Annotated in this window: 79 protein-coding genes and 1 pseudogene; 21 read left to right on the forward strand and 59 right to left on the reverse strand. The window is 71.1% G+C overall.

What is annotated here, in order from left to right:
- The 30 genes from ACTMMA_RS11760 to ACTMMA_RS11905 all read right to left on the reverse strand — a co-directional run.
- The coding region (locus ACTMMA_RS11760; RefSeq protein ID WP_441190323.1) for a YlcI/YnfO family protein at window positions 1-241 on the reverse strand (241 nt) is incomplete at its 3' end.
- Window positions 231-545 (reverse strand): hypothetical protein, encoded by a 315-nt coding sequence (locus ACTMMA_RS11765; protein ID WP_441190324.1) that lies wholly within the window; start codon window positions 543-545, stop codon window positions 231-233. The genes ACTMMA_RS11760 and ACTMMA_RS11765, both read right to left, overlap by 11 nt.
- Window positions 546-613: 68 nt before the next feature.
- A complete protein-coding gene (locus tag ACTMMA_RS11770; RefSeq protein ID WP_441190325.1) occupies window positions 614-1,192 on the reverse strand; it encodes a hypothetical protein in 579 nt (192 codons plus the stop codon).
- A gap of 161 nt (window positions 1,193-1,353) precedes the next feature.
- Window positions 1,354-1,983, reverse strand: coding sequence for a hypothetical protein (locus tag ACTMMA_RS11775; RefSeq protein ID WP_441190326.1), 630 nt, complete (start codon window positions 1,981-1,983; stop codon window positions 1,354-1,356).
- A complete protein-coding gene (locus ACTMMA_RS11780; protein ID WP_441190327.1) occupies window positions 1,983-3,434 on the reverse strand; it encodes a type IV secretory system conjugative DNA transfer family protein in 1,452 nt (483 codons plus the stop codon). Before ACTMMA_RS11780 ends, ACTMMA_RS11775 begins: the two co-directional genes overlap by 1 nt.
- Window positions 3,431-3,979, reverse strand: a complete 549-nt coding sequence (locus tag ACTMMA_RS11785; RefSeq protein WP_441190328.1) for a hypothetical protein — start codon at window positions 3,977-3,979, stop codon at window positions 3,431-3,433. Before ACTMMA_RS11785 ends, ACTMMA_RS11780 begins: the two co-directional genes overlap by 4 nt.
- Before the next feature lie 90 nt (window positions 3,980-4,069).
- A complete protein-coding gene (locus ACTMMA_RS11790) occupies window positions 4,070-5,680 on the reverse strand; it encodes a peptidoglycan DD-metalloendopeptidase family protein (protein WP_441190329.1) in 1,611 nt (536 codons plus the stop codon).
- A gap of 23 nt (window positions 5,681-5,703) precedes the next feature.
- A complete protein-coding gene (locus ACTMMA_RS11795; RefSeq protein ID WP_441190330.1) occupies window positions 5,704-7,239 on the reverse strand; it encodes a putative type IV secretion/conjugal transfer ATPase in 1,536 nt (511 codons plus the stop codon).
- Entirely contained in the window at window positions 7,236-8,744 is a 1,509-nt protein-coding gene (locus ACTMMA_RS11800) for an SCO6880 family protein (protein ID WP_441190331.1), read from the reverse strand. Before ACTMMA_RS11800 ends, ACTMMA_RS11795 begins: the two co-directional genes overlap by 4 nt.
- 34 nt (window positions 8,745-8,778) lie before the next feature.
- The gene (locus ACTMMA_RS11805; RefSeq protein WP_441190332.1) at window positions 8,779-10,257 is read right to left on the reverse strand and encodes a TrbL/VirB6 family protein; all 1,479 of its coding nucleotides are present in this window, start codon (window positions 10,255-10,257) and stop codon (window positions 8,779-8,781) included.
- Between the two features lie 25 nt (window positions 10,258-10,282).
- The gene (locus ACTMMA_RS11810) at window positions 10,283-11,065 is read right to left on the reverse strand and encodes a hypothetical protein (RefSeq protein ID WP_441190333.1); all 783 of its coding nucleotides are present in this window, start codon (window positions 11,063-11,065) and stop codon (window positions 10,283-10,285) included.
- 12 nt (window positions 11,066-11,077) lie between these two features.
- Window positions 11,078-11,341: a hypothetical protein gene (locus ACTMMA_RS11815; protein WP_441190334.1), complete on the reverse strand. Its 264-nt coding sequence runs from the start codon at window positions 11,339-11,341 to the stop codon at window positions 11,078-11,080.
- Entirely contained in the window at window positions 11,338-12,165 is an 828-nt protein-coding gene (locus ACTMMA_RS11820) for a hypothetical protein (protein WP_441190335.1), read from the reverse strand. Before ACTMMA_RS11820 ends, ACTMMA_RS11815 begins: the two co-directional genes overlap by 4 nt.
- Window positions 12,166-12,203: 38 nt before the next feature.
- Window positions 12,204-13,019, reverse strand: a complete 816-nt coding sequence (locus ACTMMA_RS11825) for a hypothetical protein (protein WP_441190336.1) — start codon at window positions 13,017-13,019, stop codon at window positions 12,204-12,206.
- A 310-nt stretch (window positions 13,020-13,329) separates the two neighbouring features.
- A complete protein-coding gene (locus ACTMMA_RS11830; RefSeq protein WP_441190337.1) occupies window positions 13,330-16,662 on the reverse strand; it encodes a LysM peptidoglycan-binding domain-containing protein in 3,333 nt (1,110 codons plus the stop codon).
- Complete coding sequence (locus ACTMMA_RS11835; RefSeq protein ID WP_441190338.1) at window positions 16,659-17,102, reverse strand: TadE family protein; 444 nt, start codon at window positions 17,100-17,102, stop codon at window positions 16,659-16,661. Before ACTMMA_RS11835 ends, ACTMMA_RS11830 begins: the two co-directional genes overlap by 4 nt.
- Window positions 17,099-17,548, reverse strand: a complete 450-nt coding sequence (locus tag ACTMMA_RS11840) for a TadE family protein (protein ID WP_441190339.1) — start codon at window positions 17,546-17,548, stop codon at window positions 17,099-17,101. The genes ACTMMA_RS11835 and ACTMMA_RS11840 overlap by 4 nt, the downstream gene beginning before the upstream one ends.
- Window positions 17,545-17,919, reverse strand: a complete 375-nt coding sequence (locus tag ACTMMA_RS11845; protein ID WP_441190340.1) for a TadE family protein — start codon at window positions 17,917-17,919, stop codon at window positions 17,545-17,547. Before ACTMMA_RS11845 ends, ACTMMA_RS11840 begins: the two co-directional genes overlap by 4 nt.
- Window positions 17,920-17,977: 58 nt before the next feature.
- Complete coding sequence (locus ACTMMA_RS11850) at window positions 17,978-18,166, reverse strand: hypothetical protein (protein ID WP_441190341.1); 189 nt, start codon at window positions 18,164-18,166, stop codon at window positions 17,978-17,980.
- Window positions 18,167-18,260: 94 nt separating this feature from the next.
- Complete coding sequence (locus ACTMMA_RS11855; RefSeq protein WP_441190342.1) at window positions 18,261-19,172, reverse strand: type II secretion system F family protein; 912 nt, start codon at window positions 19,170-19,172, stop codon at window positions 18,261-18,263.
- Complete coding sequence (locus ACTMMA_RS11860) at window positions 19,169-19,843, reverse strand: type II secretion system F family protein (protein ID WP_441190343.1); 675 nt, start codon at window positions 19,841-19,843, stop codon at window positions 19,169-19,171. Before ACTMMA_RS11860 ends, ACTMMA_RS11855 begins: the two co-directional genes overlap by 4 nt.
- Window positions 19,844-20,031: 188 nt before the next feature.
- On the reverse strand, window positions 20,032-21,594 hold the full coding sequence (locus ACTMMA_RS11865) for a TadA family conjugal transfer-associated ATPase (RefSeq protein WP_441190344.1): 1,563 nt from the start codon (window positions 21,592-21,594) through the stop codon (window positions 20,032-20,034).
- A 14-nt stretch (window positions 21,595-21,608) separates the two neighbouring features.
- Window positions 21,609-22,397 carry a CpaE/TadZ family protein gene (locus ACTMMA_RS11870; protein WP_441190345.1) on the reverse strand — a complete coding sequence of 263 codons (789 nt, stop codon included), beginning with the start codon at window positions 22,395-22,397 and terminating at the stop codon, window positions 21,609-21,611.
- Between the two features lie 7 nt (window positions 22,398-22,404).
- Window positions 22,405-23,097, reverse strand: a complete 693-nt coding sequence (locus ACTMMA_RS11875; protein ID WP_441190346.1) for an SAF domain-containing protein — start codon at window positions 23,095-23,097, stop codon at window positions 22,405-22,407.
- Between the two features lie 33 nt (window positions 23,098-23,130).
- Window positions 23,131-23,643, reverse strand: coding sequence for a hypothetical protein (locus tag ACTMMA_RS11880; protein WP_441190347.1), 513 nt, complete (start codon window positions 23,641-23,643; stop codon window positions 23,131-23,133).
- 392 nt (window positions 23,644-24,035) lie between these two features.
- The gene (locus tag ACTMMA_RS11885) at window positions 24,036-24,641 is read right to left on the reverse strand and encodes a hypothetical protein (protein WP_441190348.1); all 606 of its coding nucleotides are present in this window, start codon (window positions 24,639-24,641) and stop codon (window positions 24,036-24,038) included.
- A 227-nt stretch (window positions 24,642-24,868) separates the two neighbouring features.
- Window positions 24,869-25,300 carry a helix-turn-helix transcriptional regulator gene (locus ACTMMA_RS11890; protein ID WP_441190349.1) on the reverse strand — a complete coding sequence of 144 codons (432 nt, stop codon included), beginning with the start codon at window positions 25,298-25,300 and terminating at the stop codon, window positions 24,869-24,871.
- A 96-nt stretch (window positions 25,301-25,396) separates the two neighbouring features.
- The gene (locus ACTMMA_RS11895; RefSeq protein ID WP_441190350.1) at window positions 25,397-26,548 is read right to left on the reverse strand and encodes a tyrosine-type recombinase/integrase; all 1,152 of its coding nucleotides are present in this window, start codon (window positions 26,546-26,548) and stop codon (window positions 25,397-25,399) included.
- 249 nt (window positions 26,549-26,797) lie between these two features.
- Window positions 26,798-27,145: a type II toxin-antitoxin system PemK/MazF family toxin gene (locus tag ACTMMA_RS11900; RefSeq protein WP_441190351.1), complete on the reverse strand. Its 348-nt coding sequence runs from the start codon at window positions 27,143-27,145 to the stop codon at window positions 26,798-26,800.
- Window positions 27,132-27,362, reverse strand: a complete 231-nt coding sequence (locus tag ACTMMA_RS11905; protein ID WP_441190352.1) for a ribbon-helix-helix domain-containing protein — start codon at window positions 27,360-27,362, stop codon at window positions 27,132-27,134. The genes ACTMMA_RS11900 and ACTMMA_RS11905 overlap by 14 nt, the downstream gene beginning before the upstream one ends.
- Before the next feature lie 168 nt (window positions 27,363-27,530).
- On the opposite strand from ACTMMA_RS11905, the gene ACTMMA_RS11910 reads away from it, so the two are divergent.
- Window positions 27,531-29,255 (forward strand): tetratricopeptide repeat protein, encoded by a 1,725-nt coding sequence (locus tag ACTMMA_RS11910; RefSeq protein ID WP_441190353.1) that lies wholly within the window; start codon window positions 27,531-27,533, stop codon window positions 29,253-29,255.
- 49 nt (window positions 29,256-29,304) lie between these two features.
- Here the strand turns inward: ACTMMA_RS11910 and ACTMMA_RS11915 are convergent, their stop codons facing one another.
- The gene (locus tag ACTMMA_RS11915; protein ID WP_441190354.1) at window positions 29,305-30,900 is read right to left on the reverse strand and encodes an ABC1 kinase family protein; all 1,596 of its coding nucleotides are present in this window, start codon (window positions 30,898-30,900) and stop codon (window positions 29,305-29,307) included.
- Window positions 30,901-31,011: 111 nt separating this feature from the next.
- On the opposite strand from ACTMMA_RS11915, the gene ACTMMA_RS11920 reads away from it, so the two are divergent.
- From ACTMMA_RS11920 to ACTMMA_RS11955, 8 genes are all read left to right on the forward strand, one after another.
- The gene (locus tag ACTMMA_RS11920) at window positions 31,012-31,638 is read left to right on the forward strand and encodes a superoxide dismutase (protein WP_441190355.1); all 627 of its coding nucleotides are present in this window, start codon (window positions 31,012-31,014) and stop codon (window positions 31,636-31,638) included.
- Window positions 31,639-31,784: 146 nt separating this feature from the next.
- The gene (locus tag ACTMMA_RS11925) at window positions 31,785-33,185 is read left to right on the forward strand and encodes a sodium:proton antiporter (protein WP_441190356.1); all 1,401 of its coding nucleotides are present in this window, start codon (window positions 31,785-31,787) and stop codon (window positions 33,183-33,185) included.
- A gap of 118 nt (window positions 33,186-33,303) precedes the next feature.
- Window positions 33,304-36,303, forward strand: a complete 3,000-nt coding sequence (locus tag ACTMMA_RS11930) for a DUF4040 family protein (RefSeq protein ID WP_441190357.1) — start codon at window positions 33,304-33,306, stop codon at window positions 36,301-36,303.
- Window positions 36,300-36,632 carry a sodium:proton antiporter gene (locus ACTMMA_RS11935; protein ID WP_441190358.1) on the forward strand — a complete coding sequence of 111 codons (333 nt, stop codon included), beginning with the start codon at window positions 36,300-36,302 and terminating at the stop codon, window positions 36,630-36,632. Before ACTMMA_RS11930 ends, ACTMMA_RS11935 begins: the two co-directional genes overlap by 4 nt.
- 23 nt (window positions 36,633-36,655) lie before the next feature.
- Window positions 36,656-38,146, forward strand: coding sequence for a monovalent cation/H+ antiporter subunit D family protein (locus tag ACTMMA_RS11940; protein ID WP_441190359.1), 1,491 nt, complete (start codon window positions 36,656-36,658; stop codon window positions 38,144-38,146).
- Entirely contained in the window at window positions 38,143-38,517 is a 375-nt protein-coding gene (locus ACTMMA_RS11945) for a Na+/H+ antiporter subunit E (RefSeq protein WP_441190360.1), read from the forward strand. The genes ACTMMA_RS11940 and ACTMMA_RS11945 overlap by 4 nt, the downstream gene beginning before the upstream one ends.
- The gene (locus tag ACTMMA_RS11950) at window positions 38,514-38,774 is read left to right on the forward strand and encodes a monovalent cation/H+ antiporter complex subunit F (protein ID WP_441190361.1); all 261 of its coding nucleotides are present in this window, start codon (window positions 38,514-38,516) and stop codon (window positions 38,772-38,774) included. The genes ACTMMA_RS11945 and ACTMMA_RS11950 overlap by 4 nt, the downstream gene beginning before the upstream one ends.
- The gene (locus ACTMMA_RS11955) at window positions 38,771-39,115 is read left to right on the forward strand and encodes a cation:proton antiporter (protein ID WP_441190362.1); all 345 of its coding nucleotides are present in this window, start codon (window positions 38,771-38,773) and stop codon (window positions 39,113-39,115) included. The genes ACTMMA_RS11950 and ACTMMA_RS11955 overlap by 4 nt, the downstream gene beginning before the upstream one ends.
- Window positions 39,116-39,333: 218 nt before the next feature.
- Here ACTMMA_RS11955 and ACTMMA_RS11960 read toward each other — a convergent pair whose 3' ends face one another.
- Window positions 39,334-39,906 (reverse strand): DUF5063 domain-containing protein, encoded by a 573-nt coding sequence (locus ACTMMA_RS11960; RefSeq protein WP_441190363.1) that lies wholly within the window; start codon window positions 39,904-39,906, stop codon window positions 39,334-39,336.
- A gap of 141 nt (window positions 39,907-40,047) precedes the next feature.
- On the opposite strand from ACTMMA_RS11960, the gene recR reads away from it, so the two are divergent.
- Window positions 40,048-40,662: a recombination mediator RecR gene (gene recR / locus ACTMMA_RS11965; RefSeq protein WP_441190364.1), complete on the forward strand. Its 615-nt coding sequence runs from the start codon at window positions 40,048-40,050 to the stop codon at window positions 40,660-40,662.
- Between the two features lie 6 nt (window positions 40,663-40,668).
- Here the strand turns inward: recR and ACTMMA_RS11970 are convergent, their stop codons facing one another.
- The 4 genes from ACTMMA_RS11970 to ACTMMA_RS11985 form a co-directional block, all read right to left on the reverse strand.
- Window positions 40,669-41,343: a lysophospholipid acyltransferase family protein gene (locus ACTMMA_RS11970; protein WP_441190365.1), complete on the reverse strand. Its 675-nt coding sequence runs from the start codon at window positions 41,341-41,343 to the stop codon at window positions 40,669-40,671.
- Between the two features lie 11 nt (window positions 41,344-41,354).
- Window positions 41,355-43,715 carry a DNA polymerase III subunit gamma and tau gene (locus tag ACTMMA_RS11975; protein WP_441190366.1) on the reverse strand — a complete coding sequence of 787 codons (2,361 nt, stop codon included), beginning with the start codon at window positions 43,713-43,715 and terminating at the stop codon, window positions 41,355-41,357.
- Window positions 43,716-43,781: 66 nt separating this feature from the next.
- On the reverse strand, window positions 43,782-46,025 hold the full coding sequence (locus ACTMMA_RS11980) for a HelD family protein (RefSeq protein WP_441190367.1): 2,244 nt from the start codon (window positions 46,023-46,025) through the stop codon (window positions 43,782-43,784).
- A 78-nt stretch (window positions 46,026-46,103) separates the two neighbouring features.
- Entirely contained in the window at window positions 46,104-47,129 is a 1,026-nt protein-coding gene (locus ACTMMA_RS11985) for a helix-turn-helix transcriptional regulator (protein WP_441190368.1), read from the reverse strand.
- Window positions 47,130-47,399: 270 nt separating this feature from the next.
- On the opposite strand from ACTMMA_RS11985, the pseudogene purD reads away from it, so the two are divergent.
- The 3 genes and pseudogenes from purD (at window position 47,400) to purL (ending at window position 53,740) form a co-directional block, all read left to right on the forward strand.
- Window positions 47,400-48,697: pseudogene (gene purD / locus ACTMMA_RS11990) on the forward strand (phosphoribosylamine--glycine ligase).
- A 1-nt stretch (window position 48,698) separates the two neighbouring features.
- Window positions 48,699-49,676, forward strand: a complete 978-nt coding sequence (locus ACTMMA_RS11995) for a phosphoribosylaminoimidazolesuccinocarboxamide synthase (protein WP_441190369.1) — start codon at window positions 48,699-48,701, stop codon at window positions 49,674-49,676.
- A 35-nt stretch (window positions 49,677-49,711) separates the two neighbouring features.
- Window positions 49,712-53,740 carry a phosphoribosylformylglycinamidine synthase gene (gene purL, locus ACTMMA_RS12000; RefSeq protein ID WP_441190370.1) on the forward strand — a complete coding sequence of 1,343 codons (4,029 nt, stop codon included), beginning with the start codon at window positions 49,712-49,714 and terminating at the stop codon, window positions 53,738-53,740.
- 247 nt (window positions 53,741-53,987) lie between these two features.
- Here purL and ACTMMA_RS12005 read toward each other — a convergent pair whose 3' ends face one another.
- Both ACTMMA_RS12005 and ACTMMA_RS12010 read right to left on the reverse strand, forming a co-directional pair.
- Window positions 53,988-54,752, reverse strand: a complete 765-nt coding sequence (locus ACTMMA_RS12005) for a BUD32 family EKC/KEOPS complex subunit (RefSeq protein ID WP_441190371.1) — start codon at window positions 54,750-54,752, stop codon at window positions 53,988-53,990.
- Window positions 54,749-55,177: a VOC family protein gene (locus ACTMMA_RS12010; RefSeq protein ID WP_441190372.1), complete on the reverse strand. Its 429-nt coding sequence runs from the start codon at window positions 55,175-55,177 to the stop codon at window positions 54,749-54,751. Before ACTMMA_RS12010 ends, ACTMMA_RS12005 begins: the two co-directional genes overlap by 4 nt.
- A gap of 90 nt (window positions 55,178-55,267) precedes the next feature.
- On the opposite strand from ACTMMA_RS12010, the gene ppk2 reads away from it, so the two are divergent.
- A complete protein-coding gene (gene ppk2 / locus ACTMMA_RS12015) occupies window positions 55,268-56,164 on the forward strand; it encodes a polyphosphate kinase 2 (RefSeq protein WP_441190373.1) in 897 nt (298 codons plus the stop codon).
- Between the two features lie 265 nt (window positions 56,165-56,429).
- Entirely contained in the window at window positions 56,430-56,627 is a 198-nt protein-coding gene (locus ACTMMA_RS12020; RefSeq protein WP_441190374.1) for a hypothetical protein, read from the forward strand.
- A 24-nt stretch (window positions 56,628-56,651) separates the two neighbouring features.
- Here ACTMMA_RS12020 and ACTMMA_RS12025 read toward each other — a convergent pair whose 3' ends face one another.
- The 7 genes from ACTMMA_RS12025 to ACTMMA_RS12055 form a co-directional block, all read right to left on the reverse strand.
- A complete protein-coding gene (locus ACTMMA_RS12025) occupies window positions 56,652-58,580 on the reverse strand; it encodes a heavy metal translocating P-type ATPase (protein WP_441190375.1) in 1,929 nt (642 codons plus the stop codon).
- 112 nt (window positions 58,581-58,692) lie between these two features.
- Window positions 58,693-59,985, reverse strand: coding sequence for an adenylosuccinate synthase (locus ACTMMA_RS12030; protein ID WP_441190376.1), 1,293 nt, complete (start codon window positions 59,983-59,985; stop codon window positions 58,693-58,695).
- 41 nt (window positions 59,986-60,026) lie between these two features.
- Entirely contained in the window at window positions 60,027-61,010 is a 984-nt protein-coding gene (locus ACTMMA_RS12035; protein WP_441190377.1) for a hypothetical protein, read from the reverse strand.
- A gap of 228 nt (window positions 61,011-61,238) precedes the next feature.
- Window positions 61,239-61,646, reverse strand: a complete 408-nt coding sequence (locus ACTMMA_RS12040; RefSeq protein WP_441190378.1) for a DUF3151 domain-containing protein — start codon at window positions 61,644-61,646, stop codon at window positions 61,239-61,241.
- Window positions 61,643-62,677: a class II fructose-bisphosphate aldolase gene (gene fbaA, locus ACTMMA_RS12045; protein WP_441190379.1), complete on the reverse strand. Its 1,035-nt coding sequence runs from the start codon at window positions 62,675-62,677 to the stop codon at window positions 61,643-61,645. Before fbaA ends, ACTMMA_RS12040 begins: the two co-directional genes overlap by 4 nt.
- Window positions 62,678-62,753: 76 nt before the next feature.
- Window positions 62,754-63,365 carry a TrmH family RNA methyltransferase gene (locus ACTMMA_RS12050; RefSeq protein WP_441190380.1) on the reverse strand — a complete coding sequence of 204 codons (612 nt, stop codon included), beginning with the start codon at window positions 63,363-63,365 and terminating at the stop codon, window positions 62,754-62,756.
- A complete protein-coding gene (locus tag ACTMMA_RS12055) occupies window positions 63,362-63,952 on the reverse strand; it encodes a DedA family protein (protein WP_441190401.1) in 591 nt (196 codons plus the stop codon). The genes ACTMMA_RS12050 and ACTMMA_RS12055 overlap by 4 nt, the downstream gene beginning before the upstream one ends.
- A 236-nt stretch (window positions 63,953-64,188) precedes the next feature.
- On the opposite strand from ACTMMA_RS12055, the gene ACTMMA_RS12060 reads away from it, so the two are divergent.
- On the forward strand, window positions 64,189-65,829 hold the full coding sequence (locus tag ACTMMA_RS12060; RefSeq protein WP_441190381.1) for a sunset domain-containing protein: 1,641 nt from the start codon (window positions 64,189-64,191) through the stop codon (window positions 65,827-65,829).
- 366 nt (window positions 65,830-66,195) lie between these two features.
- On the forward strand, window positions 66,196-67,653 hold the full coding sequence (locus ACTMMA_RS12065) for an SH3 domain-containing protein (protein WP_441190382.1): 1,458 nt from the start codon (window positions 66,196-66,198) through the stop codon (window positions 67,651-67,653).
- A gap of 130 nt (window positions 67,654-67,783) precedes the next feature.
- Here ACTMMA_RS12065 and pyrE read toward each other — a convergent pair whose 3' ends face one another.
- Together pyrE and ACTMMA_RS12075 are read right to left on the reverse strand one after the other, a co-directional pair.
- Window positions 67,784-68,329 (reverse strand): orotate phosphoribosyltransferase, encoded by a 546-nt coding sequence (gene pyrE / locus ACTMMA_RS12070; protein WP_441190383.1) that lies wholly within the window; start codon window positions 68,327-68,329, stop codon window positions 67,784-67,786.
- Window positions 68,330-68,394: 65 nt separating this feature from the next.
- Window positions 68,395-69,168, reverse strand: coding sequence for an SDR family NAD(P)-dependent oxidoreductase (locus ACTMMA_RS12075; RefSeq protein WP_441190384.1), 774 nt, complete (start codon window positions 69,166-69,168; stop codon window positions 68,395-68,397).
- A 324-nt stretch (window positions 69,169-69,492) separates the two neighbouring features.
- Here ACTMMA_RS12075 and ACTMMA_RS12080 point away from each other — a divergent pair, with 324 nt between their 5' ends.
- Window positions 69,493-70,569, forward strand: a complete 1,077-nt coding sequence (locus ACTMMA_RS12080) for a YeeE/YedE family protein (protein ID WP_441190385.1) — start codon at window positions 69,493-69,495, stop codon at window positions 70,567-70,569.
- Between the two features lie 62 nt (window positions 70,570-70,631).
- Window positions 70,632-70,856, forward strand: coding sequence for a sulfurtransferase TusA family protein (locus ACTMMA_RS12085; protein ID WP_441190386.1), 225 nt, complete (start codon window positions 70,632-70,634; stop codon window positions 70,854-70,856).
- Window positions 70,857-70,900: 44 nt separating this feature from the next.
- Here ACTMMA_RS12085 and ACTMMA_RS12090 read toward each other — a convergent pair whose 3' ends face one another.
- Window positions 70,901-71,692 carry a deoxyribonuclease IV gene (locus ACTMMA_RS12090; protein WP_441190387.1) on the reverse strand — a complete coding sequence of 264 codons (792 nt, stop codon included), beginning with the start codon at window positions 71,690-71,692 and terminating at the stop codon, window positions 70,901-70,903.
- 218 nt (window positions 71,693-71,910) lie between these two features.
- Here ACTMMA_RS12090 and ACTMMA_RS12095 point away from each other — a divergent pair, with 218 nt between their 5' ends.
- Window positions 71,911-72,363, forward strand: coding sequence for an SRPBCC family protein (locus tag ACTMMA_RS12095; RefSeq protein ID WP_441190388.1), 453 nt, complete (start codon window positions 71,911-71,913; stop codon window positions 72,361-72,363).
- A gap of 7 nt (window positions 72,364-72,370) precedes the next feature.
- Here ACTMMA_RS12095 and aztD read toward each other — a convergent pair whose 3' ends face one another.
- Window positions 72,371-73,828 carry a zinc metallochaperone AztD gene (gene aztD, locus ACTMMA_RS12100; protein WP_441190389.1) on the reverse strand — a complete coding sequence of 486 codons (1,458 nt, stop codon included), beginning with the start codon at window positions 73,826-73,828 and terminating at the stop codon, window positions 72,371-72,373.
- 92 nt (window positions 73,829-73,920) lie between these two features.
- On the opposite strand from aztD, the gene ACTMMA_RS12105 reads away from it, so the two are divergent.
- A complete protein-coding gene (locus tag ACTMMA_RS12105) occupies window positions 73,921-74,721 on the forward strand; it encodes an exodeoxyribonuclease III (RefSeq protein WP_441190390.1) in 801 nt (266 codons plus the stop codon).
- Here the strand turns inward: ACTMMA_RS12105 and ACTMMA_RS12110 are convergent.
- The 10 genes from ACTMMA_RS12110 to ACTMMA_RS12155 all read right to left on the reverse strand — a co-directional run bounded on the left by ACTMMA_RS12110 (window position 74,708) and on the right by ACTMMA_RS12155 (window position 87,973).
- The gene (locus tag ACTMMA_RS12110) at window positions 74,708-75,949 is read right to left on the reverse strand and encodes an MFS transporter (RefSeq protein ID WP_441190391.1); all 1,242 of its coding nucleotides are present in this window, start codon (window positions 75,947-75,949) and stop codon (window positions 74,708-74,710) included. The two genes, ACTMMA_RS12105 and ACTMMA_RS12110, sit on opposite strands and share 14 nt — an antisense overlap.
- Complete coding sequence (locus ACTMMA_RS12115) at window positions 75,946-76,539, reverse strand: HhH-GPD-type base excision DNA repair protein (RefSeq protein WP_441190392.1); 594 nt, start codon at window positions 76,537-76,539, stop codon at window positions 75,946-75,948. The genes ACTMMA_RS12110 and ACTMMA_RS12115 overlap by 4 nt, the downstream gene beginning before the upstream one ends.
- Window positions 76,536-78,398: an MFS transporter gene (locus ACTMMA_RS12120; RefSeq protein ID WP_441190393.1), complete on the reverse strand. Its 1,863-nt coding sequence runs from the start codon at window positions 78,396-78,398 to the stop codon at window positions 76,536-76,538. The genes ACTMMA_RS12115 and ACTMMA_RS12120 overlap by 4 nt, the downstream gene beginning before the upstream one ends.
- A 1-nt stretch (window position 78,399) precedes the next feature.
- Window positions 78,400-79,134 carry an LppX_LprAFG lipoprotein gene (locus ACTMMA_RS12125; RefSeq protein ID WP_441190394.1) on the reverse strand — a complete coding sequence of 245 codons (735 nt, stop codon included), beginning with the start codon at window positions 79,132-79,134 and terminating at the stop codon, window positions 78,400-78,402.
- Between the two features lie 21 nt (window positions 79,135-79,155).
- Window positions 79,156-79,935, reverse strand: coding sequence for a phosphate ABC transporter ATP-binding protein PstB (pstB, locus tag ACTMMA_RS12130; protein ID WP_441190395.1), 780 nt, complete (start codon window positions 79,933-79,935; stop codon window positions 79,156-79,158).
- A gap of 42 nt (window positions 79,936-79,977) precedes the next feature.
- Window positions 79,978-81,135, reverse strand: a complete 1,158-nt coding sequence (pstA, locus tag ACTMMA_RS12135) for a phosphate ABC transporter permease PstA (protein WP_441190396.1) — start codon at window positions 81,133-81,135, stop codon at window positions 79,978-79,980.
- Window positions 81,135-82,097: a phosphate ABC transporter permease subunit PstC gene (gene pstC / locus ACTMMA_RS12140; protein WP_441190397.1), complete on the reverse strand. Its 963-nt coding sequence runs from the start codon at window positions 82,095-82,097 to the stop codon at window positions 81,135-81,137. Before pstC ends, pstA begins: the two co-directional genes overlap by 1 nt.
- Before the next feature lie 119 nt (window positions 82,098-82,216).
- Window positions 82,217-83,425, reverse strand: a complete 1,209-nt coding sequence (pstS, locus tag ACTMMA_RS12145) for a phosphate ABC transporter substrate-binding protein PstS (RefSeq protein WP_441190398.1) — start codon at window positions 83,423-83,425, stop codon at window positions 82,217-82,219.
- Between the two features lie 161 nt (window positions 83,426-83,586).
- Entirely contained in the window at window positions 83,587-86,166 is a 2,580-nt protein-coding gene (gene clpB / locus ACTMMA_RS12150; protein WP_441190399.1) for an ATP-dependent chaperone ClpB, read from the reverse strand.
- 403 nt (window positions 86,167-86,569) lie between these two features.
- The gene (locus ACTMMA_RS12155; RefSeq protein ID WP_441190400.1) at window positions 86,570-87,973 is read right to left on the reverse strand and encodes an IS1380 family transposase; all 1,404 of its coding nucleotides are present in this window, start codon (window positions 87,971-87,973) and stop codon (window positions 86,570-86,572) included.
- Between the last annotated feature and the right edge of the window lie 106 nt (window positions 87,974-88,079).

Consider the following 88,079-nt stretch of genomic DNA (forward strand, 5'->3'; position numbering starts at 1 on the left):
AGGCGGGTCGGGACAGTTCGTGCTCGACGGCTCGGCGGATCCAGGCTGAGACTGAGCGGTCGTCAGCTTCGGCGGCGCGCTTGACCTCCTCGAGGAGATCCGCTGGGAAGCGCACCGGTACGGGTGCGCTCATCGGACGCTTGCGGCGACGCGCAGGCCCCTGGGGCTCCTGGTTGCGCGGCTCGGCATAGAACTCGTACTCCTGCTCCGGCGTCATCGGCCGGCTGTCGTCAGTGCTCATCACGGTCCCTCCGGTACGTAGCGGCGAGGCCCGAAGACGCCTCGTAGCAGCCGATCGGTCGGCACTTGCTCGGATCGCCCGATCGAGATGGAGCCAGCGGCACGATGAGAACTCGCCCACTGACCTCCGCCAGCATCAGCCAGTGAGCGGGTGGCTTCGCCGGGTAGAACAGCGGGCTACTGCTCCACGCGTCCATCACGTCGTCCAGCCCCAGGTGCGGATGCTTGAACAGGTGAGCCGCTTGCTCGTCGATCTCGAAGGGCTCGGTGTCATCGAGCGTCTCGAGGTCGAACAGGTCGCTCACACACCAAGTGTATTACAGACGACTACCCACCATCATGCCGCCGGTCGCTCGTGCCTCGTGGAGGGGGGTTAGCCGGGGCTTCTGGAGGGATCGTTGAGGATGTGGTCGTAGTAGGCCACGACCCCACCGGCTCCGTCGCGGGCGAACTGGGCCTCGTCGGTGGGCGCTGGTCCCCGGGCAGGGTCGGCGGCGGCACGGAGGTGGGTATCGACCAGCTGTTCCAGCATGCGCCAGCGAAGGGACGCGTCTTCCTCTGGCGCCTGATCGTCGGACAGGAGCATGCACAGCCTTGTGAAGCAGTCCGTGAGGCCTGCCCGCGCGATCGGGTCGAGCTGCTTGTCGTCCTGCAGGATCAGGCGGGCGGTGTGGAGGATGTCCTCCACGTGGCTGCTGAGCCAGCGCCGTCGTCGGGTGATGCCGCCCAGGGTGGGCCAGCGTTTGCGAGCCGCCTGACGGGAGTGGCCGGTGACGGACGCCAGGTCCGCCAGGCTCGCCCCCAGCCAGGCCGCTTCCTCGGCGGCTCGCCTCGTGGCCACCGCCGCCGCCTCGCGGGCGGAGGTCTCGGCCGCGAGGGCTCGATCCAGCCTTTCCAGTGCCTTCGCCCGCCGAGCCCCCTCGCCGGGGGGGTCCCCTGGCTTGACCGTCACATCACAACTGTCGTCTGTTAACTTGTGGTTCACATCTCTAAGTGAACCTCAAGTTCACATCTCTCGTCAAGCCCACCAGGGTGACCGCGAGGACGCCGGCACGCGAACATCCTGATCTGCCGCTCATGGCGCGCCCGTTTGCCGCACGGAGGATGCTGGCCTCAGTCCAGGATTTCTCCCGTGACGGGGTCCACGTTCCATTCGTCGTTGTCGGGCGTGGCTTGTGCGTGGTCGAGGTCGAGGACTTGGCCGGTGCGGACGAGGGCCGCTCCTGACCAGTCGTTCTGGTCGGTGGTGAAGGCGTGCACGCGTCGGTCCTGGTGGTCCTGGTCTCGGGATTGGCGGCTCTTGCCGGGCCAGTCCTGGTGGCCTTCCTCGCAGATGGTCAGGAGCCGGGTCCGGGCGCGCTCGAAGAAGGAGGGTAGGCAGTACCGGTGCCAGTCCTCGAGGGCGTCTCCGGTGACGGCCTGGGCGGCGCGGTGGCGCAGGTCGGCGACGGTGACGAGCTCGAGGACGAGGTGGGGGTGGCGGTACCAGCAGGCGGGGATGAGCACGTTGATCTGCCAGGTGTAGTGCTTGTTGAGCCAGGGCACGACTTGTTCGAGCCAGGCCCACAGCTCGGCCCGCAGCGCCGGTGGCAGGCTCTCGGGGATCCAGGGCCGGGGCAGGTCGTCGACGTTGCCGAGGGCTTTGATCTGGTCCTTGGCGCCGTACTGGGCGGTGTGCAGGTCACGGTAGGCCTGCCGGAGCCGGCGCCCGGGCGCCGGGAACGGGTCGACGAGGAGGGCCATCAGGGGCCGGTCTCGTCAGCCGGGGCCAGGCCGCGGGTGCGAGACGTGGCCAGGGCGGTGGCGAGCAGGTCGCCGGTGTCGGTGCCGGCGTGCCGGCGGACGGTGGCGGTCCGGGCGGCCAGCTCGGCGCTCTGGGCCTGCAGCCGTTTGCCGTGCCGTCCGGCGATCGCGCGTTCCAGCTTGGCGATCATCGGGGCGTTGTTCTCGGAGAGGACCAGGGCGGTGCCTTCCTTGAGCCTGCGGATCTCGGGGCCGCTGATGATGGGGATGTCCTCTCCGTCCCAGCTCTTGTCTCCCCACTTGCCGCTGTGCCGGCGGGTGCGGGCGACGCGGACGGTGCCGACCAGGTCGCTGAGCTCCTGGTTGAACCGAACGTCCTTGGACCCGCCGAACACCACGAGGTTGTTGGTCAGTCCGAGGACGGAGCGGGCTTCCTGCTCACCGAAGGTGGTGTCCAGCTGGGCCCGGGTCTGCGCGGCCCAGATGAAGCTCAGCCCGAGGGCTCGCTCGTTGGCCATGCGGGTGCGCAGGGTGGGCAGGGGTGCGGTCGAGGGGAGCTCGTCCAGGCAGGCCAGCGTCGGTGGGGTCAGCCTCCCGTGCGGGGAGGCATGGGCGGCGACGAGGGCACGGTCCAGGACGTGCTCGGCCAGGGCGGTCATCAGGGGTGAGGCGCTGGCGTAGGGGTCTTCGCGGCCGAGCAGGTAGATCGTGCCGCCGCGGCGCAGGACGTCGTCGATGTCGGTCGCCCCGCGGCTGCGGGGGACGCAACGGCGCCGTATCTCGGGCTGGAAGAACAGCGAGAGGGCCTGGTGGACGGTGGTGGCGGTGTTGCCGGCGGTGCGGTCGTCTCCGTGGAGCGCGGCGTGCAGCAGACCGGCCCAGTACTCGGTGGCCTGGGGGTGCTCGCGCAGGATCTCTCCGGGTTCGGTCGCGGCCATCGGGTTGGACACCCACCGCAGCACGTGGTCCAGGGTGCGGCCGGTGAGCGCGGCGGCGTGGAAGTAGGCCTGGATCACCTTGGCGGCCTCGGCGGCGTAGAACCGGGCGGACTGGTCCCCGTGCCCCTCGGCCACGGCGCCCTTGACGGTGCCGGCCGCGAACGCCTTGGCGCGGCGTTCGGCCACCCCGGGGTCGTGGCAGCCGGCGACCGGGTCCCACACCAGGTCCGGCAGCCCGTCGGCGATGCCGAACGGGTCGAGGACCACGCAGGGCCGGTCGCGCTCGGAGCGGGCGGTGAACGTCAGGAGCAGGTCGGCCGGTTTGGTCAGGGTGACCAGCGCGGCACCGGGGGCCTGCAGCAGGGCCGGGGTGAGCAGGTCCAGGGTCTTGCCCGATCCCTGCGGGCCGATCACGCCGGCGGTGCGGTCCCAGGGCACGTACAGCGGCACCCCGCGGGGTTGGTGGGAGACACCGAGCCTCCAGCCGACGTCGGTCGGGTCGAACTTCCTCACCAGCTGCTCCTCTCGTCCTCGGGGTCGAGCCGGGCGTCATAGGTCACGACGGGGTCGCGGTTGCGGCTGGCGGCCGCGACCAGCAGCCCGGACAGGCCCCGGTGGGGGTACAGGTCGGGGCGGATGATGTGCCGGTGCTTGCGCAACCGGCTGACGCCCAGCGCCTTCTCCGCCTCGTCAGCGGTGGCCATGCCCAGGACCTTGCCGGGCCCGAACCGTGGCCACGCCCACGCGCACCCCCACCCGGCCAGGGCGAGCAGGACGGCGTGCACGACCACGGACCAGAACCACAGCGTCCCCGCCCCGGCGACGTGCTCGGGGCTCGGGACCAGCCCGGCGGCGGCGTCCCCGCGGGCCAGGTCCCACAGGCTGGTGAACAGCTGGTCCTGGGCGGGCAGGGTCACCCCGGCCCCGGCGACCAGGTTGGCCACCAGGCGGGCCCCGTGCAGCCCCAGGACCGGCAGGCACACCACGGCCATGAACGCGCCAAGCGCGGCCAGGGTCCAGTCGAAGGGCATCGGTTCCTGCCGGCGTTCCCGTTGCATCGCTCGTCCTCATCCGTCATGGGGGGGTCCTGCTACCTAAAGAGCGGGCAGGCGCCCAGAGGTTCACGCCAGCCGAGCTCGTACCCTGGCTCAACCCACAGGCGCCGGGGTGACTGCTGGCACGGGGGGCGGCTGGTTGGGTTGGTCGGCGATGCTGCCGATGCGCCAGACCTGGAAGATGTTGTTGTCCAGGGCGTGCTCGTAGTCGAAGAAGCCCACGCCCTTGGTCGGGTTGAGTGCCTCGATCGAGCGGTAGGTCCCGGGGTCCCAGACGAAGCCGACGTGTCCGATCTGGTTGGGGCCGAGGTAGGAGTCGTAGAAGAACAGGTCCCCGGGCTGGGCCTGGTCGACCGAGACCTGGAACCCGTTGCCGGCGGCCAGCCAGTCCCGTTGGGCCTGGGCGGTGCGGGGGGAGGTGATCCCGATCTGGGCCATGGACGCCTGGGTCAGGCTGGAGCAGTCCCACACGTTGGGCCCGGTCGCGCCGAGCAGGTAGGCGTCGCCGGCCTGGGCGGCCGCGAACTCGAGCATGGTGCGGACCCGCTCGTCGGTCAGTGGCGGCAGGTCGGGGTTGCCCATCCCCGGTGGGCAGTCGATCGGCTCGGCCAGCACCAGCCCCCCGCCGTACTCGTGGGCGTAGTAGAGGACGTCGTTGACGTACCAGTCGGCCCGGTTGTAGGCGAACAGGGCATCACGCACTCCCTGCTCGCCGCCGTGGACCGCGGAGGCGGTCAGGTAGTTCGCCGCCGAGTAGACCGAGTCGGCGTCGTTGTGGATGTCGGCCACCCCGTCCCCGTCACCGTCGACGCCGTAGGTCTCGAACGTCGCCGGCATGAACTGCATCAACCCTTGCGCCCCCGCCGGGCTCTGGCCGGTGTTCGCGCCGTGCGCGGTCTCTGCCATCCCGACCCCGGCCAGCAGCGCCCAGGGCAGGTTGTACTCCGCCGCCGCGCCCTCGTACAGGGTCTGCACGTCGGCCGGCACCGGCACCGCCTCGTTGACCAGGGAGTCCTGGCGCGGCTCTCCTGGTTCGGGCAGCTCGAACCCGATCCCGCCCTCTCCGTCGCCGGGCAGGTCCGGGTCGGCCTCCTGCCCCGGGGGTGGGCTGGGAGCCACGGGCAGCCCGTTCAGGGGCGCACCCCGCTCGGCCAGGAACACCGCAGGGTCGACGTGCGAGCCGTCGACGTGGATCTCCAGGTGCAGGTGGTTGCCGGTGCTGCGCCCGGTGGTGCCTTCGGTCCCGAGCTGCTGGCCGGAGTAGACCTGTTCGCCGACCTGCACGGCGAAGCTGTCCAGGTGGGCGTACCGGGTCAGCACCCCGCCCTCGTGGGTGACGTCGACAACGTTGCCGTAGGTGCCCCATGCCGCCGCCCGGGTGACCCGGCCCGCGGCCACGGCCACGATCGGGCCGCCGGTGGGGATGGAGAACATGTCGGTCCCGGTGTGGAACTGCGGCAGCCCGGTGATCGGGTGGGTCCGCCACCCGTAGGTGTTGCCGTCGGTGAGCGCGTAGGTCTGCTGGTAGGGCGGGCGCCAGTCCCCGTTGGGCGGCAGCGGCCCACCGGGCAGGGTGCAGTGGGTGGTGCGGTACTCCTCCCCCGCGGCCGGGGTGGCGACCACTGTGACCAGCATGGCGACCACCAGCAGCGGTATCGCCAGCAGCGAGAGGACCACCGCGCCCGTGGTCAGGGACTTGCCCATGGTTCGTGCTCCTCCCCGCCGGCTCAGGCGGCGCCGGCGATCGCCTCGTTGGTCCAGGTCAGGTCCGCCTCGGCCGGGTGCAGGATGGTCTGGACCTTCATCCGCCGGCTGCCGATCTGCCAGATGGCCCTGCCCTTGGACTGCATCGCCCAGGAGGTGATCGCGTCCTGCACGACCGGGCCCAGCCCGAGCAGCTGGTCCAGCTCGACCGCGACCCCCTGCGCCTGCCCGTGCATGACCTTGATGTCGCACAGGTGCAGCAGGTCGCGGGCGATGATCTGCGCCTGGGAGCCGGTGTCACCGGCCGAGAGCAGGTCGGAGGGTTTGTGCATGACCGCGACCTGCACGTCACCGCCGCGGCCGCCGGCACCGCGCGAGAGCCGCAGGTCTGCGTCGTAGGACTTGACCGCGTCCGGGCCCAGCCGCAGCTGCCGCCAGCTCTCGTCCCGCACCACGATGCGCCGGTCCCCCGCCGCAGCGACCTCCCGCTGGGCCGAGGCCCACGAGTTCAGGCAGGTCAGCGCCACCGCGACCGCCTCGTCCCCCAACGGCTCCAGCCGGCTCAGCGACAGGGTCTGGATCGGGGCGTCCCAGTCCATGCGAATGTTTGTGGGCTCGTCGAACAACCCGGACAGGGTGCCCGTGGTCAGTGCGCCCAGGGCGTCCCGCAGCACCCGGGTGTGGTCCAGGAACTGGCGGGTCGAGCCGTACCGGGTCTGCGCGACGAGGTCCTCGGTAGGGTCGCGCAGCGCGTGCCACAGCTGCGGAATGGTGGTCTCGCGCAGGTACGTCCCGCCGGCCTGGTACCCGGTCAGGGACTGCATCGCCGCTCGGACCGCCTCGGCCTCGACCGGCCCGAACGCGACCCGGTGCTCCCCGATCATCTGGGAGCCGACCAGTCCGCGGATCAGCAGCGTCCACCGCTTGAACAGGCTGTCCGCCCGGGCCTTCGCCTCGCTGTCGGCCAGCTGGTCCCAGCCCTGGCCCAGCGGCCCCATGGACAACGGGTTGACCCGGGTAGGCATGCCCGGGCCCACCGCGATCGGCTCGCACCCCAGGAACCGGGAGAGCCGTTCGTACTCGTCCTTGGGGTCCCCCGGGACGAGGATCCGGTAGCCGAACTGCACGCTGCGCAGGCAGAACGCCTTGACCGTGCCCGACTTCCCGGTGCCGGGCTTGCCGAAGACCATCACGTTGGGGTTAGTCACCGGCACCTCGTCGTTGAGGGTCCACCCGTGCGGGTCGCAGTGGAACGCGCCACCGCTGAGCACGTCCATCCCGATGAACGGACCGGTCGGCGGCAGCCCGGGGCCGCTGATGAGGGGCCACAGGACGGGCGCCTGCTCACTGGTCATCCGCCAGGAGCTGACCGGCGCCCGCGCGGCCATCCACCCGCGGCCGCGGGCCCGGCGCCCGTACACCCCGTCCGCGCTCCACCTGAGCCGGTCCTTGACCGGCTCGGGCGGCGCCGGGACGGTCGGCAGGTCGTGACCGAAGTCGGCCAGCAGCTCCGGGACGCCACGACCGCCCTGCCCCTGGCCCCGGGTGCGGGCCCTCATCGGGTCCACTCCGTCCGGGTCAGGTCGATCCCCAGCGGGACACAGCTGGAGGCGAAGGCCGCGTCGTGGCTCATGTCCAGCGGGAGCGCGGCGAACCCGGCCCGCCGCACCGACGCCTCGAGCCGGCGCCGTGACTCGCTGATGCGGGCGCTCTTGGGTGCGGTCACCGTGGCGATCGCGTACGGGTAGCTCAAACTGTTACCGGCGGCGAGCTTGGCGTCCACCCGGCGCACCTTGTCCGCCTTGCTGCTGACCTGCGCCCCGGTGCGCATCCCTGCCTTGTGACGCATGCCCTGCGCCATGTCGGCGGTGAACTCGGTCTTCTCGGCCTGCTTGACCGCCTTGTCCCTGGGGATGATCGGGTAGACGACGACCAGGGCGCGCCGCTCCCCGGGTGCCGAGGGGTTGAGCACGGGCCGCAGCGCACCCATCGCCGCACCCTTCTCGGGCAGCTGGAACGTCACCGACGCCGAGTTCCAGGCGTCGTGGCTGTAGTGGCGGGGGGCGGGGTCGGCGCCGGAGGGGCCGGCCATCGACCAGGGCACGTCAGCGTTGACCGTGGGGTCCTGGGTGTGGGCGATGACGGCCTCGATGATGCTGGCCCGGTCACCGGGGGCGAACCCGGTGCGGGTGACCACCGCCAGCTCGGGGCTGGTCAGCCAGGACACCCGGGTGGCGCCCAGGCCTCCGGTCAGCTGGGCCTCCATCTCCGCGGCGATGGTCTGCATGACCCGGGCCCGGCCCTCGATCCCCCCGCCGAACTCGCGCCCGGCCCGGCCTAGCCGGGACTCGGGCACGACGAAGGAGACGAAGGTCTCGGTGCGGGTGTTGATCCGCCGGGACATCTCGTCCAGGTCGGCGTTGATCTGGGCGACCCGGTCCAGGGCGGCGGCGCTGGTGTGCCGGCGCACCCACTCGGCCCGCTCGGTGCCGTCCTCGGGGATGGACCGCACCATCAGGATGACGGTGTCGATCAGCTCGGTGCTCTCGGCCGCGTCCAGGAGGGCACCGAGCCCGCGGCCGCGCAGGTCCCGCTCGTAGGTCTCGGCCATGTCGATCCCGGGGTGCTCGATCAGCGCGGTCTGGGTCCAGGTCTTCAGGACCCGGTGCTGGACCAGCGCCGGGCGGGCGAACCGTGGCCCCTGCGGTGGACCCTCGTGGATCGCCAGACCGGACAGCACCCCAGGCATGTCGACCTCGTCCGGGCTGGGCGCCCGTCCCCGGCTGGCCCTGGACCGGAACCTGCTCCACCCGGTCAGGTGCCCGGTGGCGACCTTGACCGAGCACCAGGCCCAGCTCACCGCGGACCGTCCCCGGACCGGGACCGTGATGAGCAGACCCAGCATCAACCACACGGCGACCGCGACCGCGGCGCTGCCCCAGCGCTGGGCCGAGGCGGCCGCCGCCACCGGCAGGAAGGTCACCCCGATCGCGGCCAGCTGCCAGGCAGACATACCCAGGAACCAGCCGAACCTGCGCGGGGTGTAGTCGGAGTAGACAGTCATGATCTCGTGGTCCTTCCGGGTCGGTTCAGCTCAATCAGGGGGTGGGAGGGGCAGGGACGGAGGCCCCGCCCGGTGGCGCAGGGACGCCTCCCCCGGGTGCTCCCCCACCGGGCACCCCTCCCCCACCGGCGGGGGGCGTGGGGGCGGGCCGGGCGTTCAGGTGGGGCACCTGGTGGTCCGGGCCGCTGCCGGTGTCGGACTGGGCCTGGTTGACGTCCGGCTGTGCCTGCTGCTGGCGCCGCGGAGCCTCCCGGTAGTCCGGCACGTAGGTGTTGTGCCCGATCCCGCCCTGGTTGGCGATGTCGGCACCGACCACCGCGCCCTGGGCCCCGATCGTGCGCATACCCTGCAGGACCGCGACGCCACCGCCCACCAGGACCCCGGCGCCGGCGCCGACCACGCCCAGCGCCCCGCCGGCCGCCGCGAGCCTCCCGCCGGCGGCCGCTCCCCCACCGGCGCCTGCACCGGCAGCTCCTCCACCGGCACCGGCGCCACCGGCACCTGCGCCGGCCTGGGCCTGGCCGATCCTCGCGGTGGTCTCGGCCTCACCGGCCCGCTCCCCGACCGACCGGCCCTGGCTGTCGACCCGGGACGCGGCGTCGGAGCCGCGGCCGCGCTGGGTGTCGGTGGACTGCATTGCGGTCCGCAGCGCCGCCCCGGAGTTGGTGCCAGGGTCGACGAACGCGAGCAGCTTGAACAGGGCCAGCGGCGAGAACACCGAGATGCAGATCAGGACGATGCCGATGAGTGCGGCGGAGATGTCCTGGCTCATCGAGTCCCCGTCCTCCAGGACCACTCCCTGGCTGATCTGGATGGCCAGACCGAGCATGAGGACCACCACGACCGGGGTGAGAGCGGCCGCGTGGAACCATCTCAGTGTCATCCAGAACCAGCGGGAGGTGGACTCGTTGACCAGGCCGGCGGCCGCGATGATCCCGGTGACGGCGATCACCAGGGCGCTGGCCGCTGCGACCAGCAGCACCACGAAGTGCATCAGGGCAGCGACGACCATCAGCAGCCCCATCATCCCCAGGACGGTCGCCACCACGCCGTCGCTGACGTCCTGGGCCTCGAACGGGGCGAAGGGCTGGAACGCGCGCCAGGAGTCGACGCCCAGGAGGGTCCGGCGGAAGGTCGCGGCGAGACCGGCTGCTCCACCGAAGACGACGACGCACCACAGCACCCACAGCAGGCCGGCGCCCTGGAACTGGACCGCGCCCCAGACCGCCTGCCCCAACGACCGTCCATCACGCCGCAGCGCGGCCCGGCCCAGCTGCAGGGCGAGCAGGATCATCGCCAAGAGCAGCGCTATCCCGAAGGTGTACTCGTACATCACACGCGCCGGCCCGTCCGCGGACAGGTCGGGGTTGGTTACCAGGTCCACCAAGGCCATCAGGATCCGGGTGAAGTAGAGCCCGGCACCCCAGATCCCCAGCATGGCCACGGTCCAGGCATCCGCGATCAGCTTCGCGGCCCCCTCGCCCAGCAGGTCAAACGGGTTCCACCACCCCATGGTCAGCTCCCCTGTTCGGTGTCTGTCAGTCGGCCCAGGACCAGGTACGCCACCCGGCCTGGACGGCCAGGTCGGTCCCGGCCCACGTGGAGGGCGCGACCGCTGGTGCGGGCCCCTGGTCGATGACCCACCGGTCGGTCTGCCAGGTCATCCGTTCGCAGTGGCCGTAGGCGACCTCTGCGCTCCGTTCGTAGGTGGCCTCCAGGGTCAGCAGGACGCACGCCACGACCCAGTCCGGGCCGTCGCTGCCCTTGACCTGGCCCGCCTGCGGGGTGGCCCTCAGTTGCACCCGGCCGTCTGCGGACTGGCCGGGTATCCCTGCGGAATCCAGGAAGCGGGCCACGTTCTGCGTCATCGACCACTGGTCCGCCAGTGGCGCGCCGGGCACCGACCACGCCTGGTAGACCTCGTGCGCGTGCGGGATCGACATCGTGGTCACGACGTCGCCCACGATCGCGTTCAGCTGTCCCACCGCACCTTCGGGGGTGTGGGGGAACCCGGTCGGGATGCGCGCAGGACCGCTGTCGGTGGGCCGTGGGATCTCGATCTGCTCCGGCAGGCTCGTCGCCGGCGTCCCGCCGGTCGCGTCCGCAGGGGTGATCTCCAGCATGGGGGCGGCCGCGATCTCCTCGCGCCCGTCCACCACCGCTCCCGCCTGGTGCACACCCTCGGCCACAGACTGCTCGGGGGCGGCGCCCGGCCGGAAGGTCAGGTACAGACTCAGCACGGCACCGACCAGCACCGCGACCACGGCCAGACCGGCGACGGTCACGGTGGTGAGTGCCTGCCGGCGGCTCCAGGGCTGCACCTCGGGCATGGTCTAGAAGCACCCCGCCCCGTACATCGCCCGCATGATCCCCGGCAGCACCAGGTACAGCAGCAGCGCGCCGAAGACGACCAGGATCCCGACGCCGCCGGCCATGCTGAGCATCCGGATCTGGAAAGACTTGCCCAGGACGATCATCAGGATGGAGATGGCGAGGGCGGCGAGGAAGCCCGCCCCGACCGCCCACAGGGCGTAGCCCATGAGCTCGTTGTAGAAAGCCTGTGCGCCGGGGGGGACGCGGGGGCACACCTGGTTCATCGGTTCTCCTTCGGGTCGCCCGCACCCAGCAGGTGCAGGATTTGTGAACCTGCAGCGACCAGGGCGGCCGGCAGGGGTTCGGTGTCCAGGCCGCGCACGGCCAGGGTGGGGTCGGCAGGCATGGTGACCAAGTGACCGTCCTGGCGGGACTCACGCACCGCCGGGCTGAGCGTCTGCTCGACCGGGGGCGCCCAGCGTCCGCGCCGGTGGGTCCGGCCGCGCACCACGATCACCGGGACGGCCTGCGGTGACAGCAGAGCCATCACCGCCTCCAGGTGCCGCATCCCGGGCAAGGTGGCGGTGGTCACCAGTACCGGACGGTCAGACTCGAACACGGCTCGGCTCAGCCACGACGACGTCGCGCAGTACAGGGCCGTGGGCTCCCAGGTCACGTCCAGCACGCTCAGCGTGGTGCCCGCCGGCGCCGGGTCGGGCACGGGGACGTCCTGCGGCACCAGGGGCAGGTCGGCGCTCCGTTCGAGCCGTACCTGCGGTGCCCGCTGCCCCAGGGTCCACCCGGAGTCGGTGACACCGAGCTCGGCGGTCGAGGCCGCGCAGAACCCGCTCGTGGTGGCCGCGCCGGCCTCCACCACCCGCACGGCCCGACCGGCTGCGGTGGCGATCGCCAGTGCCGTGGTCGAGGCACCTGCGCCGCCGTGGCAGCCGACGACCGGGACCACCCGCTCGTCGGGCTCCCACACCCTGCCCTGACCGGGGCCGGGTCCGGCGTCGGGGTCAGGCTCCTGCCTGAAATCACCCCGGCACGCCGCGCGGTAGGCGAGGCGCAGCTCCTCCAGGCTGGGTTTCGTGTCGGTGACGTGCATGTTCACGCCTCCTAAAGAGCCGTCGTCGTCCCAGAGGTTCACGCTGAGGCGAGATAGTTGGTCGAGGTCACGTGGACACGCAGATCACCGAGCGCTCTGCTCGCGCGCCGTTTCACCGTGATCCCGGAGACACCACGCCCCGAGCCGACACGGGATGCCCCCTCGCTGGACAGGAGCCCACCAGAGCCCCGACCTGAGCGACGCACGTCGGCCTCGTGCGCGACCTGCGCCAGCTCCAGCAGAAGCCCGCACTGGTCCTGGGTGATGACCTGCTGGGCCAGCGCGTCCTCCAAGAGGAGGTCGAGCTCAACCTCCGGCGCCACCTCACGGCCCTCGGGTCCGTGGCTCAGGTGGTCCTCCTCGGTCAGGTGGTCCTCCACCTCGGCGACGGGCCGGGTGCGGCTCCAGGTCTGGTCGCCGGCTCGCAGGCCTAGGTCTGCGAGCAGCCCGTTACGTGTCCTTCTCAGGATGTTGGCCGCGACCTTGTGCCCGCCCTGCCAGCTGCGGACCTCGATCCACAGCTGGGCCGCCACCAGCTCGTCGATGGAGGGTAGCCCCGTGCTCGCCAGGGACACGGCCAGCCGTGCCGCGCCGGGGATCAGCAGCCAGGCCAGCAGACCACCGGCGGCCACGTCGTCGGCCCCGTGCTCGACCGAGGCCAGGTGGGCCAGGGCCTGCAGCACCTCGTCAGTACGCGCGGGCCCCCAGGTGCGGAACAGCTCCGGCAGGCGGAGGGGGTCCTGACACCCGTGCAGCGCGGGCAGGTCCTCCTGCCACTGGGGCCACCGCTCACGCGCCAGACACAGCAGCGTGCTGTCCGGGCCGTCCAGGCCGAGTTGGCGTGCGACTCGCATGGCCATGTCCTTTCGTCGAGCAGCCATGGCTCGACGTTCGCGACCACACGTCCCCGACAACGCCCCCAAACCCCCGCGACACCAGCCGGACGGACCGTGGGGGCGCCCACGAGGGCGCGTCTGACCTGTGCTTTTCCCGCGCCCCCATGCGCCCCCATGTTCGTCTGCCCGGAGGGGTTGCGGGGACTCCCCTCAGGTGGGGGGGCACACAGACTCCCGCCCCGAGAACCGGATGGGGACTGGGGCGGAGCACCGGGAATGGAGTGCTGGCCGCGCCTTCCGTTACTCGGGGCGGGAGCCGGTCTGGGGGTCAGCTGGCGGCGGCATCCTTGCCCGACCACCAGTGCGGGTGGCGCTGCAGGATTTCCTCGGTGCGGGCGGGCAGGTCCATCGGGACGTCTTGTCCGTCGGTTCGTTCGATGACGTCGCTGCGCAGCATCTGAGCCGCAGCCGACGCTGCTGACGGGGAGCCTTCCCGCATCAGGACCGAGGCCATGTCCAACCGGGCGACCTCGCTGTGAGGGTTGGCGCGCAGCGAGACCTGGGCGGCCCACTGTGCAGTGCTGAGGTCGCCGCTCTGGATGCTGTGCAGGATCACCGTGTGGGCGACGGCCTCGATGCCGACCAGGACATACTGGTCGACCCGCTCACCGCCGTCCCAGAACCATCCCCACCCGCCGGCTCTGAGCTGGTCGAAGGGCTCGCCCCGGACGAGCCGTAGCGCCGCGATCAGGTCCTCGACCCCCTCAGCCCCTCTGGCCTGTCCGCGGGCGTGCAGACGCTTGAACAGGTCCAGGTCCACCAGGAGACCCTCGACCCGGTAGACCTTGACCCCGTCCGCCCGGGAGGCGTCTGCGGCGTGCGGCAGGTGCAGGGTGCCGGTGCGCGGGTCGACCCCTAGCCACTTGCGCAGAGTCGAGACGTGATCCCGGGCCTTCTTGTCCGTGAGCCCGAACGCCTCGGCGAGCTGGGCGGGGGTCGCCCCGTCCGGGCGGAGCGCCAGGAAGGACAGCACCTCGACCAGGTAGGCCTTGCCGTTGGGCATCGGCTGGCCGAAGGTCTTGGCCTGGACTGCACCGAGCAGACTCAGTCTCGGCCGTCGGCCCTCCTTGTCGTGCCACGCCTTCAGGTCCTCATCCAGGTCAGGATCGGACTCTCGCACCTTGGTCGCGATGGCCTCTGGAACCAGTGGGGCGATCTGGTCCAGGTCTCTGCTGGTGGTCGCGGCCGCCGAGACGTAGGTCTCGTCGGCGGCGGGCAGGGTCGTCCGGGACGGATCGGTGAGAACTTCGGCCTCGGCCTCGGAAGGCTCCGTGGCGGGGGTGTCGGTCGTGCTCTCGACCTCGTGTGCATCTGGCTCGTCGCCGGCGCCCCTGGTCTCGACCAGGTCCTGCCGCACCGCCCCGGCCTGGTCGATGTAGTGCCGCAGGTCGTCGGGTTGGGTGTCGAGGTGGCCGGGCACCGTGCCCGAGCTCCGATCCTCCGCGGCTTCGCACAGCAACGCACACCCTCGCGCCTCATCAGCGGTCAATCCGGCAGCGACCAGGTGGAGGCCAACGCCTGAGATGTCCAGCCTCCCGTGCTCGTCGACCTGGAGCACCAGAGACGGCTCTGATCCGAGGTCGGACCCGCAGACCACGATGCTGGCACTGACCCTGTCAGGGTCGTCCACGACCTGCGTCGCCATCTCGTGGGCCAGTGGGGTGTTTGCCCCCACCAGGACCAGTCGAGCCGGCCACGTGTCGTCGCCGCTGCCGCGCACCCTGGCGGTGGCGATGTCGTGCACGTCCTGGCGCAGGGCCCGCTCCCTGGTGTCTCGCACGTGCTGCTGGGCTTGCTCGAGGTCGCCGGTGACGGTGACCCGTGCTGGGTCCATCCCCTGCAGCTCCTCCGCGATCCCGAGGCAGTCGACGTGGACCTCGCCGGACCATCCCTGCAGCAGGGTGTTGGCCGCGATGTACCGGGCCAGGTCTTGCCCCATCTCCTGCTCGCCCTGGATCGACACGTGGAGGCCTTCCAGGTTCAGGAGCCAGGTGTCCTCCGCGTCGTCCGTGCCCACCACCGACAGCAACGGGTAGGGTGCGGCGACGTCGGGGGCGGGGGTGCTGGCCGGCTGCTGCAGCCTCCACCGGGTCTCCTCTTCGTCGATCGGGATCCAGGGCGCCGGCAGGGTGACCGCGGCGGCGAAGAACAGGTCGATCCCGTGGGTGGAGGAGAGCCTTCCGGCCACCAGCGGTGGCACGGGCTGACCGTCCTCGGTCAGCGTGATCGCCAGGTGCCGCAGGGCTCTGTCGAGGGTCTCCACGGTCACGGCAGCCACGGGGCCGAGGACCTGCACGGTCTGCTCTACGGGTGCCAGCGCGGCGGGGGCCGGCTGACCGATGATCCTGCCGGGGGCCCGGTGCCGGTCCTGGGTCCGCCGGCGGTCGCGCAGACGGAGCCAGAGGCCGCCCGCCAGGACCCCACCCGTGGAGGCCAGACCTGCCAGGAGCCACGGGGCGTCGAGGTTGAAGCCGGAGCTCGGGGCCTGGCTCTCTGTTGCCTGGGTCGGTTGCGCCACGGGTTGCTGCGGGCTGCGTTGCAGCGCTGCACCGGTGCCGGGGTCGGCCTGCGGCCGGGGGCTGGCCTCCGGGGTTGTCGCGGGTTGCGGCTGGGACGCCGCCTCGGGGGACGCTGCGGGCTCGACCACGCGCAGATGAGTCCCGAGAGCCATGCCGATCTCACCGGCGGCCTCTGCCGAAGGGGTGAGGTCAGGAACGGCCTCGGTCGACGTCGACGCGTCCGCGCGGTCGGAAGCGCCGGCACCCTCGGGGACCTTCAGCTGCCAACCGACCTCGATCAGGTCCGGGTCGCTGAGCCGGCCACCATCGGGTTGTTCGATCTGCGCCGAGGCCCAGTAGATCGCCGGCCACTGACTCCCGTCCCCCAGGTGCTCGGCCGCCAGACCGCTCAGCGTGTCGCCCGCCTGCACCTGGATGTCGATCGCTTCGAGCTCGCCCATGGTTTGGGGTGCCCCAGGCAGGACGAGCACCTCACCGGGGTAGATCAGGTCTGGGTCGACGATCTGGTCGGCGTTGGCCGCGTAGATCTCCCCGAAGCGTCCGCCCTCCCCCAGCTCGCGGGCGGCGATCCCACTGAGGGTGTCGCCTGTCTGGACGGTGTACGTCGGGGTCGGTGCATCCTCGGTGGCGGGTTGCTGCTGCGCGGTCGGCGCCGCGGTGCTGGCTGTCTGGCCAGTGTCGGCGACCGCGGCCGTAGTCAGACCGGGCAGACTCACGAACCCTGCCAGCATGGCGGCCACCAGTGGCCGGACCAGGCTCCTGGGCAGGCTCAGACCCACAGTCGGGGTCGCCACGCGACCGCCGCGCCGGCCGCGGCCGGCGGTGGCCAACTGCTCGACGACCTCTGCGGCTGTGGCGACCAGGAGGACGAACCAGGCCACCCAGCCCAGGACGACGGCAAGCGAGAGGACCAAGGTGCCGTCGTCGGGTGAGCCCAGCGCGGAGCTGATGTCTGTCCACGACGGCAGCTGGCTCGGCAGCGGGTTGCCGCCGACCAGGACGAGGAGGACCGGAAGACCTGCCAGGAGGCCGAGCAGCACCACGGCCGCCAGCAGGGCACGGATCGCCTGTCGGATCCTCATTGCTCGACCCCTTCCAGGGAGCGGGTTAGGCGTGCTTCAGCGGTGCCGGTCGCGGACAGGGAGCCGATGCCGACGACGCCCAGGAACTTCGTGCTGTAGGTCGAGTTCACGGTCACAGTCACGGTCTCGGGACCGACCATGGAGGCGTGTCCGGAGACTCCGGCGGCGGCCAGGTAGGCGTTGGCCGCGGCCGCCGCCTGGTAGGGGTTGGTCACGGTGTCCACACCGTGCACTGCGCGGGCTTTGTCCATCTCCTGGCCGCCAGCCCGGGCCGCCTCGCGGGCGACGCTGCGGGCCTCCTGCATGGCGTGGATGTGTCCGGCGACGTCGACCGCCAGGCCCAGCATCACCAGGACCAGGGAGGCGATGAGGATGGTGAACGCGGTGACGGACCCGGCCTCGGGGTCACCGGGCCAGTGCGGTCGCTGAGGGGTTCTCATCCTTGCCTGCCTCGGTAGGTGTCCAGCGGAGAGGTGCTGGTGTGGGTCAGGGTGCGTGAGCCGGGGATGCCGGGCAGGCTGAGGTCGCTCATGTCGACCACACAGGTGACGGTTGCGCTGACCACACCCGGGGTGCCGATGGGCAGCCCGAATGCGCCGGCGTCGATGCTGACCGACTGAGACGCGCACTTCACGCCCTGGTTGGTCAGGGATGCGGAGGCTGCGGCCGACGCACCTCCCACAGCCTCTCCGGCGGAACGGGCGATCGAGGCTGCCCGGGCGGCCTCGGCAGCGGCCGACTGCACCGCCATCTGGGCCATGGCCCAGCGGCCGGCGAAGATCACGGCCATGACGAACAGTAAGAGGACGGGGGCGAGAACGACGATCTCGAGGACGGCACTGCCGCGCTCGGGTGCCCGCCTCCAGCGGTGAACTGCGCCGCTCATCCGGTGATCCTCTCCACGGGGAAGCTGGCTGACTGCACGATCTCCGGTGCCCATCCTGGGATGAGGGAGGGCGCTGACCCGGTGACGGTGACGGTGGCCACCTCAGCGGTCCGTGAACCACTGACGGCCGCTCCACGCAGCACGTCGCTGCCTCCACCGCTGGCCAGGAAGTCGGCCGCGGCGGCGGCGCCCTGCCCGGCAGAGGCGTGCTCTCCCGCCGCGACCCGGGCCCCGTCCTCGGCGGCACCCAGTGCCAGGCTGCGGGCGTGGAACCACAGGCCGGCCTGGACCGCCATGAACAGGAACAGGAACATTACGGGTGCCAGGATCACCATCTGGACCGTGACCGACCCCCGGTCTGCACCACCCATTCCCGCACGCTGGCGCGGGACGGGGGGTGCAGACCGGGGGGCGGGCGTGCGCTTCATGTCAGCCCAGGCTGCCGATCTTGCCGGTAGCCCATCCCGTCAGCAGAGCACCGACCACGGTCACGAGGGCCACGATGATGACGGCCCACATGATGTGCTCGACGGTGATGGATCCCCTCTCGGGGTTCTCCCGCAGCTCAGCCGCCTTGGCCGAGATGACGGTGTGGGTGTTGATGATGCTTCGCTTCATGGGGTTCTTTCCTTTCGTGATCCCCTGCTTGTGGGTTTGTCTCTGGTTGGGTTGGAACAGCTCAGGGCATGTCTTGTCAGTCACGTGTTGGCAATCACCCCTCGAAAGCCAGGCGCAGGATTTGGGGGGTGATGAGAAGCCCGAGGAAGATGATTCCCAGCAGGGTCATCGGCAGGGTCATCCGCTCACTGATGGCGTTGGCCTCGGCTTTCTGGGCCTGGAGCATCGCTGAGCGCATGCTGGCGCTGCGGGCACGCAGCTGCTCGTAGACCTGGGCGCCTTCGTCGCCGGACAGCCGCATGATGTCGGCCAGCTCGTCCAGCTCGGTCACCCCGGTCTCTCTCCCCAGCTCGCGCATGGCGTCCCACGGGGTGGTCCCCGACCACCTGGTCCGTGCCAGCTCCTCCGCCACGCGCCGGAACGCCCAGGAGTCACCCACCGAGGCGGCCGCCTCCATCGCCTGTCGGGGGCCGGACCCGGCCGCCCGCTCGAGCGCGACCAGGTCGATGAACGCCCCCAGGGCGCGGCGGAACCCCAGCCGGGCCTTTCGTGCCTCGTCGATCACGTTGTAGTTGGGCACGAACCACAGGGCCGCAGCCAGCAGCAGGGAGGCTCCCACGGGGACGTAGGACGGCACCGCGTCCCAGGCGATCATCGGGACGATGCTCAGCAGCGGCCCGATCACCAGCCCGATGAAGGAGTAGAGCAGTTTCTCGCCGTAGAAACGGGTTCGGCTCATGCGCAGGATCGCCAGGTCCTGGGCCGAGACGCTGCCCCAGATGCGCGAGGGCAGGATCCTTTCGCCCAGGGAGCCCAGGACGTCCCGCACGTCGGCATCGCGACCGAGGCGTTCCTGTCGGCGGCCGACCTCCCGCGCGCCTTCGGGGGATAGCCGGGTGAGGGTTTCCCCGAGGTCTGGGTGGGCCGGCACCAGTCTGAGCACGAGCAGGGCTAGGCCGGAGCCGACCAGGGCCCCCGCGACCAGGATCAGTTGCAGACCGGTCATGCCGCCACCGCCTCGTCCCGCACGCTCTGTCCGATGAACCGCGGCATGGGCTTGCCCTGGGACATCTTCCTCATCCACAGCAGGGCTCCGGCGTACAGCGTCAGGAGGACGATGAGCAGCGCCTGCCCGAACGGGGTCCGGTAGGGGGCAACGTAGTCACCTGAGAGCGCCAGGAACCCCAGCACCGCCACGCTGATGAGGGTGATGAGCCGCGCGTTGCTCCGTGGCTTGGCCCGGTCCGCCTCGATCTCTCGTCGCGCACGTACATCGTCGCCGACCGACTCCGCCAGGGCGTCGAGCACGGAGGCCAGGCCGGCACCGCGGCGCTTGGCCCCCAGGATGAGGTTGGCCGCGATCAGGTCCCCGGTCGGGTCGTTGAGCTCGTCGGCGAAGATTCGCAATGCGGGCACGGTTCCCCAGCGGGCGCGAATCCGGCCCACTAATCGGGAGACCTCGGGCCGGATCGGCTCAGGCGTGGACCGCAGCGACGTCATGATGGCCTGCTCCAGCCCCACCCCGGCCGTCAGCACCCCGGACACCGATCGCACCCACTCCTCCATCGCCTCGAGCCGGCGGACCTCCGCGTCGGCCGGCGGGGCGCTCAGTAGGTACGGCAGGCCCAGGACGACCGCCGGGACCACCAGGATCGCAGCGACCCACCCGGTCACCACGGCGATGACCGCTCCTGCCGCTAGACCGATCAGGAGCAGACGGCGGGCACGAGGGGTGAGCCTGGACCCGCGCTGTCGCCTCGGCCGCTGAGGGCGGGCAGGGCGCGGCGGGTGTTTGCGCCAGGCCTGAACACCCACGAGAGCGCCCGCGACCAGCAGTGCACCGGCCAGTGCAGCCAGGAACGGTGTCATTGGATTTCACCCGACTCCCGCACGAAGGCGGGCAGGTCGAACCCGAAGCGTTCCAAGCTACGCAGCTCGTCCGGCAGCACCACCGGCCGCGCGACCCGCTCCCCCGGCGCGGCCCGGAAGATGTGGGTCGTGGCATACCCGCGCTGCTCCTCACCGGGGCTGACGGCGACGATCTCGGAGATGTAGCGGTGCACCCGCGCCTCCCCGTTCTCCAGGGGCTCAACCTCCTTGGTCACGTGGGCGATGATGTTGATGCCGGCCGCGACCGCACGGACGGCGAAGCTGTGGGTGGCGTGAGCACCCGCCTCCATGACACAGGTGACCAGTTTCTCGATCGCTCCCACGGCGTTGGCCGCGTGGGTCGTGCTGATCGAGCCGGACCCCGACTGCATGGCCTTGAGCATCGCCATCGCCTCGGGGCCTCTGACCTCGCCCACGATCTGCCGGTCCAGGTTCATCCGGAAGCTGCTGAACAGCAGGTCAGCCAGGGTCACCTCACCGGCCCGTTTGCCGTCTGGTCCGATCTCCCCCGATCCCGGCCGGGCCTCATAGGCGAAGGCGTAGGGGTGGCGGTCAGGCATCTCGTGCAGGTGCAGCTCGTACTCCGTCTCGAAGGTCGCGATCACCTCCGGCTTCGGGATCTCCCCGCACAGTGCCCGGATCATCGTGGTCTTCCCGGCGCTCTGTGCACCGGAGACCACCACGGACATCCCGCTGCGGATCGCGGACGCCAGGAAGGAGGCTGCCAGAGCGGTCAGAGCCTGACGCTCCACCATCTCCTCCAGGGAGACCCGAGTCATCCGGTGCCGGCGGATGACCACCTGGGGGACCGGGCAGACCCACGCCTGAGCTGCCAGTCGCGACCCGTCGTCGAGGCGCAGGTCGAGCCGAGGGTGGGAGGGGGAGAATGGACGGGGGTTGACCTCGGATCGGGTGGCTACGAAGGCGAGAAACTCGATCAGCTCCTCGTCCGACTCCGCCACCTTGGGCCCGGGGACCTGCCGTCCTCCGGTGAGACCGAGCGCGACCCTGTCGTGCCCGAAGATCATCACGTTCTCGACCTCGTCGTCATCGACCAAGGGCTGTAGACGTCCCAGGCCGAAGACGGCATCGAACACGGCCCGTGAGATCCTGCCCTGCTCTGCCGTGCCCCAGACCTCTTGGCCGGCTCGCGCGCGTTCGTTCGACTCACGCGCCAGCAGCTCACCGATCAGCTCCCAGCCTCGGTCGTGCTGTGCCTCCCGGTCCTCCAGCATGGTGCCGGCCGATTCCTGGCTGAGGCGGTCAGCGACCTCCTGGCGGATCCGGGCGATGAGGGTCCAGTCCAGGCTCTCGCTGTCGCGCCAGTCGTTGGCCGAGGGCCGTTGTCCCACATCGGTGGAGCGGGCCGCCACAGAGCCCTCCGTCGAGTCGACCGACCGAAGCGGGGTGACTCCCGCCAGCGAGAACGAGCTGCGTCGGCGGCCCTGCCTGGGCCCCTCTGCTCGCCCGCCGGTCCCGTCCGTGCGGAACAGCGGGAGGGCCGCCGGGTCAGTTCCGGCCCCCGTCTCTGGATGCACCGCGGACTCCTCCATCAGACCCCACCTTCCGTCTCTGTGACGACCAGTTCTGCTCGCCCCTGCGCGATTGCGGCCGCGATCGAGGTATCTGCTCGCTGCAGGCTGCGGACCAGTCCGCTCTGGCCGAGCTTGCGAACCTGCTGCCCGGCGGAGAACGCCGCCGCGGCCTTGGGGTCCCACTCCACCGAGGCGATCAGGGGGAGCCCGAGGACCTGGGGTATCTCCTTGGCGGCGTAAGGCCGGCCTGGGCCCACCACCAGCAGCCCCGTCGTGCTGCCCGCCCCGACCTCCTCAGCCTCGGAGGCGATCGTAGATGCCCAGGACCGGGCGCCCGCCAGGGCCACCAGGTCGGACCGGACCACCAGGAGCGTGAGGTCTGCCCCTCGCGCGATCTGGCTGGCCGAACCGGTCAGGCCCAGACGACCGAGGTCGACGATCACGTCCTGACCTGTGCCGGCCAGTGCCTTCAGTGCCGATAACAGGGGATCCCAGAGAGGCTTGAGCGCGGCGGCCTGCACATGAGAGCGCATCCCGGGGATCAGAGACACCTTCGAGTCGGGGATCGGGACCAGGACCTGCGGCAGTACCTCACGCAGCCGGCCCTGGGTGAAGGCCATGTAGAGGTCGATGAGAGCGTCAGGGGGCGTGACCTGCCCCCGTAGATAGCCCGCGAGGTAGGCCGACCCGCCGGTGGGGTCCGCGTCGACCAGCAGTGTCGGGCGAGAGCGGGACAGTGCCAGCCCTAGAGCGGTCGTCGTGACCCCTGGTGAACCGGAGGCGGACGTCAGCGCGATCACTGCCATGGGCCCCTCACCCCTCCCGGCTGTCCAGGACGACCGCGACCCGGTTGGCTGCGGCCCACTTGGCCACCTCCGCCGCGTCGCGCTCGTCCAGGACCACGGACAGGACGGTCTGGCCCATGTCGGTGGTGCTCACCGCGGTCACCTCAGCGGGCACCTCCAGGCCGCCCTCCAGGGTGGCCGGGTCGCCCTGCCCGGCGGTGCCGATGAGCCTGACCGGGTCGCCGCTGCGCAGCGGCTCCCCCGGCATGGACCCGGGGGTGAGGGCCAGACCGACCACCGTCTGGCCCTCACCCGGGACGAGCTCGGGTGCGACGTGCTCCGGTGTGAGCAGCATGCCCGCGGTGAGGTCGCGGGCAACCCGCTGTCCCACGACGGCGTCGAGCTGGCCCGCCGGCACGGCCCGCAGCGCAGGATCCAGGTGCACCCGCACGACCATCAGGTCAGCGTCTGTGATCTGACTCCCTCGGGGCACGTCCGAGCGGACGGCAACCACCTGGGTGCTGTCCGTCGAGGTACTCCACACCCACACGCCCAGCAGCGCGCCGGCGACGATGAGCAGCAACGCGACGAGGGTGCCGATGATGGGGCGGCGGCGCAGCTTGGGCGGGGCTGGCAGCGTGGGCGCCCCGCCCCCGGTGTAGTCCCCGGCGGGTGGGACGGACTCCCCCGTCTGCGCGTTGTGTGTGATAGTTGTCGACATTGGATCCCCTCTTCTGGTGAGCCTGAGGAGGGCTCACTGGCTGATGACCTGCATCTCTCCCATGGCGATCTGGGTGTCAGCAGTGAAGTCCATCTCAATGGTTCCGGACTGGCCCATCCCCGCCCACGCGATGACCCAGTAGCTGGTGGCCGTGACGGTGTACCGCCCGTCCTCCTCGTAGGTGTGGCCGCAGTCGGGAGAGGGCTGGTCTTGGAAGACATCTTCATAAGGTGTCCCCGGTGTGGTGCAGGTCACCGTGGTCCCGTCGCCCATGTCCCAGACGACGTGGTCGACCTGGCCCGTTGCGCTGACGGAGTAAGGGCCGTTCGTCGCGGTCCGGGTGATCGAACCCCAGGTCGAGGGTCCCTCATCCTCCACCCACATGTAAGTGGGCAGGCCGATTATCCCGACGAAACCCGGGGCGTCGTGCGGGACGATGCCAATGTCGAACGCTCTAAGGTTCATCGCCTCGACCGCCTCGAGCGCCAAGTCTCGCGGGTCGGGCGGTGCCCCCCATGGCGGCACCGCCGACCAGCGCGGGATCACCTCATCCGGGAGAGGGTCCGTGGGGGTGATGCCTCGAGCACAGTCGTAGATCGCGCCATCGGCACGCCCACCCCACGCCGGGTCACCCCACACCGGCTGGGGGTTGGTGTACTGGGTATAGCAGCCCCAACTCGCAGACCAATACCATCCGTCCACGATGCACGGGACCTCTGACTCTGAGACCCAGTCCCAGCACACGGCCGGCCCCTCGTCGCCACCACCCCCACCGCCCCCTCCACCCCCACCTGGCGGGGGATAATCCGGCGGGGGCGGCATCACGAAGATCACGCACTGCCCAGTCCAGGGGTCTGTCTCGCTACAGGTGACGGGGTCTGCGGTCGCGGCCGGCCCCGCCAACCAGCCCAGGAGCCAGGCAACCACCAGGCCCCACATCAATCTGGGCATGGCTCACTCTTTGACACGTCGTCGACGACGATCCAGCCGTACTCGGTCTCCTCCTCACGCTCCAGGACAACACTGTGAACGAGGCGGTTGGAGGTCCGCTCCGGCGTCACGTCCTCCCCCGCGGCATTGGTCACAGTGGCCTGCGAGTAGTCCAAGCACGCGCGGACGTCCGCACCGTCACCCTCGATGGCCGGGGGGCTGATCATCTCGACCGCTCGGGTCCCACCGAAAGTAAGCTCCTGCTCTCGATAGGAGATCAGTTGGGTGACCCACTTCTCTCGGGCAACGTCCCTCGACCACGGGTAGATGATCTCGACGTCAGCTCCCGAGTAGGCCTCGTCGAGGGCCTCGAAGTAGCCCTCAACGGTCTTCTGGATCGCCAGATCGTCTTCGAGTGCCTCGGTCGTCACCGCCACCGCGTCTGCTGGCCTCGGCGGCGAGGACGTCGCGGCCGATTCCTCTGTGGGCATGGACGTCACGGCTGCCGCGGTAATCGTGGCCGTCCCCGGATCCACACTCTCCGTGTCGGCGCAGCCACCCAGCGTCGCAATAGCCAGCAGCGCAGTCGTGACCATCAAGCCGGTTCGTCTCATCGCAGTTCCTTCCCTGCTCCCATAAAGCGCCAGATCGACGCCTGAGGTTCACCCCACTACAGAATGTCACTATAGCGTTAGCCTTTCAGCGAAGTAGCGTGGCGCGTCAAGCGCCTAGACCACCGGAGAGTTGGGACTCTCCCCCCACGCTTGCCAGGCAGGCTACCGCGCCTTCGCCGGTGCCGGCTCGACCTCACGCACACCTGTGGACAACCGGCCGGCCCTGGCTAACTGCGGCTTTCCCTCACGAGTGCGACAGCCTTCTCGACCTCTGTCACGTCGACGTCGAATATCGACGCCAGCAGGAGTCGGTCTTGCGCGTTGGGGAGGGTCTCGCCCTTCTCCCAGCGGAAGACGGTGCGCTGGGTCTTCGTCACGGCCGCTGCGACCTCGCGCACGGTCAGGCCGACTCGCGTCCGCAGGTCCCGCAAGTCCTTGGCCTGTGCCGCGGCCGGTGCAGGCATGTTAAGAAGCTGCGCCAGGAGTCTTATGACGTAAGGGCGGGGAGTCGTGCGGCCCTGCTCCCACGCCGACACGCGCTGGTTGTGGACCCTCAGCCGGTCGTCCTTAGCGCGCAGCAGCGCGGCCAACTCACTCTGGGTGAGGCCAGCACGCAGACGAGACGCACGCAGCTGATCAGCGCTGAACCACTCACCCACGGCACATAGCCTATTCGGGGGTGGCGCCAGGGTTGGCAGGAGCACCAGAGTGCCCTCGCGTGTCGGACTGGTGAGTTCGAAGGCATCCTGATCGGGTCACCGCTGGGCGAGGCGAGGGGTGGGATCACCTCCGGTCGACTGCGCCAGGCGTGACATTGCAGCGGCAATCGATGCGTCTCGGCCCCGGGCGGCATGTTGGTACCGCATGGCAGCCTGGGGTGTGGAGTGACCTATGCGGGCCATGAGTTCGGCGATGGTCGCCCCTGATTGAGCCGCCAGGACGGCACCTGTGTGGCGGAGGTCGTGGATGCGCAGGTCTGGGCGTCCGGCTGCGTCCCGAGCTCGGTACCAGTGGCGGTAGATGGTGTTGGGGTGGACCTGCAGGCCAGGGTCCTTCACGGACGAGAAGAGCAGGGCATCCCGCCCACCTTCGACATGCTCCTGCAGATGAGCCTCCAGGCTCGGCAGCAGATGTGGCGGAATCGCAATGGTGCGGACCCCGGCGCCGCTCTTCGGCTCACCAACGGCAACCTGACCCTCGAACCGGACCACACCCCGGCGTACATGCAGTGTCCCTGTCCTCAGTTCGACATCTCGACGGCGCAGCTCTGCCATCTCTCCGAAGCGGAGTCCGCACCAGGCCCCGATCAGGACCAGCGCCCGGTAACGGTCCGGCATGTGCTCGACAAGGATGGCCAACTCATCCAAAGAGGCTGGCTCCACATGCCTGGCCCTCTTTGTTGACCCGGCACTACGCAGCTTGCACGGGTTGGAGGCCAGGATCTCGTCGTCCACCGCGGTCTTCAGGATGGATCGGAGCAGGCTGTAGGCGTGTGCGCGCTGGGTCGGCCGCGTCGGGTCGAGTTCGCTGAACCAGGCGCGGACCACCGCAGGAGTGATGTCACGTAAAGCCACATGGGCGAAACTCGGCATCAGGAAGCGATCGAACAGTCGGCGGTAGAGGGCGCGCGTTCGCGGCTTCAGGTCGCGCTGCTCGAGCCAGGACTCCGCGTATGGGCCGAACTCTTCCGTCTTCCGTCTGACCTGAGCCCGTCGTGACCTGGCCGGCGACCACACATCGTCCTGGACAAGCCTGCGCTCGTGGACAAGCCAGGCCTCCGCGTCCGCCTTCGTATCGAACGTCGACGGAGCGCGGTGGAAGCCCTGATCCGGGCCCATGTAGAAGGCCTGGTAACGACCGTTGGTGCGCCGACGAATCGTTCCGAAGTCCCGCTTGGCACGCGGCACAAGTGGTCACCTCCCGTCAGAACTGGGCATAACTAGGGCATAACTAGAGCCATCCTCTGGTCGCTTGTGCCCGACCCTCTCACGCGCTAGTGTAGCCGTTATCGCAGGTCAGATACTTGTGACCCAGGCCAGAGCCAGCCCCTTGGGAGTAGGAGAGACAGTTTCAAATCCTGTCACCCCGACCATGGCCAGACGACTCGGCCACGTCGATCTTGCGCAGCTCACGGTTGACCGTGCCGCGTCTGGGGGTCATAGCTGCAGATGGATTCGCAATGCGTCGTCGACCGCGGCCATGAGGCGCGGCGGCACCCGGCCTACTGCGAGGCCAACCCTCTCGACTGCAACGGAGCGCACCTGCTCCGCCTGCGCCTTGGAGTCCACCCGCAGCCCTGTCTCGGCAGCTGGCAGCAGAACCTGGAACGGGAAGACACGCTCCACGTTGCTGGTGACGGGCACGACAGTGACGACGCCGCGACCGAGTCGTTGAGCCATGACGTTCGCCCGATCATTGCTGACAAGCACGACGGGGCGCCGCTTGTTGGCCTCGCTACCACGGACTGGATCCAGATCGACGAGAAGGATCTCACCGCGCAGCATCGGTGAGCCCGTCCGAAGACGCTGACGCCCACGCGTCTTCCTCCCCCGCGACGGCCCACTCCTCCCAGGCGGCGGCATAGGCCGCCTCGAGCTGCGGGTCTTGCAGTCGGCGGATGGCCCGCTGGACGCCAGCGGACCTCGACCCGAGGCCCGCTTCTTCGACGTACCGGTCGAGGATCGCCAGATCGTCTTCGCTCAGACTCACGCTCACCTTCATGACAGCATCCTACCGGGGTAGGACCTTGCTTACTACCACAGTAGTAATATCTGGCGCCCGCCTCGTGGAGGAGAAGCTCAGCGACCGCCCCCGTCGCCAGCCCTGGGGAACTGCGAAGTTCACGGCCCCTGTGTCAGAGTGCTGGCAGACGGCGAGCAGGAGAGCACGGTGGACGACTACTTCGACCTCGGGACCTACTCCCGACCGGTGACGACGACCTCGGCGGAGGCGCAGCGCTGGTTCGACCGGGGGCTGGTGTGGACCTATGGCTTCAACCACGAGGAGGGTGCACGCTGCTTCGAGAAGGCGGCGCAGGCGGACCCGGGCTGCGCGATGGCGCACTGGGGCATCGCCTACGCACTCGGCCCCAACTACAACAAGCCGTGGGAGTTCTTCGACGAGGAGGATCTGCGCACGACGGTGCAGCGCACCCACGACGCGATCGAGCGGGCCGAGGAGCTGGCGCCGCACGCGTCCCCGGTCGAGCAGGCGCTCATCGGGGCGCTGCGGCACCGCTACACGGTGGACGCGGAAGGGGCCGACTTCTCCATCTGGAACGAGGGGTATGCAGCCGCGATGGGTGAGGTCTACGACGCCCACCCGGAGGATCTGGACGTGGCGACGCTCTACGCCGACGCGCTGATGATGCTCACCCCCTGGGAGCTGTGGGACCTGGGCACCGGAGAACCCGCACCGGGGTCCCGGGCCAGGGAGGCCACCGAGATCCTCGACCGCGTCATGGCGACCACCGAGGGACGGGAGCATCCGGGCGCGCTGCACTTCTACATCCACCTGTGGGAGATGTCGGCCACCCCCGAGCGTGCGCTCACCGTGGCCGACCGGTTGCGCAACCTCGTGCCCGACGCCGGCCACCTCCAGCACATGCCGACCCATCTCGACGTCCTCTGCGGCGACTACCGCCAGGTGATCGCCACCAACCAGGCGGCCGTCCTGGGCGACCGACGGTTCGTCGAGGCGCGTGGCCCGCTCAACTTCTACACCCTCTACCGCGCCCACAACCTGCACTTCATCGTCTACGGCGCGATGTTCTCCGGCCAGTCCCAGATCGCGATGGAGGCGGTCGAGGAGCTGGAGCGGTCCATCCCGGAGGAGCTGCTGCGCGTAGAGTCACCGCCGATGGCGGACTGGCTCGAGGGCTTCCTGTCGGTCCGCGTGCACGCCCTGATCCGATTCGGCCGCTGGGAGGAGATCCTCGAGATCCCCGAGCCAGGCGACCCCGAGCTCTATGCGACCACGGTGGCCATGCGGCACTACGGGCGCGGTGTCGCACTGTCCGCCCTGGAGCGCGTCGGGGAGGCGGAGGCGGAGCGCGAGCTGTTCAGAACCGCATACCAGGCGGTGCCGGAGTCGCGCACCATCTTCAACAACACCTGCCGGGACATCCTCGGGGTCGCCTCGGCGATGCTGGACGGCGAGCTGGAGTACCGCCGCGGCGAGCACGACACCGCCTATGCCTCTCTCCGTCGCGCGATCGAGCTGGACGACACGCTGCCCTACGACGAGCCGTGGGGCTGGATGCAGCCGACCCGGCACGCCTACGGCGCACTGTTGCTGGAGCAGGGCCATGTCGAGGAGGCGCTCGCGGTCTACCGCGCCGACCTCGGCCTCGACGACACGCTGCCGCGCACCCTCCAGCATCCCGGGAACGTGTGGGCGCTGCACGGCTTCCACGAGTGCCTCACCACCCTGGGCCGGGACGAGGAGGCCAGGCTGGTCGAGGGACAGCTCCGGCTCGCCAGAGCGGTCGCCGACGTCCCGGTCGTGGCCTCGTGCCTGTGCCGGCTCAGCGCGGTGCACGCAGCGAAGGACGCGGCGACGGTGTCGGAGGCTCGGCCGGCGGGGTGCTGCAGCGACGAGCCGGCGCGGGACTGAGCGGGGCGAAGGCCCCGACCTGGCGCGCAGGGCGACCGTCCTGCCGGGGTCACCTTCTCGGGCGCCGGCGGACCGTCCCTGTGGAGAGGTAGCTGCCGAGAGCGCCGAGCGCGGCCCCGCCCCCGACGACGAGGGGGCCCTTGAGCCGACGCCAGCGGCCGCTGTCCGAGGCGATGATGCCGCCGAGTCCGTTGATGAGGGCGGCTGCGATCACTCCCGCGATCATCCGGTTGCCGACCCGGTCTGCCTCGCGCAGGAGGTGGTCGAGCTCGCTGGAGCGCAGATGGACGTCGAAGCCGCCGCGTTCGAGCACCCGGGCCAGGTTGCGCATCGTCTCGGGCGTCTGGGCACCTGCCTCGACCAGCCCCCTGACCGACTGCGTCAGGCGCTCGGCGACCGCCTCGGGCGAGTGCCGCTCACGGGCGAGCCGCTCGGCGTAGGGCGCCAGGACCGCACCCAGCTCGAAGCCGGGGTCGAGGCGACGGCCCAGCCCCTCGGCCATGAGGAGCATCTTGAAGAGGAGGGCGAGGTCCTGCGGCAGGCGCAGCCGGTGGCGCCGGGCCAGCCCGAGCACCTCGGTGATGAGCTCGGTGAGCGCCAGGTCGGCCAGCGACAGCCCGCCGAAGCGCCGGACCAGCGGACGCAGGTCGTCGGCGAGCGCCCGGCGGTCCACGTCCTCCGGCTGGCCGACGAGCTCCAGCAGCGCGCGGACGGTGCGGTCGAGGTCGCCGCGCAGCAGGTTGATGAAGAGGGCGACGAGCTGGTCGCGCACCTCGTCGCCCAGCTCGCCGACCATCCCGAAGTCGATGACCGCGAGCTCGCCGCCGGCACCGACGAAGAAGTTGCCGGGGTGGGGGTCGGCGTGGAAGAAGCCGTCCTCGAAGACCATCGTGCACAGCACGCCGGTGGCACGGGCAGCCAGGTCGCGCCGGTCGATCCCGGCGGCACCGAGCGCCGCGAGGTCGTCGATTTTCAGCCCCTCGACGCGCTCGAGGGTGAGCACCCGGGAGGTCGTGGTCTCCCAGAAGACGCGGGGGACATGGACGCGCGGGTCGTCGGCGAGGCTGGTCGCGAAGCGCTCGGCGTTGCGGGCCTCCTTGAGGTAGTCCAGCTCGGCGCGCAGGGTGGTCGCGAACTCCTGGACGATGCCGACGAGGTCGTAGCCTCGGGCCAGCTCGGAGTGGGCGGCCGCGAGGTGGGCCAGCCGCTCGAGGATCTCCAGGTCGGTCCGCACCGTCTCGACCGCCCCGGGCCGACGGACCTTGACCACGACCTCGGTCCCGTCGAGCCTCGCGGTGTGGGCCTGGCCGATGGACGCGCTGGCCAGCGGCTCCGCGTCGAAGCGGTCGAAGACGTCCGCGCTGCCCAGCTCCTCCTCGATCGCGGCGAGGATGTCCGCGGTCGGCACCGGCGCCGCGGAGTCCTGGAGCCGCGCCAGTTCGGAGGTATAGGCCGGGGGCAGCAGGTCGGACCGGGTCGAGAGCACCTGGCCGAGCTTGACGAAGGTGGGGCCCAACGCCTCCAGGGCCAGGACCAGTCGCTCCGGCCGTCCCTTCCCGGCGACCCCCTCACCCACGAGGAAGCCGAGGCCGTGACGGGACAAGGTCTCGACGATCTCCCGGGTGCGCTCCCGCCGCAGTCCCACCGCGACCACCTCTCATTCGGTGCCGTCCACGATACTCACCGGGACGTCTCCGAGCGCCGCGGCTATAGTCGAGGAAGTCCGCCGAACCCCATCTTGAGGAGTTGATGTGCCGTGAGCACCTACAGCCTTCCGGACCTTCCCTACGACTACTCCGCCCTCGAGCCGCACATCAGCGCCGAGATCATGGAGCTGCACCACTCCAAGCACCACCAGGCCTACGTCGACGGCGCCAACACCGCGCTGGAGAAGTTGGCCTCGGCCCGTGAGTCCGGCGACTTCGGCACCGTGCCGATGCTGGAGAAGAACCTCGCCTTCAACCTGGGTGGCCACACCAACCACTCGGTCTTCTGGAACAACATGTCCCCCGACGGCGGCGACAAGCCGACCGGCGACGTCGCGAGCCTGATCGACGAGCACTTCGGCTCCTTCGACGGCTTCAAGGGCCAGTTCGAGGCCGCCGGCAGCACGATCCAGGGCTCCGGCTGGGCCGTCCTGGCGTGGGACTCCATCGGCGCCAAGCCGCTGATCTTCCAGCTCTGGGACCAGCAGGGCAACGTGCCGCTGGGCCTGACCCCGCTGCTGATGCTGGACATGTGGGAGCACGCCTTCTACCTGCAGTACAAGAACGTCAAGGCCGACTACGTCAAGGCCTGGTGGAATGTCGTGAACTGGAGCGACGTCGAGACCCGCCTGGCCAACGCCAAGAAGGCCACCTCGGGACTCATCGTCCCCGCCTGACCGGCGCGACCGCATACCCCGCGGTCACCTGAGCACCACCCCGAGCGGGGCGGGAGGTCGAACCTCCCGCCCCGCTCCGGTGTCCGCGGGTCTAGAGTGCCGCCATCGGCCGCCGCGCACGACGACCGAGACGGACGGAGGTCGGTGTGGAAGTCCAGTGGTGGAGCATCCTCCCCTTCGCGATCATGCTGGGCACGATCGCCGTGGCGCCTCTGCTCGAGGCGACCCGCCACCTGTGGGAGCAGCAGCGCGTCCAGCTCCTCGTCGCCCTTGCCCTCGGGCTCCCGGTCGCGCTCTGGTTCCTCGTCGCCGGCGAGGGCGCCGCGGTCGTGCACGCGCTGGTCGAGTACGGCCAGTTCATCTGCCTGCTGCTGGCCCTCTTCGTCGTCTCCGGCGGCATCTTCCTGGCCGGCGACGTGCGGGCCACCCCCAAGGTCAACACCGCCTTCCTGGCCGTCGGTGGCGTGCTGGCCAGCTTCATCGGCACCACGGGGGCGGCCATGCTGCTCATCCGGCCGCTGCTCAACACCAACCGGGGGCGCACCAACCGTGCCCACACCGTGATCTTCGCGATCCTCATCGTCGCCAACTGCGGCGGGCTGCTGACCCCGCTGGGTGACCCGCCGCTGTTCCTGGGGATGCTGCGGGGAGTGCCCTTCACCTGGACCTTCACCCTCTTCCCGATGTGGCTCTTCGTCAACATCCTGCTGCTGGTGACCTTCATCGGGCTGGACCGACGGCTCTACGCCCTCGAGCCGGCCCTGGTGAAGAAGAAGGACCTGGAGGAGGTTGAGCCGCTGCGCATCCGGGGCGGGATCCACTTCCTCTACCTCGGGATGGTCGTGGCCGCCGTCGCCTTCCTGCCCAGCCTGGACCTGCACTCCATCGAGACCGGGCACGCCTCCCTGACCGACTGGGTCCCCTGGCGCGAGCTGGTCATGATCGGCGTGAGCATCCTGTCGCTGCGCACCGGCAGTCAGTCGGCCCGGTGGGTCGACAACAACTTCAAGTGGGGCCCGATCCAGGAGGTGGCCGCGCTCTTCATCGGCATCTTCCTGACGATGATCCCGGCGCTGCGCTACCTGGCCCAGATCGCGCCCAGCCTGCCGCTGAACGAGGTCACCTTCTTCGTCTTCACCGGTGGGTTGTCGGCCGTCCTGGACAACGCGCCGACCTACCTGACCTTCTTCGAGATGGCGCGCGAGCTCGGCGGCGAGCCGGCCGTCGCCGGAGTCTACGAGCCCTACCTGGTCGCGATCAGCCTCGGCGCGGTCTTCTGCGGCGCCATCACCTACATCGGCAACGGCCCCAACTTCATGGTCAAGGCCGTCGCGGACAGCCACGGGGTGCCGATGCCCTCGTTCGGCGGCTACGTGGTCTGGACCTTCCGCTATCTCGTCCCCGTCCTGGTCGCGATGGTGCTCATCTTCATCGCCGACCCCGGCTGGGCCCACCTGCTCGGCTGGATCCTGACGGGGCTGCTGCTGGTCCGGGCGTTGCGGGGCTACGTGATGAGCAAGTTCCGGCTGAGCCCGGCCCACCGTTGAGCCACCTGCTCAGGAGCCGGACCACCCCCGTATAGGGTGAATCCATGCCCATGACCGGACGCGCCCCGCGCCCGTCCCGTCGGGTGCCCGTGAGGGGGCGGATCACGGGGGTCGACTCATGAGCCTGATCTGGACGCTGGCCCTGTGCGCCCTGGCCGTCGTCGCCAGCTTCCCACTCACCAGCTGGCTCGGACGGCACGCGGGATGGCCGCTGGCCGCGATCTACCTCGGGGCAGCGGCCGCCTACCTGCCGGCGGCCCGGGCCGTGATGGCCGGGGGGACCGTCGAATGGTCGATGCCGTGGGTCCCCCAGCTCGGGCTGGAGCTGGCGCTGCGCGCCGACGGGCTCGGCACGGTCTTCACCTTCATCGCGCTGGTCATCGGCGCCGTCGTCCTGGCCTACTCGACGTCCTACCTGTCGGCCGGTCGCAACCTCTCCTTCTACCTCTACATGGCGATCTTCACCGTCTCCATGGTGGGGCTGGTGCTGGCCGACGACCTCCTCCTGCTCTTCCTGTGCTGGGAGCTGACCTCGCTGGCCAGCTTCTTCCTCATCGCCCGCTCGGGCTTCAGCGGTGAGGCCGCCTCGATGCGGACCCTGCTGGTGACCTTCCTGGGCGGGCTCGGCCTGCTGGCGGCCGTCACCGCCATCGCCGTCCGCACCGGCACGACCACGCTCAGCGAGGCGCTCGCGCACGAGGTGTGGAGCACCAACCCGGGCTTCACCACCGGTGTCGCGCTCCTGGTGATCCTGGCCGCCTTCACCAAGTCTGCGCAGTTCCCCTTCCACGTGTGGCTGCCCGACGCGATGGCCGCGGCCACCCCGGTCAGCGCCTATCTGCACGCGGCCGCGGTGGTCAAGGCCGGGATCTTCCTGCTGATGCGCTTCTCCCCGGCCTTCCACGACGTGCCGGTCTGGAACGTCCTGCTCATCACGGTCGGCCTGTTCACCTGCGGCCTGGGCGGCTGGTTCGCCCTGCAGAAGACCGACCTGAAGAAGCTCATGGCCTACTCGACGGTGAGCCAGCTGGGTCTGATCGTGGCCACCATCGGCGTCGGCACCGAGTGGGCGCTGGCCGCCGCGATGGTGCACGTCATCGCGCACGCTCTCTTCAAGTCCGGGCTGTTCATGATGATCGGCGTCATCGACCACGCCACCGGCACCCGCGACGTGCGGCGGCTGCCGCAGCTGCGCGGGGCCATGCCGCTGGCGTTCTGGACGACGGTGCTCGGCTGCGCGTCGATGGCCGGCGTGCCTCCGATGCTCGGCTTCATCTCCAAAGAAGGCGTCTTCACCGCGCTGCGCGAGGCCCCCGGAGGGGCCTGGGCCGGCTGGGCCGCCCTGGCCGGCGGGGTGCTGACGGCCGTGGTCACCTTCTCCTACTGCGCCAAGATCGTCTTCAACGGCTTCGTCGACGGGCGCGGCCACGAGCGCTGGCCCGAAGACCGGCCGCTGCACGCGACCCCGTGGCCGCTGGGGGTCTTCGCGGCGCTGCCGATCCTGGCCGGGCTGCCCCTGGCCCTCGTCGTCGGCGTCCTCGACATCCCGGTGACGCAGGCGGTCGCGGCGATGCACCCCGCGAGCGGCGAGGCCGTCCACCTGGCCCTGTGGCACGGCGTCAACCTCGAGCTCATCGCCTCCCTGCTGGTGATCCTGGCCGGCCTCGTGGTCATCGCCCGGCGCCGGACCCTCTTCCCCCGCCTCGAGAAGGACACCTTCTCCTTCGACGGCGCCGACGCCATCCGCGTCCTCACCGACGGCGCAGCCCGGGTCGGCGGCGTCATCGCCGCATCCGTCCGGGCCGACAACCCCACGCGCCACCTGGTCGCACAGTTCCTCAGCCTGGTCGCCGTCGTGCTGGGCGGCGTGGGCTATCTCGTCGCGACCGACCAGCTCTCCCCGGCGCAGCCCGGCCTGTGGCGCTGGATCGACGTGGCGGTCCTGGCCGTGGTGGCCGGCGCGGTGCTCATCCTGTGCCGCGCCGAGTCCCGGCTCGCGGCGGTCGTCGCGCTCTCTGCCGTGGGCATCTCGGCCACGGTCCAGATCTTCGCCCTCGGCGCCCCGGACGTCGGGCTCACCCAGCTGCTCGTGGAGGCCCTCACCGTCCTGATGATCATGCTGGTCCTGCAGCGGCTGCCCCTCGGCTTCGGGCGTGGCCCCCGGTGGGGCAACCGGGCGGCCCTGGTCGTCGCCGTCAGCGCCGGCCTGGCCGTCGGCGTCGGCGTCTGGGCCCTGACCGGCCGCCGCGAGCGCAGCGAGGTGGCCCTGTGGTTCCTCGAGAACACTTACGAGGTCTCCGGCGGCAACAACGTCGTCAACGTGATCCTCGTCGAGTTCCGCGCGCTGGACACCTTCGGCGAGCTCACCGTGCTCGGCATGGCCGCCGTGGCGATGGTCGCCGTCCTGTCCACCATCCGCCACCGCTTCCTCGACCCGCCGCCGGAGGCGGACCCCAACCACGTCCCCCTCCCCGAGGTGCCGTTGCGAGAGAGGGGCAGCACCGCATACCTCGCGATCCAGGAAGCCTGGGGCAACGCGGTGCCGATGCAGCTGCTGGTCAAGCTCACCGTCCCCGTCCTCGCCGCCATCTCGCTGATCCTCTTCTGGCGCGGGCACAACGCGCCGGGCGGTGGCTTCATCGCGGCGCTGGTCGGGTCCACCATCGTCGCGCTGGTCTACCTCAGCTCGGCCCGCGACCGTCAGATCGGTCCACCCCGGCTCCCGCTGCGGCTCGTCGCCGCCGGCGTGATCACCGCCGTGCTCAGCGGGGTATGGGGCATGCTCGGCGGCTCCTCCTTCCTCCAGCCGCTGAGCACCCACCTCGGCAACGCCCACCTGACGACAGCGATGGTCTTCGACCTGGGTGTCTACCTCGCGGTGCTGGGGCTGGTCATGGAGGCCTTCAACCTGCTCGGCGCCACGGAGACGGACGAGGGCACCCGTGAGCGCGCCGACGAGTCGGTCGAGGGCGAGGTGAGCGGGCCGATGGAGAGCTCGCGCGGGGAGACCGCCGAAGAGGCGTCGCTGCTCGAGGTCAACCGGCGCTCGCGCCTGCTGCAGTCCGGTCTCGGGTCCGGTGGCAGGTCCGTCCGGGGCCGCGAGGAGGACGGGTCATGATCCTGCCCATCACGATCGGTGTGCTGACCACCGGCGCGGTCTATCTCATGCTGCAGCGAGGCATGGTGCGCATCATCTTCGGCCTGGCGCTGCTCAGCCACGCCGCCAACCTGACCCTGCTGACCGTCGGCGTCAACGCCTGGCGCGGTGAGCCCCTGCTCGACCGGACCTCCGTGGACGTGGCCGGTGACCCCTTGCCGCAGGCCTTCGTGCTGACCGCCATCGTGATCACGCTCGCCGTCACCGTGCTGATGCTGGCCTTCGCCGTGCTGGGCCACAACGACGACACCAAGAAGCACCCCGAGACCGGGGAGAACCACGACCGATGATGACCGGCGCTCTCCTCCCCCTCGTGGCAGCCCTGCCGATCGGCGCGGCCGCGCTCGCCGTCGTGCTGCGCAGCGTGATCGGTCAACGACTTCTGCTCGTGGCGGTCCCGGTGCTGACCTCGCTGGCCGCCGTCGACCTGCTGCGCCTGCACCGGAGCACGCCGGTGCTGGCCGAGAACGTCGGCGCCTTCGCCCCCGGCATCGCGATCCCCTTCGTCTCGGACACCCTGACCGCGCTGATGCTGCTGGTCACCTCGGTGACCTCGCTGGCCTGCCTGGTCTTCATGATGCTCACCGGCGAGGACCGCTACCGCCTCGTGCCGCCCCTGGTGCTGATGCTCCTGGGTGGCGTCAACGGCGCCCTGCTGACCGGGGACCTGTTCAACCTGTTCGTCTTCATCGAGGTCATGCTGCTGCCCTCCTACGCGCTCATCGCGGTGACGGGCACCTGGCGGCGGCTGGGGATCGGCCGGACCTTCGTCATCATCAACCTGCTCACCAGCACGATCCTGCTGATCGGGGTCGGCCTGGTCTACGCCACCGCCGGCTCGGTCAACCTGGCCGTGCTGGCGGGGGCCGCGGTCAGCGACCCGCGCACGGCGCTCAGCTCGGCCATCGTGCTCCTGGCGCTGTCGGTCAAGGGTGCCGTGGTGCCGATCCACACCTGGCTGCCGCGGACCTACCCGGGCACGTCGGCCTCGGTGATGGCGCTGTTCTCGGCGCTGCACACCAAGGTGGCGGTCTACGCGATCTACCGGATCGTGGCGACCCTCTACGAGGGCGAGCCGCCGTGGGGGCTGATCCTGGCCGTCCTGGTCGGCCTGACGATCGTCGTCGGCGCCTACGGCAGCCTCGGGGAGCACATCATGCGCCGGGCGCTGAGCTGGCAGATGATCGCCGGCATCGGGCACATCCTGCTCGGCCTGGTCATCTTCACCGAGCTGTCCCTGGCCGCCGGCATCTTCTACCTCCTGCACCACGTGGTGACGATGGGGGCTCTGCTCCTGGGCGCCGGAGCGATCGAGCAGACCTATGGGTCGGGCCGCTACGAGCGGCTCTCCGGGCTGGTGCGCCGGGACGTGCTGCTCACGATCTGCTACGCCTTGGCGCTGATGTCGCTGGTGGGCCTGCCGCCCTCGTCCGGCTTCATCGGCAAGCTCTCCCTGGTGCAGGCCGCGGCCGGGGCCGGGGGCTCGGCGCAGGTCGTCCTCATCACCCTCATCTGCGTGGCGGCCCTGGGTGCGCTGGTGTCCATGCAGCGCCTGTGGGTCGGAGTCTTCTGGGGGCCGGACATGACCACCTACCGTCCCGACTCCCCCGAGACCGGCCGCGCGGACCGGCAGGAGCTGCCCGCGGACGTGCGCGTGCGGCCGCTGCTGTTCGCGCCGGCGGCCGGGCTGGTGGTGCTCCAGCTGGCGATGTTCGTGCTGGCCGGTCCTCTGATGGGCCTGACCAGCCGGGCCGCCCAGGGTCTGATGGACCTCGCCCCCTACGTGCAGGCGGTGCTCGGATGATTTCACCGCTGCACACCCTGTCCTACGCCGGCTACATCGTCGCGGAGGTCGTCTCCGGGGCCGTGGAGGTGGCCAGGGACGTGATGACACCGGGACTGAAGGTCTCGCCCGCGATCGTCGAGCTGCCCCTGCACTGCGAGACGGACCTGGAGATCAGCATGATGGCTTCCTCCATCACGATCACCCCCGGGACGGTCACGCTGGGCATCGCGCCGGCCGTCGGCGACCGCCCGCCGACGCTGTTCGTGCACGCGCTCTACGGGCAGGACCGTGACGAGCTGGTCGACGGGCTACGCGACATGGAGCACCGGCTGCTGAAGATGACCCGGGGCGTGGCGGGCGCCGACGAGGCGATGGCGGTGGAGCTGTGATCTACGTCGTCATCGCCACCACCGCGATCCTCGTGCTGTCGGCGGTCGTCGGGCTCGTGCGGCTGCGGACCGCCACCGACGACGCCTCGGTGGCCGCGGTCAGCGACCTGGTCTACTTCTGTGCCGTCGGGATGCTGCTGATGGGCGGGATGGCCGTCGCCTCCGCCGTGACCCTCGACGTGGCGGTCCTCGCATCGATGATCGGCATCCTGGCCACGGTCTCCCTGGCCCGCATCCTGACGAGGGGGCGCCGATGAGCGAGAACCTGGCCGTCATCATCGTCGTCGGCGTGCTCTGCATCGGCGGGGCGCTGTTCGTGCTCGCCAGCGCCGTCGGCATGCTCCGCGTGCGGGACGGCGTCTCCCGCGTCAACGTCCTCAGCGGCGCCACCGGCGTCGGCATGCCCGCCATCGTGGCAGGGATCTACGTCAACAGCGTCGCGGTCGACGGCTTCGACGGGCTGGCGCTCTTCAAGGCGCTGGTGGCCGTCGGGGGCTTCGTGGTGATGTCCTCGGTCGCCTCCAACGCGTTGGGTCGGGCGGCCTACCGCTCCGGCGCCCCGCTGGACCCCGCCACCGACCCCAACGAGCTGGCCTGAGCCCAACCCACCTCCGGCCCGTAGGCCCGACCTCGGCCGGCAGGGGCTGTCGGCCAGGACAGCGACGGGACGCGGAGCGTCAAGCCAGGCCCTACGGGTTTGCTCGCTCACAGCGAGCAAACCCGTAGGCCGGCAGACCGTGTCGCCGCTGCGGTGCAGACCGTGTCGCCGGTCGAGGGGGAGATGGCGGGCGGCAGGCGGGGTGTCGCGCGCTCCGCTCAGTCCACGGCGTGGAGGGCGGCCATCTCGGCCTCCATGACGTCCTCGTCGGAGGCATCGAGACGCACGTGCGCGAGCAGGGTCAGCAGGACCCGCAGGGCGCTGGCCGCGCGCTCGCCCCACGACGACAGATAGCTGAACTGCCACCACCACATGGCCTCCGTGGCACGGCCGGCCTCGTAGTGGGCCTGCCCGTGCTGGAGGTCGGCGGCGATCGCGACGAGGTCCGCCGCCAAGGATCCATCCGTGACCTCTCCGGAGAGGACGGGGTCCTCGAGGTCGCAGTAGTGGTCCAGCCCGCCGAGCAGTGCGTGCAGGGACTCCCGCGTGCGCTCCAGGTCCTGGTCGGGCCCGGCGTCGGGCTCGAACCTCTCCTCCGGGATGACGTCCACGAGTGCCCCGATGCGAGCTCCGGCCCCGCACAGCTGACCCAGCGCCAGCAGCAGCACCGGGAGGGCCGAGTCCGGCGCCTCCCCCGACGTCACCTCGTCCACGGACGCGAAGAACGTCCGCACCTCCTGGTGCATCTCCTCCGCCAGCACGCCCCAGCCGTCGCTGTCGACCTCGCTCATAAGGCCCACCATAGGCCCCACACCGCGGCCGTGGGGAGAGCGGAGGAGGACTCTGGGCCGCGACCCGCCCGAGCTCACCCAGCCCCGCTCCCGAGCGCGCCTGGCGCACCCACCCGGGCACACCGCATACAGTCGATCCTTGTGTATGAGGGTGTGGTCCAGGACCTGATCGACGAGCTCGGCCGGCTGCCCGGCGTGGGGCCCAAGGGCGCGCAGCGGATCGCCTTCCACCTGCTCCAGGCCGATCCTGACGACATCACCCGGCTCTCCGACGCCCTCATCCAGATCCGCGAGAAGGTGCAGTTCTGCCAGATCTGCGGCAACGTCGCCGAGGCGGAGGAGTGCCGGATCTGCCAGGATCCGCGCCGGGACGCGGGCCTGATCTGCGTGGTGCAGCAGTCGCAGGACGTGGCCGCCATCGAGCGGACCCGGGAGTTCCGCGGGCGCTATCACGTGCTCGGTGGCGCCATCAACCCGATCGGCGGTGTCGGGCCGGAGGACCTGCGGGTGCGCGAGCTCGTCGCGCGGTTGGCCGACGGCCAGGTCAGCGAGGTCATCATCGCCACCAATCCCAACCTCGAGGGCGAGGCGACGGCCACCTACCTGGCGCGGATGCTCGCCCCCTTCGACGGGGTGCGGGTCAGCCGGCTCGCGTCCGGTCTGCCGGTCGGCGGCGATCTGGAGTATGCGGACGAGGTCACCCTGGGGCGCGCGTTCGAGGGCAGGCGCGTGCTCTCCTCGGGCACGCCCGGGTGAGCTGAATCAGGCGGCGGTGTCGGGCTGGCGCTGGTTGTACTCCCCCGCCCACTCCTGACCGGTCATCGGCAGGATCGCGGCCATCACCTCGTCGGTCAGCTGTCGACGGGCCTTGCCCTGCGGGACGCCGTCGAAGCGGCCGGCCACCTCGATGGGGGTGCCGAACTCCACCCGGACCTTGGCCCGTCTGGGGAAGCGTGCGCCGACCGGCTGGATGTCCTGGGTGCCCTGCAGGCCGACGGGAACGATCGGGCAGCCGGCCTCGAGCGCGAGCCAGGCCACGCCCGTCCGCCCCCGGTAGAGGCGCCCGTCGCGGGAGCGTGTGCCCTCCGGGTAGATGCCGAACGCGCCACCCTTGCGCAGGTGCTCCAGCGCCAGGTCCAGGGACTGCTGCGCCGCGCGGGGATCGTCACGGTTGACGGGGATGGAGCCGACGCCGGTGAACCACTCGCGGCTGATCCAGCCCTTGACCCCGGAGCCGGTGAAGTATTCGGCCTTGGCCAGGAAGGCCACCTGCCTCGGCGAGGTCAGCGGGATGACCACGCTGTCCACGAACGAGCGGTGGTTCGAGGCCAGGATGACCGGGCCGTCCATGGGGACGTTGTGGGCGCCGACCACCTCGGGCCGCCAGATGGCGGTCGCCAGCGGGGTCACCACCGGGTGGAGCATCTCGTAGAGCACGGGCGAGCCTCTCAGGCCACGGGTTCGTCGTTGATCTCGATGACCGTACCGCCCAGGACGTTCTCGATCACCGACTGCCCCACCGCGCCGGAGGAGGCCAGGTCTTCGTCGTCGTCGCTGGGCTCGTCGCCGCCCTTGGACCGCGTCGCCACGGGTCGGGTCGGGAAGGGGGCCGGGGCGGCGGCCGGGGTCTCTGACGAGGGGGCGGAGGAGCTCACGGGGCGGGCAGGCGCCGCCTGCGTGGGCTCGGCGTCGCCGGACAGCCAGTCAGGGGCGGAGGTCCGCCGGGACTGCTCGGCCCAGTCGGGCCCGGCCGCGGCACCTGGTGCGCCTCCGGCCCCGAGCTGCTCGGCCATGGAAGGACCTGCCACGCCGCCGCCCGGGACGGCCGGGTCAGGTCCTGGGGAACCGATGGAGTTGGGGGCGGTGCCCTGCTCGTCAGCGGTCGAGGCTTCGGGCCGTCGGGTCCGCAGCCGTCCGGCAGGGGGCTGGTCAGGTTGCTCGTGGTCCGGCTGCTGCTGACCCGCCCGGGTGCGGAGCCGACCGACCGGAGGTGCGTCGGGATCGCGGGTCGGAGCGGCTGGGGCGCTGTCCGGCGCGACGCTGGCCTGCGGGGCGCTGGCCTGCGAGGAGGTGGACTGCTGGGCGCTGCTGGACACGGGGCTGGACTGCGGAGGGCCGGACTGCGGAGGGCCGGACGGCGCCGGTCGACCGGGGCCGGGGTCACCCGCGACGGTCGCCTCGATCCGCGTCTCCAGCGCGATCTCCTCGATCAACGCCTGGCGCAGAGCCTCGGCGTAGGGGCCGCCCATGAAGAAGTTCATCCACTTCTCATCGGGCATGCCGAGCAGGAGCCGCTCGCCGTCGTAGTCGAGGACGGTCACCGGCTGCAGCCCGCTCCAGGAACGCTGGTTGATGGACTTCACCCGCTGGAGGACGTCGCCCCACAGCCGGCGCAGGGCTGCGGTGTCCAGCGTGCCGGGGGCCGCAGCCGCCTCGTCCTGGGCGTCGGGTCCGGGCCCGGGTGCGGCCGCGGCCTGGGTCGGGGCCTCAGGCTGGGACGCTGAGGCAGGTGCCGCTGACGGATGCTGCTCCGTCGACGCGGACTGCTGGGCAGGATCGGGCTGGCGCACGGGCGCAGCCTGCGCGGATGCAGGCTGCTGCGCGGCGGACGGCGGCGTGGCGGCCGGCGGCGCGACGCCCCCGGCCGAGGCGGAGAGGCGACGTTCGATGCGGTCGAGGCGAGCCCCATACCCCGCTTCTCCGGAGGGACCCGGGAGGAGCATGCGGGCCACCAGGAGCTCCAGGATGAGGCGGAAGGAGACCGCGCCGGCCATCTCTGACAGCCCGTGACTGACGACATCGGCCAGGTGGGAGAGGGTCTCGGGACCCTGCACCGTCGCCTGGTGACGCATCCGCTGGATCTGGTCCTCCGGCAGACCGGGGAGCAGACCTCCGGCGGCGGCGTCGCCCACCGCGGCGAGCACGATGAGGTCGCGATAACGCTCGAGCAGGTCCTCGACGAAGCGACGCGGGTCGTGACCGGACTCCATCACCTTGTCGATCTGCTGGAAGCAGGTGGCGGCGTCGCCGGCGGCGACCGCGTCGACGACGGCATCGAGCAGCTCCACGTCGGTGAAGCCGAGGAGAGCGGCCGTGCGCTCGTAGGTCAGGCCCTCCTCCCCGGAGCCCGAGATGAGCTGGTCCAGCACGGAGAGCGAGTCACGCACCGACCCCCCGCCCGCGCGGGTGACGAACGAGAGCACGCCGGGCTCGAGCTGGACGCCCTCCTGCTCGCAGACCTGCTCCAGGTAGGTGGTCAGACGCTGGGGCGGGACGAGGTGGAAGGGATAGTGATGGGTGCGCGAGCGGATGGTCGCCAGGACCTTCTCGGGCTCGGTGGTGGCGAAGATGAACTTCACGTGGGGCGGCGGCTCCTCGACGACCTTGAGTAGGGCGTTGAAGCCGTTGGGCGTCACCATGTGCGCCTCGTCGATGATGTAGACCTTGTAGCGCGCCTGGGCCGGACCGAACGCCGCCCGCTCGCGCAGGTCGCGGGCGTCGTCGACGCCACCGTGGCTCGCCGCGTCGATCTCGATGACGTCGACGGTGCCGGCGCCGTCGCGGGCCAGCGCCACGCAGGAGTCGCAGGTGCCGCACGGATCCGGGGTCGGCCCCTGCTCGCAGTTGAGGCAGCGCGCCAGGATGCGGGCGCTGGTGGTCTTGCCGCAGCCGCGCGGTCCGGAGAAGAGATAGGCGTGGTTGACCCGCCCCGAGCGCAGGGCCTGCATCAGCGGCTCGGTCACGTGCTCCTGGCCGATGACGTCGGCGAAGGACTCGGGCCGGTAACGACGGTAGAGTGCGGTGCTCACCTCTCAGACCCTAACGGCCAGGGCCGACAGTGGTGACGCTCCGTCCCCAGGCTGCCTCGGGTGCGGTCAGGGGGTGGGGCGGATGACGGTGAGGCGGTGCGCGGCGCGGGTGAGCGCGACGTAGAGCGTGCGGACACCGCCGGAGGTCTCGCCCACGATGCGGTCGGGGTCGACGACGACGGTCGCGTCGTACTCCAGGCCCTTGGTGGACAGCGGGTCGATGACCAGGACCCGGTCGTCCAGCCCGCAGACCCCGCGCAGCTCGTCGTGCCAGCCGGCGGGAGCGATGACGGCGACCTGGCCCTCGACCTGCTCTAGGAGGGTCTGGACGGCCGACTCCACCTCGGCCCGCGTCTCGGCGGCCGGGACCGTGGTGTCGACGGGCTCGTTGCCGGTCTCCCGGACGGCCCGGGGGATGTCGGCGTCGGGCACGTGCTCGCGGATCATCTCGGCCGCCCGGTCGAAGATCTCGCGCGCGTTGCGGTAGTTGGTGTCCATGTGGAAGCTGCGGCGCACCGTGCTGCCGAAGGCCTCCTCACGGGCCTTGTCCGCCTCCTCCAGGTCGGACCACGAGGCCTGGGCGAGGTCACCCACGACCGTCCACGACGCCCAGCGCCCACGACGCTCGAGCATCCGCCACTGCATGGGCGAGAGATCCTGCGCCTCGTCCACGAGGACGTGGGCGTACTCCTCCGCCGAGCCGATCCGTCCTGACAGGAGCCGCGTCATGGGGTCGGCGGAGATCCGCTCGGAGGCCGACGGGTCGACACCCCGGACCGGGGCGTCCTCGTCGTCCGTGGGCGTGACCGGCTCGCGGGGACCGACCTTGAGGGCGGCGACGCCATACTGCGAGGCGTCGTCCAGCTCCTCGATCTCGTAGAAGCCCCGCTCCTCGCTGGGCAGGTCCACCATCGCCCCGATCCGGGCGTGGAGGTCGTCGACCAGCGCCGCGTCGGCCACCGACCACTGCCCGGTCCGCAGCGCCTCCTGGTAGGACCGGGCGAGCAGCTCGGCCTCCTTCCGGTCCACGACGCCGAGGGAGCGGACGAGCTCCTCGTCGGCCAGCCACAGCAGCATCTCGCGCGGGTCGAGGGGACGCCACCACTCGCGCATGAAGATCTCGACGTCCCCGGAGTCGGCGAAACGGTCGAGGAACTCGTCCTTCTCCCCCGAGGGCGCCTGCACCTGCTCCCAGGCGATCTGGGCCAGCGCCTGCACGGCCGCGTCGTAGGCGGTGTTGCGGTGGTGGTGCCGCAGCACCTGCGCCCGGGCCCGGTCGAGGTGGCGCCGCTCCAGCCGGACCGCGTGCCCCATGACGAAGAGCCGCAGCAGCTCGGGCGCATCCGGGATCGCCAGGCGCGAGAGGCGCGCGAGCAGCTGGCGGATGCGCAGCGAGCCCTTGACCGTGGCGGTCTCCGGCGGGTCCAGGCGGGTGCCGGTCATGCCGGCGACCACGTCGCCGATGGAGCGCAGGACGACGCTGTCCTCACCGAGGGAGGGCAGGACACGCTCGATGTATGCGGTGTAGGCGGCGGACGGTCCCACCACCAGCACGCCTCCGCTCTCGAAGCGGCGGCGGTCCGAGTAGAGCAGGTAGGCCGCCCGGTGCAGGGCCACCACGGTCTTGCCCGTGCCCGGGCCACCGGTGATCTCGGTGACGCCGCGGGCGGGTGCGCGGATGGCCTGGTCCTGGTGCTGCTGGATGGTCGCCACGATGTCGCGCATCTGCGCCCCGCGGCTGCGGGTCAGGGCGGCCATGAGGGCGCCGTCGCCGACCACGACCACGTCCTCGGGCGGGTCGGTGACCATGAGGTCGTCCTCGACGCCGACGACCGTCTCGCCCTTGCAGCGGAGCACGCGGCGACGGATCACGCCCTGCGGGTCGACCGGGGTCGCGCGGTAGAAGGGCGCGGCGGCCGGGGCGCGCCAGTCCACGACCAGCGGCTCGTAGTCGTCGTCCCGCACGCCCAGGCGGCCGACATAACGGACCTCCCGGGTGCCGCCGTCCGGGTCGGGCACATCGTGCTCGAGATCGAGGCGGCCGAAGACGAGGCCCTCGTGCTGCTGCTGGAGGGTTGCGCGGCGTTTGGTGGCGCTGAAGACCAGGGCGTCGCGCTCGAAGAGGAGGGCCAGCTCCTCCTCACGGGGGTCGCCGGTGCCCTGCCGGTCGGTCTGCCCCCGAGCCATCCCCTCCGCGTGGACCAGCTCGATCCGCTCCGCGGCCTTGGCCAGCTCACCGTAGACCCGGTCGACGTGCGCCTGCTCGGCCGCGATCTCCGCGGCGACGACATCCTTCGTCGTGGCCGTCACTGCCGTCCTCTCTGCTGGATGGGGCTCCCCGGCGCTCCGAAGGCCCTCGGCAAAGCGTCCACTCTACCGCCCGGCCGCTCAGACCCAGCCGCGGCGGACCGCCTGCACGCCGGCCTGGAAACGCGTGGCGGCCCCGAGGTGCTCGGTCAGGTAGCGGATGCGCCGCTCCACCGTCCGGACCGACACACCCAGCTGTCGGGCGATGAGCTGGTCGCTCGCCCCGGCGCTGAGCAGGTGCAGGATCCGCAGGTCTCGCGTGTCGAGCGGAGCCTTCTGCCCCTCCTCTCGGCGTGCGGCCTCGACCGTCGGACCGTAGGGCGTGGACAGCTGCCAGATCTCGTCGAGCAGCTTCTCCAGCGCCCCGAGCGGCCCAGGGCCGCGCAGCTCGGCCGAACCCTGTCCCGTCGGGTCGAAGGTGCTCAGGTCGATCAGTCCGGCCCGCGAGTCGACGAGGACGGTGGTGAAGGGGATGCCGTTGCCGACCCGGACGGGATGTCCTGCGCGGTCGCACCGTTCGAGATGGGCCATGCCCGCCGGCTGCTCCAGCAGTGCGGTGTCGAACATCATGCGCGCCTCCACCCCCGGGCGCAGCGGCAGCAGGCTCTCGTCCTCGAGCGCGGCCTCGAGGAACATCCGGACCGCCGGTGACGGGTCGAGCGCCACCCAGAGACGCGTGGACGATGCCCGGTGCACCGACAGGATGCGCTCGGCGACCGTCTCCAGGCCGACGAGGGCCTCGAAGTTCTGGTTGGAGACGGGGATCCGCTCGCCCACGGCCCGTCGCCACAGGGTCTCGACTTCGGCCGCCGTGGCCCGGCTCAGGGCGATCCGGCGCTCGACGACCTCGGCCTGGCGGGTCATCGCCTCACGGGGCGGGAGCACCTCCCAGACGTCGGGATCGGTGGTGTGCACGAGCAGCCCGCGCGCCGTGAGCTCCCCCATCGACACGTCGACCTCGTCGTCGCTCAGCCCGGCCCCGCGCAGGCCTTCCCTCGTCGGCACGCCGAGGCGGACCGCGGTGAGATAGGCGCTGCCGATGAACTCCTCGTAGGCCTCTCCCCGGAGCTCGTGCCGGCCGCGCCGGACGCCATCCTGGATCCCCATGCGGCACATCATGACGGATCTCCGCCATTGGCACCATTCCGTCAGCGCTCGACGTGACACGGCAGGGCGGATGTGAGAATCTTCTACTACCGGCTTCGGTCGGGCGCAGGGATTGTGCGAGTCGCTGGGCAAATGCCCCCCATCAGTCCAGCAGACCCTGCCCTGTGACGTGGCCCTCCTGGGAGATACCCCCCTGCCTCCCAGGAGGGCCACACTTATGTCTGCACCTCGGCCGCACCCCCGTGTCGACACTCGGTAGGCTCGACCGTCGTGAAGGTCCTCCTCCTCGGCTCCGGCGCGCGCGAGCACGCGTTGGCCCGCTCCCTGGCCGCCGACCCCGCTGTCACGAACCTCCTGGCCCTCCCCGGCAACCCCGGCATCGCCGCGCACGCCGAGCTCGTCGCCGGCGACCCGTGCGACGCGCAGGCCGTCACCGAGCTGGCCAACGCCCAGGGCGTCGACCTGGTCGTGGTCGGCCCGAGGCCCCCCTCGTCGCCGGTGTCGCCGACGCCCTGGCCGAGGCCGGGATCCCGTGCTTCGGCCCGACCGCCGCCGCCGCCAGACTCGAGGGCAGCAAGGCCTTCGCCAAGGAGGTCATGGCCGCCGCAGGCGTGCCCACAGCCGCGGCCCACGTGTGCAGCACGAGCGCAGAGGTCGAGGCAGCGCTCGCGGCGACGGGCGCCCCGTACGTGGTCAAGGAGGACGGCCTGGCCGCCGGCAAGGGGGTCGTCGTCACCGACGATCACGCCACCGCCTGCGCCCACGCCGCGGCGTGCTGCGCCAAGGAGGGCGGCCGCGTCGTCGTCGAGGACTACCTGGACGGCCCCGAGGTCTCGCTCTTCTGCCTCTCCGACGGCGCCACGGTCCTCCCGCTCGCGCCCGCGCAGGACTTCAAGCGCGTCGGAGACCGCGACACCGGTCCCAACACCGGCGGCATGGGCGCCTACTCGCCCCTGACGTGGGTGGACGAGCAGGTCCCCGGGCTCGTCGAGGAGGTCGTGGCCTCCGTGGCCCAGCCGACGATCGACGAGATGGCCCGGCGGGGCACGCCCTTCGTCGGCGTGCTCTACGTCGGCCTCGCCCTGACCTCCAAGGGACCGCGGGTGATCGAGTTCAACGCCCGCTTCGGCGACCCCGAGACCCAGTCCGTCCTCGCCCGCCTGCGGACCCCGCTGGCCGGGGTCCTCCTGGCCGCCGCCGAGGGACGTCTCGCGCAGCTGCCGCCCCTGGAGTGGTCCGACGAGCACAGCGTCACCGTCGTCCTGGCCGCCCCCGGCTACCCGGCGGCGCCGCAGACCGGCGGCCCCCTCACCGGCATCGAGAACGCCGAGTCGCACGAGGGCGTCCACGTCCTGCACGCCGGCACCCGGGTCACCGACGCCGGCGAGCTCGTCAGCGCGGGCGGGCGCGTCCTGTCGGTGGTGAGCCTGGGCACCGACCTCGCCCAGGCCCGAGCACGCGCCTACGGCGCCGTGCACCGCATACAGCTCGAGGGCTCGCACTTCCGCGGCGACATCGCGCGGGCGGCCGAGCAGGGCGACATCCGCGTCCCGAGCCAGGAGGCCTGAGATGACCCAGCAGATCCCCGGGCACGAGCTCCTCTACTCCGGCAAGGTCCGCGGCCTCTACGCGCCGCTCGATCCGACCACGGGCGAGCGCGACGACTCACGCCTGCTGCTGGTCGCCAGCGATCGGGTCAGCGCCTACGACCACATCCTGGATACCCCGATCCCGGACAAGGGCGCGGTGCTGACCCAGCTGTCGCTGTGGTGGTTCGACCAGCTCGCCGACCTCGCGCCGCACCACGTCATCTCCACCGACGTCCCGGCGGTGGTCGCCGGACGCGGTGTCTACGTGCGGCGGTTGCGGATGCTGCCGGTCGAGTGCGTCGCCCGGGCCTTCCTCACCGGCGGGGGGCTGAAGGAGTATGAGGCCTCCGGCACCGTCTCCGGGGTCCGGCTCCCGGACGGCCTGGTCGACGGCTCCCGCCTGCCCGAGCCCGTCTTCACCCCGAGCACCAAGGCCCCGGCCGGCGAGCACGACCAGCCCATCAGCTTCGAGCAGGTCGTCGAGCTCGTCGGCCCCCGGCTGGCCGAGCAGCTTCGCGACCTGACGGTGGCGATCCTGCAGCGCGGCAACGAGATCGCCGCCGACCGCGGCATCCTCATCGCCGACACCAAGGTCGAGTTCGGGGTCGACCCCGGTCAGCTCGCCGCCGCGCTGGGCACCACCCCCGAGGCCGCGATGAACGACGAGATCGGCTGGGCCGCCGTGGATCCCGCCCAGGTCGAGGTCGTGCTGGCCGACGAGGTTCTGACGCCTGACTCGTCCCGCTTCTGGCGGGCCTCGGAGTGGGCCCCGGGGCGCACCCAGACCTCCTACGACAAGCAGGTGCTGCGCGACTGGCTGACCTCCCCGGCCAGCGGGTGGGACAAGGCCTCCGACACGCCTCCCCCCGCGCTGCCCGCCGACGTCGTCGAGCTGACCCGGGCCCGCTACGTCGAGGCCTACGAGACCCTCACCGGCCAGCCCTTCTCCCTCCCCTGACCTCCTCCGCGCCACCGACCAGGAGCACCACCGCCATGGCCCTTCCGCACCACGAGCTGACGATCGTCCCCGGCGGCTCCGCCCTCTCCGACTTCCGGGCCGCCGCCCTGCTGCGGCGCCTGCAGGCCGTCGCGCCCCAGGTCAGCGGCGTGAGCGCGCGGTTCGTCCACTGGGTCGCGACCGAGACCGAGCCGGCCCCGGCGACCCGTGACGCCCTCGACTCGATCCTCACCTACGGCGAGCCGTGGGTGCACGCCGACCAGCAGGAGACGAACAGCGAGGACGACGCTGGCCGGCCTGACGAGGCCGTCATCATCGTCGCCCCCCGCCTCGGCACCATCTCCCCCTGGGCCAGCAAGGCGACCGACATCGTGCACAACTGCGGCATCGACGTGCAGCGCGTGGAGCGGGTCACCGAGTATCACCTGACCCTCGACGACCACGGCGGCCTCACCGAGGAGGAGTGGGACGCCTGCGCCGACGTCCTGCACGACCGGATGACCGAGACCGTGCTGGCCGACCGCGACCACGCCCGCGCCCTCTTCGCCGAGCGCGACGCGGCCCCCATGGAGCACGTCGACGTCCTCGGCACCGGCCGGTCGGCGCTCGATGCGGCCAACGCCGCGTGGGGCCTGGCGCTGTCCGAGGACGAGGTCGACTACCTCGTCGAGGCCTTCACCGGGCTGGGCCGCAACCCCACCGACGTCGAGCTGACGATGTTCGCCCAGGCCAATTCCGAGCACTGCCGGCACAAGATCTTCAACGCCGACTTCGTCATCGACGGCCAGCCCCAGGAGCGCAGCCTCTTCGGGATGATCCGCCACACCGAGGCCTGCTCCCCCGCCGGCACCGTGGTCGCCTACAAGGACAACGCCTCGGTGATGGAGGGTGGGACGATCACCCGCTGGCTGCCCGAGGCCGCGCCCGACCATGCACCCGAGGCGGGTGGACGCTCCATACCCACGAGGTATGTCGAGCGCGAGGACCAGGTGCACGTCCTGATGAAGGTCGAGACGCACAACCACCCGACCGCGATCTCCCCCTTCCCCGGCGCCGCCACCGGCGCCGGCGGTGAGATCCGTGACGAGGGCGCGACCGGCCGGGGCAGCGCGCCCAAGGCCGGGCTCACCGGCTTCGTCGTGTCCAACCTGCGACTGCCGGGGACCAACGAGCCGTGGGAGGCCGAGGACTACGGCGCCCCCGAGCACGTCGCGACACCGCTGGACATCATGGTCGAAGGACCGATCGGGGCGGCGGCCTTCAACAACGAGTTCGGTCGGCCCGGGCTCGGCGGCTTCTTCCGCGTCTACGAGCAGACCGTCGACGGGGTGCGCCGCGGCTACCACAAGCCGATCATGAGCGCCGGCGGGCTGGGGGCGATCAGTGCCGACCAGACCGAGAAGATCGCCTTCGGCGACGGCTCGCTGCTCATCCAGCTCGGCGGGCCGGGCATGCGGATCGGCATGGGCGGCGGCGCGGCCAGCTCGATGGCCAGCGGCGCCAACGCGGCCGAGCTCGACTTCGACTCGGTGCAGCGCGGCAACCCCGAGATGCAGCGCCGCGCGCAGGAGGTCATCAACCACTGCTGGTCGATGGGGTCGGACAACCCGATCCTGGCCATCCACGACGTCGGTGCGGGTGGGCTGTCCAACGCCTTCCCCGAGCTGGTCGACGACGCCGGGCTGGGTGCCCGCTTCGACCTGGCCGACGTGCCGCTGGAGGAGTCCGGGCTGGCCCCCAAGGAGGCCTGGAGCAACGAGAGCCAGGAGCGCTACGTCCTGGCGATCGCTCCCGAGTCGCTGGAGGCCTTCGCCGCGCTGTGCGAGCGCGAGCGCTGCCCCTTCTCGGTCGTCGGGACCGCGCGGGCGGACGGGCAGCTCGTGGTCGCGGACTCCCGCGAGGAGGCTGCGCCGGCCAAGGGCCACCCCGTCGACATGCCGATGGAGGTGCTGCTGGGCAAGCCGCCGAAGATGACCCGTGACGTGCAGCGGGTCGAGCGGTCCACCGAGGAGATCGACCTCGGTGCACGCCTGCCCGACCTCGACGCCATCCGGGACGCGGCGTATGCCGTGCTCCGCCACCCCAGCGTCGCCTCCAAGCGCTTCCTCATCACGATCGGCGACCGCACGGTGGGTGGCCTGACCCACCGCGACCAGCTGGTCGGACCGTGGCAGGTGCCGGTCGCGGACGTGGCGGTGACGCTGTCGGACTACACCGGCCTGGCCGGCCAGGCGATGGCCAGCGGGGAGCGGACTCCCCTCGCCTCCGTGGACGGCCCCGCCTCCGGTCGGATGGCGGTCGGCGAGGCGCTGACCAACCTGCTCGCGGCGCCGGTCGTGCCGCTGGAGGGGACGGCCGACGGGGCTGGCTCGCCCCTCTCCGGCGTCAAGCTCTCCTGCAACTGGATGGCGGCCTGCGGCGAGCCCGGCGAGGACGCGGCGCTCTACGACACCGTGCACGCGGTCGGGATGGAGCTCTGCCCCACCCTCGGCATCTCGGTGCCGGTCGGCAAGGACTCGCTGTCGATGCGGACCCGGTGGACCGATGAGGACGGTCAGCAGAAGCAGGTCACCTCGCCGGTGTCCCTCGTCGTCTCCGCCTTCGCCTCTCTCCCGGACGTGCGCGGCACGCTCACGCCGCAGCTGCACGCCGGCTCAGGCCTGGTCCTCGTCGACCTCGGCGCCGGTCGCAACCGGCTCGGCGGCTCGATGGTCGCGCAGGTCCTGGGCGAGTTCGGCGGTCGGGTCCCGGACCTCGACGAGCCCGAGCGCCTAATCCACCTGGCCACCGCGCTCGGCGAGCTGCGTGAGAAGGGCCTCGTCACCGCATACCACGACCGCTCCGACGGCGGCCTGTGGGCGACGCTGGTCGAGATGGCGATGGCCGGCGGTGTGGGGCTCGACGTCGCGGTGCCGCCGGGCGGCGGCCTCGACGCCCTCTTCGCCGAGGAGCTCGGTGTCGTGCTGGAGGTCCCTGGCGACCGCCTGGCCGAGGCGGAGCAGGTGCTCGCCGCGTACGGGCTGGGCGAGCTGACGACGGTCCTCGGCCACTCGACCGCCGAGCGGCAGGTGCGGATCCGCGCCGCCGGTCACCTCGGACGGTTCACCATCGACGAGCCGCTGCGCGGCCTGGCCCAGGCCTGGGACGAGGTCTCCTGGCGGATCGCCGCGCTGCGTGACAACCCCGAGTGCGCCGCCGAGGAGCACGCGGGCGTGGGGGCCGAGGGCGATCCCGGCCTGTCGGTGCGGCCGAGCTTCGACCCCGCCGAGGACGTCGCGGCGCCCTATCTCAACCTCGGCGCCCGGCCCAAGGTCGCGATCCTGCGCGAGCAGGGTGTCAACAGCCACGTGGAGACGGCCTTCGCCTTCGACCGCGCTGGATTCGACACCTACGACGTGCACATGACCGACCTGCAGGCCGGGCGTTTCGACCTGGCCGATGTCGCGGGACTCGTGGCGTGCGGCGGCTTCTCCTACGGCGACACCCTGGGCGCGGGCGAGGGCTGGGCGCGGTCGGTGCTCTACAACGAGCGGCTCAAGGACGCGTTCTCGGCGTTCTTCCACCGCGAGGACACCTTCGGCCTGGGCATCTGCAACGGCTGCCAGATGTTCGCCGCGCTGGCCGACCTCATCCCGGGCGCGGACGCCTGGCCCCGCTTCACCCGCAACCGGAGCGAGCAGTATGAGGCGCGCCTCTCCATGGTCGAGGTGCTGGAGTCCCCGTCGATCTTCTTGACCGGGATGGCCGGGTCACGGATGCCGATCGCGGTCGCGCACGGCGAGGGCTTCGCCAACTTCTCGGCGCGCGGCGACGAGGCGACCGTCCACCGGGCGATGCGCTATGTGGACAACGCAGGCCGCACGGCAACCGCATACCCCTTGAACCCCAATGGATCCCCGGAAGGCTTGACCGCGGTGACCACCCCCGACGGCCGGTTCACCGCGATGATGCCGCACCCGGAGCGGGTGCAGCGCAACGTGATGATGTCGTGGACGGATGGACCGCTGGACGAGGCGAGCCCGTGGCTGCGGATGTTCCGCAACGCCCGGGTCTGGGTGAGCTGAGGGCTCGGCTCGACCCTGGCGGGCAGCTGGATCCTGAGCCGGCCGCTGGACCGTCGCAGGCGGCTGGACCGTCGCAGGCGGCTCGACCGTCAGCCGGAAGGTGATCCATCGTCCGGATAGAACCGGACGACGGATCACTTCCCGGCTGAGGGATGTGACGGGGTCGCGTCGAGGGGTTCAACTCCCGCGTGGCCAGGGCGGGGCCGGCAGCCGGAGTGGACGACCACGCCTCTGCGCCATCGGTGGTTCACCGCCGCACCAGGGCGCCCGTCAGCTCCCGCTGATGGGCCTGCAGCCACCGCTCCCGTCGCCGGATCTGGTCGCCCGCGCCCTCACGCCACATGCGGGCCCAGCCACCACCTTCCTGCTCGGCCCGGCTCTTCATCCGGTGCCAGGTCCGGTCGGCCCCCTCGATCGCGACCTGCAGGAGCCGCTCGCGCCCGGAGCGGTCGAGCCCGTAGGCGTCGACGAGCAGACGCCCTCGGGCCGCTGCGTCGAGGTGCCGCTGCACCGGGTCGCGGTCGGCCTCCGGCAGCCAGGCGCCCCACCACAGCAGGAGATTGGCGACCTGCTCGAGCCGGGTCGCCTCCCGGACCAGGTCGAAGTCGATGAGCGCGAAGGCCTGGCCCTCGCGGAAGACCGTGTTCTCCGGTGTCACGTCCATGTGCCGCACACCCAGAGGCTCGAGCGCGTCATCCACACGACGCACCAGCCGGGCGACCGAGACCGCACGCTCGTCCTCCCCGACCCACGCCGGCCAGGGCCGCCCGGCGACCTCCCCCTCGACGAAGGTCAGGACCTCCCGGCCCCGGTCGTCGACACCCAGCAGCCGTGGCGCACCCTCGAAGCCGGCCTCCTCCAGGTGCGTCAGCACCCGGTGGACCAGCGGCGAGTGCACGCCCAGCGGACGTCGGACGGTCCGGCCCACCCGGACCACGCCCTCGGTGACGTCGCCGCCGGCCAACGGGACCTCGACCTCGTCCGATCCCGAGGCGTCGAACTGCCCGGTCACGCCCCGTCGACCATCCCGTCGAGCCGGGCCTGGACCTGCGCCTCGTCCATCGTGATCGGGGTGCCGACGATCCACTGGTGGCCGAACGGGTCCCGGAAGCGCCCCTGCCGCGCACCGTAGGGCTGGTCGGCGACCTCGAAGACGACCTCCCCACCGTGATCCAGCGCCCGCGCCATCACCGCGTCAGGGTCGGGCGAGAGCAGGTCGAGGACCACTCCGCCACCACCTTCCGGAGGGGCTGGGTCGTGCTCGTCGGCGTCCTTGACCTGCAGCGTCGAGGTGCCGAGCCGCAGCTCGGCGAAGACCACCTGGTCCCCCACCGTGAACCGCCGCAACGGTTCCGCACCGAGGACGCTGCGGTAGAAGTCGATGGCGGCGTCGGCGCCGGACACGACGAGCTTGGGACTGATCGCCAGATCACTCATACGCCCAGTCTGACCCGGGGCACCCCATACCGCCAGGGCAGTTTCGACCCCGCCGTAGCGCGCGGAGGCGGGGCAGGGTAAGACTGGGACATGGTCCAGCGGATGAATCTTCGCGAGTACATCGACAAGCTGCGGGTCGAGGGCTACGCCGTGCGCGATGCCACCGAGGAGGACCCCATCCTCATCGCCCCCGACGGCAAGGCCGTGGAGACGTGGCGGGACGGTTATCCCTACGACGAACTCATGGACCCCGAGACCTACGAGCAGGAGAAGTACAAGCTCCAGGTCGAGCTCCTGAAGTTCCAGTACTGGACCCAGGACGTCGGCGCCAAGCACGTCATCGTCTTCGAGGGCCGCGACGCCGCCGGCAAGGGAGGGACGATCAAGCGCTTCACCGAGCACCTCAACCCGCGTGCCGCCCGGGTCGTGGCGCTCAACAAGCCCTCCTCGACCGAGCAGGGGCAGTGGTACTTCCAGCGCTACGTCAACCATCTGCCCACGGCCGGGGAGATGGTGCTCTTCGACCGCAGCTGGTACAACCGCTCCGGCGTCGAGCGCGTCATGGGCTTCTGCACCGACGAGGAGTACACCACCTTCATGAAGCAGGCGCCGCGCTTCGAGCAGATGCTCGTGGAGAGCGGCACCACGGTCACCAAGTTCTGGTTCTCCGTCACCCAGGACGAGCAGCGGACCCGGTTCGCCCTGCGCCAGATCGACCCGGTGCGCCAGTGGAAGCTCTCGCCAATGGACCTGGAGAGCCTGGACCGCTGGGAGGACTACACCAACGCCAAGCAGGCCACCTTCGACAACACGGACAAGAAGTACGCCCCGTGGATCGTGGTGAAGTCCAACGACAAGAAGCGCGCCAGGGTCAACGCCATCCGTGCCTTCCTCAACCAGTTCGACTACGAGGGCAAGGACGAGTCGGTCGTGCACGACCCCGACCCGCAGATCGTCTCGCGCGCGAAGCACACCGACGAGGACTGATCCGGCGTCTTCACTGACCGCTCAGGGCCTGGATCTTCAGCGGCGGCCGTGTCAGACCGGCGGGCTACCCTCGGGACCATGTCGAGCACCCCGCGGCCCGGACGACCGACCCTGCCCGAGGGCTACGGCCTGCCTGCGACGAGCGAGGGGCAGCTGGGGTGGGAGCAGGTCGAGGAACGGCTGACCGCGGCCAAGCACTACTGGCTGGCCAGCGTCCGCCCCGACGGACGACCGCACTCGGTGCCCCGCTGGGAAGTCCCACGCCGTGCGCGCCGAGCCGGACGAGCTGGGCGCCAGGCTCGCGGACGCCTTCCGCAAGTATGCCGCCGACGGCTACGAGCCCGGGCCCGACTCCTGGGCGGGGGCCGACGGCGGCGGTCTGCGGGTCATCACGCCGGTCAGGGTGCTGGCGTGGGTCGACTTCCCGAAGGACTGCACGAGGTTCACCTTCGACCGGGTATGAGGCCACGCGGCTGAGGTCGGCGACTCACCTCGGCAAGGGGGACGGTGAGCGGATCCCCCGCGTGGCCGCTCTCGTGGGCCCGGCCGGGGCGAGCTCCCGCTCGGCCCGGGAGGGACGTGCCGCCAGGAGCGCCCAGAGGATGCAGGCCAGGTCCACGAGCTCCTGCATCCACGCGCCCACGAAGGCCGGCATCACGCCGGTGGCGCCGATGAGCATGAGCACCACCGAGAAGGCGACGCCGAGCGCGATGGCCTGCCAGGCGATGCGCATCGTGTGGCGGCCGAGGAGGAGCAGCCGGGGGATCCGGCTGAGGTCGTCGAGCATGACGACGACGTCTGCCGACTCGACCGCGGCGGCCGAGCCCCGCGCCCCCATGGCGGCACCGACGTCGGCGGCGGCCAGCACGGGCGCGTCGTTGACGCCGTCACCGACCATGAGGACCGGCCCCTCCGGGAAGGAGGTCACGGCCCTGACCTTGTCCTCCGGCAGCAGGCCGGCGCGGACGTCGTCCAGGCCGATCTCGCCGGCCACCCGGCGGGCGGTCCCCTCGGCGTCACCGGTGAGCATGACCGCGTTGGCGATCCCGAAGTCGTGCAGCCGGGACAGGGTCTGCGGCGTCTCCTCGCGGATCGCGTCGGCCAGGTCGATCGCACCGATCAGCCGCTGGTCCACCGACACGTAGATCCAGGTGTGGCCGGAGAGCCGGTCGTCGCGGTCGGGTCCCGGCGCGGCGGGCGAGGCCAGCTCGGCCGGCACCCCCGGCACGACGAAGGACGCCTTGCCCACCCGGACCTCACGGTCGTCCACGACGGCCTGCACGCCGTGCGCCGGGACCTCCTTGGCCGACCTCGCCACCGGCACCGGGCCGCGCTGCCGGCCGGCCTCGACGACGGCGCGGGCGAGCGGGTGCGCCGACCAGTCCTCGACGGCGGCCGCGAGCGCCAGCACGGTGTCCTCGTCGTACCCCGCGGCCGGGTGCACGCCGACGACCTCGGGCTGGCCGTGGGTGAGGGTGCCGGTCTTGTCGAAGGCCACGGTGCGGACCTTGGACAGCTGCTCCAGGGTGCCGGCGTCCTTGACGATCATCCCGCCGCGCGCGGCCCGGGACATCCCGGCCATGAAGGCGACGGGTGCCGCGATGATCAGCGGGCACGGCGTCGCCACGACGAGGACCTGGGCGAAGCGCATGGGGTCCCCGGAGACCAGCCAGGCCACCCCAGCGATCGCGAAGGCCAGCAGGGTGAAGGGCACCGCCACGCGGTCGGCCAGGCGCACGAAGGGCGCACGGGACTCCTGGGCCTCCCGGACCAGGGTGACGATGCGTTGGTACTGCGAGTCGGCCGCCGCCGCGGTCGCGGTCACCTCCACGACGTCGGCGCCGTTGAGCGCCCCCGACATGACGCCCTCGCCCTGCACCCGCTCCACGGGCATCGACTCACCGGTCAGGGAGCTCTCGTCGAAGGTGCCGACCGCAGACTCGAGCACCGCGTCGACCGGCACGATCTCGTGCGGCCGGACGGCCAGGCGGTCGCCCGGCCGCACCTCCTCCACGTCGATCTCCTCGAGCTGCCCACCTGGCCCGTAGCGATGCGCCCGCGTGGGTGCCCGGTTGAGCAGCGCCGTCAGCTCGCGGCCCGCCCGGGCGCTGGCATAGTCCTCGAGCGCCTCCCCACCGGTCAGCATGAGGCAGACGACGAGTGCAGCCCAGTGCTCCCCCACCGCCACGGTCGAGCCGATCGCGGTCACGGCCAGGATGTCGATCCCGTAGCTGCCCGACCGCAGATCGTCGACCATGCCTTTGAGCTGCATGGCCGCGATCGTCAACGCGGCGACCGAGACGACGATCCTGGCGGCCTCCCCCTGGCCGCTCACCTCCAGCACCACCCCGACCAGGCCGACCGCCAGGACGGCCAGCAGCACCGGATAGCGACGCAGACTGGACAGCAACCTCATACCCCACCTTGGCAGGGAACGGGCGCCCGCCGCCAGGATGGGAAGCCTCCCCTCATCCCTGCGGCGACGGATAACCGCCCGGGGGTATGAGGTATCTCTCGCCGAAGGTGGGTCAGCCGTCCTCGAGCATGTCGTGCAGCACGATCGACTCGTCGCGGCCGGGACCGACGCCGATGACCGAGATGCGCGTCTTCATCAGCTCCTCGAGCCGGCGGATGTAGGCCTGGGCGTTGGCTGGCAGCTCCTCGAAGGTGCGGCAGCCGGTGATGTCCTCGCTCCAGCCCGGCAGCTCCTCGTAGATCGGGGTGGCGTGGTGGAAGTCGGACTGGTTGACCGGCATCTCGTCGAAGCGCTGGCCCTGGACGTCGTAGGCGACGCAGACCGGGATCGTCTCCAGGCCGGTGAGCACGTCGAGCTTGGTGATGACCATGTCGGTGATGCCGTTGATGCGCTGCGCGTAGCGACCGATGACGACGTCGGCCCAGCCGCAGCGGCGGGGGCGACCGGTGGTGGTGCCGAACTCGGCGCCGGCCTCGCGGAGGAAGTCGCCGTTCTCGTCCTCGAGCTCGGTGGGGAACGGGCCCTCTCCGACGCGGGTGGTGTAGGCCTTGAAGATGCCGATGACGCGCTCGACCCGGTTGGGGGCGACGCCGGAGCCGGTGCAGGCTCCGCCGGCGGTGGCGTTGGACGAGGTCACGAACGGGTAGGTGCCGTGGTCGACGTCCAGCAGGGTGGCCTGGCCGGCCTCGAAGAGCACCGTCTCGCCGCGGTCGAGGGCCTCGTTGAGCTCCAGCGCGGTGTCGCCGACCATCGGACGGATCCGCTCGGCGTGGCGCAGCAGCTCCTCGACGACCTCGTCCACCTCGACGGCCCGGCGGTTGTAGAGCTTGACGAGGAGCTGGTTCTTGGTGGCCAGGGCGGCCTCGACCTTCTGGCGCAGGATCGAGGTGTCGTAGAGGTCCTGGACGCGAATGCCGACCCTGCTCATCTTGTCGGCATAGGTCGGACCGATCCCCCGGCCGGTCGTGCCGATCTTGCGGCTGCCCAGGAAGCGCTCGGTGACCTTGTCCAGGACCCGGTTGTAGGGCGGGATGACGTGGGCGTTGGCGCTGATCCGCAGCTTGCTCGTGTCGACGCCGCGGGCCTCCAGCCCGTCGAGCTCCTCGATGAGGACCGCCAGGTCGACGACGACGCCGTTGGCGATGACCGGCGTGACGCCTGGGGAGAGGATCCCGCTGGGGAGCAGGTGGAGGGCGTACTTCTGGTCGCCGATGACCACGGTGTGGCCGGCGTTGTTGCCGCCGTTGAACTTCACGACGTGGTCGACGCGGCTGCCGAGCAGGTCGGTCGCCTTGCCCTTGCCCTCATCGCCCCACTGGGCGCCTACCAGAACGATCGCGGGCATGGCCCAGCCTTTCCAACTGCTTCGGGGGAACGCGGCCCACTCTACCGACTGTCGGGGACCAGCCCGCGACTGCTCACCGCCATGCCCAGCTGGAAACGGGTCTCCACGCCGTGCTCGGCCATGAGCGCCGCCACGCGCCGGCGGACCGTGCGCAGGCTGATCCCCAGCTGCCGGGCCATCGCCTCGTCCTTGAAGCCGAGCGAGAGATATTCGAGCAGCTTGAGATCCTGCGTCGAGGGGTCGGGGTCCAGCAACGGCTCGGCCCGGCGCCAGAGCTCCTCGAAGAGCGCAGTGAAGGCCCCGATCAGCGCGGCCGAGCGCAGCAGGATGAAGTCGTCGTCGGGGCCGCCGCCCTCGTCGAGGATCACCGCGGTGCCCCCGAAGACCCCGAAGTCCACGGTGATCTCCTCCCCGGGCAGGAAGCGCAGCTGCTCGCCCAGCTCGGTCAGCTCCACCGCGAAGGCGTGCCACCGCGGATCGGTGAGCATGGTCAGGGGCATGATCGTGCGCATCGAGCGGCCGGAGGCGACGACGCCGTCCCGCTGGCGCCGCACGCTCTCGCTGTGTCCCGGCCCGATCTCGAACTGCCCGACCACCTGCAGGATCGCCCCGGTGGAGCTGCGGTAGAGGTGGTCGACGACCGGCGTGGCCTGGGCCACCTCGACGAGCTCCCAGGGCGGCAGGCTGGGCCCGGACAGCTCCCGGCCCCGTCGGTAGTCCAGCTCGAAGCTCTCCAGGGACTCCCGCAGGGCGAGGACGGCACGGCGGCGCGCGTCCAGATCGGCCTCCTCCTCGTCCAGGAGCCGACCCACGGTGGCGCGCGGGTCGTCGGCCCGGACGGTGCCGTCCGGGGCCCGGCGTGCCAGCTGGAGGCGCTCCAGGTCCCGGAAGGCCTCCTGGGCGGTCCGGGTGCTCCACCCCATCGCCGCGGCATGGTCCTCGAGCACCGCCGGTGCCGTCCGGAGGAGGTGGCGGTAGAGACTCGTCTGCCGGTCGCCGAGACCGGCCCGTGGTTGAGACTTCACCTATGGCAGGTTAGGGCCACTGGCACCCTTAGGACAACTTCGCGCGGTCGGAGGTGTTTGGATGTAACCCGGGTCGGACGAGCACGTCAGGGGACGCAAAGCACGTCCGACGATCGGGGCCGCGGACGGCGCCGGGATGGAGTTCCATCCCGGCGCCGCCCCGCGGAGGGGGATCATCGGTGGCCGCGCGAGGCTCGGACCGTCCTGGCCGATCCTCGGCGCCGACCTCTACAGCCCGAGCTCGCGCGCCGCCTCGGTCGAGGAGGCCCTCAGGAACTCCGTGCAGCGCACCTGCTCCTCGGTCTCACCGATCCGCCCGGCCGCCGTGGCGAGCGCGGCCAGCGCCCTCAGGAAACCCTGGTTGGGGACGTGCTCCCAGGGCACGGGTCCCTGCCCGCGCCACCCGGCCCGACGCAGGGCGTCGAGCCCGCGGTGATAGCCGGTGCGGGCGAAGGCGTAGGCATCGACATCGTCCTGCGCGGCCAGCGCCTCCTCGGCGAGGACCGCCCAGGCCAGGCTCGAGGCGGGGTATGCGGCAGCGACCTCGCGAGGGGCACGCGCCCCCGAGACGCTGGCGGCCGGGTCCTCCGGCAGCCGCGTCTCCGGGATGCCGAGCAGGTCGGTCCCGCCGGTCACGCCGAGGCGCTCGTGCCGGCCGAGCGCAGGTGCTCGCAGGCCTCGACGACACGGGCCGCCATGGCGTTCTCGGCGACCTTGCCCCACGAACGCGGGTCGTACATCTTCTTGTTGCCGACCTCGCCGTCGATCTTGAGCACGCCGTCGTAGTTCTTCAGCATGAAGTCGGCGACCGGACGGGTGAAGGCGTACTGCGTGTCGGTGTCGATGTTCATCTTGACCACGCCGTAGTCGACCGCGTCGGAGATCTCCTGGGCGCTGGAGCCGGAGCCGCCGTGGAAGACCAGGTCGAAGGGACGCTCGTCGGCACCCAGACCCAGCTCCTTGGCCGCCACCGCCTGGGCGTCCTGGAGGATCTCGGGGCGCAGCTTGACGTTGCCCGGCTTGTAGACGCCGTGGACGTTGCCGAAGGTCAGCGCGGCCAGGTAGCGGCCCTTCTCGCCAGAGCCCAGCGCCTTGATGGTCGCGATGGCGTCCTCGGCGGTGGTGTAGAGCTGCTCGTTGATCTCGTTGGCGACACCGTCCTCCTCGCCGCCGACCACGCCGATCTCGACCTCGAGGATGGTGCGCGCCTGGGCCGAGAGCTCCAGGAGCTCCTGGGCGATCTGGAGGTTCTCCTCCAGCGGGACCGCGGAGCCGTCCCACATGTGGGACTGGAAGTAGGGCAGGCCACCGCCCTTGACCCGCTCGATGGAGGCGGCCAGGAGCGGACGCACGAAGCCGTCCAGCTTGTCCTTGGGGCAGTGGTCGGTGTGCAGCGCGATGTTGACGTCGTACTTCTTGGCGACCTCGTGGGCGAAGGCGCTGAAGGCCAGCGAGCCGGTCACCATCTCCTTGACGTTCTGCCCGGAGAAGTATTCCGCGCCGCCGGTGGAGACCTGGATGATGCCGTCGGAGCCCGCGTCGGCGAAGCCCTTGATGGCGGCGTTGAGGGTCTGGCTGGAGCTGACGTTGATGGCCGGGTAGGCAAAGTGTCCTGCCTTGGCCCGGTCGATCATGTCGGCGTAGACCTCGGGGGTTGCGATGGGCATGGGGCTCCTCCTCGAACGGGGCTGGGTCGGCTGAGACCCACTCTTCCACAGCCCCGGTATGCGGCGCCTGGCACCCTCAGCCGGAGGCGTGCTGCAGGGCCCAGTGATACATCACGATGGCCGCGGCGGCCCCGGCGTTGATGGATCTGGTCGACCCGTGCTGGGTGATGGCGACCGTGTCGACGCAGGCCTCGAGCGCCTCGGGCGAGAGGCCGGGCCCCTCCTGCCCGAAGAGGAAGATGCAGGCGCGGGGCACCGCATACCCCTCGAGCGGGACCGAACCCTCCACGTTGTCCACGCCCAGGATCGGCAGGCCCCGGTCCGAGGCCCATGCGACCAGGTGTGCCACGTCGGGGTGGTGGTGCTCGTGCTGGTAGCGGTCGGTGACCATGGCGCCCCGCCGGTTCCACCGACGGCGACCGACGATGTGGAAGGCGGCCGCGTTGAAGGCGTTGGCGGTGCGGATCACCGAACCGATGTTGAAGTCGTGGCCCCAGTTCTCGATGGCCACGTGGAAGCCGTGACGGCGGGTGTCGAGGTCGGCCACGATAGCCTCGTGCCGCCAGTAGCGGTAGCGGTCCACGACATTGCGGGCGTCACCCTCCTGCAGCAGCTGCGGGTCGAGGTGCGCGGGCAGGGATCCGTCGGGGCCGGCCGGCCAGGGGCCCTCCCAGGGGCCGAGCGTCACCGGGTCTCCGTCCCGCTCCCCCTGCGCGAGCGCACCCTGGTCACCACGAACCAGACCGCGAAGAGCAGGACGGCTGCGATGACGATCTTCTGGAAGACGCCCGCGTAGTTCTCCACGAGGTGCCAGTTCTCCCCGAGCTGGTAGCCGGCGAGGACGAAGATCGTGTTCCAGATGAGGCTGCCCGCGGTGGTGAGCAGGGCGAACAGGAGCAGGGGCATGCGTTCGATCCCGGCGGGGATGGAGATGAGGCTGCGGAAGATGGGGATCATCCGGCCGAAGAAGATCGCCTTCTTGCCGTGCCGGTCGAACCAGGCCTCGGTGCGGTCGAGGTCGTCCATGTTGACCAGCGGCAGCGTTCCCCAGACGGCGCGGAAGCGGTCGCGGCCGAAGACTGCGCCGAGGGTGTAGAGGGCGAGCGCGCCCACCACCGAGCCCATGGTCGTCCAGAAGATGGCACCGGCCACGGAGAAGCTGCCCTGGCTGGCGGTGAAGCCCGCCAGCGGCAGGATGATCTCGCTCGGCAGGGGCGGGAAGAGGTTCTCCAGGGCGATGACCAGCCCGGCGCCCGGCCCCCCGAGGCGCTCCATGATGTCCACGGCCCAGCCGGCGACACCGGTCAGTTCGGTCTGCGTGCTCAACGTCCACTCCTCGTCACGGATGCAACGGCCGATTCTTCCATCTCCAGGACCCTCTCCCGGACCTTTCGCGCCCTTTCCGTGGCCGGACGTGCGGAATCACACTACGGTGGTGCCCAACGCAGCGCCGTCGTGACGCTGCGGAAGCCTCGAGGATGCGGCCGCTCGGTCGCCACAAGGAGAAACTCATGGACGACACCACCAGGTGGATCATGATCGCCCTGCTCCTCCTGCTCATCGGCGCGGCGGTCTTCATGCTGCTGCGCTCGCCGGGCAAGGAGTCGCGCGGTGACACGCTCGACCGCACCGACGGGGGCCGGGACGGCCTCACGACGACGGACGGCGACCGCACGGACGGCGACCGCACGGACGACGCCTACACCTCGCCCAGCGACCGCGGCGTCTACGACCAGGAGAGCGACGGCACGGAGTCCGACTGGGCCGCCGAGGCGGCACGGATCGGAGCCACCGGTGCTGCCGGTGCGGGCGCCGGCGCTGCCGCCGCGACCGCTGCCGCAGGGGCGGCCACCCGTGACGACGACGGCGACCGCGCCTACGAAGACTCCGCCTACGAGGACTCCACCTACCGTGACGACGCGGTCCGCGAGGGCGACGCCGCCCCGGTGCAGGCCGACGGCGACGCGAGCTACACCGAGACGATCGCCGCCGACGGCGACGCCAGCTCCGAGGGTGGGGCCACCTACGAGGGCGAGCCCACCTACACCGACGACCAGGCCTTCGCCGCGCCGACCCACGACGCGGACCTCGACGGACAGCCGGCCGAGGAGCCCTACCAGCCCGGGACCTACGAGGCCGAGGACGTGCAGGGGGCCCGCGACGAGGACGACGACTGGCTGCGCCAGGCCGCAGCCATCGGCGCGACCGGTGCCGCTGGCGCCGGGGCCGTGGCCGCGACGCACGACGACGACACCTTCCGTGACGACGCCGTGCGCGACGACGCGGTGCGTGACGAGCCTGTGCGTGAGGACGCGTATGCCGCCCACGACGCCGGGGGCAGCGACATCGAGCCGCTGACCGCCGACGAGGTGGACGCGGGCGCGTCCGGGGAGCCGCTGCCCCTGGAGGGCCAGGAGACCTACGACGCACCGGCCCAGGAGAGCTACGACGCGCCCGTGGAGGAGACCTACGACGCGCCCGTGGAGGAGACCTACGAGGCCGAGCGCGGCGCGCAGGACGACGACCAGTCCTACTGGCGCGAGGCTGCCACGATCGGGGCGGCCAGCGCGGCCGGCACCGGCGCCGCGGCTGCCACCCGCGACGACGAGCGGCCCAGCGAGGACGAGGCGATCGCCCAGGAGACCGCCGAGGACTCCACGGCCTACGCCGACCCGACGTACGCCACCCAGGGGTCGACCGCTCAGGACGGTCCGCTGACCGCCGATGAGGTCCTGGCCGCCGACGACGCGCAGGACACCCAGGGCACGACCTACACCGCCGACCCCGCGCACACGGACGGGGCCCGCACCGACGAGACGCCCATGGGCGAGCCGACCACCTACCGCGCCGACGACGGCGACGCCGTCGCCGTGGACGACCCGGTCTCCTACGACGACCGCACCGACGGCGTCGGGACCGACGGCGTCGGGACCACGGAGTTCGCCGAGGCCGCCTACGGCGCCGGATCGGTCGAGCCGGCCGAGGACGGCTCCGGCCCGGCCGGCTGGGAAGTGAAGGGCAACGCCGGGTCGATGCTCTTCCACACCCCGGAGTCGCCCAGCTACGACGCGGTGCGCGCCGAGGTCTGGTTCGAGAGCGAGGACGCGGCCCGCGCGGCCGGCTTCGCGCACTGGGACCGTCGCCGCCGCTGACCGCCACAGGCCCCACCAGGTCTCAGAAGGCCCCTGCCGACACACGTCGGCAGGGGCCTTCCCCATGGGCCGTTTGCGACCTGAGATACAAGGTGAAACCGGTGTGACTGGAGAAAAAACTTCGCCGCCGCAAAATCACACGAATGTGATATTCGCGCTGACCTGCGATGTTTCCCGCCAGATGTGAGCAACATCACGTAGTTACATGCTTGTGCTTCCGCAGATCAGCGTCTTCTCGCAGGTCAGAGGGGGTTGCGCGCGGTCTGGATAGTCGGTTCACTGCCTGTGGCTCCCTCGCGAGCGTGTCCCTGATGTCCCCTGGGTCGGCAGTCCCCTCGGCCGGCCACGACGAAAGCACAGTTGCGCATGACGTCCCGCCTCCGCAGTCTTTCCCGCACCTTGGTCGCAGCGACCGCTGCCGCCGCCCCCGTCGTGGCCCTGGCCCCCTCCGCCCAGGCTGCCCCCAGCGCACCGCTCCCCCGTCAGCCCCTGGCCCCGCTGCCGACCACTCCCCTGGCAACCACGCCAGCCCCCGCGCTCCCGCTGCCGACGGTCGAGACCAACACCACCGTCACGCAGTACGTCACCGCCACCGCCGGGGCCAACGTCCGCTCCGGCCCCGGCACCGGCTACCGCATCGTCGGCGGCCGAGCCTACGCCGCCAAGGTCACCGGCACCTGGGAGAACGGCTGGCTCAAGATCGGCACCGGGCAGTACATCAGCGGCTCCATCCTGGGCTCCAGCAACCCGGGCGGGACCACCCCGACCGACCCGCCGTCGACCGGCACCGTGACCCAGTACGTCACCGCCACCGCCGGCGCCAACGTCCGCTCCGGCCCCGGCACCGGCTACCGCATCGTCGGCGGCCGAGCCTACGCCGCCAAGGTCACCGGCACCTGGGAGAACGGCTGGCTCAAGATCGGCACCGGGCAGTACATCAGCGGCTCCATCCTCGGCGCGGACAACCCGGCCGGCGGCGGCAGCACTTCCGCCCCCCAGGACCCGCCCTCCACCGGCACCGTCACCCAGTACGTCACCGCTACCGCCGGCGCCAACGTCCGCTCCGGCCCCGGCACCGGCTACCGCATCGTCGGCGGCCGCGCCTACGCCGCCAAGGTCACCGGCAGCTGGGAGAACGGCTGGCTCAAGATCGGCACCGGCCAGTACATCAGCGGCTCCATCCTCGGCGCCGACAACCCGGCAGGCGGCGGCAGCACCCCCGCCCCCACCCCCCCGGAGGAGACCAGCGTCCGTCGCTGGGTCGACGTCTCGGTCGCCAACGTCCGCTCCGGCCCCTCCACGTCCTACGGGGTGGTCGGCACCAAGTCCTTCGGCACCCAGGTGACCGGCGTGGTCACCAGCAACGGCTGGCTGAAGATCTCCGACCGTGAGTTCATGTCCCCCGGCGTGCTGAGCACCACCGACCCGGGCGGGTCGCGCGGCGGCGAGCGCCCCCCAGCGCCCCCGTCGGACATCAGCGCCGTCCGCCAGGGCATCCTGGACACCGCCGCCGGCTACGTCGGTCGCCCGTACGTGCTCTACAGCGAGCCGGACGCGACCTTCGACTGCTCCAGCTACACCTGGTGGGTCTACAAGCTCAACGGCATCGACATCCCCCGCACGGTCCGCGACCAGAAGGCCTTCGTCACCCGGGTCACCGACCCCCGCCCCGGCGACCTGATCTTCTACAACGACTTCTACCACGTGGGGATCTACGCCGGTCCCGGCATGACCTACGAGGCGCTCAACCCCACCGCGGGCGTGCGTTACGGCCCGCTGGTCAACACCAACGTCTGGTACGGCCGGGTCAGCGCCCTCGACTGATCACCGCACCACCACGGCTTCGGCCCCCGCGTCCGGGGAAGACGCGGGGGCCGAACGCTGTCCTCAGCAGTGCTCTCGCGCGCTCTCGCGGGAGCGCTCGTGCCTGAGCAGTCAGCTCGGTCCTGTCACCTCAGTCCAGGCCCAGGTCGCCGAGGGAGTATGCGGCCAGGTAGGGGACGCCCGCCTCCCTCACCTTCTCCTCGGCTCCGCTCGCGCGGTCGGCGATCACCGCCACGGCGACGACCTCGGCACCGGCGTCGCGGCAGGCGGACAGGGCCGTCAGCGGCGACCCGCCGGTGGTGGAGGTGTCCTCGACGACGAGGACCTTGCGCCCGGCGATGTCGGGCCCCTCGACCCGTCGCTGGAGGCCGTGGGCCTTCTCGGCCTTGCGGACCACGAAGGCGTCCAGGTGCTGGCTCCGCCGGTGGGCGGCGTGCAGCATCGCGGTCGCGACCGGGTCGGCACCCATCGTCAGCCCACCCACGGCCTCGACCCCGAGGTCGGAGACCAGGTCGAGCATGACGTCGCCGACCAGGGGGGCCGCCTCACCGTCGAGGGTGATGCGGCGCAGGTCGACGTAGTAGTCGGCCTCCTTGCCGGAGGAGAGGGTCACGCGGCCGTGGACGATGGCCTTGTCCTTGATCAGCTCGAGCAGGCGCTCACGGGCGGCAGTCATGGCACAGAGCCTAACGAGGGACAGTGCCCTCAGCGTCGGCGCGTGCGGCGTCAGCGCGTGCGGCGTCAGCGCGTGCGGCGTCGCGCCGCCAGCGAGCCGGCCACGCGCCGGGTGATCCCCCGCGGGGCGACCCGCAGCAGACCCACCACCCCCTTGTAGGGCACCGACGGGACGGAGACGACGCGACCCCTGGCCAGATCGTCCAGCGCGGTGCGGACGACATCGGGGGCCGAGAGCCACAGCCGGTCAGGCAGCTTGGACATGTTCATCTTGGCACGCTGGTGGAACTCGGTGCGCACGAAGCCGGGGCACAGCGCCGTCACATGGACCCCGTGCGGGGCCAGCTCGGTGGCCAGCGCCTCGGAGAAGATCGTCACGTAGGCCTTGATGGCTGAGTAGTGCCCCATCACGGCGTAGCCGGCCACCGAGGAGACGTTGAGGATCGCCCCGTGACCGCGCTCCCGCATGGCGCCCCCGGCGGCGTGGCTCAGCACCATGACCGCGCGCACCATGACGTCCACGGCCCGTTCCTCCTCGTCCAGGTCGTTGCGGACGAAGCCCTTGCGGGAGCCGAAGCCCGCGTTGTTGACCAGGAGGTCGACCGGGCGCGCGGGGTCGGCGAGCCGGTCGGCCACCCGCTGCAGCTGGGCCCGGTCGGCCAGGTCGGTCGGGAGCACCTCGACGGACACCGCATACCGCGCCCGCAGCTCCTGCGCCGCCACCTCGAGTCGGGCGAGGTCTCGCGCGACGAGGACGAGGTCGTGGCCACGCCCGGCCAGCTGCTCGGCGAACTCCCGACCCAGCCCGACGGAGGCTCCGGTCACGAGTGCTGTTCCCATGCCGCCAGCGTAGAGGCAGGCGCGATTTGACATTCCATCACGCAACGTTATTGGATTCCCAACATGTCGATGCGAACTGCCACCGTTCCGGCCCGAGGGCCGATGCTGGTGATGCGACGCCACGTCGACTACATGCGCCAGGCGACGGCGCTCTGTCAGGGCTGAGCTTCGACCTCGCCCGCCGCCGTCGCCGCGTGACCCACGCCCGTGAGGCGCGGCCCTTCCCGCACGACCTTTCAGCGTGAGTCCCACATGACTTCCGCATGACTTCCGCCATCTCTGGCACCCCCTTCCTATCCCTTTCACACCTCTCGGAGATCTCCCATGGTCCTGACCGGACTCCTCCTGGGCGTCGCCTTCGGCTTCGTCCTCCAGCGCGGACGCTTCTGCGTCACCGGCGCCTTCCGCGACGTCTACCTCTCGGGCAGCACCCGGTGGCTGACCGCCTTCTTCGTCGTGATCGCCGTCCAGGCCGCAGGCGTCTTCGCGCTGCAGTCGGCCGGCGTGCTCACCCTGCCCACCAAGGACGTCGCCCTCACCGCCGTCATCGTCGGCTCCCTGCTCTTCGGGGTCGGCATCGTCCTGGCCGGCGGCTGCGCCACCGGCACCTACTATCGGGCCGGCGAGGGCCTGGTCGGCTCGTGGATGGCGCTGGGGATGTACGCACTCTTCGCCGCCGTCATGAAGAACGGCGCCCTCTCCCCGGTCAACTCGACCCTGCGCGGCCAGACCGTCGAGGCTCAGACCCTGCACGGCACCCTCGGGATCAGCCCCTGGTGGCTGGTCGCGGCGCTCGGTCTCGGGGTCGGGTATGCGGCATGGCGTCACCTCTCCGCGCCGACGAAGACGGCCGTAGCCACACTGCCCCCGCAGCACACGGGCCTGCGCCACCTCCTCTTCGAGAAAGCCTGGCACCCCTTCGCCACGGCCCTGGTCATCGCCGTCATCGCGATCGTGGCCTACCCGCTGAGCTTCGCCACCGGCCGTGAGTCCGGGCTGGGCATCACCACGCCGTCGGCCGACCTCGTCGGCTTCCTGGTCACCGGCGACGGCTCGCTGGCCTGGAACTGGGGCGTGATGCTCGTGCTGGGCATCCTGCTGGGCTCCTACCTCGCGGCGCGGGGCGCCGGGGAGTTCAAGATCCGCGTCCCCGACGCGCGGACCTCGGTCCGCAGCCTCGGCGGCGGCGCCCTCATGGGTGTCGGCGCCTCCTGGGCCGGCGGGTGCACCATCGGCAACTCCATGGTCCAGACCGCGCAGTTCAGCTACCAAGGCTGGGTCGCGCTGCTGTTCACCTTCATCGGTGTCGGCCTGGCCACCCGGCTGTTCGTCACCACCCACCGCCGCGCCGGCGCGCTGTCCAGCACCTCGGCCCCGGTGGCGGTGGGGGCGCGGGGCTGAGCCGCCCCACCGCATACCCGACCGTCTTTTGCTCGACCCCATCCCACCTGGAGGAAACACTCATGAAGCACGTTCTCGAAACCGAGGGCCAGGTCTGCCCGTTCCCGCTCGTCGAGGCCAAGCAGGCCATCGCCGGGCTGCCGGCGGGTGATGAGCTGGTGATCAACTTCGACTGCACCCAGGCGACCGACTCGATCCCGCAGTGGGCGGCGCAGGAGGGTTATCCGGTCACCCACTTCGACCGGACCGGCCCCGCCAGCTGGACCATCACCGTCCAGAAGGCCTGACCGCCGGGGGCGGCCCCGGCCACCCGGTGGACGACCACCGGTGGTCAGAGCCGCTCGCGCAACCAGGCGAGGTCGTCGGCGTGACGGTCGCCGGGCGTCTCCAGCATGACGGGGGCGCCCGCCGACCGGATCACGTCGGCGAGCTCGTCCTCGGGGATCTGGCCGGCACCCAGCGTCGTGTGCCGGTCGGCCCCCGACCCTGCGGCGTCCCGGGAGTCGTTGGCGTGCACCAGGTCGATCCGGCCGGTGATGGCGCGGACCTTCTCCACGGCGTCGCCGAGCGCGATGCCGCCGGCCCAGGCGTGGCAGGTGTCCAGGCAGAAGCCGACCTTCTCGGCGCCCTCGGCCTGCTGGATGGCCTCCCACGTGCGGGCGATCCGGTCCAGGTGGCGCGCCATCGCATTGTCGCCGCCGGCGGTGTTCTCCAGCAGGAGGGGGACCTTGAGGTCGGTCGACTCGATCGCCTTGCGCCAGTTGTCGAAGCCCTTCTCCGGGTCGTCGTCCACCCCGACGTGCCCGCCGTGCACGACCAGGCCCTTGGCACCGATCTCGGCCGCGGCGTCCATGTGCTGCTGGAGCAGCTTGCGGGAGGGGATCCGGATCCGGTTGTTGGTCGTGGCGACGTTGATCAGGTAGGGCGCGTGGACGTAGAGCGCGACCCCTGCCGCCTCGGCCTCCTCCCGGAGAGCCTCGGCGCCGCCCTCGTGGTGGATCACCGGCCCCTTGTAGCTCTGCGGGTCGCCGAGGAAGAACTGCACCATCCCGATCCCCCGGGCCGCGGCCTCGGCGATGGGGTCGGTCTGGTCGACGTGGGCTCCGAGCAGCAGGCTGGTCATGGCCACCATCGTAGGCAGCGGCGGCGACATGGCTGGATCTGCGGCGGCGACATGGCTAGACCTACGTGGGCCGTATCTACCTCGGTTGTCCACAGGGGCGGCTCGGCCGGCCACGCCAGTCGGCACGTGCCCCACTTTTCGCGGGATTTCCGGCGATAGACCGCGAAGACGCATGCATGTGCCGGTGGTGGGGGACGGGCCGGAACTACCCTGACCAGATGACGACCCCGGCCTTCACCCTCGAGCTGCACGTCGGCCCGCCGCCACCGCAGGCGTGGGCGCTGCTGTGGGACCTGGACCGGCATACCCGTCACGTCCCGCTGACGACGGTGGGGCCGGGTGCAGGGGCGCCTGCTGGCTCGTCGCCCGGCGCGCCGCTCGGGCCGGGGGCGGAGTTCACCGCCACGACGCGCCTCGGGCCGGTCCGGATCGACGACCGGATGGTGGTCACCCGCTGGGAGCCGCCCCACCTCGCCGTGATCGAGAAGGTAGGGCGGCCTCTGGGCGGGCAGATCGAGGCGGCCCTGGAGCCGCACGGCGCGGGCACCCTGCTCCGCTGGCACCAGTCGGTGAGCGTCGGCAGGATCCCCGCGCCGCTGGTGCGGCTCGCGCTGCCGGCCGTGCGGGAGGGCTACCGGCAGGCCTTGCGCCGGATCGTGGCCCGCCCCTGACTGGAGGTCAGTGGTCGTGACCCTCGTGGTTGTCGTGGTCGTGACCCTCGTGGTTGTCGTGGTCGTGACCTTCGTGGTCGTCGCCCTCGTCCTCGTGACCCTCATCCTCGTGGCTCCCGTGGTCGGAGTCGGCGTCGGCGGCGTGCGGGCGGGCCAGTCGGCCGTCGACACCCGTGATCTCGTTGGGCACCTGCGGCAGCTGGGCCGTGTCGATGACCGACATGGAGTCCAGGTCGACGATGTGCACCTCCCGGGTGGCCGGCTCGGTCACATAGCCGAACTGCCCCATGACGAACAGCGCCGGGCGCGGCTGCTGCCACTCCGCCGGTGCCGCCCACCGCTCCACGACCGGGATCTCGTGCGTGACCTCGCCAGACTCCGGGTCGATCACGTGCACCGCACCATCGGTGCCCAGGACCAGCGCCTCCCCCTGCGGCCCACGCGCCAGGGAGCGGAAGGTGTAGGACGTGCCCAGGTCGACAAGGCGCAGCTCGTCGGTCGCCGTGTCGAGGAGGCTGACCTGCTCCGGCTCGGCATCCTCGTCGACCTTGTAGTCCCCGAGCATCACCGTGGACAGGGCGGAGCCGGCCAGCGTGCCGGCCGCGCCGGACGGGTCGGGCGAGGAGATCTTGGAGAAGTCGCCGTCGCGGTAGACGATCAGACCGTCCTGGCATCCCAGCACCACGACCTCGTTGGCCGCCACCGCCTCGCCGTGGACGCCGGGGCACTCCTCGGTACGGGCCGTCTCGGTCCCGTCGGCACCGACGACGCGCGCCCCGGACCGGGACTCCGAGGTGCCGACGGTCTCCAGCAACGAGCCGTCCGCCAGCGTGAGGGCGACCCCGTGGTGGGCCTCCTCGACCTCGTGGGTGCGCGTGATCTCGATCTTCCCGGCCGAGGCATCCAGCCGGGTCGGGTCGATGATGTCCACGCGACCGTCCCCGTCGAAGTAGAGCGCAGTGCTCCCGGCGTGCGGGACGACGTGACCGGGGTGGGAACCGTCGACCCGCAGGGCGCTCAGCCGCGGCGCGGTCGTGTAGCTGTGGTCGTGGTTGCCGTGCGGCTCGCTCCAGGTCCCCGCGTCGAGCAGGCGCAGGCTCTCCCCCTCGGTGACGAACAGGTGACGGCCGTCGCCGGCCGGGTTGAGGCGGGGGAAGCCCTCGGCCGCGAACTCACCCAGGACCTCCAGGGTCATGGCGTCGACCACCATCACCCCACCGTCGTAGGAGAGGGCCAAGCGAGGTGCGGGCCCGGCCGCCTCATGGACCACGCCTTCATCCGGCTCACCCGCGCCGGCCTCCTCGGTGCCGGAGCTGGTCGAGGTGGTCGTCGAGGCACCCTCGGTGGCCGCTCCGACCGAAGAGGTGCCCCCGGCCGGGGTCGCGTTCGTGCCGGGCTGGACGCAACCGACGAGCATCAGGGCGGGGACGGACAGGGCGATGAGACTGGTCTTCGTCAACTTCATGTTGAGAATCATTCTCATTCTGATCTCGGCTGTCAACTCGTCGGCAAACCGTCGGCTCCGGCTGACGCCGACCGGCCACCTAGGGTTGGCCCATGCGCATCGCCACCTGGAACTGCAACAGCATCCGCACCCGCGCCGACCGGGTGCTCGCCTTCCTCGAGCGCCACGACGTGGACGTGCTGGCCCTGCAGGAGACCAAGTGCCGCGACGACCAGTTCCCGTTCGTGCCCTTCGAGGCGGCGGGATACGAGGTGGCGCACGTCGGCTACCACCAGTGGAACGGCGTGGCCGTCCTCTCCCGGGTCGGCCTGGAGGACGTCCAGGTCGGTTTCCCAGGGATGCCCACCTGGGGCGACGGCGACCAGGCCACCGCCGAGGCGCGGGCGGTCTCGGCCCTGTGCGGCGGGGTACGGGTCTGGTCGCTCTACATCCCCAACGGGCGCAGCCTGGAGGACCCCCACCTGCTCTACAAGCTCTCCTGGCTGGAGGCGCTCAAAGAGGCCGGCCAGGGCTGGCTGGCCGCCGAGCCCGACGCGCAGGTCGCGCTGATGGGCGACTGGAACATCGCCCCCACCGACGAGGACGTGTGGTCGGTCGAGTACTACGCCGGCAAGACCCACACCTCACCGCAGGAGCGCGCCGCCTTCGACGCGGTGGTCGGGGCCGGCTTCAGCGACGTGACCCGCGAGCACACGCCGGGGCCGGGGACCTACACCTACTGGGACTACACCCAGCTCGCCTTCCCCAAGCGGAGGGGTATGCGGATCGACTTCTGCCTGGGCAGCCCCGCCCTCGCCGCCAGGGTCGAGGGCGCCTTCATCGACCGGGACGAGCGCAAGGGCAAGGGCGCCAGCGACCACGCACCGGTCGTGGTGGACCTCAGCGAGAGCTGACCACTCCCCGCTCGCGCCACGCCAGGGGCAGGGTCGCCGCGCACGCCAGGCCTGCCACGAGCAGGCCCCAGCCGAAGCCGGCGCCCGAGGCGATCGCCCCGACCGCGACCGCGCCCACCGCGGTGCCGAGGTCGAAGCCGATGTTCCACACCGCGCTCGCGGTGCTGATCCGGTCCTTGCGCACCAGGGCGTAGGAGAGCACGAGCGTCAGGTTCTGCAGCGCCCCGTACGCGACGCCGAAGAGCGCGAGCAGACCCACCCAGGCCAGGACCGAGCCCTCACCCACCGGCGACCAGTCGTCCAGGCCCAGCACCAGCGCGAGGGCGGCCATCGACGCAGCCCCCAGCAGGGTCAGCGGCCACACGAAGGTGCCGGCGCCGAAGCGGTCCGCCAGGCCGCCCACCAGCCAGCGCGCCACGGCCGAGGTCAACCCCGTCGCCAGCAGCCCGGCGGTGGCCACACCGGGGCGCTCGACCAGCTGCGGGGCGAAGGTGATGACCGAGCCACCCGCCAGGGTCACCGCGAGCAGCAGCAGTGCTGGCGGGACGAGGGCCCGGTAGGTCCGGGAGAGCGAGGTCGCGGGCTGCGCGGCCTCCCCGGACCAGCCCCGCCCGGGCTCCTCGTCCTCCTCTCCCCCGTGCGGCAGGTGGGGCGCCAGCGCGAGGGTGGCCGGGACCCCCAGCATCGGCAGGGCCCCGATGAGGAAGACCGGCAGCCAGCCGAGGCGCTCGGCGATGGTCGGCCCCCACGGCATGAAGAGCAGGTTGGGCAGGGCCACCGCCAGCCCGTAGGCGCCGATGGCGGCACCCCGCCGGGCCGGGTCGACCAGGTGCGCCGCGGCGGCCGAGCCGGTCACGGTCAGCACCGCGAAACCCATGCCCCGCACGGCCGCCAGGAGCAGGATCCACGGCAGCGAGTCGGACAGCAGGTGCAGCAGCGAGGGCAGGCCGAGCAGAAAGACCCCCACCGCCATGACCGGGCCCCAACCCCATCGGCGCAGGGCCGCGGGCACCATGAGCTGGAAGAGGACGGTCGAGCCCAGCATCACGCCGTTGACCAGCCCCGACCCCGCAGGTCCCGCACCACCGGCGACCGCCCACGAGGGAGCCAGGGGCAGGAGCACCGCATACCCGGAGAATCCGAAGAAGGTGACCCAGACCAGGGCGAGGAAGCCGGGGGCACGCCAGATCGAGGCGCGCGGAGACGCGCCGGATGAGGGCGAGGTCACGGGGCCGTGGTGCCCTTCGCGGCCTTGGCGGCGGCCTTCTTCTCCTTCTTGTAGGCGCGCACCTGCTGGAGGGACTCGGGGCTGGTGACGTCGGCGATCGACACGTGCACGCCGGCCCTGCCGTAGTCGCCCGCGGCCTGCTCCCAGCCGGCCGCGGTCAAGCCCCGCTGCTTGCCGAGGAGGGCCAGGAAGATCTTGGCCTTCTGGTCCCCGAAACCGGGCAGGGCCTTGAGGCGCTTGAGGACCTCCTTGCCGTCCGGCCCGCCCTCGGTCCAGATGGCGGCGGTGTCCCCGTCGTAGTCCTCCACGACGGCGGTCGCCAGATCGTGGACGCGCTGGCCCATCGTCTTCGGGAAGCGGTGCACCGCGGGCGGGGTCGCGCACAGGGCGATGAACTCGTCCGGGTCGGTCCGCGCGATCTCGGCGGGGTCGATGCTGCCGAGGCGCTCGACGATCTTGCGCGGCCCGTCGAAGGCGACCTCCATCGGGATCTGCTGGTCCAGCAGCATGCCGGTCAGGAGGGCGAACGGGTGCTCGGTGAGGATGCGGTCGGCCTCGGGCTCCCCCACGAGGTTCAGCTGGGCGGTCATGGGCTCGATGGTATGCCGTGGGCCGGGGCTGCGGAACTCTCACGACCGGCCGAGGGCCGTGCTGCGCCGACGGCGCGGACGCCGAGGGCCAGGGCCAGGATCGCGGCCAGGGCCGCCGCCACCCCGGCGCCGGTCAGCACGGTCTGGACCTGGACCACGGCGGCGTCCAGGAGGGCGTTGGTGTCGGTGGGGTCGGCGAGCTCGGCGACCTCGCGGTGGAAGCTGCGCAGTCCGAGCGAGGTGAGCATGGCCAGGCCGACGACCATGCCGGTCATCCGTGCCACGACGACAAGGGAGCTGGCGGTGCCGTGGCCGTCCTCGTGGGCGTCGGCCAGCGCCGCGTCGTTGACCGGGGCGATGGCCAGGCCGATGCCGAGTCCGGCCGCCGCCAGGGTGAGCGTCGTGGAGACCGGGTCGTCGAGGGAGGAGCGCTCCCAGCGGCCCATCGCCAGGATCGCGACGGCGGCGAGGGCGAGACCAGGTGCGCTGACCAGGCCGGGACCAACCCGGCGCAGGAGCCAGCCACCCAGGACCGCCCCGACCGGGACGGCGACGAGGAACCGGACCAGGACCAGGGCCGCGTCGGTCTCGTCGGTGCCCTGGGTCAGCCGGGAGAGCAGCGGGACGTCGACGACCACCGCGACGAGGGCGGCCCCGACGAGCAGGCTGACCGCGAGCGCCGGCCAGACCCGACCACGGACCACGCCGGCGGGGATCAGGGGGTGGCGGGCGGTGCGCTGACGCAGCAGGAAGGCCAGGGTGGCCAGAGCACCGAACGGCAGCAGCCACAGCCCCCACGGGCCGAGGACTTCAGTCTCCGGGTTGGCGGTGGAGAAGGTCAGGACGAGGCAGCCCAGGGCGATCGCGACCAGCGCGGCACCGGGCAGGTCCGCGCGCAGCAGCAGCGGGAGCCAGCGTGGGGCGCTGAGGCCGGCGAGGACGAGCGTGAGGATGGCGGCGGCGAGCCCGATGGGGGTGGCGACCCGTGAGCCGTGCTCGGGATCGAACGGGACGAAGGGGGCGCCCAGCTCGATGGAGGTGGTCAGCGCCTCGGGGGCCCACAGGGTCAGGGTCCAGGCCGCGGTGGCGAGGACGCCGACCACCCAGATGAGAAGGGTGACCGCACGGCTCGCCCGGTGGGGGGCGGCGGCAACCACAGGACGCTCCCGGTGGGGGGCGGCGGCAACCACACGGCGCTCTTGGTGGGGGTCGGGAGCAACCACAGGGCGCTCTTGGTGGGGGTCGGGAGCAACCACACGGCGCTCTTGGTGGGGAGGGGTGGCGGGGCGGATCAGCCAGATCCCGACGAAGGCGAGCACGCCCAGCCCCACGTTGAGCCAGAAGATCTCGCGCCAGCCCGCCACCATGAGCACCAGCGCGCCCAGGAGGGGGCCGAGCACCGAGCCGAGCTCCTGGACGGCCCCGACCACGCCCAGCGGCATCCCCCGTCGGCCCCGGGGCCACAGGTCGGCGACCAGGGCCAGGGTCGCCGGGACCAGCCCGCCGCCGCCGAGCCCTTGGAGGAAGCGGCCGGCGACCATGACCTCCAGGTCGACCGCGGCCGCGGTGACCGCCGATCCGATCACGAAGACGGCCAGGCACCACAGCAGGATGCGCCGCCGGTCGACAAGGTCCGAGACCCGGCCGATGAGGGGCAGGACTGCGATGTAGCCCAGCAGGAAGCCCGAGATGATGGGGGTGCCGCGCTGGAGCGACTCGATCCCGACACCGACGCCGGCCATCATGTCGGTCAGCGCCAGCACCACCACGTAGGTGTCCGCCGCGGCCAGCGCGACCGCCAGGGACGCGACGGTCAGCAGCGAGCGCGCCCCCCGCGCGGCCGGTTCCCCCCTACCCACGTCAGGGACGCGTCACGGTGACGGGAACCCCATACCGGTCCAGCGTCAGCGCGTAGGTGGAGGAGGCGGGCGGGTAGAACGGGCCGGTGATGGTCACGGTGCGGACCTCCCAGGACTCCTCGACCAGCCCGTAGACGACCTCGAAGGGCGACTGCGCGTCGCCGACGTAGAGGAGTGCGGTCACGGCCTCCCCGGGCAGTGTGCCGGTGACCTCCTGGACGATCTCCGAGCCGGCCCGGGCCCGCTCCCCGAACTGCGGGTCCTCGGTCTGCGGCAGCAGCCCGACCAGGCCGTCCTCGGTGTCGAAGAGGGTGGCGGGGTCCGGGACGTTGAGGTCGGCCGGGTCCGTCTTCACGTGCGTGGGGACGTAGGGCAGCTTCACCCACAGCTCCCCGTCCAGCGCCACGGTGGGCACGTCGGCCTGGATGCCGGCCACCTTGGCGGTGATCGTGCCGGCGAAGGCCGGCGGCTCCATCGTGCCGTCCCCCACGGCGCCGATGATGTAGCTGTTCTCGTCCTCGGGCAGCTGGCTCCCGCTCATCTCCAGGTGCACCGAGCCCGCCTCGACCAGGACGTCGTGGGCCTGCTCCAGCCGGTCCTTGGGGGTCGGCGGGGGCGGGGCGGACGAGGTGGTGGCGTCGTCGCCCTCGTCGTCGCTGCACGCGGTGAGCGCGAGCGCCGACGCCAGAGCGAGGACGGCAAGGTGGCGGGTATGCCGTGCGCTGAGCCTCGTCATACCCGCCACTATCGCAGGTGATCAGCCGAAACGGCCGGAGATGTAGTCCTCGGTGGCCTTGATCGAGGGGTTGTTGAAGATGTTCTGGGTGGTGTCGTACTCGACGAGCTCGCCCGGCTTGCCGGTCGCCTCGAGGTTGAAGAAGCCCGTCTTGTCGGACACGCGCGCGGCCTGCTGCATGTTGTGCGTCACGATGACGACGGTGTACTCCTGCTTGAGCTCGTTGATGAGGTCCTCGATCGCCAGGGTCGAGATCGGGTCCAGGGCCGAGCAGGGTTCGTCCATGAGGATGACCTCGGGCTGGATCGCGATCGCGCGCGCGATGCACAGACGCTGCTGCTGACCACCCGAGAGGCCCGAGCCGGGCTTGTCGAGCCGGTCCTTGACCTCGTTCCACAGGTTGGCGCCCCGCAGGGCCTTCTCGGTGAGCTCGTCGGCGGCCTTGCTGCTGAGCCGCTTGGAGTTGAGGCGGACACCGGCCAGCACGTTCTCCTTGATGGACATCGTGGGGAAGGGGTTGGGCCGCTGGAAGACCATGCCGACCTGGCGGCGCACGTCGACCGGGTCCACGCCCTTGCCGTAGAGGTTCTGGCCGTCGACGAGCACCTCACCCTCCACGCGCGCGCCAGGGATGACCTCGTGCATGCGGTTGAGGGTGCGCAGGAAGGTCGACTTGCCGCAGCCGGAGGGGCCGATGAAGGCGGTGACCGTCCGCGGCTCGATGGCCATGCTGACGTTCTTCACGGCGTGGAAGTCGCCGTAGTAGATGTCGAGGTTCTTGACGTCGATTCGCTTGGACACGGGTGGGTTTCCTTCTGGGGAGGTATGCGGTAGGAGCTCGGGTCAGCGACCGGTCTTGGGCGCGAACAGCTTGGCGATCAGGCGCGCCACCAGGTTGAGGGCGACGACGACGAGGATGAGCAGGAGCGCGGCCGCCCAGGCCCGCTCGAGGCTGGGCTCGCGCACCGCCGGGCTCAGCGGGCGGGTGAACATGCCGTAGGCGTAGACGGCGAGGGTGGCCATCGGCCCCTCGAAAGGATTCCAGTTGAGGCGGCGGGCGAAGCCGATCGCGACGAGCAGCGGAGCAGTCTCACCGATGACGCGGGCGATCGCCAGCGTGACGCCCGAGGCCAGGCCCGAGGCCGCCGTGGGCAGCACCACCTTGGCGATGACGCGCCACTTGGGCACGCCCAGCGCGAGCGCCGCCTCGCGCAGCTCGTTGGGCACGATCCGCAGCATCTCCTCGCTGTTGCGCACCACCGTGGGGATCATCAGCACCGACAGCGCGACGGCGCCGGCGATGCCCATCTTGGCGTCCCGGATGCCCACGAGCTGGGTGAAGAGCGCGAAGGCGAACAGGCCGGCGACGATCGAGGGGATGCCGGTCATGACGTCGACGAAGAAGCGGATCCAGCGGGCGAGGGCGTTCTTGCCGCCGTACTCGACCAGGTAGATCGCGGTGAACATGCCGATCGGCACGGAGATCAGGGTCGCGATCCCGGTGATCACCAGGGTGCCCATGATGGCGTGGTAGGCGCCGCCGATGAAAGAGGCCTCGCCGTTCATGTAGGCCTGGTCGTGCTTGCCGGTGACGCCGTTCATCGACTGCTCGAGGAAGGGCCCGGTGAAGGCCCGGCCCGCTCCCTCGGCGATGACCGTCCACAGGACCGAGATCAGCGGCAGGACTGCGCAGACGAAGGCGAAGTAGACCAGCGCGCGGACGGTCTGGTCGGCCGCCACCCGGGGGCCGCCGATGACCCGGTAGATGATGTTGACGGCGAAGAGGTAGACGACGAAGGCCAGGAGCGCGGCGGCCGCGATGTGCAGCTGCGCGCCGAAGTAGAGGACCAGGGCCAGGGCGAGGGCGCCGAGGGCCAGCAGGACCGCCGGGAGGGAGGTCGTGGGCCGCACCGGCGAGATGACCACGCCCTCGATGTCGTCGAGCCGGGTGTGGTGCAGCGACTGGTCGTCGGTCTGGGGGGTCTGGGTCGGGGTGCTCATCAGTTGGCTCCAGAGAACTCGGAACGGCGGTCCACGATCCAGCGGGCGACGAGGTTGACCGCGAGCGTGATGACGAACAGGACGAGGCCTGCGGCGATCAGCTCGGCCAGGCGCAGGCCGGAGGCCTCGGGGAAGTGGAGGGCGATCTCGGCGGGGATGGTCTGGTTGCCGGCCCCGATGAGGTTCCAGCTGAAGACGCCCGGGGACAGGATGATGGCCACGGCCATCGTCTCGCCGAGCGCCCGCCCCAGACCGAGCATCGTGCCACCGATGACACCGGGCATCCCGAAGGGCAGCACGGCCGTCTTGATCATCTCCCAGCGGGTGGCGCCGAGGGCCAGCGCGGCCTCCTCGTGCAGGCGCGGGGTCTGCAGGAAGACCTCGCGCGAGACCGAGGTGATGATCGGCAGGATCATCACGGCCAGCACGATCGCGGCCGTCAGCAGCGTCCGGCCGGAGGCGGAGGCGTCGCTGAACAGCGGGATGAAGCCCAGGTTCTCCTCCAGCCAGGAGTAGAGCGGGAAGAGCCTGGGCGCGAAGACCGCCATGCCCCACATGCCGAAGATCACCGAGGGCACCGCGGCGAGCAGGTCGATGACGAAGCCGATCGCGTTGCCGATCTTGCGGGGTGCGTAGTGCGAGATGAACAGCGCGATCCCCACCGCGATCGGCATGGCCAGCATCATCGCGATCAGCGAGCTGACCACGGTGCCGAAGACCATCGGCCAGACGTAGGAGAAGAAGCCCTTGCCGCCGCTGATGTCCTCCGGGTCGGCGGAGAAGACGTCCAGGGACCGCAGCACGAGGAAGACGGCGACGCCGACCAGGGTGAGCAGGATCAGGACCGCGGAGCCGAGGGACAGGCCCCCGAAGATGACGTCGCCCGGTCGCCGGACGGCCTTGTTCGGAGCAGCTGCGGGAGCGTCCGCCTCGGGCGGTCGCGCGTGCTCGGTGTCGTTCATGTGCTTCCTTCGGGGATCAACCGGGGGTCACGGGTGAGTGTGTCTGGCACGCGGCAGACCGGCGGTCGTCGTCATCGTCGACGACCGCCGGTCTGCACTCAGGTGCGTGGTATGCGGGATCAGCCGCCCTGGATGGTGTCGATCAGGGCGTTGGCCTTGTCACGCAGCTCGGGCGAGATCGACGCGGAACCCGCCGCGGCCGAAGCCTCACCCTGACCCTCCTCGGAGACGACGTAGTGGAGGAAGTCCTTGACCATGTTGGCGCGGTCGGCGTCGTCATAGCTGGTGCAGGCGATGTGGTAGCTGACCAGGACGATCGGGTAGGCGCCGGACTCCGTGGTGTCGCGGGCCAGGTCCAGGGCCAGGTCACCCTCGACACCGGTGTCGGCCGACTCGGAGGCGTCCACGACCTTGGCAGCGGCCTCCGGGGAGAAGGCGACGAACTCGTCGCCGACCCCGATCTTGGCCGAGGTGCCGGTCACGGCGGAGGCGTCGGCGTAGCCGATCGCACCCGGGGTGGACTCGACGGTGGTGATGACACCGACGGTCTGGGCGGCGGCCTCACCCTGCACCGGCCACTTCTTGTCGGCCTCGTGCGGCCAGGCGTCGGCGGCCACGGCGGAGAGGTACTCCATGAAGTTCTCGGTGGTGCCCGAGTCGTCGGAACGGTGGACGACGGTGATGTCCATGTCGGGCAGCTCGACGCCCTCGTTGTCCGCGGCGATGGCCTCGTCGTTCCACTTCGTGATGTCCTGGTTCATGATCTTGGCCAGGGTCTCGGGCTTGAGGTTGAGCTCCTCGACGCCCTCGAGGTTGTAGGGGATCGCGACCGGGGAGATGTAGACGGGGATGTGGATTGCACCACCGTCACCGCAGACCTCCTTGACGGACTCGCGCTCCTCCTCGTCCAGGTAGGCGTCGGAGCCGGCGAAGTCGACCGCACCGGCGATCAGCTGCTCGCGGCCGGCGCCGGAGCCGTCGGGCGAGTAGGTGACGGCGACGTCGGGCTGGGCGCCCTGGTAGCCGGCGATCCAGGCGTTCATCGCGGAGTCCTGGGACGAGGCGCCGGCACCCTTGAGGTCACCGGAGAGGCCCTCGGCCGGGGTGTAGCCGGCGCCGCTCTCGGTGGTGCCCTCGGACTCCTCGGTGGTGCCCTCGGACTCGGTGGTCTCCTCGGCGCCGGTCTCCTCCTCCGCAGCCTCCGTCTCCTCGGCGGCGGGGGCGGGGGTCTCGTTGGTCGCGGTCGGGGTGTCGTCACCACAGGCGGTCAGGACCAGCCCGGCGGCCAGGGTGAAGGCGGCAGTGGTGCCGATGCGGCGAAGCTTCACGGGTGTACCTCTCTGAAGAACATCTGGGTAGTCAGCACGCCCGCACATGACGTCGGTCGTGCGCTGGCTGCGGTGCCAACCGATCGTGAAGGTAGGCACAGGATGTGACCTCGAGAGGCGCGGTGGGTGAACGGATCGTTAACGAGACGGGAACAACGCTGTCAGCGCAGCTCGAGCGCCTCGCCGTCGGGCGCCACCCCGACCTGGACGGACTGCCCGTCCACGACCTGCCCGGCCAGCAGGGCGCGGGCCAGACGGTCGCCGATCTCGGTCTGCACCAGGCGGCGCAGCGGCCGGGCCCCGTACGCCGGGTCGTAGCCGCGGTCCGCCAGCCAGGCGGCGGCCTGCTCGTCCACCGAGAGGGTGATGCGCCGGTCGGCCAGGCGCCGCTGGAGCTGGTCGACCTGGAGCCCCACGATGTGGGCCAGCTCGTCCTTGCTCAGCGGGTCGAACACGACGACCTCGTCGAGCCGGTTGAGGAACTCGGGCTTGAAGGCCGTCCGCACCGTGGCCATCACCTGGTCGCGCTTGGTCTCCGCGTCGGTGGTGGGGTCGATGAGGAACTGGCTGCCCAGGTTGGAGGTCATCACCAGGATCACGTTGCGGAAGTCGACCGTGCGGCCCTGGCCGTCGGTCAGGCGACCGTCGTCGAGGACCTGCAGCAGGATGTCGAAGGTCTCGGGGTGGGCCTTCTCCACCTCGTCGAGCAGCACCACCGAGTAGGGCCGGCGCCGCACCGCCTCGGTGAGCTGACCGCCGGACTCGAATCCCACATACCCCGGAGGTGCGCCGATCAGGCGCGCGACCGCGTGCCGCTCGGAGTACTCCGACATGTCGATGCGGACCATCGCCCGCTCGTCGTCGAAGAGGAAGTCCGCGAGCGCCTTGGCCAGCTCGGTCTTGCCGACGCCGGTGGGGCCGAGGAAGAGGAAGGAGCCCGTGGGCCGGTCGGGGTCGGAGATGCCGGCGCGGGCGCGGCGGACCGCGTCGCTGACGGCGCGGACGGCCTCGCGCTGGCCGATGAGGCGCTCGCCGATGACCTCCTCCATGCGGAGCAGCTTCTCGGTCTCGCCCTCGAGCAGCCGGCCGGCGGGGATGCCGGTCCACGCGGCGATGACGTCGGCGATGTCGTCGGCGCCGACCTCGTCCTTGACCATGGGCGCGGAGGTATGCGGTGCCGCGGCTGATGCCCGCTCCTCCTCCTGGGCGGTGGCCAGCTCGGCCTCCGCCGCCGGGATCTCGCCGTAGAGGAGTCGGGAGGCGCCCTCGTAGTCGCCTTCGCGCTGGGCCTTGTCGGCCTGGGTGCGCAGGTCGTCGAGGCGGGCCTTGAGCTCACCGACCTGGTTGAGGCCCGACTTCTCGGCCTCCCAGCGCGCGGTGAGCGCAGCCAGCTCCTCCTGCTTGTCGGCGAGGTCGGCGCGCAGGCGCTCGAGGCGGGCCGCCGAGGCGGCGTCGTCCGAGGCGGCCTTCTCCAGGTGCAGTTCCTCCATGAGCAGGCGGTCGACCTGACGGCGCAGCTCGTCGATCTCGACGGGGCTGGAGTCGATCTCCATGCGCAGGCGGCTGGCCGACTCGTCGACGAGGTCGATGGCCTTGTCGGGCAGCTTGCGGCCGGTGATGTAGCGGTCGGACAGGGCCGCCGCGGCCACGAGGGCGGAGTCGGAGATGGCCACCTTGTGGTGGGCCTCATACCTCTCCTTGAGCCCGCGCAGGATCGCGATCGTGTCCTCGACCGAGGGCTCACCGACGAAGACCTGCTGGAAGCGGCGCTCCAGCGCGGGATCCTTCTCGATGTTCTCGCGGTACTCGTCCAGCGTCGTCGCGCCGACCATCCGCAGCTCCCCGCGGGCCAGCAGCGGCTTGAGCATGTTGCCGGCGTCCATCGAGGAGTCGCCGGAGGCACCGGCACCGACGACGGTGTGCAGCTCGTCGATGAAGGTGATGACCTTGCCGTCGCTGTCACGGATCTCGTTGAGGACGGCCTTGAGGCGCTCCTCGAACTCGCCGCGGTACTTCGCGCCGGCCACCATCGCGCCCAGGTCGAGGGCGATGAGCGTCTTGTCGCGCAGGGACTCGGGCACGTCGCCGGCGACGATGCGCTGGGCCAGGCCCTCGACGACGGCGGTCTTGCCGACGCCGGGCTCGCCGATGAGGACGGGGTTGTTCTTGGTGCGGCGGGACAGGACCTGCACGACGCGGCGGATCTCGGAGTCGCGGCCGATCACCGGGTCGAGCTTGCCCTCGCGGGCCATGGCGGTCAGGTCGGAGCCGTACTTGCCGAGGGCGTCGAAGGTGGCCTCCGGGTCGACGGAGTCGACGGTCTTGCCGCCGCGCAGGGCGGGGATGCGCTGCTCGATCGCGGCGGCGTCCAGGGCCGGGAAGACTCCGGTGCGCGCGAGGGCGAGGAGCAGGTGGTCGGTGGAGACGAAGCGGTCCCCCATCGCGGCCATCGTGTCCTGGGCGTCCTTGACGACGCCGTGCATCGTGCGGGACAGGCCGGGGTTGCCCATGCTCGAGCCGCTCGCGCTGGGCATGGCGCGCAGCGCGGCGTCGGCCGCGGCCAGAGCGGTGGCGGCCGAGGAGCCGCTGGCCTCCAGGAGGGGTCCGGTGGTGCTGTCGGTCTGCTGGGCGAGGGCCTTGAGCAGGTGGGCGGGCTCGACCTGGGCGTGGCCCGACGCGGCGGCGTCACGCACGGCGGCCGAGAGCGCCTCCTGGGCCTTGGTGGTCAGCTGCAGATCCATGATGGTGTCCTACTCCTTCCGGCACGGGGCGCGTGCAGGGCTGGCTGAAAATCTGGTCTCACCAGGACCAACACTGCCAGAGTTGAGTCTGTTCCACTCAACTCTGGTCGCCTCGGCGCTGGCTGCGGGTCAGCGCCGCCCTCGAGATCCATCAGCGGGCAAGCGATGGCGGGCAAGCGATCCCTCAGCGGGCAAGCGATCCATCAGCCGGCAAGTGATCCTTCGTCCGGAACTTTCCGGACGAAGGATCACTAAGCCTCGATCCACCGACGGACGTCGTTGAGTGGGGCGTTGCGGACCGCGTAGGCGATTCTGGGGAGCGGACGTAGGAGATCTCCCGATCTCGCTGTCGGGGTGTTCCACGTACAGGTTTCCTGGGGTCGCGCCGTCGCCGGCTGGGTGGTCAGGTCGTGGCCGGTAGGGGCGGTCCGCAGACGCTGGCGAACAGTCGCTTCCAGGCCTGCTGCCAGGGCCAGTTCGTGGGCAGGTGCAGGTGGAGTCGGCGGGCTGAGGACGCTGCCCGGGCGGGCACGGTGACCAGGGTCCGGCGGATGGTGGCGGTGGTCGCTCGGGCCAGCTGGGGGCCGGTCAGCGTGGCGGCGGCACGGGTGAGGTTGAACGCGAGGATGGCGAGCACGAGCCAGGCGGCGTTCGCGGCGAACTTGCCGGAAGGCAGGTGCGCCAGGGCAGAGTTCTTCAGGTCTGCGTTGACGTTCTCGATGACCGCGTGAGCGCGGTGGGTCTTGTCCGCCGCGACGGTGTCCAGCACGGCGGGGTCGGTGGTGGTGAAGAACGCGTGGAAGCGCCAGGTGTCGAACAACTGGTCCTGACCATCACCGTTCTTGGGGTTCAGGTCGGGGATGCGGCGCACGACCAGTCGGCCGGGCACGTGACGGGAGCGGGCCTGGGCGGTGAACGCGGTGAAGGGGGCCTCGGCGACCTCGGCCCGGGAGATCCACGCCCCGGTGACCTCGTCCTTGATCGCGTCGGTGTACTCGATCGGGGTCCACGCCTGCTCGTCGATGGTGGCGATCGCGGCTCGGATGTTGCTGGTCAGTCGCACGGTGACCGAGACCTGCGCGCCGGCCCGGACGGCGGCGCCGATGGTGGGGTGCCCGAAGAACGCCGAGTCCGCGCGCACCAGCACCGGCCGGTTCGCCTGCGTGCTGCGCATCCTGGCCACGGTCGCCAGGGCCTCGGCGACCAGCCGGTCCGCGCCCCGCGGGGAGCCGACCGAGCCCTTGCGCAGCCGCTGGGCCACGACCACCGGCGCGGCCTGCTCGGTGCTCACGGTCGCCAGCAGCGCGTTCAACCCGCGCACCCGGGTGTAGCCGAACCCGGCGCCCTGCTTGGCGTACCCGTGGACCTCGATGATCGTGTCGTCCACGTCCACCACCGCGTACTCGTCCAGGCCCTTGACCACCGGGGTGGCGTGGGCCAGGTTGGTCAGCACCCGGGAGGCGACGGCATCCAGCTGGCGGACGTGGCCGAAGGTGAACGCCCGCAGGAACGAGCCCAGCGTCGAGGGTGCGTAACAGGCGGAGAAGACCTTCTTCATCGCGCCGTGGCGCAGCAGCGCCATGTCGTCGATGCTGTCCGCCCCGGCGACCATGCCGCCCACCAGCGCACACACCTTCGCTCCCGCGTTGGCGCCCTTGTCGGTGGGCACGCTGAGCCGCTGCTGCGCGAGCTCACCGAGCCCGGCCCGCTCGGCCAGTGCGATCATCGGCACCAAGCCCGCGGCCGACACCAGGTTCGGGTCGTCGAAGAGCGCGGAGTCGGCCGTGAACCTGTGAGAGAGTTTCATCCCAGAGATGCCCTTCCGGGGTGGCAGTTTGGAACCGTCGCAAGTCCCAATCTCCCAGCACGGCAGGGCATCTCCTCGTTACGGCACGCTCACAACCCCCAGGTCA

The organism is Ornithinimicrobium panacihumi (assembly GCF_052073805.1).
GTDB classification, from domain to species: domain Bacteria; phylum Actinomycetota; class Actinomycetes; order Actinomycetales; family Dermatophilaceae; genus Ornithinicoccus; species Ornithinicoccus panacihumi.

Coding starts and splice junctions, on each gene's coding strand:
- ACTMMA_RS12155 (WP_441190400.1), bottom strand. CDS start 87,973: ATGAAACTCTCTCACAGGTTCACGGCCGACTCCGCGCTCTTCGACGAC.
- clpB (WP_441190399.1), bottom strand. CDS start 86,166: ATGGATCTGCAGCTGACCACCAAGGCCCAGGAGGCGCTCTCGGCCGCC.
- ACTMMA_RS11930 (WP_441190357.1), top strand. CDS start 33,304: ATGAGCCTGATCTGGACGCTGGCCCTGTGCGCCCTGGCCGTCGTCGCC.
- ACTMMA_RS11785 (WP_441190328.1), bottom strand. CDS start 3,979: ATGCAACGGGAACGCCGGCAGGAACCGATGCCCTTCGACTGGACCCTG.
- purL (WP_441190370.1), top strand. CDS start 49,712: ATGGCCCTTCCGCACCACGAGCTGACGATCGTCCCCGGCGGCTCCGCC.
- ACTMMA_RS12060 (WP_441190381.1), top strand. CDS start 64,189: ATGGACGACACCACCAGGTGGATCATGATCGCCCTGCTCCTCCTGCTC.
- ACTMMA_RS11825 (WP_441190336.1), bottom strand. CDS start 13,019: ATGCGAGTCGCACGCCAACTCGGCCTGGACGGCCCGGACAGCACGCTG.
- ACTMMA_RS11840 (WP_441190339.1), bottom strand. CDS start 17,548: ATGAGCGGCGCAGTTCACCGCTGGAGGCGGGCACCCGAGCGCGGCAGT.
- ACTMMA_RS11800 (WP_441190331.1), bottom strand. CDS start 8,744: ATGACTGTCTACTCCGACTACACCCCGCGCAGGTTCGGCTGGTTCCTG.
- pstC (WP_441190397.1), bottom strand. CDS start 82,097: ATGAACGACACCGAGCACGCGCGACCGCCCGAGGCGGACGCTCCCGCA.
- ACTMMA_RS12075 (WP_441190384.1), bottom strand. CDS start 69,168: ATGGGAACAGCACTCGTGACCGGAGCCTCCGTCGGGCTGGGTCGGGAG.
- ACTMMA_RS11900 (WP_441190351.1), bottom strand. CDS start 27,145: ATGCTGCGCGGTGAGATCCTTCTCGTCGATCTGGATCCAGTCCGTGGT.
- ACTMMA_RS11790 (WP_441190329.1), bottom strand. CDS start 5,680: ATGGGCAAGTCCCTGACCACGGGCGCGGTGGTCCTCTCGCTGCTGGCG.
- fbaA (WP_441190379.1), bottom strand. CDS start 62,677: ATGCCCATCGCAACCCCCGAGGTCTACGCCGACATGATCGACCGGGCC.
- pyrE (WP_441190383.1), bottom strand. CDS start 68,329: ATGACTGCCGCCCGTGAGCGCCTGCTCGAGCTGATCAAGGACAAGGCC.
- ACTMMA_RS12030 (WP_441190376.1), bottom strand. CDS start 59,985: ATGCCCGCGATCGTTCTGGTAGGCGCCCAGTGGGGCGATGAGGGCAAG.
- ACTMMA_RS11845 (WP_441190340.1), bottom strand. CDS start 17,919: ATGGGTGGTGCAGACCGGGGGTCGGTCACGGTCCAGATGGTGATCCTG.
- ACTMMA_RS12125 (WP_441190394.1), bottom strand. CDS start 79,134: ATGACGAGGCTCAGCGCACGGCATACCCGCCACCTTGCCGTCCTCGCT.
- ACTMMA_RS11870 (WP_441190345.1), bottom strand. CDS start 22,397: ATGGCAGTGATCGCGCTGACGTCCGCCTCCGGTTCACCAGGGGTCACG.
- ACTMMA_RS11985 (WP_441190368.1), bottom strand. CDS start 47,129: ATGGGGATCCAGGATGGCGTCCGGCGCGGCCGGCACGAGCTCCGGGGA.
- ACTMMA_RS11855 (WP_441190342.1), bottom strand. CDS start 19,172: ATGACCGGTCTGCAACTGATCCTGGTCGCGGGGGCCCTGGTCGGCTCC.
- ACTMMA_RS12085 (WP_441190386.1), top strand. CDS start 70,632: ATGAAGCACGTTCTCGAAACCGAGGGCCAGGTCTGCCCGTTCCCGCTC.
- pstA (WP_441190396.1), bottom strand. CDS start 81,135: ATGAGCACCCCGACCCAGACCCCCCAGACCGACGACCAGTCGCTGCAC.
- ACTMMA_RS11945 (WP_441190360.1), top strand. CDS start 38,143: ATGATTTCACCGCTGCACACCCTGTCCTACGCCGGCTACATCGTCGCG.
- ACTMMA_RS12055 (WP_441190401.1), bottom strand. CDS start 63,952: ATGGAGCGCCTCGGGGGGCCGGGCGCCGGGCTGGTCATCGCCCTGGAG.
- ACTMMA_RS12095 (WP_441190388.1), top strand. CDS start 71,911: ATGACGACCCCGGCCTTCACCCTCGAGCTGCACGTCGGCCCGCCGCCA.
- ACTMMA_RS11885 (WP_441190348.1), bottom strand. CDS start 24,641: ATGAGACGAACCGGCTTGATGGTCACGACTGCGCTGCTGGCTATTGCG.
- ACTMMA_RS12010 (WP_441190372.1), bottom strand. CDS start 55,177: ATGAGTGATCTGGCGATCAGTCCCAAGCTCGTCGTGTCCGGCGCCGAC.
- ppk2 (WP_441190373.1), top strand. CDS start 55,268: ATGGTCCAGCGGATGAATCTTCGCGAGTACATCGACAAGCTGCGGGTC.
- ACTMMA_RS12115 (WP_441190392.1), bottom strand. CDS start 76,539: ATGACCGCCCAGCTGAACCTCGTGGGGGAGCCCGAGGCCGACCGCATC.
- ACTMMA_RS12090 (WP_441190387.1), bottom strand. CDS start 71,692: ATGACCAGCCTGCTGCTCGGAGCCCACGTCGACCAGACCGACCCCATC.
- ACTMMA_RS12080 (WP_441190385.1), top strand. CDS start 69,493: ATGGTCCTGACCGGACTCCTCCTGGGCGTCGCCTTCGGCTTCGTCCTC.
- ACTMMA_RS11935 (WP_441190358.1), top strand. CDS start 36,300: ATGATCCTGCCCATCACGATCGGTGTGCTGACCACCGGCGCGGTCTAT.
- ACTMMA_RS11835 (WP_441190338.1), bottom strand. CDS start 17,102: ATGAGAACCCCTCAGCGACCGCACTGGCCCGGTGACCCCGAGGCCGGG.
- ACTMMA_RS11960 (WP_441190363.1), bottom strand. CDS start 39,906: ATGAGCGAGGTCGACAGCGACGGCTGGGGCGTGCTGGCGGAGGAGATG.
- ACTMMA_RS11995 (WP_441190369.1), top strand. CDS start 48,699: ATGACCCAGCAGATCCCCGGGCACGAGCTCCTCTACTCCGGCAAGGTC.
- ACTMMA_RS11795 (WP_441190330.1), bottom strand. CDS start 7,239: ATGAGGGCCCGCACCCGGGGCCAGGGGCAGGGCGGTCGTGGCGTCCCG.
- ACTMMA_RS11830 (WP_441190337.1), bottom strand. CDS start 16,662: ATGAGGATCCGACAGGCGATCCGTGCCCTGCTGGCGGCCGTGGTGCTG.
- ACTMMA_RS12105 (WP_441190390.1), top strand. CDS start 73,921: ATGCGCATCGCCACCTGGAACTGCAACAGCATCCGCACCCGCGCCGAC.
- ACTMMA_RS12065 (WP_441190382.1), top strand. CDS start 66,196: ATGACGTCCCGCCTCCGCAGTCTTTCCCGCACCTTGGTCGCAGCGACC.
- ACTMMA_RS11875 (WP_441190346.1), bottom strand. CDS start 23,097: ATGTCGACAACTATCACACACAACGCGCAGACGGGGGAGTCCGTCCCA.
- ACTMMA_RS11955 (WP_441190362.1), top strand. CDS start 38,771: ATGAGCGAGAACCTGGCCGTCATCATCGTCGTCGGCGTGCTCTGCATC.
- ACTMMA_RS11775 (WP_441190326.1), bottom strand. CDS start 1,983: ATGGCCCTCCTCGTCGACCCGTTCCCGGCGCCCGGGCGCCGGCTCCGG.
- aztD (WP_441190389.1), bottom strand. CDS start 73,828: ATGAAGTTGACGAAGACCAGTCTCATCGCCCTGTCCGTCCCCGCCCTG.
- ACTMMA_RS12025 (WP_441190375.1), bottom strand. CDS start 58,580: ATGAGGTTGCTGTCCAGTCTGCGTCGCTATCCGGTGCTGCTGGCCGTC.
- ACTMMA_RS11805 (WP_441190332.1), bottom strand. CDS start 10,257: ATGGGGTGGTGGAACCCGTTTGACCTGCTGGGCGAGGGGGCCGCGAAG.
- ACTMMA_RS11820 (WP_441190335.1), bottom strand. CDS start 12,165: ATGCACGTCACCGACACGAAACCCAGCCTGGAGGAGCTGCGCCTCGCC.
- ACTMMA_RS11850 (WP_441190341.1), bottom strand. CDS start 18,166: ATGAAGCGAAGCATCATCAACACCCACACCGTCATCTCGGCCAAGGCG.
- ACTMMA_RS11815 (WP_441190334.1), bottom strand. CDS start 11,341: ATGAACCAGGTGTGCCCCCGCGTCCCCCCCGGCGCACAGGCTTTCTAC.
- ACTMMA_RS11905 (WP_441190352.1), bottom strand. CDS start 27,362: ATGAAGGTGAGCGTGAGTCTGAGCGAAGACGATCTGGCGATCCTCGAC.